83 protein-coding genes, 2 rRNA genes, 1 other RNA gene and 1 pseudogene (2 of these 87 cut by a window edge) are annotated in these 115,343 nt (G+C 58.9%); 54 read left to right on the plus strand and 33 right to left on the minus strand.

From position 1 onward, the window contains the following. From HU742_RS03130 to yfiB, 8 genes are all read left to right on the plus strand, one after another. Positions 1–2,296 (plus strand): 23S ribosomal RNA (locus HU742_RS03130); it begins 596 nt to the left of the window's first position. 161 nt (positions 2,297–2,457) lie between these two features. Then, a 5S ribosomal RNA gene (gene rrf, locus HU742_RS03135) occupies positions 2,458–2,573 on the plus strand. Between the two features lie 155 nt (positions 2,574–2,728). Beyond that, complete coding sequence (gene recC / locus HU742_RS03140; RefSeq protein ID WP_186643980.1) at positions 2,729–6,187, plus strand: exodeoxyribonuclease V subunit gamma; 3,459 nt, start codon at positions 2,729–2,731, stop codon at positions 6,185–6,187. Further along, entirely contained in the window at positions 6,184–9,873 is a 3,690-nt protein-coding gene (recB, locus tag HU742_RS03145; RefSeq protein ID WP_186643978.1) for an exodeoxyribonuclease V subunit beta, read from the plus strand. Before recC ends, recB begins: the two co-directional genes overlap by 4 nt. Next, positions 9,870–11,963, plus strand: a complete 2,094-nt coding sequence (recD, locus tag HU742_RS03150; RefSeq protein WP_186639403.1) for an exodeoxyribonuclease V subunit alpha — start codon at positions 9,870–9,872, stop codon at positions 11,961–11,963. The genes recB and recD overlap by 4 nt, the downstream gene beginning before the upstream one ends. A 138-nt stretch (positions 11,964–12,101) precedes the next feature. Further along, a complete protein-coding gene (yfiR, locus tag HU742_RS03155; RefSeq protein WP_186643976.1) occupies positions 12,102–12,677 on the plus strand; it encodes a regulatory sequestration protein YfiR in 576 nt (191 codons plus the stop codon). Next, positions 12,674–13,942: a diguanylate cyclase DgcN/YfiN gene (gene dgcN / locus HU742_RS03160; RefSeq protein WP_186612217.1), complete on the plus strand. Its 1,269-nt coding sequence runs from the start codon at positions 12,674–12,676 to the stop codon at positions 13,940–13,942. Before yfiR ends, dgcN begins: the two co-directional genes overlap by 4 nt. Positions 13,943–13,946: 4 nt before the next feature. After that, on the plus strand, positions 13,947–14,450 hold the full coding sequence (gene yfiB / locus HU742_RS03165) for an outer membrane lipoprotein YfiB (RefSeq protein WP_186639407.1): 504 nt from the start codon (positions 13,947–13,949) through the stop codon (positions 14,448–14,450). Here the strand turns inward: yfiB and HU742_RS03170 are convergent. Then, positions 14,447–15,394: a LysR family transcriptional regulator gene (locus HU742_RS03170; RefSeq protein WP_186643974.1), complete on the minus strand. Its 948-nt coding sequence runs from the start codon at positions 15,392–15,394 to the stop codon at positions 14,447–14,449. The genes yfiB and HU742_RS03170 overlap by 4 nt on opposite strands. A 139-nt stretch (positions 15,395–15,533) precedes the next feature. On the opposite strand from HU742_RS03170, the gene HU742_RS03175 reads away from it, so the two are divergent. Both HU742_RS03175 and mmsB read left to right on the plus strand, forming a co-directional pair. Beyond that, on the plus strand, positions 15,534–17,060 hold the full coding sequence (locus HU742_RS03175) for a CoA-acylating methylmalonate-semialdehyde dehydrogenase (RefSeq protein ID WP_186643972.1): 1,527 nt from the start codon (positions 15,534–15,536) through the stop codon (positions 17,058–17,060). Positions 17,061–17,070: 10 nt separating this feature from the next. Further along, positions 17,071–17,967 carry a 3-hydroxyisobutyrate dehydrogenase gene (gene mmsB / locus HU742_RS03180; RefSeq protein WP_186643970.1) on the plus strand — a complete coding sequence of 299 codons (897 nt, stop codon included), beginning with the start codon at positions 17,071–17,073 and terminating at the stop codon, positions 17,965–17,967. Between the two features lie 68 nt (positions 17,968–18,035). Here the strand turns inward: mmsB and HU742_RS03185 are convergent, their stop codons facing one another. Both HU742_RS03185 and HU742_RS03190 read right to left on the minus strand, forming a co-directional pair. Further along, positions 18,036–18,380, minus strand: a complete 345-nt coding sequence (locus HU742_RS03185) for a cupin domain-containing protein (RefSeq protein ID WP_186639413.1) — start codon at positions 18,378–18,380, stop codon at positions 18,036–18,038. Between the two features lie 97 nt (positions 18,381–18,477). Next, positions 18,478–19,359: a LysR substrate-binding domain-containing protein gene (locus HU742_RS03190; RefSeq protein WP_186639415.1), complete on the minus strand. Its 882-nt coding sequence runs from the start codon at positions 19,357–19,359 to the stop codon at positions 18,478–18,480. A gap of 86 nt (positions 19,360–19,445) precedes the next feature. Between HU742_RS03190 and HU742_RS03195 the strand changes: the two genes are divergently transcribed. Next, a complete protein-coding gene (locus tag HU742_RS03195) occupies positions 19,446–20,210 on the plus strand; it encodes a sulfite exporter TauE/SafE family protein (protein WP_186643968.1) in 765 nt (254 codons plus the stop codon). On the opposite strand, the gene HU742_RS03200 is transcribed toward HU742_RS03195, so the two are convergent. After that, positions 20,200–20,514, minus strand: a complete 315-nt coding sequence (locus HU742_RS03200) for a putative quinol monooxygenase (protein ID WP_186639434.1) — start codon at positions 20,512–20,514, stop codon at positions 20,200–20,202. The two genes, HU742_RS03195 and HU742_RS03200, sit on opposite strands and share 11 nt — an antisense overlap. 198 nt (positions 20,515–20,712) lie before the next feature. On the opposite strand from HU742_RS03200, the gene mdaB reads away from it, so the two are divergent. The 3 genes from mdaB (at position 20,713) to HU742_RS03215 (ending at position 23,281) form a co-directional block, all read left to right on the plus strand. Beyond that, the gene (gene mdaB / locus HU742_RS03205) at positions 20,713–21,303 is read left to right on the plus strand and encodes an NADPH:quinone oxidoreductase MdaB (RefSeq protein ID WP_186643966.1); all 591 of its coding nucleotides are present in this window, start codon (positions 20,713–20,715) and stop codon (positions 21,301–21,303) included. Between the two features lie 69 nt (positions 21,304–21,372). Then, the gene (locus tag HU742_RS03210; RefSeq protein WP_186643964.1) at positions 21,373–22,284 is read left to right on the plus strand and encodes a LysR substrate-binding domain-containing protein; all 912 of its coding nucleotides are present in this window, start codon (positions 21,373–21,375) and stop codon (positions 22,282–22,284) included. Between the two features lie 103 nt (positions 22,285–22,387). Further along, complete coding sequence (locus HU742_RS03215) at positions 22,388–23,281, plus strand: NAD-dependent epimerase/dehydratase family protein (RefSeq protein ID WP_186643962.1); 894 nt, start codon at positions 22,388–22,390, stop codon at positions 23,279–23,281. A 94-nt stretch (positions 23,282–23,375) separates the two neighbouring features. Here HU742_RS03215 and HU742_RS03220 read toward each other — a convergent pair whose 3' ends face one another. Further along, positions 23,376–24,821 (minus strand): SulP family inorganic anion transporter, encoded by a 1,446-nt coding sequence (locus HU742_RS03220; RefSeq protein WP_186643960.1) that lies wholly within the window; start codon positions 24,819–24,821, stop codon positions 23,376–23,378. Positions 24,822–25,100: 279 nt separating this feature from the next. Between HU742_RS03220 and HU742_RS03225 the strand changes: the two genes are divergently transcribed. The 4 genes from HU742_RS03225 to HU742_RS03240 all read left to right on the plus strand — a co-directional run bounded on the left by HU742_RS03225 (position 25,101) and on the right by HU742_RS03240 (position 29,314). Next, positions 25,101–26,450 (plus strand): GntT/GntP/DsdX family permease, encoded by a 1,350-nt coding sequence (locus HU742_RS03225; RefSeq protein WP_186612206.1) that lies wholly within the window; start codon positions 25,101–25,103, stop codon positions 26,448–26,450. A 24-nt stretch (positions 26,451–26,474) separates the two neighbouring features. Further along, positions 26,475–27,335 carry a MurR/RpiR family transcriptional regulator gene (locus HU742_RS03230; protein WP_186612205.1) on the plus strand — a complete coding sequence of 287 codons (861 nt, stop codon included), beginning with the start codon at positions 26,475–26,477 and terminating at the stop codon, positions 27,333–27,335. Between the two features lies 1 nt (position 27,336). Then, a complete protein-coding gene (locus tag HU742_RS03235) occupies positions 27,337–28,803 on the plus strand; it encodes an N-acyl-D-amino-acid deacylase family protein (protein WP_186643958.1) in 1,467 nt (488 codons plus the stop codon). A 142-nt stretch (positions 28,804–28,945) separates the two neighbouring features. After that, complete coding sequence (locus HU742_RS03240; protein ID WP_186639446.1) at positions 28,946–29,314, plus strand: glyoxalase superfamily protein; 369 nt, start codon at positions 28,946–28,948, stop codon at positions 29,312–29,314. A 12-nt stretch (positions 29,315–29,326) separates the two neighbouring features. On the opposite strand, the gene HU742_RS26990 is transcribed toward HU742_RS03240, so the two are convergent. The 3 genes and pseudogenes from HU742_RS26990 to HU742_RS03250 form a co-directional block, all read right to left on the minus strand. Further along, positions 29,327–30,190: a methyl-accepting chemotaxis protein gene (locus HU742_RS26990; protein ID WP_437179888.1), complete on the minus strand. Its 864-nt coding sequence runs from the start codon at positions 30,188–30,190 to the stop codon at positions 29,327–29,329. Positions 30,191–30,232: 42 nt separating this feature from the next. After that, positions 30,233–31,246: pseudogene (locus HU742_RS26995) on the minus strand (methyl-accepting chemotaxis protein); the annotation flags it as partial. Then, positions 31,239–31,700 carry a hypothetical protein gene (locus tag HU742_RS03250; RefSeq protein ID WP_186643955.1) on the minus strand — a complete coding sequence of 154 codons (462 nt, stop codon included), beginning with the start codon at positions 31,698–31,700 and terminating at the stop codon, positions 31,239–31,241. The pseudogene HU742_RS26995 and the gene HU742_RS03250, both read right to left, overlap by 8 nt. On the opposite strand from HU742_RS03250, the gene HU742_RS03255 reads away from it, so the two are divergent. The 7 genes from HU742_RS03255 (at position 31,699) to HU742_RS03290 (ending at position 46,804) form a co-directional block, all read left to right on the plus strand. Continuing rightward, entirely contained in the window at positions 31,699–33,405 is a 1,707-nt protein-coding gene (locus HU742_RS03255; protein ID WP_186639450.1) for a ShlB/FhaC/HecB family hemolysin secretion/activation protein, read from the plus strand. The genes HU742_RS03250 and HU742_RS03255 overlap by 2 nt on opposite strands. A 25-nt stretch (positions 33,406–33,430) precedes the next feature. Beyond that, positions 33,431–42,676 (plus strand): hemagglutinin repeat-containing protein, encoded by a 9,246-nt coding sequence (locus HU742_RS03260; protein ID WP_275970777.1) that lies wholly within the window; start codon positions 33,431–33,433, stop codon positions 42,674–42,676. An 8-nt stretch (positions 42,677–42,684) separates the two neighbouring features. Next, entirely contained in the window at positions 42,685–43,047 is a 363-nt protein-coding gene (cdiI, locus tag HU742_RS03270) for a ribonuclease toxin immunity protein CdiI (protein ID WP_186643954.1), read from the plus strand. A 37-nt stretch (positions 43,048–43,084) separates the two neighbouring features. Next, positions 43,085–44,032 carry a reverse transcriptase domain-containing protein gene (locus HU742_RS03275; RefSeq protein WP_186643988.1) on the plus strand — a complete coding sequence of 316 codons (948 nt, stop codon included), beginning with the start codon at positions 43,085–43,087 and terminating at the stop codon, positions 44,030–44,032. Between the two features lie 186 nt (positions 44,033–44,218). Then, a complete protein-coding gene (locus HU742_RS03280; protein WP_186643953.1) occupies positions 44,219–45,076 on the plus strand; it encodes a PoNe immunity protein domain-containing protein in 858 nt (285 codons plus the stop codon). 109 nt (positions 45,077–45,185) lie between these two features. Continuing rightward, positions 45,186–45,761, plus strand: a complete 576-nt coding sequence (locus HU742_RS03285; RefSeq protein WP_186643952.1) for a hypothetical protein — start codon at positions 45,186–45,188, stop codon at positions 45,759–45,761. Positions 45,762–45,835: 74 nt separating this feature from the next. Beyond that, on the plus strand, positions 45,836–46,804 hold the full coding sequence (locus tag HU742_RS03290; RefSeq protein ID WP_186639461.1) for a tetratricopeptide repeat protein: 969 nt from the start codon (positions 45,836–45,838) through the stop codon (positions 46,802–46,804). A 129-nt stretch (positions 46,805–46,933) separates the two neighbouring features. Here HU742_RS03290 and HU742_RS03295 read toward each other — a convergent pair whose 3' ends face one another. The 8 genes from HU742_RS03295 to HU742_RS03330 all read right to left on the minus strand — a co-directional run bounded on the left by HU742_RS03295 (position 46,934) and on the right by HU742_RS03330 (position 58,706). Continuing rightward, positions 46,934–47,206: a hypothetical protein gene (locus tag HU742_RS03295; protein ID WP_186639463.1), complete on the minus strand. Its 273-nt coding sequence runs from the start codon at positions 47,204–47,206 to the stop codon at positions 46,934–46,936. 383 nt (positions 47,207–47,589) lie between these two features. Then, on the minus strand, positions 47,590–48,135 hold the full coding sequence (locus HU742_RS03300) for a YniB family protein (protein WP_186643951.1): 546 nt from the start codon (positions 48,133–48,135) through the stop codon (positions 47,590–47,592). Between the two features lie 375 nt (positions 48,136–48,510). Then, on the minus strand, positions 48,511–49,494 hold the full coding sequence (locus HU742_RS03305) for a hypothetical protein (protein ID WP_186643950.1): 984 nt from the start codon (positions 49,492–49,494) through the stop codon (positions 48,511–48,513). Then, positions 49,491–50,810, minus strand: a complete 1,320-nt coding sequence (locus HU742_RS03310; RefSeq protein WP_186639467.1) for a restriction endonuclease subunit S — start codon at positions 50,808–50,810, stop codon at positions 49,491–49,493. Before HU742_RS03310 ends, HU742_RS03305 begins: the two co-directional genes overlap by 4 nt. Next, on the minus strand, positions 50,803–52,347 hold the full coding sequence (locus tag HU742_RS03315; protein WP_186639469.1) for a class I SAM-dependent DNA methyltransferase: 1,545 nt from the start codon (positions 52,345–52,347) through the stop codon (positions 50,803–50,805). The genes HU742_RS03310 and HU742_RS03315 overlap by 8 nt, the downstream gene beginning before the upstream one ends. Before the next feature lie 66 nt (positions 52,348–52,413). Further along, a complete protein-coding gene (locus HU742_RS03320; protein WP_186643948.1) occupies positions 52,414–53,925 on the minus strand; it encodes an RNA/DNA-binding domain-containing protein in 1,512 nt (503 codons plus the stop codon). A 98-nt stretch (positions 53,926–54,023) separates the two neighbouring features. Next, the gene (gene hsdR, locus HU742_RS03325; RefSeq protein ID WP_186639473.1) at positions 54,024–57,488 is read right to left on the minus strand and encodes a type I restriction-modification system endonuclease; all 3,465 of its coding nucleotides are present in this window, start codon (positions 57,486–57,488) and stop codon (positions 54,024–54,026) included. A 201-nt stretch (positions 57,489–57,689) separates the two neighbouring features. Continuing rightward, positions 57,690–58,706, minus strand: a complete 1,017-nt coding sequence (locus HU742_RS03330; protein WP_225923547.1) for a hypothetical protein — start codon at positions 58,704–58,706, stop codon at positions 57,690–57,692. A gap of 450 nt (positions 58,707–59,156) precedes the next feature. Here HU742_RS03330 and HU742_RS03335 point away from each other — a divergent pair, with 450 nt between their 5' ends. From HU742_RS03335 to HU742_RS03345, 3 genes are all read left to right on the plus strand, one after another. Continuing rightward, positions 59,157–60,614, plus strand: a complete 1,458-nt coding sequence (locus tag HU742_RS03335) for a hypothetical protein (protein ID WP_186639475.1) — start codon at positions 59,157–59,159, stop codon at positions 60,612–60,614. Positions 60,615–60,677: 63 nt separating this feature from the next. Then, complete coding sequence (locus HU742_RS03340) at positions 60,678–64,046, plus strand: TM0106 family RecB-like putative nuclease (protein WP_186639477.1); 3,369 nt, start codon at positions 60,678–60,680, stop codon at positions 64,044–64,046. Beyond that, positions 64,039–64,644: an ankyrin repeat domain-containing protein gene (locus HU742_RS03345; protein WP_186639479.1), complete on the plus strand. Its 606-nt coding sequence runs from the start codon at positions 64,039–64,041 to the stop codon at positions 64,642–64,644. The genes HU742_RS03340 and HU742_RS03345 overlap by 8 nt, the downstream gene beginning before the upstream one ends. Here the strand turns inward: HU742_RS03345 and HU742_RS03350 are convergent. Then, entirely contained in the window at positions 64,610–65,485 is an 876-nt protein-coding gene (locus HU742_RS03350; RefSeq protein WP_053181870.1) for a BrxR family helix-turn-helix transcriptional regulator, read from the minus strand. The two genes, HU742_RS03345 and HU742_RS03350, sit on opposite strands and share 35 nt — an antisense overlap. 120 nt (positions 65,486–65,605) lie before the next feature. Here HU742_RS03350 and HU742_RS03355 point away from each other — a divergent pair, with 120 nt between their 5' ends. Next, on the plus strand, positions 65,606–65,863 hold the full coding sequence (locus HU742_RS03355) for a hypothetical protein (RefSeq protein WP_053181873.1): 258 nt from the start codon (positions 65,606–65,608) through the stop codon (positions 65,861–65,863). 9 nt (positions 65,864–65,872) lie between these two features. After that, positions 65,873–66,925 (plus strand): ADP-ribosylglycohydrolase family protein, encoded by a 1,053-nt coding sequence (locus HU742_RS03360; protein ID WP_053181877.1) that lies wholly within the window; start codon positions 65,873–65,875, stop codon positions 66,923–66,925. Positions 66,926–67,260: 335 nt separating this feature from the next. Here HU742_RS03360 and HU742_RS03365 read toward each other — a convergent pair whose 3' ends face one another. The 4 genes from HU742_RS03365 to HU742_RS03380 all read right to left on the minus strand — a co-directional run bounded on the left by HU742_RS03365 (position 67,261) and on the right by HU742_RS03380 (position 76,949). Further along, positions 67,261–68,850 (minus strand): dynamin family protein, encoded by a 1,590-nt coding sequence (locus HU742_RS03365; protein WP_053181880.1) that lies wholly within the window; start codon positions 68,848–68,850, stop codon positions 67,261–67,263. An 80-nt stretch (positions 68,851–68,930) separates the two neighbouring features. Further along, positions 68,931–71,171: a dynamin family protein gene (locus HU742_RS03370; protein ID WP_186639481.1), complete on the minus strand. Its 2,241-nt coding sequence runs from the start codon at positions 71,169–71,171 to the stop codon at positions 68,931–68,933. Then, positions 71,168–73,255, minus strand: coding sequence for a dynamin family protein (locus HU742_RS03375; RefSeq protein WP_186639483.1), 2,088 nt, complete (start codon positions 73,253–73,255; stop codon positions 71,168–71,170). Before HU742_RS03375 ends, HU742_RS03370 begins: the two co-directional genes overlap by 4 nt. Continuing rightward, positions 73,245–76,949 carry a patatin-like phospholipase family protein gene (locus HU742_RS03380; RefSeq protein ID WP_186639485.1) on the minus strand — a complete coding sequence of 1,235 codons (3,705 nt, stop codon included), beginning with the start codon at positions 76,947–76,949 and terminating at the stop codon, positions 73,245–73,247. Before HU742_RS03380 ends, HU742_RS03375 begins: the two co-directional genes overlap by 11 nt. A 460-nt stretch (positions 76,950–77,409) precedes the next feature. Between HU742_RS03380 and HU742_RS03385 the strand changes: the two genes are divergently transcribed. From HU742_RS03385 to HU742_RS03420, 8 genes are all read left to right on the plus strand, one after another. After that, the gene (locus HU742_RS03385; RefSeq protein WP_186639487.1) at positions 77,410–78,078 is read left to right on the plus strand and encodes a GTPase domain-containing protein; all 669 of its coding nucleotides are present in this window, start codon (positions 77,410–77,412) and stop codon (positions 78,076–78,078) included. Next, positions 78,075–78,590 carry a hypothetical protein gene (locus tag HU742_RS03390; RefSeq protein WP_107321851.1) on the plus strand — a complete coding sequence of 172 codons (516 nt, stop codon included), beginning with the start codon at positions 78,075–78,077 and terminating at the stop codon, positions 78,588–78,590. The genes HU742_RS03385 and HU742_RS03390 overlap by 4 nt, the downstream gene beginning before the upstream one ends. Next, positions 78,545–79,429 (plus strand): hypothetical protein, encoded by an 885-nt coding sequence (locus tag HU742_RS03395; RefSeq protein WP_186639489.1) that lies wholly within the window; start codon positions 78,545–78,547, stop codon positions 79,427–79,429. Before HU742_RS03390 ends, HU742_RS03395 begins: the two co-directional genes overlap by 46 nt. Before the next feature lie 76 nt (positions 79,430–79,505). Further along, a complete protein-coding gene (locus HU742_RS03400) occupies positions 79,506–80,042 on the plus strand; it encodes a LasR-specific antiactivator QslA (protein WP_186639491.1) in 537 nt (178 codons plus the stop codon). Positions 80,043–81,111: 1,069 nt separating this feature from the next. Then, positions 81,112–82,518 carry a YfjI family protein gene (locus tag HU742_RS03405; RefSeq protein ID WP_186639492.1) on the plus strand — a complete coding sequence of 469 codons (1,407 nt, stop codon included), beginning with the start codon at positions 81,112–81,114 and terminating at the stop codon, positions 82,516–82,518. After that, entirely contained in the window at positions 82,505–82,858 is a 354-nt protein-coding gene (locus tag HU742_RS03410) for a hypothetical protein (protein ID WP_186639494.1), read from the plus strand. Before HU742_RS03405 ends, HU742_RS03410 begins: the two co-directional genes overlap by 14 nt. Further along, entirely contained in the window at positions 82,842–83,822 is a 981-nt protein-coding gene (locus HU742_RS03415) for an integrase domain-containing protein (protein WP_186643946.1), read from the plus strand. Before HU742_RS03410 ends, HU742_RS03415 begins: the two co-directional genes overlap by 17 nt. Continuing rightward, positions 83,819–84,088 (plus strand): hypothetical protein, encoded by a 270-nt coding sequence (locus HU742_RS03420; protein ID WP_186643944.1) that lies wholly within the window; start codon positions 83,819–83,821, stop codon positions 84,086–84,088. The genes HU742_RS03415 and HU742_RS03420 overlap by 4 nt, the downstream gene beginning before the upstream one ends. Before the next feature lie 146 nt (positions 84,089–84,234). On the opposite strand, the gene HU742_RS03425 is transcribed toward HU742_RS03420, so the two are convergent. From HU742_RS03425 to HU742_RS03460, 8 genes are all read right to left on the minus strand, one after another. Continuing rightward, complete coding sequence (locus HU742_RS03425; RefSeq protein WP_186643942.1) at positions 84,235–85,491, minus strand: integrase domain-containing protein; 1,257 nt, start codon at positions 85,489–85,491, stop codon at positions 84,235–84,237. A gap of 187 nt (positions 85,492–85,678) precedes the next feature. Continuing rightward, positions 85,679–86,072: a transfer-messenger RNA gene (gene ssrA / locus HU742_RS03430) on the minus strand. A gap of 96 nt (positions 86,073–86,168) precedes the next feature. Then, positions 86,169–86,456, minus strand: a complete 288-nt coding sequence (locus tag HU742_RS03435) for a PA2433 domain-containing protein (protein WP_039592339.1) — start codon at positions 86,454–86,456, stop codon at positions 86,169–86,171. Between the two features lie 95 nt (positions 86,457–86,551). Continuing rightward, positions 86,552–89,419, minus strand: a complete 2,868-nt coding sequence (locus HU742_RS03440; protein ID WP_186643941.1) for an FAD-binding and (Fe-S)-binding domain-containing protein — start codon at positions 89,417–89,419, stop codon at positions 86,552–86,554. Beyond that, entirely contained in the window at positions 89,416–90,087 is a 672-nt protein-coding gene (locus HU742_RS03445) for a LutC/YkgG family protein (RefSeq protein ID WP_186643939.1), read from the minus strand. Before HU742_RS03445 ends, HU742_RS03440 begins: the two co-directional genes overlap by 4 nt. Continuing rightward, entirely contained in the window at positions 90,087–91,541 is a 1,455-nt protein-coding gene (locus HU742_RS03450; RefSeq protein ID WP_186643938.1) for a LutB/LldF family L-lactate oxidation iron-sulfur protein, read from the minus strand. Before HU742_RS03450 ends, HU742_RS03445 begins: the two co-directional genes overlap by 1 nt. Then, a complete protein-coding gene (locus HU742_RS03455; RefSeq protein WP_186643937.1) occupies positions 91,538–92,362 on the minus strand; it encodes a (Fe-S)-binding protein in 825 nt (274 codons plus the stop codon). The genes HU742_RS03450 and HU742_RS03455 overlap by 4 nt, the downstream gene beginning before the upstream one ends. Positions 92,363–92,512: 150 nt before the next feature. Then, positions 92,513–94,207 carry a lactate permease LctP family transporter gene (locus HU742_RS03460; RefSeq protein ID WP_186643936.1) on the minus strand — a complete coding sequence of 565 codons (1,695 nt, stop codon included), beginning with the start codon at positions 94,205–94,207 and terminating at the stop codon, positions 92,513–92,515. 261 nt (positions 94,208–94,468) lie between these two features. Here HU742_RS03460 and HU742_RS03465 point away from each other — a divergent pair, with 261 nt between their 5' ends. Then, positions 94,469–95,236: an FCD domain-containing protein gene (locus HU742_RS03465; RefSeq protein WP_186643935.1), complete on the plus strand. Its 768-nt coding sequence runs from the start codon at positions 94,469–94,471 to the stop codon at positions 95,234–95,236. A gap of 51 nt (positions 95,237–95,287) precedes the next feature. On the opposite strand, the gene smpB is transcribed toward HU742_RS03465, so the two are convergent. Further along, a complete protein-coding gene (smpB, locus tag HU742_RS03470; RefSeq protein WP_186639510.1) occupies positions 95,288–95,770 on the minus strand; it encodes an SsrA-binding protein SmpB in 483 nt (160 codons plus the stop codon). Positions 95,771–95,888: 118 nt separating this feature from the next. On the opposite strand from smpB, the gene HU742_RS03475 reads away from it, so the two are divergent. Genes HU742_RS03475 through HU742_RS03485 form a run of 3 tightly spaced genes read left to right on the plus strand, consistent with a single transcriptional unit; the run spans position 95,889 to position 98,042 of the window. Further along, positions 95,889–97,292 (plus strand): sodium-dependent transporter, encoded by a 1,404-nt coding sequence (locus tag HU742_RS03475; RefSeq protein WP_186639512.1) that lies wholly within the window; start codon positions 95,889–95,891, stop codon positions 97,290–97,292. Between the two features lie 7 nt (positions 97,293–97,299). Next, positions 97,300–97,743, plus strand: coding sequence for a type II toxin-antitoxin system RatA family toxin (locus tag HU742_RS03480; protein WP_186612183.1), 444 nt, complete (start codon positions 97,300–97,302; stop codon positions 97,741–97,743). Further along, positions 97,740–98,042 carry an RnfH family protein gene (locus HU742_RS03485; RefSeq protein WP_186643934.1) on the plus strand — a complete coding sequence of 101 codons (303 nt, stop codon included), beginning with the start codon at positions 97,740–97,742 and terminating at the stop codon, positions 98,040–98,042. Before HU742_RS03480 ends, HU742_RS03485 begins: the two co-directional genes overlap by 4 nt. Before the next feature lie 61 nt (positions 98,043–98,103). On the opposite strand, the gene HU742_RS03490 is transcribed toward HU742_RS03485, so the two are convergent. Then, positions 98,104–98,631 (minus strand): outer membrane protein assembly factor BamE, encoded by a 528-nt coding sequence (locus tag HU742_RS03490; protein ID WP_186643933.1) that lies wholly within the window; start codon positions 98,629–98,631, stop codon positions 98,104–98,106. Between the two features lie 97 nt (positions 98,632–98,728). Between HU742_RS03490 and fur the strand changes: the two genes are divergently transcribed. Then, positions 98,729–99,133, plus strand: a complete 405-nt coding sequence (gene fur, locus HU742_RS03495; protein WP_186612180.1) for a ferric iron uptake transcriptional regulator — start codon at positions 98,729–98,731, stop codon at positions 99,131–99,133. Positions 99,134–99,208: 75 nt separating this feature from the next. Here fur and recN read toward each other — a convergent pair whose 3' ends face one another. After that, positions 99,209–100,882, minus strand: a complete 1,674-nt coding sequence (gene recN / locus HU742_RS03500; RefSeq protein ID WP_186639518.1) for a DNA repair protein RecN — start codon at positions 100,880–100,882, stop codon at positions 99,209–99,211. Between the two features lie 240 nt (positions 100,883–101,122). Here recN and grpE point away from each other — a divergent pair, with 240 nt between their 5' ends. The 8 genes from grpE to HU742_RS03540 all read left to right on the plus strand — a co-directional run bounded on the left by grpE (position 101,123) and on the right by HU742_RS03540 (position 111,600). Continuing rightward, positions 101,123–101,689, plus strand: coding sequence for a nucleotide exchange factor GrpE (gene grpE, locus HU742_RS03505; protein ID WP_039592327.1), 567 nt, complete (start codon positions 101,123–101,125; stop codon positions 101,687–101,689). Positions 101,690–101,790: 101 nt separating this feature from the next. After that, on the plus strand, positions 101,791–103,707 hold the full coding sequence (gene dnaK, locus HU742_RS03510; protein WP_186639520.1) for a molecular chaperone DnaK: 1,917 nt from the start codon (positions 101,791–101,793) through the stop codon (positions 103,705–103,707). 321 nt (positions 103,708–104,028) lie between these two features. Continuing rightward, positions 104,029–105,153, plus strand: coding sequence for a molecular chaperone DnaJ (dnaJ, locus tag HU742_RS03515; protein ID WP_030139779.1), 1,125 nt, complete (start codon positions 104,029–104,031; stop codon positions 105,151–105,153). A 9-nt stretch (positions 105,154–105,162) separates the two neighbouring features. Further along, positions 105,163–105,969: a 4-hydroxy-tetrahydrodipicolinate reductase gene (dapB, locus tag HU742_RS03520; protein WP_186612176.1), complete on the plus strand. Its 807-nt coding sequence runs from the start codon at positions 105,163–105,165 to the stop codon at positions 105,967–105,969. A 255-nt stretch (positions 105,970–106,224) separates the two neighbouring features. Next, a complete protein-coding gene (carA, locus tag HU742_RS03525; protein WP_186639522.1) occupies positions 106,225–107,361 on the plus strand; it encodes a glutamine-hydrolyzing carbamoyl-phosphate synthase small subunit in 1,137 nt (378 codons plus the stop codon). Positions 107,362–107,466: 105 nt separating this feature from the next. After that, entirely contained in the window at positions 107,467–110,688 is a 3,222-nt protein-coding gene (carB, locus tag HU742_RS03530; RefSeq protein ID WP_186639524.1) for a carbamoyl-phosphate synthase large subunit, read from the plus strand. A 2-nt stretch (positions 110,689–110,690) separates the two neighbouring features. Then, positions 110,691–111,167 carry a transcription elongation factor GreA gene (gene greA / locus HU742_RS03535; RefSeq protein ID WP_186639602.1) on the plus strand — a complete coding sequence of 159 codons (477 nt, stop codon included), beginning with the start codon at positions 110,691–110,693 and terminating at the stop codon, positions 111,165–111,167. A 28-nt stretch (positions 111,168–111,195) separates the two neighbouring features. Beyond that, positions 111,196–111,600: an MFS transporter gene (locus HU742_RS03540; protein WP_186639526.1), complete on the plus strand. Its 405-nt coding sequence runs from the start codon at positions 111,196–111,198 to the stop codon at positions 111,598–111,600. Positions 111,601–111,610: 10 nt separating this feature from the next. On the opposite strand, the gene HU742_RS03545 is transcribed toward HU742_RS03540, so the two are convergent. Then, positions 111,611–111,919, minus strand: a complete 309-nt coding sequence (locus tag HU742_RS03545; RefSeq protein WP_181287543.1) for a YhbY family RNA-binding protein — start codon at positions 111,917–111,919, stop codon at positions 111,611–111,613. 108 nt (positions 111,920–112,027) lie between these two features. On the opposite strand from HU742_RS03545, the gene rlmE reads away from it, so the two are divergent. The 3 genes from rlmE to folP all read left to right on the plus strand — a co-directional run. Further along, a complete protein-coding gene (gene rlmE / locus HU742_RS03550; RefSeq protein WP_186612171.1) occupies positions 112,028–112,660 on the plus strand; it encodes a 23S rRNA (uridine(2552)-2'-O)-methyltransferase RlmE in 633 nt (210 codons plus the stop codon). 199 nt (positions 112,661–112,859) lie between these two features. Then, a complete protein-coding gene (gene ftsH, locus HU742_RS03555; protein WP_186612170.1) occupies positions 112,860–114,770 on the plus strand; it encodes an ATP-dependent zinc metalloprotease FtsH in 1,911 nt (636 codons plus the stop codon). Positions 114,771–114,778: 8 nt separating this feature from the next. After that, on the plus strand, positions 114,779–115,343 hold the 5' portion of the coding sequence (folP, locus tag HU742_RS03560; protein WP_186643931.1) for a dihydropteroate synthase. It continues 287 nt past the right edge of the window; 565 of the gene's 852 nt are visible here — the first part of the coding sequence; it begins with the start codon at positions 114,779–114,781; its stop codon lies off the right edge, out of view.

A 115,343-nucleotide genomic window follows, 5' to 3' on the forward strand; every position in this document is an offset into this window, starting at 1 on the left:
TTAACCGAATAGGGGAGGCGTAGCGAAAGCGAGTCTTAATAGGGCGTCTAGTCGCTGGGAATAGACCCGAAACCGGGCGATCTATCCATGGGCAGGTTGAAGGTTGGGTAACACTAACTGGAGGACCGAACCGACTACCGTTGAAAAGTTAGCGGATGACCTGTGGATCGGAGTGAAAGGCTAATCAAGCTCGGAGATAGCTGGTTCTCCTCGAAAGCTATTTAGGTAGCGCCTCATGTATCACTGTAGGGGGTAGAGCACTGTTTCGGCTAGGGGGTCATCCCGACTTACCAAACCGATGCAAACTCCGAATACCTACAAGTGCCGAGCATGGGAGACACACGGCGGGTGCTAACGTCCGTCGTGAAAAGGGAAACAACCCAGACCGTCAGCTAAGGTCCCAAAGTTATGGTTAAGTGGGAAACGATGTGGGAAGGCTTAGACAGCTAGGAGGTTGGCTTAGAAGCAGCCACCCTTTAAAGAAAGCGTAATAGCTCACTAGTCGAGTCGGCCTGCGCGGAAGATGTAACGGGGCTCAAACCATACACCGAAGCTACGGGTATCACGCAAGTGATGCGGTAGAGGAGCGTTCTGTAAGCCTGTGAAGGTGAGTTGAGAAGCTTGCTGGAGGTATCAGAAGTGCGAATGCTGACATGAGTAACGACAATGGGTGTGAAAAACACCCACGCCGAAAGACCAAGGTTTCCTGCGCAACGTTAATCGACGCAGGGTTAGTCGGTCCCTAAGGCGAGGCTGAAAAGCGTAGTCGATGGAAAACAGGTTAATATTCCTGTACTTCTGGTTATTGCGATGGAGGGACGGAGAAGGCTAGGCCAGCTTGGCGTTGGTTGTCCAAGTTTAAGGTGGTAGGCTGAGATCTTAGGTAAATCCGGGATCTCAAGGCCGAGAGCTGATGACGAGTTACCCTTTGGGTGACGAAGTGGTTGATGCCATGCTTCCAAGAAAAGCTTCTAAGCTTCAGGTAACCAGGAACCGTACCCCAAACCGACACAGGTGGTTGGGTAGAGAATACCAAGGCGCTTGAGAGAACTCGGGTGAAGGAACTAGGCAAAATGGCACCGTAACTTCGGGAGAAGGTGCGCCGGTGAGGGTGAAGCACTTGCTGCGTAAGCCCACGCCGGTCGAAGATACCAGGCCGCTGCGACTGTTTATTAAAAACACAGCACTCTGCAAACACGAAAGTGGACGTATAGGGTGTGACGCCTGCCCGGTGCCGGAAGGTTAATTGATGGGGTTAGCTAACGCGAAGCTCTTGATCGAAGCCCCGGTAAACGGCGGCCGTAACTATAACGGTCCTAAGGTAGCGAAATTCCTTGTCGGGTAAGTTCCGACCTGCACGAATGGCGTAACGATGGCGGCGCTGTCTCCACCCGAGACTCAGTGAAATTGAAATCGCTGTGAAGATGCAGTGTATCCGCGGCTAGACGGAAAGACCCCGTGAACCTTTACTATAGCTTTGCACTGGACTTTGAATTTGCTTGTGTAGGATAGGTGGGAGGCTTTGAAGCGTGGACGCCAGTTCGCGTGGAGCCAACCTTGAAATACCACCCTGGCAACTTTGAGGTTCTAACTCAGGTCCGTTATCCGGATCGAGGACAGTGTATGGTGGGTAGTTTGACTGGGGCGGTCTCCTCCTAAAGAGTAACGGAGGAGTACGAAGGTGCGCTCAGACCGGTCGGAAATCGGTCGTAGAGTATAAAGGCAAAAGCGCGCTTGACTGCGAGACAGACACGTCGAGCAGGTACGAAAGTAGGTCTTAGTGATCCGGTGGTTCTGTATGGAAGGGCCATCGCTCAACGGATAAAAGGTACTCCGGGGATAACAGGCTGATACCGCCCAAGAGTTCATATCGACGGCGGTGTTTGGCACCTCGATGTCGGCTCATCACATCCTGGGGCTGAAGCCGGTCCCAAGGGTATGGCTGTTCGCCATTTAAAGTGGTACGCGAGCTGGGTTTAGAACGTCGTGAGACAGTTCGGTCCCTATCTGCCGTGGACGTTTGAGATTTGAGAGGGGCTGCTCCTAGTACGAGAGGACCGGAGTGGACGAACCTCTGGTGTTCCGGTTGTCACGCCAGTGGCATTGCCGGGTAGCTATGTTCGGGAAAGATAACCGCTGAAAGCATCTAAGCGGGAAACTTGCCTCAAGATGAGATCTCACTGGGACCTTGAGTCCCCTGAAGGGCCGTCGAAGACTACGACGTTGATAGGCAGGGTGTGTAAGCGCTGTGAGGCGTTGAGCTAACCTGTACTAATTGCCCGTGAGGCTTGACCATATAACACCCAAGCAATTTGCTGATCCTGCATGCAGGGCGCCAGATTGCGGTGTGTGAAGACGAAACGAACCGAAAGTTCGAATCTCACAAAAACACCGAAGCTATCACATACCCAATTTGCTGAAGCGAGGCCAGCCGGCCACGACTCGGTACCCGAATTTCTTGACGACCATAGAGCATTGGAACCACCTGATCCCATCCCGAACTCAGCAGTGAAACGATGCATCGCCGATGGTAGTGTGGGGTTTCCCCATGTGAGAGTAGGTCATCGTCAAGATTAAATTCCGAAACCCCTATCTGCTGACGCAGGTAGGGGTTTTGTTTTGCCTGCAGGAAAGTTCTTACGACAGACACGGACAGGTCCTGGCTGTCACAGCCACCCGACAGTGCTAAGGTTCTGCCCTAGCTTTTGCACTTTTCAAGGATGCCCTTATGCCAGACGCGACGTCCCTCACCCCTGCTTTCATGGTGGTCCATGGGAATCGCCTCGATGAGCTGCGCAGCCTGGTAATCAGCCTGATGCGGCGTTATCCGCTGAGGCCTCTTGAGAATGAAATCGCGCTGGTACAAAGCAACGGCATTGCCCAATGGCTGAAGTTGGCACTGGCAGAAGATCCCCAGGACGATGACACGGGCGGTTGCGGTATTGCGGCTGCCATTGATGTGCAGTTGCCCGGCAGCTTTATGTGGCAGCTCTATCGGATGGTACTTGGCCGTGACGAAATTCCGGCCAAGTCGCTGCTGGACAAGGCTCCGCTCACGTGGAGGCTGATGCGCCTCCTTCCGCAATTGATCGAACAGCCCCATTTCGAACCCCTGCGACGTTTTCTTACCCATGACACGGATTTGCGCAAGCGATACCAACTGTCTGAGCGCCTGGCCGATCTGTTCGATCAATATCAGGTGTACCGGGCCGACTGGCTTGAAGACTGGGCGCAGGGACGACATCAGACGCGAAGCGTCCGTGGTGAAGCCAAGCTGCTTGCTCCGGCAAATTGTTGGCAAGCGGAGTTGTGGCGGGCCTTGTTGCTGGATGTGGGTGAGAAGGGCATGGCTCAAAGCCGAGCAGGGGTCCATCAACGCTATATCGAGCGAATCAATGGCCTGGATGTCGCTCCCCAAGGTCTGCCTGCGCGGGTAATAGTCTTCGGCATCTCCTCGTTGCCAGCACAAGCTCTCGAGGCTCTCGCCGGTCTGTCACGATTCAGCCAGGTTCTGTTGTGTGTTCACAACCCGTGCCGCCACCATTGGGCTGACATCGTGGCCGACAAGGATTTGCTTCGCCATCAATACAAGCGGCAGGCGCGCAAGACCGGCATGCCAGAAATCCTCGACCCGCAAACTTTGCATCAGCACGCTCATCCGCTTTTGGCGGCCTGGGGGAAGCAAGGGCGTGACTACATCAACCTCCTCGACAGTTATGACGATCCAAACACCTATCGTTCGGTATTTCGCGAGGGACGGATCGATTTGTTCAGCGAGAGTGATCCCACGACCCTTCTCAGCCAGCTGCAGGATGACATCCTCGAATTGCGTCCCTTGGACGAAACCCGGGAGCACTGGCCAGCGGTCGATACCGAGCGAGACGGATCGATCCGTTTTCATATTGCCCACAGCGCCCAGCGCGAAGTTGAAATCCTTCATGATCAGTTGCTCGCCCATTTCAGCAAGGACCCGACCCTGCGCCCACGGGATATCATCGTCATGGTCCCGGACATCGACAGTTATGCGCCGCATATCCGGGCAGTATTCGGTCAGCTCGACAGGACCGACCCTCGTTTCATTCCATTCACGCTGACCGACCAGGGCCAGCGTGGACGCGACCCGCTGTTGATCGCCGTCGAGCATTTGCTCAAGCTGCCTGATAGTCGCTTCCCGGTCAGCGAAATCCTTGATTTGCTGGATGTCCCGGCATTGCGCGAGCGGTTCGGCATTGACGAGGCTGACTTGCCGACACTGCACCGCTGGATCGAGGGAGCCGGCATCCGCTGGGGAATGAGCGCCGAGCATCGTGCCGGGTTGGGGTTGCCTGCGGAGCTTGAACAGAACAGCTGGCGTTTTGGCCTGCGTCGCATGTTGCTGGGATACGCGGTCGGCACCTCGCAGGCTTACGAGGACATTGAGCCCTATGACGAAATCGGCGGCCTTGACGCCGCATTGATCGGTCCGCTGGTTGCTCTGCTGGACGCGCTTGAGGTCGCCCATCAAGAGCTTAGCCAACCGGCGTCACCCCAGGATTGGGGCGCGCGTCTGCATGATTTAATGCAGTTGTTCTTCTTGGCGAGCAACGAACATGACGACTACTTGCTGGCCCAACTGGAGGACCTGCGTGAAACCTGGCTGGAAACCTGCGATTCGGTTGGACTGGATGACGAGCTGCCTTTGACGGTCGTGAGAGAAGCCTGGCTGGCCGGGCTGGATCAGGGGCGATTGTCCCAGCGCTTCCTCGCCGGGGCGGTCAATTTCTGTACCTTGATGCCGATGCGCGCCATCCCCTTCAAGCTGGTCTGCCTGTTGGGAATGAACGACGGTGATTACCCGCGAGCGCAACCGCCGTTGGACTTCGACCTCATGGGTAGCGACTACCGACCTGGCGACCGTTCCCGGCGTGAGGACGACCGCTACCTGTTATTGGAAGCGCTGCTTTCTGCGCGGGAGAAGCTTTATATCAGTTGGGTCGGCCGCAGTATCCGTGACAACAGCGAGCGGCCTGCATCCGTATTGATCGGCCAGTTGCGTGACCATCTCGCCAGCGGCTGGCGATTGCCAGATGGCAATAGCGATGGCGAGCTTCTCGAAGCACTGACCCAAGAACATCCTTTACAACCGTTCAGCGCCCGTTACTTTTATCAGGGCGATGATCTGTTCAGCTATGCCAGCGAATGGCGCGCGCTTCACCATAGCCACGACCAGGTCGCCACGCCTCCAATGTTGGCCCCCTACGTCCAGGAAGAACCCTTGGCCCTTGGTCAGTTGCAGGACTTCCTACGCAACCCTGTCCGTCATTTCTTCAGTCAGCGGCTCAAGGTGTTTTTCGAGACCTTTGAAGCTCCGCTGGCCAATGACGAACCCTTCGTCCTCGATGCCCTGCAGCGCTACAGCTTGAGTGACAGCCTGCTCGAGGCTGCTCTCGTTCGCCTCGATCAACCGGATCTGGCCTTGGAGGCTCATGCCCGGAGGTTACAGAACAGCGGCCTGTTACCCATGGCTGGTTTTGGTGAATGCATGCAGCGTGAGTTGGTAGAGCCGCTGCCTGACCTGCTCCAGCGTTACCAGCAGCTCCTGGCGTTATGGCCAACCCCGCTGACAAGCGCGTTGCCTGTCAGCCTGCAACTGAACGATGTCAGCGTAGAAGGTTGGCTCAGCGGCTTGCACCAGCGATCCGATGGTGAAGTCCTGGCCATTACCGCGATCCCGAACAGCATTGGCTCTACCAAGACCCGCAAATGGCATCGCCTGATACGCCCCTGGGTCAACCATCTCGTAGCCTGCGCCAGCGGACTTTCGATGACGACGGCATTGGTCGCCAGCGACGATAGTTTACTACTGGAGCCTTTTGAGGAGCCGGTTGCGCGAAAGCTGCTCGGCGATCTGTTGCAAGCCTGGCAGAGCGGTATGCGCCAGCCTTTACCGATAGCGGTGAAGACGGCTTTCGCCTGGCTCGGCCAGGGCGACCTGGACAAAGCCGAGGCGGCGGCTCGAAAAGCCTATGAAGGCGACGGGTTGACGTTCGAAGGTGAGCGACGCGAAAGCCCGGCGCTAGCTCGACAATATGCCGACTTCGATGCCTTGGTGGCTGACGAAACATTTCCCGATTGGTGCGATGCGCTTTACCGACCGCTAATCGAAGCCCCGTGGCGTTCATTGACCGCCGAGGAAGGACGTCCATGAGCCGGCAAATCCCTTTGGCCCTGGCCTTTCCGCTACGTGGCAGCCAGTTGATCGAAGCCAGTGCCGGGACAGGCAAGACCTTTACCATCTCGGCGCTGTACCTGCGCCTGGTATTGGGGCATGGCGGTCCGGAGAACCGGTTTGGTCGCGAGCTCCTGCCTCCGCAAATCCTGGTGGTGACTTTTACCGACGCCGCCACCAAGGAACTGCGTGAGCGTATCCGCACGCGCCTGGCAGAGGCGGCGCGGTTTTTTCGCGAAGAAATTCCTGCCCCGGACTCGTTGATCACGGCGTTGCGCGACGAGTTCGATTCAGAGCAATGGGCAGCCTGTGCGAACCGGCTCGATATTGCCGCGCAGTGGATGGACGAAGCGGCTGTTTCGACTATCCATAGCTGGTGCCAGCGGATGCTGCGCGAGCACGCTTTCGACAGCGGCAGCCTGTTCACCCAGACCTTGGAAACCGATCACAGCGAACTGCTCGGCGAGGTGCTGCGCGACTACTGGCGACTGTTCTGCTACTCGATGCAGGGCGAAGCGTTGAGCTGGGTGCGCACTCATTGGGGCGGGCCCGCCGCGCTGCTGCCGCGCGTCAGAGGGTTGTTTGCCAGCGCGCGCGGCAATGGCGATGGACTTGCCCCTGCAGAACTCATCGCTGCGTCCCTGCAGGAACGCAGCGCCGCCTTGCTCGATCTCAAGGCGCCTTGGCGCCAATGGGCCGTGGAGCTATTGGAGATCTGCCAGCAGGGCGTTGCCAACAAAAGCGTCGACGGGCGCAAGATGCAGGCCCGTTACTTCGAGCCGTGGTTTCAGAAAATTACCGCCTGGGTCGAAGACGAAAGCCTTGAGCTCCTGGATATCGGCACCGGCTTCACGCGATTGACGCCCGAGGGCATGGCAGAGGCCTGGAAAGGCGAGGTGCCCAATCACCCCGGACTGGATGCCATGTCGAGCCTCAAGGCCAGCCTGGATGCGTTGCCCACCCCCGAGGCCGCAGTGTTGCAGCATGCCGCGCAGTGGGTCGGGGCGCGCTTCGAAGCGGAGAAACGTCGCCGGGCGGAGATGGGCTTCGACGACATGCTGTTGCGCCTGGACGCGGCTTTGCAGGCTGAGGGCGGGGAGCGCCTGGCGAGCTTGATTCGCGAGCAGTTTCCAGTCGCTTTGATCGACGAGTTCCAGGACACCGATCCGGTCCAGTACCGCATCTTCGAAAGCATCTACCGCATTGGAGACAATGATCCCGAGACGGGGCTTTTCCTGATCGGTGATCCGAAACAAGCCATCTATGCTTTTCGCGGTGCTGACATCTATACCTACCTGCGCGCCCGGCAAGCCACGGCTGGCCGGTTGCATACGCTGGGAACGAACTTCCGTTCCAGTCATGCCATGGTCAGCGCGGTAAACCATGTTTTCCAGAGCGCCGAGTCGCGTCCGCAGGGGCGGGGGGCTTTCTTGTTCCGTGAGCCATCGGGTAACAATCCAGTGCCGTTCCTGCCTGTCGAGTCCCAAGGACGCAAGGAGTCTTTGCGGGTCGCGGGACAGGCCGTGGCAGCCCTGAATATCTGGCACCTGGCTTCGGACCAGCCCATTTCCGGCGCGGTGTATCGACAGCATATGGCCGCTGCTTGCGCCAGTGAAATCACCGCACTGCTTAACGGTGGCCAGTCGGGGCGTGACGGATTTGTCCAGGAAGAAACAATGCGTCGCGGGATCCTGCCGGCCGATATCGCCATTCTGGTACGCGATGGCAAGGAAGCGCAGGCCGTGCGAGGCGAGTTGTCTGCTCGCGGTGTGCGCAGTGTGTATCTGTCGGACAAGGACTCGGTCTTCGCCTCGCAGGAAGCACGGGACCTGCTGACCTGGCTCAAGGCTTGCGCCGAGCCGGATGTCGAGCGACCGCTGCGGGCAGCGCTGGCCAGTATCACCTTGAATTTGCCACTGACAGAGTTGGAGCGCCTCAACCAGGATGAGCTGGCCTGGGAAAGTCGTGTCATGCAATTTCGTGGCTATCGGATGGTCTGGCGCACACAAGGCGTGCTGCCCATGCTGAGGCGTCTGCTGCACGATTTCAAACTGCCCCAGGCGCTGATGACGCGCGATGACGGTGAGCGCGTGCTAACCAATTTGTTGCACTTGTGCGAGCTGTTGCAGCAGGCTGCGGTCGAGCTGGATGGCGAACAAGCGTTGATCCGATATCTTTGCGAACACCTGGCATTGACCGGGCAAGCGGGAGAAGAACAAATCCTGCGCCTGGAAAGCGACGAGCAGTTGGTCAAAGTGGTTACGATCCATAAATCCAAGGGGCTCGAATATCCGTTGGTCTTCTTGCCGTTCATTTGCTCGACGAAACCGGTCGACGGCAGTCGGTTGCCTTTGCATTACCACGATGAAACCGGCCAGGCGCAGATCAGTCTCTCGCCTACCCCCGAGCTGATTATCAAGTCCGATGACGAGCGTCTGGCCGAGGATCTGCGTCTCCTGTACGTGGCGCTCACGCGCGCGCAACATGCGTGTTGGCTGGGTGTCGCCGATCTCAAGCGCGGCAGCAACAACCGATCGATCCTGCATCTGTCTGCCCTGGGTTATCTGCTCGGCGCAGGCGCGCCGCTGAGCGAGTCGATGGGACTGAGGCGGTGGCTGGAAGATCTGCAACAAGGCAGCCAGGCGGTGAGCTGCCTGGAGATGCCGCAGCCCAGCGCCGAACACTACCGGCCCGCCCGCAACGACGCGTTACTGCTCGAGCCGTTGTTGCCCGTGCGTAAGGCCAGTGAAAACTGGTGGATCGCGTCCTATAGCGCATTACGCTTCGGCGACAGCCTCAATGCGGGTAGCGACACCGCACCGGAAAATCCGCAGGCGCAGAAGCTGTTCGATGACGAGCGACTCGACCCGGACGCACCGAGGGAAGCTGTCGCTGCCGGCGGCGATATCCACCGCTTTCCCCGCGGCCCCAACCCCGGCACTTTTCTTCACGGACTTCTGGAGTGGGCCGCCGGCGAAGGCTTTCCAACGACGCCGGCGATCATCGAGGACGCCATTGCCCGGCGCTGCAATCGTCGGGGCTGGAACGGCTGGATCAATACGCTTGGCGATTGGTTGCTGCACCTGATCACAACGCCTTTGCCGAGCGGTGCGGACCAGGCTCCGGTGGTGTTGGGGCAGCTGGAACGATACCAAGTCGAGATGGAGTTCTGGTTCGCCAGCCATAAGGTCGACGTGCTCAAGCTCGATGACCTGGTCTGCCGATCGACCCATGGTGGCGTGGCTCGCATCGCTGCGGAGCCGGTGTTGCTCAACGGTATGTTCAAGGGCTTCATCGACTTGACCTTCGAGCACGACGGTCGTTATTACGTGGCCGACTACAAATCCAACTGGTTGGGTATCGATGATGCGGCCTACACCGAGCATGCCATGGAGCAATCGATCCTGGACAATCGTTACGACCTGCAATACGTGTTGTACCTGTTGGCCCTGCATCGCCAGCTCAAGGCGCGCTTGCCCGACTATGACTACGACCGGCACGTGGGTGGCGCGTTGTACATCTTCCTTCGCGGAACGCGCGCAGCCAGCCAGGGCGTGTACTTCACCAAACCTCCACGAACCCTTATCGAGCAACTCGATCGCCTGTTCCAAGGGGCGCCCGAACCCAAGGCCGAGCCGGCGTGGGTGCAGGGAGAATTGTTATGAGTCGTTCTTTTGCCGATCTGCTGCCCAAGGCGTCCGATGACGAGAGCCTGATGAACCTGGCGCCCTTGGGGCACGCCAATGACCTGTTATTGTTGCTCACGCGGTGGGTGGAGCGCGGTTGGCTGCGGGCACTGGACAAGGCTTTTGTCGCGTTTCTCCATGAGTTGGCGCCTGATGACGACCCGCTGGTCTTGCTTGCCGCAGCACTCACCAGCCATCAACTGGGCCACGGGCATGTCTGCCTGGACTTGTTCGAGACACTCAAGGAGCCGGATTTTGCACTGTCATTACCCCCGGAAGGTGACCTGCAAAGCGGGGTATTGCTGCCGTCCCAGGTGTTGCGCACCTTGGAGGGCGCCCATTGGTGCAAGGTCCTGGCATCGAGCCGGCTGGTAGCCCTGGCTGTCGATAAGGGCGAGGAGGCGCAGCAACGCCCGTTGGTACTGTCCGGCAAGCGCCTTTATTTGCGTCGTTACTGGGGATACGAACGACGGATCGATGAAGCGTTGCGCCAGCGACTGGCCGAACATGAAACTGCTCCCGCTGACCTGGGCGAGCGCCTGGCCGGGTTGTTCGGGCCGGCCAGCAAGACAGGACCGATCGACTGGCAGAAACTGGCCTGTGCGTTGGCGACACGGAGCGCCTTCAGCATCGTCACCGGTGGCCCGGGCACCGGCAAGACCACTACGGTCGTGCGCCTGCTCGCCTTGCTGCAGGCACCGGCCGTCGAGGCTGGAAAACCGCTGCGCATTCGCCTGGCCGCACCGACCGGCAAGGCAGCGGCACGCCTGACCGAGTCCATCAGCCAGCAGGTCCGCACGCTGGATGTGACCGATGCCGTGCGCGAACGCATTCCCTGCGAAGTCACTACGGTCCACCGGTTACTGGGCAGCCGTCCTGGTACTCGACATTTTCGTCATCATCGAGGCAATCGATTGCCACTGGATGTATTGGTGGTCGATGAAGCGTCGATGATCGACTTGGAAATGATGGCGAATTTGCTGGATGCGCTGCCGACTCATGCGCGGTTGGTATTGCTGGGGGACAAGGACCAATTGGCTTCGGTAGAGGCCGGTGCGGTACTGGGGGATTTGTGTCGGGATGCCGAGGAAGGCTGGTACAGCCCGCAGACCCTGGCCTGGCTCGAGTCCGTCAGCGGGGAAGACCTGACGGCCAGCGATCTGAAGCAGGACCTCGATGGCGCCCACCCCTTGGCCCAGCAAGTGGTGATGCTCAGGCATTCGCGGCGTTTTGGCGAGGGCAGTGGTATCGGCCAACTGGCTCGCAGGGTCAATGCGCAACAGCCTGAGCAAGCCCGTCAGTTGTTGTCGCAAGGCCAATATGACGACCTGTTTACCCTGGCCTTGAAAAGCGAGCACGACGGGACGCTTGAGCGTTTATTGCTCGACGGCCTGCCAGCCGGGCCACAAGGATATCGGCATTATTTGAGCGTGATGCGGCAACTGCGCCCGGCCATTTCTCGCCCGTTGGAAGATCACTGCTGGGCCGATTGGGCGCGGGATGTCCTGTCGGCGTTCGACGAGTTCCAGCTGCTTTGCGCCGTACGCAAAGGTCCGTGGGGCGTCGAAGGGCTGAATCTGCGAATCACCGCCGCACTGCTCAGGGCTCGCCTGATCGAAAATGATCACCTGTGGTACGAGGGGCGTCCGGTATTGATGACCCGCAACGACTATGGGCTCGGATTGATGAACGGCGATATCGGCATTGCCCTCAAGCTGCCCGAGCGTGACGGGCCTGACGCGGGCAAACAGGTTTTGCGGGTCGCCTTCCCGCGTAACGATGGCCAGGGTGGCGTGCGTTTCGTACTCCCCAGCCGCTTGAATGACGTGGAAACCGTGTACGCCATGACCGTACACAAGTCCCAGGGCTCGGAATTCACCCACACGGCATTGATTCTCCCCGATGCGTTGAATCCGGTATTGACCAAGGAACTGGTGTATACAGCCATTACCCGGGGCAAGCGCTGGTTCAGCCTGATAGAGCCGCGGGCGGGAATATTCGAAGAGGCGGTCCGGCGCAAGGTCAAGCGCTTGAGCGGATTGATGTTGGAATGGGAGCAGGCTGAATGAATGATCAAGCTATAGCGGTGCAAAGTCTCGACCATGAAACGCCTGTTTTTTGTCGGAAGCCTCTATAGGCCATCGTCTCGCTGGCTTTTTGACACTGTGTTATCGTTCCGGCTCGTATCTACAACCAAGAGATTGTCCATGACAACGACGCTATGGGAGACAGTTCGCAGGAAGCGATGCCGGCATTATTTGCCTGCTGCTCTCTTGTGTTTGCTGTCGCCTGTTGCTGTCGCCCAAGATCCACCGTCCACGACCCGAGCCGACCTGCGAGCCGAGGCGGTTGCACAAGTCGTGATGGGCATACTCAGCTATGCTCGCTGGCCTGTGGAGCCAACGCAGCTGCAACTGTGCATCGTCGGGCCGACCCAATACACGGACGATCTTGTCAAAGGCACCATCCAGGCCACTGGTCGGCCGGTGGTCGTGCAACGAGTGCTGGCGGACCATCCAGGCATTCCCACCGACTGCAACGCCGTCTACATCGGCCAGCTGACCAGCGATGAACGCGCCCGCCTGTTTGCCTCTTTGATCGGTAAACCGGTGTTGAGCATCAGCGAGGGCGGCGATCAATGCACTGTCGGCAGCCTGTTCTGCCTGCGGGTCGGTGATGAACAAGTGTCGTTCGAGGTCAATCTCGATTCGGTGGCCCGCAGTGGCGTGCGTATCCATCCGAGCGTGCTGCAGCTATCACGCCGCAGGCCTGCCGCACCATGAATTCGTCCAAACCACGGATTCGTCCTACGTTGGGCTCGGTCATCGGGCGCGGTCATTTGATCGTCGCGCTGGTGGCGATCACCATGGCCAGCGTTTCCCTGACGTTGCTGGGTGTGCTTGCCTTGCGGGTCTATGCCGATCACAACTTGCACCTCATCGCCCGTTCCATCAACTACACCGTGGAAGCCGCCGTGGTGTTCGATGACGCGGCTGCCGCCACCGAAGCGCTTGCCTTGATTGCCAACACCGAAGAAGTGGCCGATGCCCAGGTGTTCAACGAGCACGGTCGACTGCTGGCCCACTGGCAGCGACCGGAAACCGGCCTGTTGTCGGAGCTGGAAATGCACATCGCCAAGGCCTTCCTGGAAAAGCCCATCAGCCTGCCCATCGTCCATCAAGGGCAGAATGTCGGCAGGATCCTGCTGGCAGGACATGGCGGCAGCCTGTTGCGTTTTCTGCTCAGCGGCCTGGCGGGGATCATTTTATGCACGGCGATCAGCGCCTGGGTCGCGCTGTTTCTGGCGCGACGTCAGTTGCGGGCGATCACCGGGCCTCTGCGCAGCCTGGCTGAAGTGGCTCACGCCGCGCGCTGCGAACGCGTCCTGGACCGTCGGGTGCCACCGGCAGACATCGCAGAGCTGGACAATCTGGGCAATGACTTCAATGCGTTGCTCGCTGAACTTGAGTCCTGGCAGACCCATTTGCAAAGCGAGAACGAAACCCTGGCCCACCAGGCCAGCCACGACAGTCTGACGGGGTTGCCGAACCGGGCGTTTTTCGAGGGCCGGCTGATCCGTGCGTTGCGTAATGCCAACAAGCTCGACGAGCAAGTGGCCGTCCTGTACCTGGACAGTGATCGTTTCAAGGGCATCAATGACAACTTTGGGCACGCCGCCGGTGACGCGGTATTGACCGCCGTCGCGACCCGGGTCCGAGCGCAGCTGCGCGAGGATGACCTGGTGGCGCGCCTGGGCGGTGATGAGTTCGCCGTGCTGTTGTCGCCCTTGCACAAGATCGAAGACGCCGAACGTATCGCGGAAAAAATCATCGCCAGCATGGAGATGCCAATTCAACTGCCCGGCAATGCCTCGGTCCTGACCTCCCTCAGTATCGGCATTGCCGTTTACCCAGAGCATGGCGCCACGCCCGGCGCCCTGCTCAGTGCCGCCGATGCGGCGATGTACCAGGCCAAACGCCTCGCCCGAGGCGGCCAACACACGGCGGGGTCGGAGCACTCGGTCGCGGATCTTCAAACCAGGAGCTGAATGCATGCTTTCAAATTCTCGTTTTCCTCTGCTGCGTTACGCGGCATTTTTATGCATCGCGATTTTTACCCTCACCGCATGCCAGACGGCACCGCAGAAAGGGCTTTCCCCGGCGCAAATAGCGGTCCTCAAGGAGCAGGGGTTCAAGTTGACTGACGAAGGCTGGGCCTTCGGTCTTTCCGGCAAGGTGCTGTTTGGCAGCGACGTCGAAAGCCTCAACCCGGCCAGTACCGAGATCGTCGAACGGATCGGCAAGGCACTGCTGGGTGCAGGTATCGAGCGCGTACGCGTCGATGGCCATACCGACGCATCAGGCTCCCAGGCCTACAATGAACAATTGTCGATACGACGGGCCAACAGTGTCGGCAAAGTCTTGATCGGCGTCGGCATGCGCGAAGAAAACGTTCAGTCGCGCGGCCTCGGCAGCAGCCAGCCAGTCGCCTCCAACGACACCGCCAACGGTCGCACCGAGAATCGTCGCGTCGCCATCGTGGTCATCGCCGACTAGTCGGCGAATACCATCTCTCGGCTGGCGCCCATCAGCAATGGCTGGTTCTGTTCGGTCACCTCGCGGATGTAATCCCACAACAGGGTAATCCGCTTGAGCTTCCTCAAATCCTCCCGGCAGTACATCCAGAACTGCCGGGTCACGGTGATTTCCTCTGGCAGTACCGGCAGCAAGCGCGGGTCTTGGGCGGCCAAAAAACACGGCAGGATTGCCAGCGACCGGCCTTGCTGTGCCGCCACGAATTGCGCGATCACGCTGGTGCTGCGCAGATGCGCGTGCGCGCCGGGGAGCACGTTGGCCAGGTAGAGCAGCTCGGAACTGAACGCCAAATCGTCCACATAACTGATGAACGAATGCTTGCCCAAGTCTGCCGGACGGTGAATGGGCGGGTGGTTGTCCAGGTATTGCTGGGTGGCGTAGAGCTGCAGCCGGTAGTCGCACAGTTTGCAGCATACATACGGGCCGTGTTCGGGGCGTTCCAGGGCGATGACGATGTCGGCTTCGCGCTTGGACAGGCTGATGAAGTGTGGCAGCGGCAGGATATCGACGGAAATCGCCGGATAGGCGTCGACGAAGTGGCTCAACTGCGGCGTGACGAAGAAGCTGCCGAAGCCTTCGGTACAGCCCATGCGCACATGACCGGACAGCGCCACTCCTGAACCCGACACCTGCTCGCAAGCCATGTGCAGCGTGCTTTCGATCGACTCCGCATAACCCAGCAACCGTTGGCCTTCGGCGGTCAGGATAAAACCGTTGGTCCGGGATTTCTCAAACAGCAGCGTGCCCAGTGATGTTTCCAGCGAGCTGATGCGTCGGGACACGGTGGTGTAATCGACAGCCAGCCGTTTCGCCGCCGTGCTGGCCTTGCGGGTGCGTGCCACTTCGAGGAAAAACTTGAGGTCGTCCCAGTTCAGCGAACCCAGGGAGGTGATGTTTTTTTGCATGATGGACCGGTTTTTATGTGCGTTCTTATTAGAAGTTTGCACATCTATACTCCAAAAACCGTCTCGTCACCAAGGTGTCTGTGTACCTTGGTCTTTGCTGAACCAGCGCTCTCTTATAAGAACAATCCCGGAGGCCGGCATGAACGTTTCCCTTACGCCCAGCGATACCACTCTGCAAACCGTCAAGTTGTTGATCAATGGCGAGTGGGTTGAATCCCAGTCCAGCGAATGGCATGACATCGTCAACCCGGCCACCCAACAGGTGCTGGCGAGGGTCCCGTTTGCCACTGCGCCGGAAGTCGACGCTGCCATCGCCGCCGCCCAGCAAGCGTTCCAGACCTGGAAGTTGACGCCCATCGGTGCGCGGATGCGCATCATGCTCAAGCTCCAGGCGTTGATCCGTGAGCACTCCAAGCGCATCGCCGCGGTGCTCAGCGCCGAGCAGGGCAAGACCATTGCTGACGCCGAGGGCGATATTTTCCGTGGCCTGGAAGTGGTCGAGCACGCCTGTTCCATCGGCACCCTGCAAATGGGCGAGTTTGCCGAGAACGTCGCCGGTGGCGTGGACACCTACACGCTGCGCCAGCCGATCGGTGTGTGCGCGGGCATCACCCCGTTCAACTTCCCGGCAATGATCCCGCTGTGGATGTTCCCGATGGCCATCGCCTGCGGTAATACCTTCGTGCTCAAGCCGTCCGAGCAGGATCCGCTGTCGACCATGTTGCTGGTAGAGCTGGCCATCGAGGCCGGCGTGCCGCCGGGAGTGCTCAACGTGGTGCATGGCGGCAAGGACGTGGTGGATGCGCTCTGCACCCACAAGGACATCAAGGCGGTTTCCTTCGTCGGTTCGACGGCGGTTGGCACCCATGTCTATGACTTGGCGGGCCGTCACGGCAAACGCGTGCAATCGATGATGGGCGCCAAGAACCACGCGGTCGTGCTGCCGGATGCCAATCGCGAGCAAACCCTCAATGCCTTGGTAGGTGCCGGTTTCGGCGCGGCGGGCCAGCGCTGCATGGCGACCTCGGTCGTGGTGATGGTGGGCGCGGCCAAACAATGGTTGCCGGAACTCAAGGCCCTGGCGCAAAAACTCAAGGTCAACGCGGGCAGCGAGCCGGGTACCGACGTCGGCCCGGTGATTTCCAAGCGGGCCAAGGCGCGCATCCTCGAATTGATCGAAAGCGGCGTGCAGCAAGGCGCGAAGCTTGAACTGGACGGTCGCGACATCAGCGTACCGGGCTTCGAGCAGGGCAACTTCGTTGGCCCAACGCTGTTTTCCGGCGTGACCACCGACATGCGCATCTACACCGAAGAAATCTTTGGCCCGGTGCTGGTGGTGCTGGAAGTCGACACCCTGGATCAGGCGATTGCCTTGGTCAATGCCAATCCATTTGGCAACGGCACCGGCTTGTTCACCCAGAGCGGGGCGGCGGCGCGCAAGTTCCAGAGCGAAATCGACGTCGGCCAAGTGGGCATCAATATCCCGATCCCGGTGCCGGTGCCGCTCTTCAGCTTCACCGGTTCTCGCGGTTCGAAACTCGGCGACCTCGGTCCGTACGGCAAACAAGTGGTGCAGTTCTACACTCAGACCAAGACCGTTACCGCGCGCTGGTTCGATGATGACAGCGTCAACGACGGTGTGAACACCACCATCAATTTGCGTTGAGGAGCCGGACATGAATATCGCATTTATCGGCCTGGGCAACATGGGCGCGCCGATGGCGCGCAACCTGCTCAAGGCCGGCCATTCGCTGAATCTGTTCGACCTGAACCAGACCGTGCTGGCCGAGCTCGCGGCATTGGGCGGCACCATCAGCGCCTCGCCTCGTGATGCGGCGCAAGGCGCGGCGCTGGTAATTACCATGCTTCCGGCTGCCGCTCATGTGCGCAGTGTCTGGCTCGGTGAGGACGGCGTGCTCGCTGGCATCGCCGCCGGCACGCCGGCGGTGGATTGCAGCACCATCGATCCGCAAACCGCCCGCGATGTAGCGGCTGCCGCTGCCAGGCAAGGCGTGGCCATGGCCGATGCGCCTGTCTCGGGCGGCACCGGCGGCGCGGCGGCAGGCACCCTGACCTTCATGGTGGGCGCCACGCCTGAATTGTTCGCGACCTTGCAGCCTGTGCTGGGGCAAATGGGCCGCAACATCGTGCATTGTGGCGAAGTCGGCACCGGGCAGATCGCCAAGATCTGCAACAACCTGCTGCTTGGGATTTCCATGGTCGGCGTCAGCGAAGCGATGGCGCTCGGTGATGCCTTGGGGATCGACACGCAAGTGCTGGCCAGCATCATCAACAGTTCGACGGGTCGTTGCTGGAGCTCGGACACCTATAACCCATGGCCCGGCGTGATCGAGACGGCTCCGGCGGCGCGAGGTTACACCGGCGGTTTCGGCGCCGACCTGATGCTCAAGGACCTGGGCCTGGCCACCGAAGCCGCGCGACAGGCCCGTCAGCCGGTGATACTCGGCGCGGTGGCGCAGCAGTTGTATCAGGCAATGAGCCAACGGGGCGAAGGCGGGAAGGATTTTTCGGCGATTGTGAACAGCTATCGCAAGTCGCAACAGGACCTTTGATATCGAGAGGCTTTTGTGGCGAGGGAGATCCCTCCCTCGCCACACAGGGGGCTCTCGGTTTTTTTGTTTCAGGCAAACACGAAATATTTGCGCACGGTCTCGACCACTTCCCAGGTGCCTTTCATGCCTGGCTCAACGACAAAAATGTCACCGGCCCGCAGGTGAATCGGCGCCATCCCGTCCGGGGTAATCACGCAGTAGCCTTCCTGGAAATGGCAGTACTCCCACTTCACATAATCCACACGCCATTTACCAGGTGTGCAGATCCAGGTGCCCATGATCTTGCTGCCGTCTTCGCTGGTGTAGGCATTGAGGTTGACGGTATGTGGGTCGCCTTCGAGTTTTTCCCATTTGCAGGCATCGAGTACGGGCAGCGGATGGGTGTCGCGCAGGACGGTGAGGGGGGCGGTCATGTGAGCTCCGAAAGGGGCAGGAAAGAACCTGCACCCTAGCGTGGCGCGAGACCTGGCAGATGCCTGTGCTCGACACCGGGCTGTCCAGAAGCGCGCGTCACTCGGCCAAATGCCTGGCCATGGCTTTGGCATACGCGGGCAAACGTTCGAAATTGCGCGCGCATAACAACAATGCCCGGTGTGCCCAGGCTTCCTGCAGCGGGACGCAATGAAACGCAGGCTCGCGCGTGCGGCGCTCAATTGCGGCGTTCGGCACGATGGCAATGCCCGCGCCATGGGCCACCATGCGGATCACCCCGTCGAAACCGTCGGCGCGAATGCGGATCTGCATGCGTGAGCCGAGGTGCAGTGCCTGCTCCTCCAGATGGATTGCCAAGGCGCTTGATGCGTTCAGGCCTACATAGTCGTGGCCGAGGGTTTCGCTGAAACTCGGCGTGCGGCCGTCAGCCAAAGGGTGTCCGGCCGGTAGGATCAAGACCAATGGATCATCGCGAAAAGGCCAGGTTTGAAGGCCGCTGGTATCCACCGCGTCGGAAACGATGCCCAGGTCTGCCGCACCTTGGCGAAGCGCGTGGGTAATCCGGGCGCTGGGCAACTCTTGCTGATCAATGTCGAGGTTCGCATGGGCCTTGAGAAAGCTCGCCAGCAACTCCGGCAGGTATTCGGTCATGGCGCTGGTGTTGCACAACAGCCGCACTCGACCTTTGACGCCTTTGGCGTATTCGCTCAGGTCCTGCTGCAGATGCTCGGCGTGTTGCAGCAGGACCCGGGCATGCTGGGCCAAGGCTTTGCCCGCCGGCGTCGGGGTGACGCCGCGCCGCCCGCGTTCGAGCAAGGCGATGCCCAGGGAGGCTTCCATGGCGCGGACTCGCGCACTCGCCGCCGCCAGGGATAAATGGCTGTTGGCAGCGCCGGCGGTGATATTGCCGGTATCGAGGATGTTCAGGTAGAGCCGCAAGTCAATGAGGTCGAAGTGCATGCAAAACTCCAGCCTCTTGCAGGAAGAGAGGCTGCCTGAGTATATGGCAGATTTTAAAGCAAACGCTCGCGGCGCAGGATACGCCCATGAATACACTTATCGCGTTTTATCAGAACCTCGGCCCAGCGCTGTCTCTATTGGTCATTGGCACCTTCCTGCTGGCCGGCACGATCAAGGGCGTGATTGGCCTCGGGCTGCCGACCATCTCCATGGGTTTGCTCGGGCTGGCTATGGCGCCGACGCAGGCTGCGGCGTTGCTGATCATTCCGGCGACGCTGACCAACGTTTGGCAACTGGCGTTCGGCGGGCATTTGCGAGCGCTTATCCGGCGTTTATGGCCGCTGCTGCTGGCGATTTTCATCGGCACCGGTCTCGGCACGCTGTGGATCGGCATGGTGGGCGGCGCTTGGGCGGTGCGGGCGCTCGGTGCCGCGCTGGTGTTGTATGCATTGAGTGGGCTGTTGTTGCCAACGCTGCGGGTTAACGCCAGCAGCGAACACTGGCTCGCTCCGCTCTGCGGCCTGCTGACCGGTGTGATCACTTCGGCGACTGGCGTGTTCGTCATCCCGGCGGTGCCGTACCTGCAAGCGTTGGGCTTGAGCAAGGATGAACTGGTACAAGCCCTCGGCCTGTCATTCACCGTCTCGACACTGGCCTTGGCGACCGGCCTGCTATGGCGTGGCGCCCTGGGCGGCGGCGAGTTGAGCGCTTCGCTGCTGGCGTTGGTGCCGGCGCTGTTGGGGATGTGGCTGGGGCAATGGCTGCGCCAGCGAATCAGCGCCGTGTTGTTCAAACGGGTCTTTTTCGTCGGCCTCGGCGTGCTTGGCGGCCATCTGTTGATCAGCGGCTAGCCGAGGATGGACTGAGCATGTCGACGCGGCGGATATCGAAGTCGCGTTCCAGATAATCCATGCGCTGCTCAAAGAACTGCTTCATATGCGGCAAGTCCGAATGCACGTCCAGGTCGGCCTTGGACGCCCAGATCTCATAGAAGATGAACAGCGTCGGGTCCTGCTGGTCGCGCAGCATGTGGTATTCGATGCAGCCGGGCTCGGCGCGGCTCGGTTCGACGTAGGCGCGAAATAGCGCTTCGAAGGCTTCGGCTTGTTCGGGGCGGGTCTTGGCGTACAGGATAAAACCGTGCTGCTGGCTCATGGGAGAGTCCTGGAATGACTGTTTGAGTGTATTTTACGGCAACAATCAGCGGCTCATTTTTGCGTATTGGTCAAATCAGTTTTGCCATTGCAGTGCTTACTCCGCGCGTAAGTCCCCGATATTCTGCCGCCATCATTTTCAACCGTCCCTTCGCCACCCGCTCAACGGCGCACGCCAGGGGACCTGATGAGGCTCTTCATGAAAAAAGTCCTGCTGCTCAACGGCGGTAAACAATTCGCCCACTCAGACGGTCGCTACAACACCACTCTTCATGACACGGCGGTCAGCGTATTGGACCGCGGCGGTTTCGATGTGAAAACCACCTTCATCGACGGCGGCTACGACATCAGGGAAGAAGTCGCCAAGTTTCTCTGGGCCGACGTAATCATCTACCAGATGCCGGGCTGGTGGATGGGCGCGCCATGGACCGTGAAGAAATACATCGACGAGGTCTTCACCGAAGGCCACGGCAGCCTCTATGCCAGCGACGGTCGCACCCGTTCCGACGCATCGCAAAAATACGGCAGCGGCGGCCTCGTGCAGGGCAAGCAATACATGCTGTCGCTGACCTGGAACGCCCCGCAACAAGCCTTCGACGACCCGACTGATTTCTTCGAAGCCAAGGGCGTGGACGCCGTGTATTTCCCCTTTCACAAAGCCAACCAATTCCTCGGCATGACCGGGCTACCGACGTTCCTCTGCGTGGACGTGATGAAGCGTCCCAACATCGAAGAGGATGTGGCGCGGTATGAGCGGCATTTGATTGAGGTGTTCGGCCTTTCGCGGTAATCCGGCTAGTATCAGGCTTCACCTGAAGCAGCCTTGGCACATTGGATGTGCACCCATGAGAGGACGCCTGTGAAAGCCAGATCCGACGAGTTGCAGATCTTCGTCTGCGTGATCGAATGCGGGTCGATTTCCGCCGCCGCCGAGCAGGTCGGACAGACGCCATCGGCGGTCAGCCGCACGTTGTCGCGCCTGGAAGCCAAGCTCGATACCACGCTGATCAACCGCACCACGCGCCGCATGGACCTGACCGAGGAGGGGAAATATTTCTTCGAGCAGGCCAAGGGCATTCTCGACCAGATGGACGAGCTGGAAGAGCGCCTGTCGTCCCGCCAGAAGAACCCCGCCGGGCGCTTGCGGATCAATGCCGCCTCGCCGTTCATGCTGCACGCCATCGTTCCGCACATCGAAGAGTTCCGCACGCTCTACCCGGACATCCAGCTCGAGCTCAACAGCAACGACCTGATCATCGATTTGCTTGAGCAAAGCACCGACGTTGCCATCCGCATCGGCACCCTCACTGACTCGACGCTGCACGCGCGGTCGCTGGGCTGCAGTCCGTTGCACATCCTGGCCAGCCCGGCGTACCTCAAGCGGCACGGCACACCTACAAGCGTCGCCGAGCTGGCCGAGCATTCGCTGCTGGGTTTCGCTCAGAACGACGGCCTCAACCAGTGGCCGCTGCGCCACGTTCACGGGGACCGCTGGCCGATCCAGCCGGCTATCAGCGCGTCCAGCGGCGAAACGGTGCGTCACCTGGCGCTGCAAGGGCAGGGCATCGCTTGCTTGTCGGACTTCATGACCCGCGACGACATCAGCGCCGGTCGTTTCAAGGTATTGCTGGCCGATGCCAACAGCGGCTACCGCCAGCCGATCAACGCGGTGTACTACCGCAACTCCCAGCTGGCATTGCGGATCCAGTGCTTTTTGGATTTCATCCAAGGCAAACTCGCCGGGTACGCTTCGCGAGAGTTCAAAGGCTGATTCGTGACTTCAAGGCAAGAGTGATTTGGGCAATGTGGGCTGTTTCGGCAAGGACCGGCCCTCGATACTCATTCCATCACTGATCTGGCCAAGGAGTTATCCCATGAACGTATTTGTTACCGGCGCCGCCGGTTTTATCGGCGGTTCCATTGCCACTGGTCTCGTGCGGGCCGGGCATCGCGTCACCGGCCTGGTGCGCACCGCCGAACAGGCCAACGAACTGATCGCCTTGGGCATCGAGCCGGTGATCGGCACCCTCGACGACAGCACGCTACTGGCCGAACAGGCCCGTGCCGCGGATGCGGTGATCAACGCCGCCAGCAGCGACCACCGTGGCGCGGTCGAAGCGTTGGTCGAGGCGCTCAAAGGCTCGAACAAAGCGCTGTTGCACACCAGCGGTTCGAGCATCGTCGGCGATGCATCGGGCGGTCGCGCCAGCAATGACATCTACTACGAAAACAACCTGCCGCAACCCACCGTCGACAAGGCGGCGCGAGTCGCGATCGACAACCTGATCCTCGACGCCGCGAAGGATGGCGTGAATTCGGCGGTCATCTGTAACACGCTGATCTACGGCCACAGCCTGGGTGTCAAGCGTGACAGCGTGCAACTGCCGCGCCTGCTCAAACAGGCACGCAAAAGCGCAGTGGTGCGGCATGTCGGTCCGGGGCAGAACATCTGGTCTAACGTGCACATCGAGGACGTGGTCGAGCTGTACAAGCTGGCGCTGACTCGCAATGTGCCCGGCACGTTCTATTTCGTCGAAAGCGGCGAAGCTTCTTTCATCGAAATGACCACTGCGATGGCCCGGGCGCTGGACCTTGGCGAACCGCAAGACTGGCCGCTGGCCGACGCCGAGGCTGAGTGGGGCTACGAAATGGCCAATTACGGCCTGGGCTCCAACAGCCGCGTGCGCGGCAAGAATGCTCGTGAACTGTTGGGCTGGACGCCGAAGCGGACGTCAGTGGTGGCGTGGATTCTTGAAGAGATGGTATGAATCCAGACCCGATCGACAGGGGCGAAGGTGACGTTGTGGCGAGGGAATAAAACCCCTCGCCACAAGTGTGTTCAGCCAAGCTATTCGCCGGTCATCAGTCGTGATGCACACCCGCGCGCTTGAGCATCTGCTTGCAACGCTCCGACAGATGAAATACCCGCAAGTGCTTGCCAGCTTTGCTGTAGCGCTCACGCAAGGTCTTCAGCGCGGCGATGGCCGAGTAATCGACGAAGCTCAGATGACGGCAATCCAGGGTCACCAGGTCCGGGTCGTTGGCCGGGTCGAACTGGTTGAGGAACGGCGTCGTCGAGGCGAAGAACAGCGTGCCGTGCAAGCGATAGAGTTTGCTGCCGTCTGCTTCCAGGTGCGCGTCGGCGTAAAGCTCCCGAGCTTGTTGCCAGGCGAAATTGAGCGCCGCGATGACGATCCCGCACAGTACGGCCATCGCCAGGTCGGTGAACACGGTGATGGTCGTGACCGCAACGATCACCAGCACATCATTCTTTGGCACTTTGTTGATCACCCGCAGTGAGGCCCAGGCGAAGGTCTGTTGCGACACCACGAACATCACCCCCACCAGCGCGGCCAACGGAATGCGCTCGATCAATGGCGACAGGAACAGCACGAACAGCAACACCATCACCCCGGCCACGACGCCGGATAACCGGCCGCGACCGCCAGAGCTGAGGTTGATCACGGTCTGGCCGATCATCGCGCAACCGCCCATCCCACCGAACAAACCGGACGCCAGGTTTGCCGCACCCAACGCCACGCACTCACGGTCCGGGTAACCACGGCTTTGAGTGATTTCGTCGGTCAGGTTCAGGGTCAGCAGCGTTTCCAGCAGGCCGACCATGGCCATCACCACGGCATAGGGCGCGATGATTTGCAGGGTTTCCAGGTTCCAGGGAATGTCCGGCAAGGCGAAGGCCGGCAAGCCGCCGGCGATGTGCGCCATGTCGCCCAACGTGCGGGTCGGCAGGCCGAGCAAGTAGACCGCCAGGCCAACGCCGAGGATCGCCACCAGGGCCGGCGGCACGCTGCGGGTCAGGCGCGGCAGCAGGTAGACAATGGCCATCGTCAGCGCCACGAGACCCGCCATCAGGTACAGCGCAGTACCGCTCAGCCAACTTCCGTCGCTTTTGAAATGCTCCAATTGAGCCAGGGCGATGACGATGGCGAGGCCGTTGACGAACCCGAGCATCACCGGGTGCGGGACCATGCGCACCAGCTTGCCCAATCGCAACAGTCCGAACGCCATCATGATCAGCCCGCCCAACAGGATCGTGGCCAGCAAGTATTGCGCGCCGTGTTGCACCACCAGCGCGACGATCACCACCGCCATCGACCCCGCTGCGCCCGACACCATGCCGGGCCGTCCGCCGAACAGGGCGGTCAGCGTGCAGATGATAAACGCGCCATACAGCCCCATCAGCGGATTGAGGTGGGCCACCAAGGCGAAGGCGATGCATTCGGGCAGCAAGGCGAAAGAAGTGGTGAGGCCGGCAAGGGCGTCGGCGCGAAGACGAGCTGGTTTCATGGTTTACCTGACTGGGCGCCGGTTGAGAATCGGCTGCCGGAAGTGGTGCAGAAAAACAGGGGGCGATGGTACGGAATTGAGGGGCGGTCGGCCAGCCATCTGCGGCGAAGGGCGATGAAAGTCTTGCGGGGAATTTTCATCCACGCCGCGTCGCGATATCCGTCAGCGACATTTCTTGTCTGCGCACGAAAATTACTTTCAAGGGGTTTGAAGAATCGTCGTCGAAATGATTTATGAGTTTCACAACACATCGACGTGACCCCATTCGAGGAGTAACGCATGGCACCTGCTTTCGGTTATTGGCTGTTGGTCTACGCGGCCATCGCGATCATTGCGTTGATCGTCCTGATTGCCCGCTATCGGTTGAATCCCTTCATCGTGATTACCCTGGTTTCCATCGGCCTGGCGTTGCTGGCCGGGATGCCGCCGTCCAGTGTCGTCGGCGCCTACGAGGCGGGTGTCGGCAAGACGTTAGGGCACATCGCCTTGGTGGTCGCATTGGGCACGATGCTCGGCAAGATGATGGCCGAGTCCGGCGGAGCGGAGCGGATGGCGCAGACGTTGATCGAGCGCTTCGGCGAGCGTAACGCTCACTGGGCAATGGTCTGCATCGCGTTCCTGGTGGGCTTGCCATTATTTTTCGAGGTCGGCTTCGTGCTGCTGGTGCCCATCGCCTTTACCATCGCCCGGCGTGTCGGTGTGTCGATCCTGATGGTGGGGCTGCCGATGGTCGCCGGGCTCTCGGTGGTTCATGCGCTGGTGCCGCCGCATCCGGCGGCGATGCTGGCGGTGCAGGCGTTCCAGGCCTCGGTGGGGCAGACCTTGCTGTACGCGATCCTGATCGGCATCCCCACCGCGATCATCGCAGGTCCCCTGTACGCCAAATTTATCGTGCCACGTATCCAACTGCCGGCGGATAACCCGCTGGAGCGGCAATTTCTTGAGCGCGAGCCTCGAGCCAACCTGCCAGGGTTTGGCCTGACCCTGGGCACGATTTTGCTGCCGGTGGTCCTGATGCTGATCGGCGGCTGGGCTAACCTGATCTCCACGCCGGGCAGCGGCTTCAACCAGTTTTTGCTGTTCATCGGCAACTCGGTGATCGCCTTGCTGCTAGCGACGATCCTGAGCTTCTGGACCCTGGGCCTGGCCCAGGGCTTCAACCGCGAATCGATCCTTAAATTCACCAACGAATGCCTGGCGCCGACGGCCAGTATCACCTTGCTGGTGGGTGCGGGCGGTGGTTTGAACCGGATCCTGGTGGACGCCGGGGTGACCCAGCAAATCGTTGGCCTGGCCCAGGAGTTCCAATTATCGCCGCTGGTCATGGGCTGGTTGTTCGCCGCGTTGATGCGCGTCGCCACGGGCTCGGCCACGGTGGCGATGACCACGGCCTCGGGCATCGTCGCCCCCGTGGCGATCGGCCTGGGTTATCCCCATCCCGAGTTGCTGGTGCTGGCGACCGGCGCTGGGTCGGTTATCTTTTCCCACGTCAACGACGGTGGCTTCTGGCTGATCAAGGAATACTTCAATATGACCGTCACCCAAACCTTCAAGACCTGGACCGTGCTCGAAACGCTGATCTCCCTCGTCGCGTTCGGCCTGACCCTCGGGCTTGCGCGCGTGCTCTGAGCGCGCCCCAACAAAGGTGCCGTCATGGATATTCTTTACCAGATCCGCTCCCGTCAGGATTCCTTCAGCGCCGGGGAAGGACGAATCGCCCGGCTGATGCTCGACGACGTCGGCTTTGCCGCCTCCGCCAGCCTGGATGAACTGGCCCAGCGTGCCGACGTCAGCAGCGCCACGCTGTCGCGTTTTGCCCGGACGGTCGGCTGCCGGGACTTGCGCGATTTGCGCCTGCAACTGGCCCAGGCCAGCGGCGTAGGCAGCCGCTTCCTCGACCCCACCGGCGCCCCCGAACAATCGGCGTTTTATGGACAGATCGTCGGCGATATCGAGTCGACCCTGCGCCAGCACTTGTCCGCGTTCGAGGAGTCACGGTTCGGCGACGCGGCGCGGATGATCGGTAAAGCGCGGATGATTCACGCGTTCGGGCTCGGTGGTTGGTCGGCGTTGTGCAGCGAAGAATTGCAGGTGCGCCTGGTGCGTTTCGGCTATCCGATTGCCGCGTGCCGCGACCCGGTGATGATGCGCATCACTGCCACTTCGTTGAGCGACCAGCATCTGGTCATTGCCTGCTCACTGACCGGTATCACCCCGGAACTGTTGGGTGCGGTCGAGTTGGCCCGCAGCTACGGCGCAGCGATCCTGGCCATCACCCGCACCGACTCGCCCTTGGCGCGCCTGGCCGATGTGTTGTTGCCGCTTCAGGGCGCCGAAACGTCCTTCATCTATAAACCGACGGCGGCGCGCTACGGCATGCTACTGGCCATCGATGTGCTCGCCACTGAACTGGCGCTGGCTCACCCCGAAGACAATCAAGAGCGTCTGCGGCGGGTCAAGCTCGCCCTGGACGACTACCGCGGCGGCGATGACGATTTGCCGCTGGGAGACTGACATGCAATACGACACGCTTATCCGCAACGCCCTGGTGATCGATGGCACTGACAGGCCCGGCTACAACGCCGACGTGGCGATCCATGCCGGTCGCATCGCGCGCATTGGCGATCTGCGCGATGCCCGGGCGACTGAGGAAATCGACGCCGCCGGCCGTGTGCTGGCGCCGGGGTTCATCGACGTGCACACCCACGACGACACGGTGGTGATACGCCAGCCGCAAATGCTGCCCAAACTCAGCCAGGGCGTGACCACGGTGATTGTCGGCAATTGCGGGATCAGCGCCTCGCCGGTCAGCCTGCGCGGCGATCCGCCGGACCCGATGAACCTGCTGGGCACCGCCAGTGCGTTCGCCTACCCGCGCTTCGGTGATTATCGTTCGGCGGTGGAGGCCGCCGCTCCGGCGGTCAACGTGGCAGCGCTGGTCGGGCACACGGCCTTGCGCAGTAATCACCTGGACGATCTGCTGCGCACCGCCAGCGCGGGAGAAATCGCCGCCATGCGTGAGCAGTTGCGCGAAAGCCTGGAGGACGGTGCGCTGGGGCTGTCCACCGGCCTGGCCTACGCCAACGCGTTTTGCGCATCCACCGATGAAGTCATGCAACTGAGCGAAGAATTGGCCGCGTTCGGTGCGGTCTACACCACCCATTTGCGCAGCGAGTTCGAGCCGGTGTTGGAAGCCATGGACGAGGCGTTCCAGATAGGCCGTCACGCACGCAGCCCAGTGATCATTTCCCACCTCAAATGCGCGGGCGCGGGAAATTGGGGTCGTAGTCCACAGGTGCTCGCCGCCCTGGAAAATGCCGCGAAGAACCATCCAGTCGGCTGCGACTGCTATCCCTACGCGGCGAGCTCGTCCACCTTGGACCTCAAGCAAGTGACCGATGCCCATCGCATCACCATCACCTGGTCGACGCCACATCCGCACATGAGCGGTCGGGATCTGACGGACATTGCCGCCGAATGGGACGTGCCGCTGATGGAAGCGGCGCGCCGCCTGCAACCGGCCGGCGCGGTTTACTACGGCATGGACGAAAGCGACGTAAGACGAATCCTTGCACACCCGTTGTCCATGGTCGGCTCCGACGGTCTGCCCGAAGACCCGTTTCCCCATCCGCGCTTGTGGGGAGCTTTCCCACGGGTGCTCGGACATTTCAGTCGAGATATCGGGCTTTTTCCATTGCACACGGCCGTGCACAAAATGACCGGGCTTTCAGCGGCGCGCTTCGGCTTGAAGGGCCGTGGTGAAGTTCGTGAAGGACATTGGGCGGACCTGGTGTTGTTCAATCCCCAGACCATTCGCGACGTTGCCGACTTCAACGAACCGCAAAGGGCCGCCGAAGGCATTGATGGCGTTTGGGTCAACGGCGTCCTGAGTTACCGCGATGGGCAAGCCAATGGACAAAGGGAGGGTCGGTTCCTGGCGCGCGAAGGTGATTTGCGCCAAGGATTTTCAGCCGTTTTATAGCGATTGAAGGCAGTTAAGCGCCTGATTTTGCTTTAATTGACGCCAGGATAATGGCATTGCGACACTAAAGAAGCCGGAATCAAGGCCGAAGCATTGGGGTCAACCCATCTAAACTGGGTCTATTTCAGCCAGGGAGCAACCCATGAGCTTCGGTAAAACCACCCCAATCCTGCGGATTTTCGATGAAGCCAAGGCGTTGGCGTTCTACGTCGACTTCCTGGGCTTTACCGTCGACTGGCAACACCGCTTTGGTGACGACTTTCCGCTGTACTTGCAAGTCTCCCGTGGCGATTGCGTGCTGCACCTGTCCGAGCACCATGGCGACTGCACACCGGGCTCGGCGCTGCGGATCGAGACCGATGAGCTCGAAGCGTTCCAGCAGCAACTGCTGGACAAGCCATACCGCTACGCCCGTCCACACATCCAGGCCATGCCCTGGGGAAGCCAGGACATGACGATCAGCGATCCGTTTGGGAATCGGTTGGTGTTTACTAATGCGATCAGTGTGTAACGGCGACTGTAATCAAACCCTGAAATGGCTGACCATCTGCTGCAACTGACTTCCCAAGCGCGCCAGTTCAACACTGGACGCCGCCGTTTCTTCACTCGCGGCGGCGGTCTGTTCGGAGACGTCGCGCACATTGATGATGCTGCGGCTGATTTCCTCGGCCACGGCACTTTGCTGCTCGGCGGCGGCGGCGATCTGCTGGTTCATCGACTGGATGTTCGACACCGTGCGGGTGATGTTCTCCAGTGACACACCCGCCTTGCGCGTCAGGGCGACGCTGCTGTCGGTGAGGGTGCGGCTGTTGTTCATCACGGCGGCCACTTGCTGGGTGCCGTTCTGCAGGCCGGCTACCAGGCCTTCGATTTCCTCAGTGGATTTCTGAGTACGTTGGGCCAGGCCACGGACCTCGTCGGCAACGACGGCGAAACCACGACCGGCCTCGCCGGCGCGGGCGGCTTCGATGGCGGCGTTGAGCGCCAGCAGGTTGGTCTGTTCGGCCACGGCTTTGATCACGTCCATGACCGCGCCGATCTTGTCGCTTTCCTGTTGCAGCACGCTCATGGCGTCGGTGGAACGTTCCACTTCGCTGGCCAGGCGTTCAATCTGGGCGATGGCTTCGTTGACCACCTGATCGCCGGCACGGGCCTCGCCGTCCGCGGCGGCTGCTGCCTGGGAGGCTTCTTCGGCGTTGCGGGCGACTTCCTGGACCGTGGCGGTCATCTCATGCATGGCGGTCGCCACCTGGTCGGTCTCCACTTTCTGGCTGTTGACCCCGGCGCTGGTCTGCTCGGTGACGGCCGACAACTCTTCGGCGGCGCTGGCGATCTGGGTCACGCCATCGCGGATGCCGCTGATCAGGTCGCGCAGGGTCACGCCCATGCGGGCGATGCCTTGTTGCAGCACACCCAACTCATCGCGACGGGTGACGATGACGTTCTGCGAGAGGTCGCCACTGGCGATGCGTTCGACCACGGCCAGGGTTTCGCGCAGCGGGCGGGTGATCTGGCGGGTGATGATGACGGCGGCGATGATGCCGACCAGCAACGCCAGCAAGGTGCTGACCAGTTGCAACGTGCGGGCCTGGGCGCTTTCAGCGTCGCGACGGTCGAGCTGGATCTGGTACAGCTGTTCACTCAAGGACACGATGGTCGCGCCTTGATCGGTCATTTCCTTGCGCGCCTGCACCACATCGGCCATGGCCGATTTGAACGCCTGCACGGCGCTGCGGTATTGGACCAGGATCGCTTCCAGCTGACGCAACTCATCCTGCCGAGTGCTGGCGAAATGTTCACTGAGCGGCTTGAGCGAAGCGATGGCGGCGTCCAGTTGGGCGAACGCCTTGCGTTCGGTATCGGCCGTGCTGTTGGCGGTGTAGCCGCGCACTTCGTAGCGGGCCAGCATGAAAGCCTGCTTGGCCTGGGTGATGGCCTGGAACGGGGCGAAGCGTTCGTCGCCGACGGCCATTTGCTGCACATCGGCGTCGATCGCTTCGATCAGCTTGTAGGCCGCCTCGGCATTCGCGCCCATGGTGTCACGGGCGCTATTGCCGGTGCGGTAGGCGCCGCGCATTTTGTTCAGCGACACCTGATAGGCGCTGATGGTCGCACTCTGCTCTTTGAGCAGCTTGACGTTCTCGGGGCTCTTGAAACTGCTGAGCAGCGAATTCTGTTGCGCCACGAAACCGTCGAGGGCGGTCTGCACAGTCTGCGCAACGGTTTCGTCGCCGTTGGCCAGCATGTATTGCAGGCGGGTGACACGAAGTTTGGTCAGGCCGGCGTTGAGTTGGGTGATGTCGCTCATCCAGTTGCTGCGGTCGATCAGACCGCCCAGGCTGGTCCAACTGGTCAGGGCCAGGAGACAGGTCAGTACCAGCACCAGGCCAAAACCCAGGCCCAGTTTCATGTTGACGCTAATGTTGCCAAACCAGCTATTCATCAAATTCCTCCAGGAACGTTGTGCTGCTTGTCGTCAGTTGGCTGGAAGATTGTTGTTGTTTAGAGCCAGCAAATACGTTTAACGGGGTTGTATCGGCGGCGTGTCCTGAATCTGAAAGTTTTTTTACCCGAGGAGGAAATACAGGCAAAAAAAAGCCCGCGGGAGAGCGGGCTAAAACCTTAGTTTCTTGAATGAGCGAGGGGACTGTAACGGATCGCATGCTGGCCTTGGGTGAAGAAAAGTTCATCCGGCGCAGCTTCACGCGGTTCCGAAAGCTGCTGATAAAAGACGGACTTTGAGACGCATCCTGTGAGATGCGTCTCTTTTTTGCTTGGAAAATGTCCGCTCTCTTGAACCGAAATCGATATGCAGGGGCTGGTATGCGCGAAGCCGGTCTCCGTCGTTGGCCTGCTTGCAAGCTTGCTGTCTTTTTTGGAATCGAGGGATCGAACATGTCTTTGTCTGCCTTAGGGATGAGGTGTGCCGTTGCGTCGCTGTGTTTTCTGGCGACGAACATTGCCGTCGCAGCACCAACCCCCGGCGACACGGACTTGATCCGCGAGCGCCAGAACCGCCTGCTGGAAGAGCAACGCCGGCGTCTCGAAGAACTCAAGGACCTGCCAGGCAAGGAAGCCAAGCCGACCCAGCCGACAAAGCCTGCCGATACCCGTTGTTTTCTTATCAAGACCATCGAACTCAAAGGCGCCGACAGTCTTTCGGCCCGTGAGCGCGAGCGGTTGCTTGAACCCTATCTCGGCCAATGCCTCGGTGTGCCGCAGCTCAACGAACTGCTCAAGGTCATCACCGACCGTTACCTCGAAAAGGGCCTGGTGACCAGTCGCGCTTACTTGCCACAACAGGACCTGTCCAGCGGTCATCTGCAAGTGCTGGTGGTCGAGGGGCGGCTGGAAGGGTTGAAGGGTGACGATGGCAGCGGCCTGTCCGAGCGGGAGCTGGCGATGAGTTTTCCCGGCAAGCCCGGTGAGCTGCTCAATTTGCGGGACATTGAGCAGATGGTCGATCAACTCAACCGTCTGCCGTCCAACAATGCCCAGATGGAGCTGACGCCGGGGCAGAACATCGGCGGCAGCGAAGTGCTGGTCAAGAACACTGCGCAGAAGCCTTGGCGCGCCGGCCTGTCTCGGCACAACGACGGACAGAAAAGCACCGGCGAACAGCAATGGGGAGTCTCCCTGGATTGGGACAGCCCCTTGGGCCTGGCCGATCAACTGGCCTTGCGTGGCGGTCGCGATGCCATCAGCGATCACGACAAGACCTCTCGCAACGGCATGCTCTATTACAACGTGCCGTTTGGCTGGTGGAACCTGACCTACAGCTACAGCCAAAGCGAGTACCGGGCGCTGGCCCAGGCCAACGGTTTCAGCTTACAACAGCGCGGTGACAGCCAGAATCACCAGTTGCTCCTGGAACGCGTGATTCATCGCGACGCCGTGAGCAAGACGTCGCTCAATACGGGCCTGGCGTACCTGCGTACCAATAACTTCGTCGCCGACAGCAAGCTCACGGACAGCAGCAATCGCATCAGTGAGGCGCAGTTCGGCATCAACCATGGCCGGCGGATCGGTAGCGCCTTCGTCAACCTCGACCTGGGCATGCAGAACGGTATCGGCGCCCTCGACGCCCAGGGCGACCACGACCCGGGCCCTGGCCTGCCGGATGCGCGCTATCGCAAATACACCGCCACCCTGAGTTACTTGCAGCCCTTCATGCTGGGCGGCGAGTCCTTCAGTTTCAGCAGTCTGATGACCGGCCAGCGCAGCGAGGACGCGTTATTCAGTCCCCAGCGCATGAGCCTGGGCGGGCTGTCCTCGATTCGCGGTTACAAGGACCAGACGCTTGCCGGTGACAGCGGCGGTTACTGGCGCAACGACCTGCGCTGGAGCCGTCCGGTGACGCTGGAATGGCTGCGCCCGGTGTTCGCCGAATACGGCACCAGCCTCGGCTATGACCAGGGTGTGATTCGCGGCACCCGCTACAACGGTAGCGAGCACGGGCGCATGTCGAGCAACTCCCTAGAGTTGTTCGCCCGTGGTGAGCACCTGAGCGCCAGCGTGACCTTTGCCCATTCCCTGGAACGCCCGGATGCCCTGACCGAGCGCGAAGCGCCGATCTACTTCCGTTTGGACGTATCCATTTAATTTGCTGCAACGAGACCTGATCATCATGGACGAACGCCAATACGCCTTGCTGGCCCACCAGCCTTCTGCCGCCCTGCACACCCGCGACGCCTTCTGGGGCATGCCCAAGCGCAGCCTGGCGTTCCTGTTGATCAACGTCATGTTCTGGCAACCACTATGGGCCCAGGCCGACGGCATCGTGGTCAGTGCTCCCGGCACCAGTCTCGGCAAGGCCGGCAACGGCGTGCCGGTGGTCAACATCGCCAAGCCCAACGGCAGCGGCCTGTCCCATAACCGATTCAAGGATTACAACGTCGGCAGCAACGGCGTGATCCTCAACAACGCCACCAACCCCGCCCAATCCACGCAACTGGGCGGGATCATCCTCGGCAACCCGAACCTCAAGGGCACGGCCGCCAAAATCATCCTCAACGAAGTCAATGGCGGCAACCCGAGCCAGTTGCGCGGCTACACCGAAGTGGCGGGCAAATCGGCCCATGTCATCGTCGCCAACCCGTATGGCATCACCTGCGACGGCTGCGGTTTCATCAACACGCCGAAGGCGACGTTGACCACCGGCAAGCCGATTATCGAAAACGGCCAGTTGAACCGCTATCAAGTGGATCAGGGCAGCGTCTCCATCGAAGGCGCCGGCCTCAATGCCAACAACGTCGACCGCTTCGAAATCATCACCCGCAGCGCCAAGATCAATGCCGAGATCCAGGCCAAGAACCTGACCATCGTTGCCGGTCGCAACGACGTCAATGCCACGACCCTCAACCCCACCGCCCGCGCGGACGACGGCAGCGCCAAACCGGAGCTGGCCATCGACTCCTCGGCCCTGGGCGGCATGTACGCCGGGGCGATCAAGTTAGTGGGCACCGAAGCCGGGGTTGGCGTGAAGCTGGACGGCAAGATGGTTGCCAGTGGCGGGGATATTCAGTTGGATGCCAATGGGCATCTGAGCTTGGCCGAGACGGCGGCTGCCGGTGCTGTCGATATCAAGGCGAAAAGCCTGGAAACCCGTGGCCAGGTGTACGCCGGCAGTCGGCTGGAGGCAAAGACCCAGGGCGACCTGACCAACCAGAAAAACCTGGTGGCCCGCGACAGCATTCGGCTGGACAGCGGCGGCAAGCTCACCAACAACGCAATCATCGAAGCCGGGGTCAATGCCGACAACAGCCGCAACACCTCGGGTGATGTCACCCTCAAGGCAAGACAGCTGAACAACGCCGGCAAAACCGTCATTGCCAGTCGCGACCTGAATGTCACGACCACCGCAGCGCTGAACAACCAGGGCGGTACGCTCAGTGGACAGGGCAAGACCATGGTCATCGCCGATGTGGTGGATAACCGCGACAAAGGCCGGATCCTCGGTAAAACCGAACTGCACCTGACGGCCAACCAAGTGCTGAACGCCCAGGGCGGCCTGATCAACAGTCAAGGCATTCTGACGGCCAACGTGGGTTATCTGGACAACAATGCCGGCGAGTTGTCCAGCCTGAACAGCGCGACCCTGATCCTCGGCAGCCTGGACAACCTGACCGGCCTGGTGATGGCCGGCAAAAGCCTCGACATCACCAACGCAGGCGCGATCAACAACCAGGGCGGCGAGTTGTCCAGCCAAGGCACCGTGACCGTTCACACCGCCAGCCTGGACAACTCCAACAAAGGCACCGTTGCCGCCAATGGCAAGCTGCTGGTCAAGGCCACCGGCAAGGTCAACAACGCCAACGAAGGCCTGGTCGCCAGCCGTGCCGCCGGTGTCGAGCTCCATGCAGGCAGCCTGGATAACGCCAAAGGCACGCTGCAAGGCAAGGGTCAGGTGCTCGTCGATGTAGCGGCGGATATCGACAACCAGGGCGGCAGCATCATCGCCCAGGACGCCAACCTCTCTGTCTTTGCGACCAACCTGGACAACCGGGGCGGCGTGCTGGCCAGCGTCAAGGCCGCGCTCGAGGCGCGTGCCGTCGGCGTGCTGAAAAACGGCTACGACGTAAACCGCCGTGGCGGCACGATCCAGGCCCAAGGGCTCAACATCGAAGCCTTGGCGGGGTTGTTCAACGACGGTGGGCGCATCGCCGCACAAGCGGGCGACATCGTGATCACCAACGCCGGTGCGGATATCGACAACCGCGGTGGTGGCCTGTACGCCACGGGCAAGGTTCGGGTCATCGGCCAGGCGATGGACAACAGTGATGGCGGGCAGGTCAGCGCCAATCGTATCGAGTTCGATCTCTCGGGCGCGTTGAACAACAACGCGGGCATCATCGAAAGCCAGGACAGCCTGGACATTCTCGCCGCCAGCCTGAGCAACCAAAAAGGCCAGCTGCGTACGCTGGGCAAAAACAGCACGACGGTTTTCCAGATAGGTGGCCTGTTCGACAACCGCGACGGCACCCTCGCCACCGCCAGCCAGAGTGTCGGGCTGGACACCGGCAGCATTCAGAACGTGGGCGGCGAACTGTTGCACACCGGCCTGGGATTGTTTGGCATCAGCCAAGCCAACCTCGGTCAGGCGGGTGGCAGCCTGGTGACCTACGGCAATTTGAACGTGACGGCTGACCAATGGACCAACAGCACCGCGATCCAGGCGGGGCATCTGGTGGTGAATGTCGATCAGTTGACCCAGACGGCCACCGGCCAATTGCTCAGTACCGACGGTATGGTGGGCCGTGGCAGCAACTGGCGCGTTGACGGTCTGATCGGCAGCGATGGAACGGTCGACGTGCAACTGACCGGCGCCTACACAGGCAACGGTCGCTTGAGCAGTCTCGGCACCTTGGGCCTCAAGGCCGCGCTGATCAATCTGGAGCAAAACGGCAGTATCGCTGGCGGTGGCAACACAACCGTCGTAGTCGATGGCGTCCTCAACAGCTACGGTCGCCTGACTTCGGCGGCAGGCATGAGCGTCACGGCTGCAACGATCAACAACTACGGCACGCTGGGCAGCGCCGGGGCGCTGGACGTTTCGACAGTCGACCTGCTCAATGAGCGTGGACTGATTTTCAGCGGCGCCGATACCCGACTGCGCGTCGACAGCCTGACCAACCGTTACGCCGACATCTACAGCCTGGGCGACCTGAGCATTGACCGCGACGGCCTCGGCACCCGAGCGCGCAGCATCCTCAACAGTTCCGGCACGCTGCAAAGCGACGGCAGCATGCGTCTGGCGGCCAGTACCATCGACAACGTCCGCCAGATACTGACCACCAACGATGCCGGTATCTACACCGCCTCGATCAGGGAGGTGGCCTGCATCGAAGGGGTCAACGCCGGCGACTGCAGGGGAGGCAAGGAGAACCACGTCTGGCAGATCGTCCAGCGCGACAAGTTCGAAGTCACCGCAGCCAGCGCTGCCTCCAGTATCACCACCGGCGGCAACCTGGATATCCAGGGCGACACGCTGACTAACCGGAGCAGCAGCATCGGCGTCGGCGGCGCACTGACCGCCAACGTCACCAGCCTGAACAACATCGGCATCGAGACCGGCGAGACCGAAACCTCGCGCACCTTCATGTCCGCGCGCACGCGCAGCCCAGGTGGCTGGCGCGCTGCTGCAAATGACTTCACCAACAAATACTGGTTGCAGAGCCCGGGTTATAACGCCAACGACCTGGGAGGCCTCGAGGCGGCGATGAGCCGTTTCATCGGCATGACCGAGCGCGAAATTCCAGCGCTGGGCACCCAGACAATCACCACCGACAGCCAAACCTATGCCGCGATTATCCAGGCCGGCGGCGCGGTGGATGTCCGTGTCCAGGGCCAAGCCGACAGCAGTGTCGTGCGTGGCGGCTACAACTACGTCGGCGCCGGCCCGCGCACCGACACCCAGGCCGACAACGCGTTCTCCACCCGCGTCAACGTTAACCGACAGCTGTCCCCGGACCTGACCCAGCAGCCGGTCGATCCACTTGCCTTGCCGGGCTTCGATTTGCCAACCGGGCAAAACGGCCTGTTCCGCATGAGCGGTGACGGCTCGACCACGCCGACCCAGGGCTCCGGCCTGCAACAAGTGCGCGGCCTGCCGGACAGCTCGATCAAGTCCAACCCGCACAAATATCTGATCGAGACCAACCCGGCGCTGACCAACATGCGCCAGTTCATGAGCTCGGACTATCTGCTGAGCAAACTGGGTTACGACCCCGACGTCGCCGCAAAGCGTTTGGGTGACGGTTTCTACGAACAACGGCTGATCCAGCAAGCCGTGATCGCCCGCACCGGCCAACGCTTCCTCGACGGCCAGACCTCCGACGACGGCATGTTCAAGTACCTGATGAACAACGCCGTCGCCAGCAAGGACGCGCTCAACCTGTCCCTGGGCGTCAGCCTGACCGCCGAACAAGTCGCGGCGCTGACCCATGACATCGTCTGGATGGAAAACCGGACGGTGAACAACGAACAGGTCCTGGTGCCGGTGCTGTACCTGGCCCAGGCCAATCATCGTCTGGCGGCCAATGGCGCGCTGATACAAGGCTCGGACGTCAGCCTGATCGCCGGTCAGAACCTGATCAATGCCGGCACCTTGCGAGCGTCGAGCAACCTGAGGGCGACGGCGGGCGATAGCTTGGTCAACAGCGGATTGCTTGAAGCGGGGAATCGCCTTGAGGCGCTGGCGAGTAATGATCTTACTAACCGGGCGGGCGGGGTTATTGCCGGGCGGGATGTCAGTGTTGTTGCCCTCACCGGCGACGTGACTAACGAACGAACCGTTACCCGCCATGCCAGCAGCACCGGCTACAAGACCGAGCAACGTGACTTTGTCGACAGCGCGGCGCGGATCGAGGCCAGTCATGACCTGGCGATGGGCGCCGGACGGGATATCGCTAACGAGGGAGGGGTGGTCAAGAGCGGTAATGACATGAATCTGCAGGCGGTGCGTGACGTGAATATCGCCTCCGCTGAGCAGTCGAACAGCAACACAATGGGTAGCAGGCACCGAGACCAGACCATTACCCAGAACGGTTCCAATGTTTCTGCTGGCGGGGAGCTGAAGGCCGCGGCCGGGCAGGATCTGCGGATCGTCGCCAGCAACCTTATCGCCGAGACCACCCTGGCACTGACCGCCGGGCGTGACATCGCTATCGCTTCTGCCGCCAACGAAAGCCATCGCTTTTCCCAGAGCAAAAAAGTCAAAAGCAGCAGCGACCTAGTGCGCCAGCAATCCTCAGTCGTCAAATCGGGTGGGGACCTCAGCGCGAAGGCGGGGCAAGACCTGAGTCTTGTCGCCAGTCGCCTGACAGGGGCCAATAATGTTGCGCTCGACGCCACGCGCGACATCAGCCTGTTGTCTGCAACGGACGAAACCGCAGAGTTCTATTCGAAGAAAAGCAAAGGCTCCTTTGGCCGCAGTAAAAGCGAACAACGGGAAAGCTATGACAGCACCAACGTCGCGTCGGTGGTGGAGGCGGGGCAAGACCTGACGGTCAATACCAGCCATGCGGCCGGCGGTGGTGTCACGCTGGACGGCGGCCGCAACGTCACGGTGATCGGCAGCCAATTGAACGCCGGCAATGATTTGGTAGTGGGCGCCACCGGCGATGTGGCGGTGCTTTCGGGCATTGAAGAGCACGGTTCCTACAGCAAGAAAACCAAATCGGGTTTCCTCGGCTTGTCCAAAAGCGGCAAAAGCGAGCTGAAAACCACGGCCTCCCAAGTGGCCAGCGAGCTGGAAGCGGGCAACGATGTGGTGCTGGTCGCGGGCAATGACTTGCGTTTGCGCGCCAGCGAAACCACCGCCGGCAATGACGTGGAACTGCGTGCGGGCCTGGTCAAGGACAGCGGCGACATCAACCTCGTCGCGGCCAATGACACCGCTTACAGCCATAGCGAGCAATACAAGAAGAAAACCGGGCTCTCGGTCTCGGGCGGCTTCCTGTCGTTCTCCTCGGCGAAAGAGTCGGGCCGGATCGCGCAAAGCAGTACCAGTGTTGGCAGTCAGGTGACGGCTGATCGTGATGCGACTTTGCAGGCAGAGCGCGATATCAACCTGGTGGGCAGCGGAATCGAGGCTGGGCGTAATGTCAGTCTGAATGCCGGGCGCGATGTGAATGTTCTGGCGGCGCAGAACAGCCGTTCCGAGCGGGATTGGGAAAAGAACAAGCAGGCTGGGATTGGTGTTTCTTCGGATGCTAATGGCATCAATTTCTTTGCAGGTGCCGATAGCCTCAAGAACAAGAATCGTCTGGAACAGCAAACCGCTGCCGCTAGCCAGATCAGTGCAGGGCAAGATGTTGCCATCAACGCTCAGCGCGATATCAACCAGACGGGTTCCGATCTGCGTGCCAGCCGTGACATAGGCCTCACGGCAGGACGCAATATCAACGTGGATGCTGCGCGTGAAACCCAACTGACCGAGCAGGAGCGCGAAGCCAGTCGTAATGGGCTTGGCATTTCGTTCAATCATAACTACGGCAACACCAAGGATGCGGTCAGTGGCGCAGGGAAAGGGGAGGACGGCGTCAGTAAGGCGTCCAGCACCCTAAAAGGCGTCGATGCCGTCGCCCAATTCGTCAACGGACCGACCGTCGACGTCAAGTTTGGCAACAGCACGCAAACCAGTAGCCAGCAGGTCATTGAGCAGACCAATCGCGCGTCGACGTTCGATGCGGGCAACGACCTGAATCTCAATGCCGGTAACGACGTCACGGTCAAAGGTGGTCAGCTAAAGGCCGGGCGGGATATCAACGTCAAAGGTCGCGACGTCACGCTGGATGTAGCGAAGGGAAGTGTCAGCCAGGAAAGCACTGATCGCCAAAGCTGGAGTGGGATTCATGGCGGCACCAGTGGAGGCTTCAAGCTAGGCGTCGGCGGCAGCTACGGTGTTGCCACCGAGGATGGCGTTCACGGCAGTTCGACAGCCACTCAGGTTGCCGCTGGAAGGGATGTCAACGTGGACGCCCGCCACGACATCAACCTGATAGGCACTCAGGTCAAGGCTGGGCGAGATATTGCGCTCGATGCTGGTAATGAGTTGAACATCCGGTCGGCGCAGAACGCCAGCGACAGTGAGAGCAATCGACACAACGGTGGTGGTGAGGCAGGCCTGACGTTCGGCTCTCAAGGCGTAGGCGTCTACGTCAGCGTGAACATCGGCAAGGGCAATCTCGACCGGGAAGGTAACCGACAGCAAGAAGCCTACCTCTACGCGGGCAACCGCCTGGGCTTCACCAGTGGCAAAGACACCAACATCAGTGGTGCCACCCTGCGCGGCGATGAGGTCGTTGGCCGTGTCGGCGGTAATCTGAATATCTCCTCGGCGCCTGACACAGGCGAAGTCAAAGGCAAAGAGTTCGACCTCAGCGTTACCGCGACCGTTGGTCCAGGGGCTGGCATCAGCGGCTCGGTGGGATATGGACAAACGACCGGCGAGACCCATTGGGTCGAACAGCAAACCAGCATCACCGGCAAAAACAAAGTCGACATCCGGACCGAGAATCACACTCAACTGGATGGTGCACTGATCGCCGCCGATAACGGCAACCTCAAACTGGACACCGGAACCCTGGGCTTCAGTGACATCGCCGGTAAGGACAAGGAGCACGGCTATTACCTGAACGTGGGTGGCAGCTACTCCCAAGGTGGCGGCGGCGCTCAAGACAGCAGTCAGGTTGGCAAAGGCGAGAAAGATAAAAACGGCTGGAGCATCAGCGGTTGGGAGTATGAGAAGGATCGTCAGCAGACCGTCCGGGCCACTGTCGGGGCCGGCGAAGTTGTGGTGCGCAATGATGCTAAAACCGGGGCCGATTCGACGGTTGGGCTCAACCGGGATGTAAGCAAGGCCTACGAAATCACCAAGGATGATGAATCTCGGACCGACTTGTACGTCACCAAATCCTCGGTGGACGCGGTGATGGATCCCTCTGGGACGGTGCAGGCTTGGAAGAACAGCATCAAAAGCTACCCCGATAGCAGCCTGAAAGCGTATGAGGACGCACTCAAGCTGGTCAATGGGCCGGTGCAGGCCGCTGGACAGGTCTGGAACAGCATACAGGCACAGCGGGTATCAATAGAGGAGGTTCCTGCTTCCGCGAGGGCTGCGTTGGGGGATGAGGTTGCGCTGAATGTTGCGAAGAACCTGGTTCGCAATGGTAAGGATCCTGATGACATCGCGAAGCTGGAGCCTAAGGATGTAATCGCTATCCAATACTTCGCGGACCTATTCACAACGTTTGCCAAGCAACAAGAAAGCTGTGGCGCTACAGGAGACTGTGCTTCGGGTGACGAGGGCCAGAAGGATCCGGTCCACTATGTTGATGCTGATGGCAACAGCATGATTGTGAATTTTAAGCCGTTGGTACCAAGTACCTCCGGCGGAAATGTGTTGGTTCAAGCTGACGCTTTACAGACCTATCTCGATAAATTGAACCCAGCGCAAGCGCAGCTTGTACGCTTGGGGATACAAGCCGTCATGGGACCAGTCAAAGCCGCGGTGAGTCTGGCCGGTAATGTGGTGGTGGATAAGCTGTTTGGAGACAAAATCGCCGACGCTAAAGATGCTTTGTCAAAATCCCTAGCGAGCGAGCTCAGTGGTAAGAGCAAGGACGATTTGGAGCATAGCGATGATCGTTTCAAGGAGCTTTCCAAGCTTGGGGCAACTACTCAAAAAGGTGATGTATACGTTCGTGGTGCAACGACGCTGCTGGATATTGCCTTGGGGACCGCCACCAACGCTGCCGGGTCTGTAGCGGGCAAGGCCATTGGTATTGTGGGTAAGGGGTCTTCGGATGGTGTAACGAAAGGGCGCGATGAGCTGGGGGGTGGTCCGAAGGATGCTGATTGGGACAAGAAGTTTGCGGAGAGTCCGCCGAAGGGGTGGGTGGAAACGGGTGGTGCAAAAGGGGCTGCAAGCTTCCCGGAAGGCATGAGCTTTAATCCGAGCATCAAAAACCATCTGAGTAGTTTCGATGGATTGACCCAGAAAAGTGGGGTTAGCGGAACCCATAATCTTGATGCATTCTCTCAGGCCGCATCTTCAAATGGCATAAAGATATTGGGTGAGACACCGACTTCTGTTAAGGGGATTACAAATATTGAATATCAGATACCGGCTTATGATCGAGCTGGAAATGTGATCGGCTATAAAGCGAAAGAGTTTACTAAGACTGTTTATGATCCGAAGGTCTTCTCTGATCAAAAGATCCTTGATCTTGGACAGCAGGCTGCGGCCAGTGGATACAGGGGTGCTTTGTCGAAGGGGGTGACTCAATATGATGCTACTGCCGGGGGCGTTAGCTTTAGGGTCTACCTTGACAAGGCTACAGGGGCAGTTACTAACTTTCACCCCCAGTGAGGATTGATATGAAAGAGCTATTTGGACAGCCATATACTGATTCAGACCCTTACTGGATAGTGAAGGGGTATTTTGATCGGATGTATCACGATGGTAATTTTATAAAATCTCTTGAGCTATTGGTGAAAAGGTGGGGCTTCAGTACGGATGGTGCGTACTGCAATTTTCCTGATTTAAATAGTTTTTTTGAGGAGGAACATTTTGAAGGTGTTGAGTTCGCTTATGGTTATCCGCCAAAAAATGAAGATACAGTTGTTGTAAGTGAAGAGATTTGCTCTAAATACATACGGCTAGCATGTGATAAGTATGTAAGTCTTCATCCGGAAGATACTGTAAAAGTGAGAGAGATTTTGGATCAGCTTTTTTTCTGATTTATTCTGAATAAATAGGCCCAGTACTGCCGAGACTATTGTTGATAGGATCATAACCCGTGTCGGGAATTTTTTGCCGACCCAGTCTTATGGGTTTCGGCCAGGCCGCTCGGCTCATCAGGCCTTGGAAGTGCTGTACCAGCGTCTGAGGAACATGGGCGGTGGCTGGGTGCTGGAGTTGGACATACGGTCGTACTTCGACACGATTGACCATGCTCTGTTGCGAGGATTCGTGCAGCAACGGGTAAAGGATGGTGTGCTCAACCGCCTGATCGGCAAATGGCTGAAGGCGGGCGTGATGGAACACGGGCAATGGCAACGCATGGAGGCCGGCTCACCTCAAGGCGGTGTGATCTCGCCATTGTTGGCGAATATCTATCTCCACCATGTATTGGATGTCTGGTTCGAACGCGAAGTAAAGCCGCGATTGGTTGGCAGCAGTTCTATGCTGCGTTATGCCGATGATGCGGTGCTGGTTTTCGCCAACGAGCGGGACGCCAGGCGGGTAATGGAGGTACTGCCCAAGCGCTTCGGCCGGTTTGGTCTGGAGTTGCATCCGGATAAGACGCGGTTGGTGGGTTTCAAGCCCGCAATACCAGGTCGAGGCAGAAGCTTCGATCTGCTGGGATTCACTCACTACTGGGGGCGATCCAAGTCAGGCTGTTGGACGATTTATCGGAAAACTGCCAAGGATCGCTTTCGGCGAACGCTCAGGCAGATCAGCCGATGGTGCCGTGTGAATCGGCATCAATTCGTACGAGACCAGCACGTTCAACTGGTTCGCAAGCTGAGAGGGCACTTCGCCTACTTTGGGATTTGCGGCAACTATCGGTCGATGGGCGCTCTACGTTTTCGCGTCGAGCGCATTTGGATCAAGTGGTTGTCGCGTAGGTCGCAGCGCGGGAGGTTGAATTGGGAGAAAGCAGCGTTGCTACTAAAGTTGCTTCCCTTGCCAGCACCACGGATTAGCAAAGCCTGTTACTGAGGAGCCGGATGCGTGAATTGCGCACGTCCGGATCTGTGGGAGGCCGGCCCAGGTAACTGGCCGGTCGACCCGACTTTGTGGCGTGTAGAGAGGCAAGCCTGTTGCCTTTGCTCAACTGAAAATAAATCTGTCACCTTTTTACACGTCTAAAATTTTACCCGCCAAAAACTTGAATGGGGTTCTTCCATGATTCGTGCACCTTGGGGAGATGAACAATACTGGAGTGGTCGTGAAACAAAAGATCTGCAATGGATTGAGCGCACCAGTAAAATTTTGTCGGAGCCTTCGGCCAACCCCATATACAGAGCGCAGTTTGCATTCGACTTCGCTAAAGATAATTTGCGCGCCGCCATACGGGTCTACTCCAGAGGTGGTGATGTTGGAGAGATGGCCAGCTTTTTTCCTCGGATTTTAGACGCTTGGGCGCTCTCCAATCGCACCTCCGATGAAATCTGTGCAGAAAACAATCTCCAGACTTGCCGAGACTGGACCTTTGAGCTTTCAAATTTAAACCACTATATCTGGTGTTTCTGGCTGGTGAGCCTGGCGCTCGTTCTTGAAATCCCCGACGACCAGTGGCTTCGTTTGGTTGCGTTGATAGGCGAGGGCGGGCAGGACGTTCTGCTTGATCGAGTCATGGCGTCTCGTCAACCAGAGCGGACGATTGGGGAAAACCTCCTGCATGCCAAGCCCTACGCAAGGCTGCTCAAGGCCATTGATGCGCCGCAGGCGCAGCAAGCAACGTTGTTGCTTGCTTTCGTAAAACATTGGTATCCGGAGCTGAACCGGCGCGGTAAACAGCAACCGTGGTGGTACATCTATGGTGATCCAGTAAAACATCCGCTTGAGATGGGAAGCTATTTTGGTCGTTGGTGTTTCGAGGCGGTCGCCGCCGTGAAAGTCTTTGGGCTTGATGATAGTGACTGCATCGGACATGAACACTATCCGGGAGATTTACTCCATCCCAGCGAAGAAGCTGTTCCAACACCTGAGCCACTCGCCAAGCCTGGATGGTGGGCAAGGTTGTTAGGACGTTCAGGTTAAGCGATGTCCAAATCAGTCATCGATTACTAGAACGAGGTCATCTCCATTCCGCTTTTGTCGAAAGTACTTCGATGGTCTGTGGTCATTCAAATTTTGCAGGGAAGTAATCATGAAAAAAACCACCTTTTTAGTTCTAGCCATGGCCCTGGCAGGCTGTCACTCAAACGTCAGGGATTCCTCGCCAAGCCTGCTCAAGGATGGCGTGCAGTTGCAACAACCCAAGGTCGTCGCTGACGCAGACCACGCCAAGATCATCATGAAGGCGACAGGGTTCACTCACCCGGTACAGTTCTCCATACGACGCAGTTCCGATGCGGATCAGCGTGCCGAGATCTTGGGAACCGTGGTCGATTCCGGTCGTGGCAAGGTATTCGGCTGGATCGCCAAAATGAACGAGGTTACCAACAGCGCCACCGTAAAACGCTTCCCCCAGCTGGAGGTGCAGGCTGATCCCGGGCAGGCGATTGAAGTGATCGGTGAATCGCGGGTCTACGACTCGAACTACAACCGCTATGCCGAAAAAATTGTTTATGCATGCGGCCCCATGAGTTCCACCTTCAAGCCCGAGAAGCAAAAGGTTTACCTGGTGGAGTTCGTGATCATTGGGGCAGGTTGTGAGCAGTATGTTTACGATGTCACTCAGCCACAGGAGCGTATTCCCGTAGCGAGCATCCAGGGGCACTGAGTCCGACCTGATAATTTTGCATACGCGGATAGTCACCACGAGCAACCGCGTTTCACGTATGGACACGACACAGCATGCAAAAAAATATCGTATTGATCGGTCTGATGATTGCCCTTGGCGGTTGCCAGAGCATGAAAGACCTTGGGAAGAGCACCGTCGAGTACCTCGAGGAGTCCCGCACCACGCCGATGGAGCGTTACCTCGCAGAGTTGCGCAATCCCTCTGTGCCGCTTGGGACCTTTGACGACGCTTTGGATGGCAACCAAGGCAAGGCATGTCGCCAAACTACCCACTACCGAACTGTTCAACCGTCCGACTTGCAGCTCGTCATATCCGCGAGCGAAGGTGGAATTCCGACTTGCCAGCATGTGCTCGGTACGTTCTATGAGAGCGGCACAGGCGTGGGCCAGAACACTGCCCGGGCCAGGTCACTCTACCTGCAAGCGGCGCCGGCCGATCCATATGCCTATGTGGAGCTCGCGCGCATGGCGCGGGATGGGATTGACGAGCCAGTTGACCCGGTGAAGGCCCGCGATTATTACACCCGTGCAGGTATAGGTGGTGTGGTGGGGTTGGGTGGGTTGATGGAGCAGGGCAAGGGCGGTGCGCAGGATGTGTCGGGTGCTTTGAAGCTGTACGTCGATGCTACCCAAAAATACGGTGACCCCGCCTGGAAGGCAATGCGGCCGCTATTGGCCCTTGGGCTGGAGCTCGATGCTGAGCAGGTGCAGAAATACAATCGAGTGTGGATTGGGGGGCTTCTGCGCCAGATGCGTTTCGAGTTATGGCGTTCGTATGAGCTCGGTGGGCTCAATCACTCTGGTCAAACGCTGACAATTAGAGTGCTTTTCAGGTTCTCGACCGGGAGTCCGAAGCCCAAGGTTTACCTGGCCGAGAGTTCCGGCGATCCAGTGATAGACACTGCTGTGGTGTCTGCGGTGTACCGCCTGACTATGAAAGATCCCTACATGCTTCCAGCGGGTCAGGAAACGTTCGACTTCGTGGCGCCGGTCGTCCTGTCCCCGAGTGCCAAACGGGGCTGACAACTCGGTCAGTCACTTCAAGACGGCTTCGGTGCAATAAGCGCAGGGGCCTAAGGTAAGTCAGTACGCGTGTGCGCTAACTGGAGCATATAAGCGAAACGGGCAACCCCAAAGGTCGCCCGTTTTCATTTATTCAACCGCCTGCGCCCGCAATCGTCTACCAATCACATCCATCACATCACACCCATCGCGCAGCGCTATCGTCAGCATTTTGCAGAAGTCGGAAAGCACCAGCGTGTCGGAGCTGATGTCCGAGCGGAACGCGATGTTTTCCAGCAGCTGGGTCACGGTTCGGATGCGGTAGTCAGCGGTTTCGAAGAGGACATCAAGCGGGGCTTCGGTGTCGATCAGCAGGGTAGCGGGGGTGCAGTCGACGCCGGTGATGGGCATGTATCGGTTCATTGGTAGTACCTCATTCAAATGAAGGGATCTACCTCGTTCAATCAGGTCGCCAAACCCGAGTCGCCATTGGGCGACGCGAAACTATAGGCCGTCCCCCCCAAGCGCCACAAGACACCGCTTTCCGAGTTTCATGTAGGAGCTCTGGCCATTCTACGGCGGTGTTCCCCTACATGTGTCTGCGGTTATAAACGGATCGAGCCTGCCTTCAGTTCCGTGCCGCTTCACGCCCTGAGCTCTTCCGTCAACATGCTTTCATTGCCCCCGGTGTTGTTATCAAAGGCGAGTCGTGGCGGGCCAAGGTTTGTAAATAGACGCTTTCGTCATACGGGGATCCATTCTTCCCAGCTTCCTTTTCGATACGGGGTGCTTTCGGCCAGGGAGGATCAAACGCCAAATACAAATTTGAGTATCAAGGCTCCGACTATCGTCGTGACCAGTGGCGCAAGGTAAAGCTCATGCCACTGCTTCCAGATGCTGCTGCCGGGAATGTCCACGGACTGTTCGATCTGGGCTCGGGTGCGTGATCGGGTGCCGGCGATGGATTCTTTGATGAGCTGGTCTTCGATCTCCCTGTTGATTCTGCGGATCCTGGCTTTTGATGCCGCGCCGGAGGAGAAAAGCGCCGAACCGACGAAGATTCCCAGATAGACAGCGATGAACCAGAAGTTGCTGGGGGATGTAAGCCAGTAGGGGTCGGGAATCGGCGCCAGGTCCCAAAGCCAATGGAGGCCGCCGGTGTGTTCGTAGCAAAAGTAGGCGAACCGTTTGAGCTGATAGGCAATCGCGCTGCCGATGGCACTGCCGTCATCGAGTTTCGATGAAAACATAAGCAGTGTAGAGATGACCGTGCTGATGAGACTGAGGATGGCGATCCCTGCTCCCAGCAACATTTTCAACGAGGCTTTCCTCTGGGCTTCCCTGATATTCATGCAGAATTCTTCCTTGGATGATCCGTGTCACGCTGCGTCGCATCGAGTTTTCTCGACGCCAAAGAAAAACCCCTGAAATTTTTTGGATTTCAGGGGCTTGGTGTTGGTGGGCCGGGGTAATCTGAAATGATCCCATAATCTTATGATTTTAATGTTTTTTTATATTTTAGGTTTGGTCTTGGAATACCTCTAGGAATACTGCTGCTAGCCTAGTATTAAACCACTCAAAATGTATTTTTTCGTGAAGAGATGGTCATTGGTCGAGGATAATTTGAGCATTCCCACCGGCAGCATGACCAGCAGCAGCCATTTCAGGGCACCGAGAATGGGTTTCAAAATGAGTGAAGATCCATTGCAATTTTTGCGAGATAAGGCTTAGAGGTTGGCGTTGCTTTTGATCAGGTTGATCAACCGCATGAAATTAGCGTTATTGCTGTGGCTTTTCCAACGGTTGGCAAAGCGGCAGACGATCAGCAGGTTGCCGGGGGCATAGTGGCCATCGCTGTCGATTCGGTCGAGAGAGCACAGCTGTTCGTCATCGTCCTGCGCCCGATCCAGCTGCATCGGTATGCCGGTAAGCGCGCATAAGCCTTCTTGCATGTGGTACAGCTCTTCAATGTAGAGCTGTAGTTCTTCTTCGTTTGGGAAGCTGAAATCTTTGTTCTTGGACCAGCGGAGTTCTTCTTGGCCGTTTGAATGTTGTGTTGTTCCCCACGCGGTGCGTGCCATCCGATATGCAGCAACTTTTAGGTTACTAAACGAGGTCACAAGGCCCGCTTTACGCACAGCCGTTTTTTCTCGCCACTCTCGGCGTTCATGCCATGGGTTCAGGTCATTCCCGTGGACTAGCGCCAAGGCGTACTCCGCATAATCGGGGGACAGCTGCTGAAAGGTAGCCTCGGTTGAAAGAAAGTCCCATGCCTTCGGATGCAACGCGCTCCATTCCAACCGACTACCGATCAAGTTGACTTTTGCCCAGGGTTTGCAGGGCTTATGGCATACGTAGATAGGCTTGGAAGGCTTGCTGCTAGAGTCTTCGCCAAGTTCAAAGGCTGGTGCATCAGGTAGCGACTCGGTCCACCACAAATCGTTTTTCTCGCGGTGAATCCAGATATCGCCGGATGTTTGCGCGATAATGGACATCAAGTTGAACCAGCGTGATGCCACCCCCGGTGTGGGAACCATGCATCGAGCGGTTTTCTCATATTTCAGTGTGGTCTCGATGAAGCCTTCACGGTCGCCTGCAGCCCAGAAGCGATGGGTTTTTTCGGCGTTCATGGTTGCAACCGTCGAGCGACGAAGGCAGTTGGGCCACTCGTAGTTTTCACGACCGAAATTGGCAATGAACACCCGCTTCATGTGCTCTTTCTTCCTCGCTTGACCTTGGGCGCGGCGGCGCGTTGGGCTTGGATGCGCTCCAGCAGAGCGCTGGCCGGTTCGTCATTCGGGTCTTGGGGCACCAGTTCGCCACGGAAGGCTTTGACCAGGATGCTTTGGGTCAGGTGGTCGATCCGGCTTTTGGCCGAGGTGACTTTGGATTCCAACTGGTCGGCGTAGGTGAAGAGTTGTTCGACGCGGCGGACGATTTCGCTTTGCTCTGCTGAAGGGGGGAGCGGAATTTCAAGCGGGGCAATGTCGGTATTGTTGATTTGAGGGATTGTGGAACCAGTGTTAAGTTTGGCTAGGTCAATCGTTTCGAACCAGCGATAAACATACATGATCTCGACATCGACGGGGGTAATAATTCCCATGATGTTTAGGTCAACAAATGAAGGTTCCTTCAAAATTCTTTTTTTGTTTGTAGCGATTGCCCCGCCTCGCTTTGGGAACAAAATACTTCCACTTGGCATTAAGGACTTTTCCGGGGCATCGCCTTTGGCTAGATATCGATCCGTGTGTTGGAGGTGAAACTCATTGCCCTTAAGATTCATCTCCCCAACTTTAAAGTATTTAAAATCTCCAGTCGTCTTTTCATATTCAGCGGATATAGCTATCCCGCTTTTTAGCTTACAAAGATTGCCTACCGTTGTCTGAGCCCAGCCGTGAGTCGAGTTGTTTTGGGTGTACCCACGCCACTCCTCTGTCAATCGTCCGGAAAAGGCGGCGGCGAGGACGGATTGGCGAAAGCGTTTGAGCAGGGTGGGGATGGCGTCGATGCGGGCTTTAAGGATGTCGACCTGGGCCAGCAGTTCATCGAGCTTGGCGGCGATTCGGATTTGTTCGGCGGCGGGCGGCAGCGGAATAGGCGCTTTAGAAAAAATGCTTTTGTTTACGATGGAGATCGTTGTGGCAGAAGATTGAGCTTCCAGCCACGGCCTTAGCGTCTTGCAGTAATGAAATACGAAGCTCGGGTCTATGCCAGTGTCAGGAATCAGCGCGTTGATTTGTTGATTTGTGGCGGATGTTGTTGTGGTTAGACCGACTTTCCCTAGGTTTCCAATGCAAGTCACTACGATGCTTTGCGGTGGCAGAACGGGAACCTCTGCAGCGCCAGCATTCGTTAGACTTGTTTCTGTCCTGACTATTGGACCTGAATGATCGAGATCGCCCGGCTTGATGAAGGGAATGCTTCCTCCGTAAAAGGCTGGCTCCTTCGTGCTAGGGGTTTTGCCTGTAACGATATGTCCTATATCGGCGAGTCTGCAAGTGGCCCACCCGGCTGGTAACTTACTCATCTTCAGCTCTCACTTCCAACCCCATCACCTCAGCCATCAACTGCTTCTGCGCCATCACTTCATCCCCCGCCCCCAGTGCCTTCATCAGCTCTTCCAGCTCATGCAGCGCCTCGGTCAGTTCAGCCATTGCCTCACCGGCCAGTACTTCTGGAGCGGGCAGATCGGCAGCATCCAGGCTGCTGTCGTCCTTTAGCCAACTGATATCCAGCGATTCACTCCGCTCGTTGCGGATGTAATTGCGGGTAAAGCAGCGGAAGCGGCTGTTTTCACCGATACCTTCGACGTTCTCGGATCGTGGGCTTTCGCCGTCGGGTGTGTCGCCATAGGCATCTTCGAACGGTTTGAGGTGAGTGGCGCCGAAAGGGGTACGCTTGCCAAAGCTAGGCATATTGCTACGCAGGTCATAGATCCAAACACGTTTGGTGCAGCCTTCCTCCTGACGCGGATTTTCCACGGTGCCCTTCTGGAAAAACAGCACGTTGGTCTTCACACCCTGAGCATAGAAAATACCGGTAGGCAGACGCAGGATCGTGTGCAGGTTGCACTTGTCCATCAGGTCGCGACGCACGTCGGTGCCAACGCCGGCTTCGAACAGCACGTTATCCGGCAGCACTACAGCGGCGCGGCCACCGGGCTTGAGGCCGCGGTAGATGTGCTGAAGAAAGGCCAACTGCTTGTTACTGGTGCGGTAGGTGAGGTCATCACGAGTCGGGCCACCGCCACCCTTGGCCGTGCCGAATGGTGGGTTAGAGAGGATGACATCTACTTTGGGTAAGTTGGCCCCGGTCTGACCTAGGGCGTTGCCCAGGTGCACCACACCTTCCTCGTCGCCTTCCATGCCATGCAGCAAGGTGTTCATTAGTGCCAGGCGGCGAGTGCTGGGCACCAGTTCTACGCCAACAAAGGCGCGATTGCGTTGGAATGCCTGGGCTTTGGCGTCTAGGTCGTAGTGATCGTCGGTTTGGCTTTTGATATAGGCGTCAGCAGCGATCAAAAAGCCCGCAGTGCCGGCGGCCGGGTCTTGGATGGTCTCGCCCGGCTGCGGCTTGATGCAGCGGATGATGCTGTCGATCAGCGGTCGCGGGGTGAAGTACTGGCCGGCGCCAGATTTGGTTTCGCTGGCGTTCTTTTCCAGCAGGCCTTCATAAAGATCGCCGAGGCCGTCTTGGCGGGCGCTGAACCAGTCGATGCCGTCGAGGCTCTTGATCAGTTGCTCGAGGTGGCGCGGTTCTTTGAGGCGAGTCTGAGCGTCGGCGTAGATGGCGGCAATCAGCGGGTCCCGGTTTTTGCCAAGGTCCAGCAGCATCTGCCGGTAGTGATCTAGCAGGTTAACGCCGGACTTGCCAGCCAGGTCTGGCCAGCGCGCGCCTTCGGGCAGCTTGTGGCCGAAGCTGTCGTTGTTCTGCACTTGTTCGTATTCCATCTTGATGAACAGCAGAAGCACGAGCTCGGTGACGTAGTCGCTGTAGTTGATGCCATCGTCGCGCAGAACGTCGCAGAGGTTCCAGAGTTTCTGGACGATATCGGAGTTAGTCATGGGGTACCTGTGGCGAAGTGTTTAAAGCGCCAGATCGCGCTAGCGCAAAGAAGTGGTTGTCTGGGCTCAGTCGTCTGAGGAACGTTGTTCGGCCTTTAGCGCTTGGCCGGCTACAGTCAGGCGATAGCGTTGCTTGCTGCTGTTGGGCTTGTCTGGAATGGTCATCTCGACCACGCCAAGCGTCAGTAGTGGGGTCAAAACCTGCTTGCGGAACTTGCTGCGGTTGCTGCGCCCGACGAAGGTCATTAGCTCTGGCGCAGTGTGATCGCCTGTCATCTTGCACAGCAGCGTTATCTGCTCTTGCTGCAAAGACAGGCGAGTTTCGGCTTGTTCTTCTTCGACAGCGGACTCAGTCCCTACTTGGTCCCTACTTGGTCCCGACTTAGTCCCTACTTGGTCCCCACTTGGGCCCGAAAGAGGCCCTTTTTCAACGGCGCGCTGAATCACCACCTTGAACTGATTACTCTGCCGGTCGTCCTCCAGCCGGATCATTGGCCAAGCATCGATAGCGCGCGGGATGCCGGTGCCCAGACCGCGATAGGGCAGAATGTGCACAGCATGGGAGGTGAGCGTCGGGTTACGACGGTTGGACATGCCGAATCGAATTTTCTCGGTGTCGAGCACGTCAGGCAGGTGCCCAGGGCTGATCAGTTCGATGCGATCGGCGAAGATCATGATCCGGATGGAGGCGCTGACAAAGTAGTCGCGGTGGATCAGGGCATTGACCAGAAGTTCTTCAAACACCTCCTCCGGCACTTCCAGCTGGCCGAGGGTATTGAAGCCCTGCTGGCGCTGCACGTGGTGTAGGTTGCGCTTTATGAAGGCAAGGCTGCGTCGGTACTGTTCCTGCAGATTGCCGTCGATGTCTTCGCTGTCTAGATAGTGGCGGTCATGCAGAACCGTGCCCGGAAACGCCACGGCTTTGATATCGAACGCCGGGCACAGGCGTTGTGGCGCTTGGCCGAATAGCAGCAAGCCGGCCAAATTGGGTGTGTCGCCACTGGCGAGGCCAAGATTTTCCAGGATGCGGGTGGTTTCCAAACCTGTCTGTTCGGGGCTCTGCCGAAAGCGTCTTTGGAAGTACTCGCCCAGCGCTTTGGCGTCGATATCCGCCACGCTGCTGCCCGCGACCGGTACCGCATCGGCGCACACCAGCCCGGCCTGCTGGAACAAACGCTGCAGTTCTTCACGGGCCGTGACCCGACGCTTGTCGGCGCAGTTCTTTACCCAGATGCGACCCTGGTTGTCGACATAGGGTTTATTCAGCCCTTGTTCGACTGTCACCACCATGACCAGCCCGTGCTCGGTCTGAAAGTTGCTGGACAATGGATTGATCGCCGGACGGACATTCTGTGAGGCCGCGTTGGAGAGCAGCTGATTGAGTCGCGAAATGTCGGCGCTACTCAACCCGCTCACCGCGCCGGAGTCGTCTACGCCAATTAGCAAGTAGCCACCGGACGTATTGGCGAACGCCACCAACTCGGCTGCCAAGGCATCGATATTACTGAAATCGCGCTTGAACTGATGGCGGCTGTCCTCACCACGGTCAAGGATCTGATGAAGCTCGGCAAGGGTCATTAAGCGTCTCTAGGTGTTGCAGTCGATAGCTCGTGCAATAGGAGGGCATTATCCCTCATGAACGAGTACGGTGGCCAACCCAGCGTTCAGGATCGGCCTCATCCCGTCTGTGCCCACAGGTTGTCATTCAGGGCGTCCAGTACCACGCCCAGGTTGCCGCCGAGCATCTTGTCCAGCCGCGTGCTGCCGCCATCGCTCTTGAACGCCTCACCAATCTGCTTCTTGTCAATAACGACCTCGTGCACCAGTTGCTTGGCCAGGCGGTCAAGCCACTTACGCTGAATTTGAGTCCAAGGCTGCAGTATATAAATCGTCTCCATCGCCTTGGTTACGCGCTGTTCGAATGGTAGCAAAGCCTCTCCGAGGGCGGCGCGGCGGATGAAGCCCACGATACTGGCAGCGATTTCCTGGTTGGTCTGGTTGCGCCAGGCGCTTTGCAGGTTCACCTCACTGTAGCCATGCCCGTCGAGCAGCAGGCGCACTTCGCGCAATTGTTCACGAGTCAGGTCTTGCGGACGGCTGACCACTACGCCGAGGGCCACTGACTGGTTCAACTGATTCTTAATGAAGTCGTTGAAGCTTTCCAGATAGTCTGCGGGCTTTTGGTAATCGCCGTAGTTCTGCTCACGGACCATCAGTTCGTCCGTGTGAGTGGCGATCACCGGGTAGTTCAGCGATCCCAGCAGGGCATTAACCGTGGCGAGCTGATCGAGCAGTTGGGCATGCTGTTGGATGAACTGGGCAGCTTGCTGTGGGCCGAGCTGGTGCAGGTGCTGATGCAGTTTGTCCGGGGCTACGCCCCAGGTGTTCTCCAGTTCTGCGAGCTTGGCCTTTAGGGTTGGCTTTTGCTCGGCCTTATGGCTGGCCTTGCGCAGGATGCGCATGACCCGCTGGCTCAACTGGTCCAGGACGTCGTGGGCGTGGCTAGTGTCTGGCTGGTTACCAGGAGCATCGAGGCTGGCTGGGTTGGTTAGCTCGCTGACCAGCTGTTCGAGGCTGATGTTTGGGTCTTTCACTAGCGGTTTCATTGTATCTACTGGCTCGAGGGCAGCGTACAGATCAACCGGATCGTAGATTTTGAATACCGTCTTGCCGATTTCATCGCAGCGGCGAGTCGCCCGGCCCTTCATCTGTTCGTAGAGAATGCGCGAACGCACCCGGCGCATGAACACCAAGTGGCAAATGCGCGGTACGTCGATACCGGTGGTCAACAGGTCGACCGTGATGGCAATGCTCGGGTACCGCTCGTTCTTGTACTGGCGGATCAGTTGTTTGACCTTGTCACTTTGCCCGGTGATGATCTGTACAGCTGCCTGGTTGTAATCCTCGCCGTGAACGTCCTTGAAGGCTTCGTCGAGAAGGTTTTTGACTCGCTCGGCATGGGCTTGGTTAACGCAAAAGATCATCGTTTTTTCATCGCCCGACGGGTCGAGCTCTTGTGCCAGTTGCTCGCAGATGACCTTGTCGAAACCGGGCGTAATCACGCGACGATTGAAGGACTCGATTTCGAAGTCGAGTTCGTCCTCAAGCTCGGCGACATCCACTTCGCCGGTACTCGTATCGATGACGCTGACGCTCTCGCCCTTGGCAAAGTGGATGCCGTTTTGGCTCAGCAGGGTCTGATAGCGGATTGGAGGTTCGTGATCGATCAGCCAGTCGTCAGCCACGGCCTCCCGGTAGCTGTAGGTGTATATCGGAGCCCCGAAGACTTCGCTGGTGTGCTTGGCTGGCGTAGCGGTGAGCCCGACGCGGCAGGCGTCGAAATAGTCGAGCACGCGACGATACTGCGATAGATACTGGTTGAAGTCGCGCACTGCCAGCTCGCCTTCAGTCATTTCCTGATCAAGGGTGTAACCGCGGTGGGCTTCGTCGACGATGATGCAGTCGAAGGCATCGATGGGCGGCGGAGTGTCCGACTGGAAGATGCGCTTGACCATGGCCTGCACAGTGGCGACCTGAACCCGTGTTTCAGCTTCGGCAGCCATGTCACCTAGTTCTTTGACGTCGTAGATCTGCGCCAGCGTGTGGTTCTGTTCCAGCGTCGCCTCATTGAAGGCTTCGATGGCCTGTTCCCCCAAGGCGCTGCGATCGACCAGGAAAAGAATACGGCGAAAGCGCTCGGCCTTCAGCAGGCGGTACATCAAGCCAATGATAGTGCGCGTTTTGCCGGTTCCGGTCGCCATGGCCAGCAGACAGTTGCGGCGATCGGCGGCTAGGGCCTGTTCGACGGCGCGGATGGCGTTTTCCTGATAGTCACGTAGCTTGAGATAGGCGAAGCCTTCCTGCTGTAGTTTCGCCTCGGCGTCCTCACGGCTGCGTTTGAGCAGGTCGAGTAGGCCGTCTGGTGTGTGGAAGTCCTGCAACGGCCGGCGCAGATTGGCCGGGCTGCGCAAGTCGCGAAACCAGATGCCGGACAGCTCGGCGAGTTGCTTAATGAAGGGGCGACCATTGCAGGCAAAGGCGAACGGGACCTTGAAATGGCTGCCCTGGCCGTCGGCCCACCCCACGCTCTTCCCGGCCGGTTGCAGATCGTTAGTAACGATCAACTGGCGTGAATAGCGCTCGGCTTGGGGAATGCGGTCGGCTATGTTGACGCGCTTGCGTTTGGCTTCGACGATGGCGACAGGCATGAGGCCGGCAAACAGCACGTAATCAGCGTTCTCTTTCGCCTTGCTGGTTGGCCATTCGGCGATGGCCTTGTTTTTGCCCTTCTCGGGCCGAGCGCCGTTGCTGTAGGTAAGGTCGAGCGAATCGGCCTCCCAACCCGCATCGTTCAACTGTTGATCGATGAGGATACGGGTGAGGTCTTCGTTAGGATCGAACTGGCTGCTGGCCTGCTGAGTCTTGCGCGTCACCTGCTGGACAGCTTGGGGCTGATCCTCAAGTTGTTGCTGCAGCACTTTGAGCCGCGCTTCAAAATCGGCTCGGGCCTTGGATAGCTCTGCCTCGCGCTCCAGAGCAATCTGCTCGTAGATACGCGCTTCCTCGTTCATCTGTCCGGCGAGACTGGCTTGCTCTTGCTTTTCTTGCGCCAATAGCTCTGCTAACTGGTGGTTGTTCTCCAGTTGCTGACGACTGTCGCCCAGCTCTGCACGAAGTTTTTCGATCTGCCCCTGCAGCTCACGCAGAGGCTCACTCGGATCGACCGGAACCATGAAAGGCCCAGGCTTGAAGGCGCTGCCGCCCTTGCCGAATGACTGGTGGTACCAGATCGCCAAGGCGCGGGCGACCTTCAGCCCATCCAGTGCTTCACGATGCAGGGTGCGGAATTCGTGGGTAGCTTTGTTGCCTTCGACTCGCAGCGTATGGAACAGGTTACGGATGTTACCGTCGAGCTTGATTTCACGACTCAGGCGGTACAGCAGGTCAGCTTGGGACGTGGTGGCATCGAACTCAATGCCTGCTCTTACCGCCAGATCCTGGGCGAGCGCTTCGCCCAATTGACGCAGTTTGATCAGCGTCGTGTTGGGGTCACTGGAAAAAACTCGCTCGGCCGTATTGGCAAGTTGGAAAAAGACCGAATCGTGTTCTTTGAAGAAGGCGAAGTTGCTGCTCTCTGCCATGTTCCATCCTTGAGTGAGTCACCGGTCATCCCGAGAGTGCCGACGCAATGAGGGCATAATGCCATGCGAAGCGTGGCGCGTGAATAACAGTGTGTGCTGTACGAACGCTTACAAAAAACAGCCCCGCGTGGTGGCAGGGCACCTTTACATTTTATGCAGCTACGTCGATAACCGTCACAGAACGTCAATCATTTGGCAGAGCTAATATCCGGCGTACCCTTCATCCTCGCGAGCCTCCCAATAAAACGTAAACAGCACCAACTGCTCCACCGGCTCATAAAACATCATTATCAGATCCGCACCCCAACTCTGATAATGATGGGCGGGCACGCTCGCCACGTGATGAAACAGATGGCCAGCGGGGCTGCGCGGGTATCCTGTTGTTACTCCGTGCTCCTCGTTTTCCACATAACTCAGCGAAAGACCGGAAATCGGAAACTTCAAGTAGTCTGCTACACCGCCGATCTGCTCGACAAACGTCATCCGCTCAACGTCATACAAGGGGATGTTTTCGGCTAACGCTGATGGGGAGAACAGGCGCCCCGAGTTCTGATAAAGCTTCTTGGCCGCTTCATACGCAGCTTTCTGATCCGCGTACATCTCGAGCAGACTCGCGCGCGCCTCCACATAAGGGTCGGCCAAATGTTGGTTATCCGCATGGAGGAAGAAATAGCGCGGGTCGCCCATCAGGCGATACCGCCCTTCCTCGACCTTGAAACCAATCCAATTGGTATGCAAGAGCGGAGAATGCCACGAGGTCTCTTCGGTCGCTTGACCCACAAATTGGTGTTCTGTCGGTTCCATTGGCCCCAGCATGGTCAGATACCCGGACCACTCGGGATTAACCACACTGAGGTCGATGCCGAAAAACGGTTGCAAGTGTTCGATGAGCTCCGCCTGTTCGGGCACGAAAACTGTTTCGGGGTCTGGGAACGGGTAAAGCCCGTAGGGTACTTGCCTGTAATCCGGCCAGCGTTGCTCAACCTCACGAAGCACAGCCCCGGCTTCAGGGTCTTTGTCCAACCCTATCTTGTAAGCGCTCAGAAGGGCTTGTACCGCATCAAAATGCTCTGAACTAAGTTGCCCTAGATCATCAGCAGTCACCACATACCTGTCGCGGTCACGCATCGACAGCACGATCGATCGTAAACATTTCGCGGAGGCACTGTAGTCGTTGACGAGCACGTCCTTGTATCTGAGAAAGGCGGATTCGCTCATGTTTTTTCGTCCTTAGCACAAGTCTGTGAGTGCCCTCCACATTGCCGAGGGAAAGAGGTTGGCGGACTTTACGTCTCATTACGCAAATGCAGCAACCTGCATGCTGACGCGCCTTTCGATTTGGTTAGTAGCGGGTGCGGTAGCGGCTGTCACCACTGATTGGTTCAGAGTGCTGAGTTGGCCCAATCGTGCTGAGCAGGGTGGCAGCATCGACCGGCTCTAAGTGGCTTATGGCCGATGGAGACGAAGTTTATGCGGGGGAGCAGAAAGATGAGAAAACGCCTGAAAACTTTACGCAATTAGCGTTAAACACTGGCCTCGGCAACAAACCCCCTATCCAGAGCCTCATAACCTGCTCCGATTGTTTACCTGTATGAACAGACAACATGGACGGAGCGGCTGCTTTTGCTTAGGGTATGGCCATTCGATATTACCTGCAAGGCAGCCGGCATGAAGCGTGAACAGTTTTTGCTCCAACCTGAAGTCGAGGCTTTTGTTGAATGGCTGGCGACGAATTTGCCAGCCCTGACGTTCAAGCTTCGTTTCAAATCCAGCAAATTTGTACCGGGCGGTTTGCAGGAGGATGTTCGCGGTTTCGAGCAGGTGCTGGCGCACTATCGTTGGAAGGCCAGCTGGCTGGACAGCAATCAGACATCGGTGGGCTCGCAAACCTGGGCGCAAACGCAACGTTCTCTCGGCCAGCTTCGCGAGTGGCTCAAGAGTGCAGTTGAGCGCGGTGATGAGCCGCAAGCGCTGCAGGCGTGTTTGCAGATTCTTCGCTGGGGCGGCGTGCGCGGTGCCATCCCGTTTTTGCATCGTCTGGCCGCCAAGGGTGAGTTGTCAGCTTATCTGCAAAAGATGGTCGGGCTCATGACGCTGGATGGCGACAATGACCTGGATGAGCTTGACGCGAACAGCGTTGAGCGTTTCGATGCGGGCCTGACCAAGATTCACGCACTGCTCGATGTGTCGGGTTCGCCGATTTATGACAGCCGCGTCGGTGCTGCCATGGGCATGTTTTATTCGTTGTTTCGTGAGCAGTGGACGGGTGGGGGAAAACCGCTGTTGTCGTTCCCGTCCGGTGGTGCGCGCGGCAGCCAGATCCGCAATCCCGGAGCGTTCACCAACGGCTTGGCGGCGCCGCAGTTTTCTTCGATTCGCTATGAGGCATGGGCTCGCTGCCAAGTGCGCCTGGGGTGGATCATCCGTGCCCTGCTCGAGCGTACAGACTGGTTCGCTGACCAAGGCACGCTGCCTGCACGGTGCCATGCGTTCGAAGCCAGTCTGTTCATGCTCGGTTATGACCTGCGCTGCTTTGGCGGGGCACTTAAAACTGCCGCGCTCCTGGAGGATGAGGACAAACCCGATCGCGAGAGCACGGGTTGGGTGCCGACGGGGAATACGTTCAATCGGGTGATCGCGGATTATCTGGAATTCCGCCGCGACGGTGGGCAGCCGGATAAGACTTCCTTCGTCGACTGGCAGGTAGCGAACCGTGCTGTTTCCCGCTCGACCGCGCAAGGCAACTGTTTTGCGTTTTCCATGCAGGAGTTCGACTTGTTCAACCGTTCACTTGAAGAGCTCACGCGGATCGTCAACGGGGGGGAAGACGGGTTGCTTGCGGCCTTGTCCAGCGAGGTGCTGGAGCCCTTCACCCTGGGGGACGAGCGGGTCAACGTGTGCCTGGTAGATGTATTGATCACTGGACGGGTGTACCAGCGAGAGACGACGGGCGAGGCGCGTGTCGAATCCATTCTGGCCGCCGGCTACGCAGGTACTCCCAATACCGCCAATACGCTCATGGCTTTGGGTCGCAATGTCGGCAAGCACTTTGGGCTGCTCGATGCCGAGCATTTGCCAACGCCGCTTTTCGAGCTGTTCTTTGGCGAGTGTTCGCTGGAGGCCTGAGCCTCACATTAGCTTCGCTTACCGTGCAGCGGTCCCGGGCACTTCACAGGATCAGTCTCGCCCATGCAAATGCGCAATGGCACACGTCTTTATTCCGCCTCGGACCTCTGCGGTTTTCTTGAGTGTCAGCACCTCACGACGCTGGATCTTGCGCACCTGGTCAAGCCGATGGAAAAAGCGCCATCGAGTGAACAGAACCGCTTGATCCAGGATAAGGGTCTGGCCCACGAGGCGGCTTATTTCGATCGCCTCAAGAGCCAATATGCCAATGTGGTCGACATCGCCGAAGGTGCCCCGAGTTTTGCCCGCCGCGTCGAGCTGACGATTCTGGCCATGCAAGCGGGTGCAGACATCATTTTCCAGGCATCGCTGCAGGACGGCCCCTTGATTGGCCATGCTGACTTTCTGCGTAAAGTGCCGATGCCATCGGCTCTGGGTGAGCACAGCTATGAAGTGATCGACACCAAGCTGGCGAAAACCGCCAAGGCCAAGTTTCTGGTACAGACCGCGCTGTATTCGCGCCTGTTGGTGCCGATCCAAGGCGTGCAGCCGCATTACATGTATGTGGTGCTCGGTGATGCGGCGTGTACGGAGCAGGCCTTTCGCGTGGCGGACTACGCCGACTATCTGGAACATGTGTTGCAGCGCTTCAACGCTTTCACAAGTCTTGCCGAGCCGCCCGCCACTTACCCTGATCCCTGTGGGCATTGCGGGTTTTGTGGTTGGCGCGAGCGCTGTGACGAGCAACGCCAGCAGGACGATCACCTCTCGGCCGTCGCGGGTATCAGCCGCTCGCAGATCAATAAACTGCACAACGCTGGCGTCACGACGCTGCGCCAGTTGGCCCAAAGTCCGGACACTCTGCGTGTCGCCAACCTGCAGGGGGAGTCGTTGAGCAAGTTGCGTCATCAGGCGCGTATGCAGCTGCAGGGGCGCGCCAGTGATCGCCCGTTGTTCGAGCTGCTGCCACCCGCCGGCGCGCACCGTGGTTTCAACCGGATGCCGCCAGCGGTCGAGGGCGATCTGTTCTTTGACATGGAAGGCAATCCGCTCGAAGAGGGCGGCCTTGAGTACTTGTTTGGGCTCTACATCAACGAGGGCGGCAAGCAAACGTTCAAAGCCTTCTGGGCGCATAGCCGTGCTGAGGAACGAATCGCTTTCGAGCAATTCATCGACTGGGTGACCGCCCATCTCAAGCGTTACCCCGACGCGCACATCTACCACTACGCCAGCTATGAAGAGACCGCGATCAAGCGTCTGATGAGCCAGCACGGCACTCGCGAAGCCCAGGTAGACGGGCTGCTGCGCAACGGCAAACTGATCGATCTTTACAAGATGGTGCGTGAAGCGATTCGGGTGTCGGAGCCCAGTTATTCGATCAAGAACATCGAGCACTTTTACATGGCTCAGCGCGAGGGCGATGTGACCAATGCTGGCGCCAGCATTGTGTTTTATGAGCAGTGGAAAGAAACCGGCGACTCGGCATTGCTTGAGCAGATCGAGCGTTACAACGAAGACGACGTGAAATCCACTTTTCTCCTGCGTGACTGGCTGCTGGGCATCAAACCGGCAGGTGCTGGCGGGTTTTGCGTACCTGAGCCCGTCACCGTGACCTCGGGCACCGAACCCACCGACGTGGAGATTCGACTGGAGAGCTATCGCCAGCGTCTGCTCGATGGACCGCACGCCGAAGACCCGGTACGCGTGCTGACCTTCCAACTGCTCGACTTCCATCGTCGTGCCGACAAGCCTATCTGGTGGCAAATGTTCAGTCGCCGGGACATGACCACCGAGGAGCTTTTGGAAGATATCGAAAGCCTCGCGGGGTTGCAGCGCACGTCGACACCGCGTGAACCGATCAAGCGGTCGTTCTTGTACGAATACCGTTTCGAGCCGCAGGAAACCAAGTTGCGGACAGGCTCTAAAGGCCTTGTCGCCGAGACCCAGGCCAGCATCGAATTGCATCACCTGGACTTCGACCTGGGGCTGGCGACCTTCAAGGCGACCGAGGAAAAAGCGCCACCCGAATATTTCGACATGATTCCCGACCGGCCAATCCCGACGGACGCTCTGCGTGACGCGTTGTTGCGTTATGCCAACAGCGTGCTGGCCGGCGGCAAGCGTTTCCAGGCAGTGACCGACTTCCTGCATCGACGTGCTCCACGGGTGAATGGCGTGGAGCCGGGGGCGCCGCTGCTCGACCCAGGCCTGCCACCGTTGGACGCCATCAAGCAAGTGGTGCGCAATCTCGACCAGTGCGTGCTGTTTATTCAGGGCCCGCCGGGCACCGGCAAGACTTACACCGGCTCGCACGTCATTGTCGATTTGCTCAAGGCGGGTAAGCGCATCGGCGTCACGTCCAACTCGCACCACGCCATCAATAACCTGCTGGCAGCGGTGGAAGCGCAAGCGCTGGAAGAGGGCGTCACGTTCAGCGGCTTGAAAAAGTCTGCGGACGGGGAGGGCAATGAGTTCGAAGGCCGCTGCATTCGCTCCATCGAAAACAAGAAGGCATTTCTCGCCGCATGCGTGCCTTCTATTGCCTTGACGGCCGGCACGGTCTGGATACTGGCGAACGATGCGTTTACCGAGCAACTGGACTACCTGTTCATCGACGAAGCCGGGCAGGTGAGTGTGGCCAACCTAGTCGCAATGGGCATGGCGGCACGCAACATCGTACTGATGGGGGATCAGATGCAACTGTCGCAGCCGGTGCAGGGTGTGCACCCGGGGCGCTCCGGGGACTCCATACTCGACTACCTGCTGGACGGCACGCCGACCATTGCGGCGGATCGTGGCGTGTTCCTGGCAACCACCTGGCGAATGCACCCGGACGTATGCTCGTTCATTTCCCAGGCGGTTTACCAAGGGCAGCTCTCTTCGGCGCCCGGCACCGAGCGGCAGGTTTTGCTGCTGGACGGCCAACGTCCGGAGATACCTGCCAGCGGTCTGATGTTCTGCCCTGTTCAGCACGATGGCAACAGCCAGAGTTCGAACGAGGAGGCCGCGCAGGTCAAAGCGCTTTACGCCTACTTTCTAGAGCAACGGTTCATCGACAGCGAAGGTCAGGAGCACGCGATAGGTCTCGAAAACATCCTGGTCGTGGCGCCGTATAACTTGCAGGTTCAAGTACTCAAGCAGGCACTTCCCGCAGGTGCCCGGGTGGGTACCGTGGATAAATTTCAGGGGCAGGAAGCAGAGATTGTCATCGTATCGATGGCGACCTCCAACGAAAACTACTTGCCGCGTGACATCGGTTTTCTGTACTCGAAGAACCGCTTGAACGTGGCGGTCAGTCGCGCCAAATCCCTGGCCTGCATCGTCGCCAGCCCGGACCTCACCGCTGTCCGTTGCGTGACACCCCAAGAGATGAGTCTGGTAAACGGCTTGTGCATGGCCGTCAGACACGGCGCGGTACAAAGCCATGCTTGAGCACATGGAAGACAGAGCCGAGCTTGGCCTTAACGACTGGCACTTTTGTGTATTGCTCGATGTTGGTCCGCCGCTCGATCCAATGGGCATGAATCAACGTGATCTGGCCGGCGATACACCGCTGGACATGGCCTACCGTCTGAGCCGTCGGGAACTGACAGGCACACTTGAGTCACTGGGTGCGCTTGGCGATCTGCAGTTTCGCGATTGGCCCAGTTTGGGCACGTTCATGCCCCACGACAAGTACATTCACCAACCGGCCCGATTCGGCAATGTCAAAATACTGCACGCGCGTCACCAGCTCGGCGGCAGTCTCAACGACCGTGACGTACTGGGTAATACGCCGCTGCATTTGCTGCTGACCCATGGGCACTTGAAGGCCGCCCGGTATTTCATCACCCATTACGCCAAATATGGCCTTGATCTGTACGCGAAGAACAGCGAGGGCAATACCCCACGAAATATTGCCCAGCTCCATGGCGAACAAGCGCTGGCGCAAGCGCTACTCGACGCTGAGATCAACAACAGTGTGCGTGCGCTGCGCCTCTGGCGAGAGATGGGGCTTAATCATGCAAGAGCCACGGACGCAGTTCCTTGATGTTGCTGACCACGATCTGCTGAGCCTCGGGGTTGGTTGCCTGGTTTCTCGGGTCGACCTGATAGCGGCGCAATACGTACTTGACCAATGCCTTGCGACTAGGGACTACCAGTTGGCCATCCGTCATGCCGAAGTCGGTTTCGATGATGGCTTGCTGAGCGGCGTTCAAGCGGCCATCGGGGGTGAAGATGATCGGCACTTCGGTGTTCCACTCCTCATCCAGCTCGCGGGTGTCCTGCGACTCATCGAGCAGATCCGGCTCGCCGCGCAGGCGGCTGAGTACAAAGTCGCGATACTGGCGGTTCTTCTCGCAATACGCGCGCACATGCCAGCGCATGCCGGTGTAGACCAGCGTGTGTGGGGCAATCAGGCGGATTTCCACATTTGGTGTGTTGAGCGAAACGTATTCGGTTTCCAGGCGCAGACCATCGCGGCAAGCCTTGAGTAATGGACGCAGAACCTCCGGCCGAATCGGACGATCCGGGACTTCCAGGACCTTGGTATGGGCGTAGGCCAGGGCGAGCCCATCAATGTGCAGAGCGCGCTCGTTGTTCTGGTAAAGCAGATGCAAATAAGCGCTGGCGCTGTCGTCGATAAACAGCGGCGAGAACGTCTTGCTCGGGACGTAGCCTTTTATTTTTTTGTCATATGTAAGGTTTTTAGGCGCATGTTCCGTGATGTACGTGTTGATGTCCTTGGACGCCTGTTGGCGGCTGATGCCGAAGCTCTGGATCAGGTGTCCCGTGGTCAACCGGCCCTCCCACCAGGCAACGGTCTCGATCAAACGATAGCGAAGTGCCAGGTCCCAGCGAACCTGCTCGACGGATTGCTTGCGTTTCATACCCTCTCCATGTGCGCGAATACTTTACCTGTATAAGTCTACATTCTAGACCTGTCGCGTTTCACTACATATCTTGTGTCTGGCATTCGAGATGAATTGAAGTCACGGAAGGAAGTGGACATGAGTATGTCGGAAATGGTTTCGACAGCGGCGTTGGTGATGATGGTGGCAATCCTGCTGGTGTTACTGCATCAGTGTCTGAGATTGCGTGATCTCTGGCATATGGCGCTGGGCTGCCAAAAAAATGCGCGCTGGGCGCGGATCTCGGAAGTGGAAAACCGCGAACTGCGTTCTGCGTTGCGGGCCGAGAAAGAACACGTTCAGCAGTTGCAAAGAAAGCTGGTGATTTTGCAGGAATTGATCCCGGCAGAGGGATGAGGAAAGGACATGAACAGACTTGAACGGATCAAGGGTTGCCTGCTCGGCGGCGCCGTCGGTGATGCGCTGGGCGCCCCGGTGGAGTTTCTCGAGTGGTCTGCAATTGAAGCCAGGTTCGGTCCACAAGGTATCGTTGATTTTGCGCCTGCTTTTGGTATCACAGGCGCCATCACCGATGATACGCAGATGATGCTTTTCACCGCCGAAGGCTTGCTGCGGGCTTATGTGGGCGGCAGCTCTCGAGGGGCGTGCCACGTCCCGAGCATCATTCATCATGCATTGCTGCGCTGGCTGATGACCCAGGACTACCCTGCGGCAATGCCGATCGATGTGGACGGCTGGTTGATCCAGCAATCGCAGCTCTGGTCTCGGCGCGCCCCTGGCATGACTTGCCTGGGTGCACTCAAGGCCAGTCCACGGCTCGGCGCAGTTGCCGAGAACAACAGCAAAGGCTGTGGCGCCTTGATGCGCGTTGCACCCTGCGCCTTTTTTGCCAACGCCTTTGACTACGCTGCCCAGTCTGGGCGCCTGACTCACGGGCATCCTACGGGTTATCTGGCAGCCGGATTGTTTGCCGATATTCTCCAGCGCATTGTCGATCGGCAAGACAGCCTGGAGCATGCGGTTACTCAGAGCCTGGCCAAATATGGGCAGACGCCGGGTATGGAAGAAACACGCAGTCTCATTGAGCGTGTACTTTTCTTCTTTTACGAGGGCTATCAGCCGACGCCTCAACGGATAGGCGAACTCGGTGGTGGGTGGGTCGCCGAAGAAACGCTGGCTATTGGGTTGTGGTGCGCCCTGGCAGCGCCTTCGTTCGAAGAGGGCGTGATCATGGCGGTAAATCACAGTGGCGATAGCGACAGCACCGGGCTCATCGCCGGGCATTTGTTGGGTGCTCAGTATGGTGCTGCGGCGATTCCTGCTCGGTGGTTGGAGCCATTGGAGTTACGTGAAGTCATCGTGCAAGTTGCCGAGGATATGGAGCGTATTCCGCAGGAATACTGTGGGTATGGCGGAGAGTTTGATCAGCAGATCGAGCAGGCGTATCCCGCTTGCTGAAAGTACTGAAGGAAATGACCATGGATAAATGTTCAGGAGAGCCGCAATGCCAATCAAACCCAGACCTTTCACTTTTGTGTGTGATGAGTGTGGTTGGAAAAAAACTGTAGCACCCCGCAGTGATGCATTGAGGCCCGGTGATTGGTTTGCTCGCTGCCCCAAATGCGGTAGCGAGGCGTTGAGCCATCGGTCAGCGGACGTTTTCGATCGCACAGTGGCTGAATGGCTGGCGCGGCTACGACGCTTTTGATTGCTCGTTATGACGCGTAGTGATGTCATGCGCTGCAGTCGAGTGTGACATCACCTGCAACCTTCTCAGGTCGCTGGCGAAGCGCTCATGTTGCTGCGTGCGGATTGCGGATCGCCAGGGTGACATGCACATCATCCACAAGGCGAACTTCACCGTGCAGTAGACTGCCCTTGATCAGCACCTGCGGGTCGATACGAAGGCCCGCGCGGATCATGCTGAAGCTCAGGCCAGTGGTGGCAATCGCGTTGCCGAACTCCACGATGATTTTTTTCACATCGAGCTTGATCGCCAGCACCCGAATCTCGAACTGCTCGCCAATGACTAGCGGACGATTGAGCCATGAGCGGCGAATTCGGTAGATCAGTTCGTGGCCGCGTTGTACCTCTTCGTCTTCGGCTACACCACCGACGATGCGGGTTATCGTTTCGAGCATTTCCTGCTTGAGTTCACCGAAGGCGCCGACCATTTCGTTGAGTCGGCGCTGGTCATTGCGTAAGCGTTCGATCTGCTGCTTTACAGTTGCACGTCGTTTCTCAGCCAAATTCTCGGCGATGGGCAGGAGCTCGTTCATGGCAGCCAGCAGCTCACGGTTGCTGGCCGCGGCATTACTGTTGTGGGCGATGATAGCGTCCAGCACTCGTGCGCAAGCCAAACGCTTCTGGGTGCGCTTGGGCTGGCTATTGAGCGTATCCAGCCAGGCGCGTGCGTCATCGCCGGCAATGTGCTGACCATTGAGATCACCCAGTGGGGCAGCCCAAGCCATCAATCCGGCCCTTATGATGCCCGCGTCGTCGAGTGCCTGCGCTGTGCTGTTGAGGATCGCCTGGATGCGTGAACGACCAACCAGATCCGCCTGGGTGACGACGAAGAAGATCGGTTTGGGATGGTTGAGGGTACGCAGAAACTCCAGGTCATCGCGGCGGATCGATCCGTTCTTGGCGCTGAGCAGCCAGATTACATGGTCGGCGTCGGCGAGCTGGCGCTGGGCGATCCGTGCATCGCTGTGCTCCGCGTCGTTGCGGTCGGCCTTGCTGTAGCCGGGCGTGTCGAGGAATGCGAGGCGCTGCCACAGGCCGGGCAAATGGATCATCAGCAGGCGCAGGACATGAGCGAAACCAACCTCCACGCCGAGCGTTTCCTGGTAATGCTTCTGGAAGGCATGGGTGATTGCCTGCAGAGCGCTGCGATCCAGCGCGACCTCCTGGGTGAAGCTGTTCAGCGCAATGATTTCCTCACGCTCACCCTGCACGATGTAACTGGGAATCGCGGTGGTGGGCTCAAGCGATTCAGGTAGCACATCGACACAGAGCAGGCTGTTGAGAAAGCGTGACTTGCCCGCACTGAAGCCGCCGCCGACACCAATTACTGTCTTGTTGGCCAGGTCGGGGAAAGCAACCAGGTCCTCCAGCGACTGCTCAAGCGCCACCAACTCGCGATAGGCTTGTGCCTCGGCCGGATAGTCGTCGCGTGCCGCGAGATTGACGAAGCTCTGGTGGATTAGCTGGTGCAAACGGTGTAACTGCCGACGATGTTCGCTGTGGATCACGCCCTGAGGCTGGGCGATCAGTCGGGTGATAAGTTGGAGGCCCAGTGCCGAATCTGCCAGATAAGGGTTGGCAGTTTCGGCTTCGGCGGCCTCCAGTTCTTCGAGGGAGAAGCTGAAATCAAGGGACATTTAGAATTCTTCTGTTTGCAGGCCACTGTCTCGTGTTGGCTGATATTTCATCGCGGTATCAGGCGCTCGGCACTTCACCATCACAGCGCCGCCAGTGCTTTTGCTACCGCCTGGCGGGCTGCAGTGATCTGCTGGATGCTCTGCTCCTTGTTGGCGATGTCTTCTCGCAAGTGGGTCAGGCTCTGCTGGATGTCGCGGCTCATGTTTTCGACAAAGGTCTGGCCGGTGCTGCCCAGGCTGTTTTCGATAGCCTCCACCTTGCTCTTCACTTCGCCTTCCAGGTCGCGAATGATCGCGGCCACAGCTTCGCGTTGGGCCTCCTTGAGGCCGTTGATCTGGCTCTCTGAAACCCGTTCGCTGCCAAACGATTTAATGATGCTGATGCTGTAGTCCTTGTCGCCGAAGCTAACATTCGGAATGGTGATGCGGCGCAGGCTCTTGTTGACCTCTGCCAGCATCAGTTCTGCATCGAAGTCGGCGCTGCCGGTGTCGAACAGTGACATCGCCGCGACACCCACTTTTCGGCGCAGCTCATCGAGATCGACGCAGCCGATGATTGCCTTCTGCAGAGCCTTGGTGGTCTGCAAGGCGAAAACCTGGACCTGTTCGATGGCATCCTGGGCGCTGGCGTAGGTGGTGACCACGTCGCGGCAGCGCGTTTCCCAGTCATGGCCGAAAAAACCGCCGAACCACGAAGTGTCGACCTGATAACTCTCTGTGGTTGTCTCTCGAACAACCTGTATTCGTGAATATTTCTGTGCCTGCTCGCGAATGTCTGTCTTCAACAGCGCGAACTGCTGGCTGGCTTTGACCAACTGCTCGTCAAACACGCCTTCCAGGCGCGCCTTGCCGCCTTTCATACGCCTGAGCATGTCCTGCTCGATTCTCTCCAACTCCCCGATGTCGCCGTTGCGAACCTGTTCGCTACGCGCCTGCAGGCTGAGCGCAATCTGTTGCAGGCGTTCACGTGTTCCGTTGTGCACGCCTTCGATCAGCTGCTGTTCCTTGCTGGCGATCAGGTGCTGCTTGTGTTCGCGCTGGGCGAGGATCTCGTCGCGTAGCGCCGTAATGTTGGAGAGTTGCCGCAGGCTGTTCGGTTCAAAGGCAAAACCGGTGGCGGTGCATAGCTGATCGAGTTGTTCCCGGTCTTCTTCGGACAGGGAGTTGAAGTGCTCGGCGACCAGCCATGCCCAGCTGGAAATGAATCGTGGCGCGGATTTTTTGACAGCGCTGAGGATGCGCCGGGTCTTGTTGTCCTGGCCGGGCTGGTTGATCTGCGCCTCCAGCGTCAGGCTGGCCTGATCCGTCATTTTCTTGTCCAGCAGCTGCAGCATCGCACCGGTTCGTACAGCAGAACGTTTCTCGGCGGGTGCCCGTTCGGCGAGCTTGCTAGCTGTGATGGCTATGCCACGATCCTGGCGCAGGGCGAGATCGCGCTGCGAACCGACCAGGAACACCGCCTTTTCGTCGATACCAGCTTCGGGTAGTTGCTCGCGCAGCACCGCCATGTCGGAGGAGGTGAGGAACTGGCTGACTGCCGAGAGCAGAAAGATCACGTCGCACTGGCCAAGGAAGCTACGGGTGATTTGGCCACGGGAAACCACCGGGTCGTTGAAACCGGGGGTATCGATTATTTCTAGGCCCTGCAGGCGCTTGTCGTCGACATGCAGCACGGACATCTTGGTGATGGCGGTGAAGCGTCCGCCGCTGCCAACATATTCCTGCAGTGCATAGGCCAGGTTTTCTGCGCCACCAGCGACGTCCAGTACCTCGGTTTTACCCAGGTAGTCGTGTACGTCGAGGCCCTTCCTGCGTGTCATTTCCACCAGCTCTCGCGAGGAGCGGATGGCTTCGGGAACGTGGCGATCGATCTCCTCCGCTGTGCGCGCGCGAGGTGACGCGAGAACTTTGGCGAAAGGGCTGTCGCTCTTCGGCGGCTCCCTCAGCTTGCGCTCTGCTTCGGCATAGGCCCTGGGGTACTCGTTGGCGCGTTGTTCGATGTCGGCCCAGTCGTCGGCGCTGTAGAACACCACTTCAGCCTTGGCCTTGGGGGCGTAGACAATCTTGGTCAACGCAGCGGTCATCGGCGTGTCAGCCTTGGGCAGCAGGTCGCGGCCGAAAAAGGCAGCATTGAGGAACGAAGACTTACCGGCCTTCATCTGGCCAACGACAGCGATGCGCAGGTCGCGACCGCTCTCGCGCGCAGCGTGGAGATTGACTTCAAGCCCGTCGAGCAAGGTTTTCAGACTACTGAGTTGTTCGGCGTCAATAACAGTGGCATGCGAGGTTAGCGAAGCCAGGGTGAAAGTTTTGGCGGTCATAGCGAATTTTTCCCGAGAATTTTTTGCCAAGTCGCAAATGTGCCAGGCGACCAAAAGGGGCCAATTGCTTGTTGTTTCTTGAGCAGTGAAGATGCTTTGGCATGATCTTGTGCAGCAGCCTTCTCCAGCCAGCTGATAGCGTGAGCGGAGTTTTTTCTCAGGCCTTCGCCATTTAAGTAGCGGCGGCCAAGTTCAAATTGGGCATCGGCATGCCCTGCCTCGGCCGCTGCGCGATAAGCCACAATGGCTTTTTCCAGGTCCTGGGAAACACCCTGGCCTTTTTCGTAAAGTACCCCTAAAGCGTATTGCCCGGCGGGGCTGCCATTTTTCGCTGATCGTGTGATCACGTAGAAGCGGGCTTCCTCGTGACCTTGCCTGGCTGCTTTTTCAAACCAATACAGTGCCTGCTCGTCGTCTTTGGCAATCCCTTCTCCCCTGGTCAGGCAAATGCCCAGGTTGTATTGAGCCTCGGCGTGTCCTTGCTCCGCGGCCTGGAGGTAACAGGCGACGGCGCTTTGCAGATTTTCTGGAACGCCTACACCGTTCTCGTAGCAGACGCCTAGGTAGAACTGGGCCTGCACATGACCCTGGTGTTTGGCCTTGCGGTACCACTGCGCCGCAAGGCGTTCGTTTACGCACACGCCTTGCCCAAGCTCGTGATAGATGCCGAGTTGAAACTGGGCAGCGGCGTTCCCCTGTTCTGCGGCGTGCTGGAAGAAGACAGCCGCTGAGTCGAAATCGCCTTCCTCATGAAGTGCCAGGCCCTTGCCGTAGAGCTCTTCGATGGAAAGCGCATCAATGGCCAGGTCACCGATGATCTGCGCGATGATTTCCTGCATTTCGTTCTTTAAAACGGTGAAGGCGTCGACAAGTTCGGCAAAGACTTTCTGCCGGGTACGTTGCTCCTGGAGCAGTTCCTGTAGCGTTGCCTGTTCACTTTGAGGCAGTTTTTCCTGCAGTGGCAGAAGGGTATTGAACAGCGATAATTTTCGGCGGCTGTTGGACAGGTTTTCCCGATTGTGCTGGATATAACCGTCTAGCACACGTTCGCAAGTGCGCCTGTGGTGGGTGTACTTGGGAGCCTCGTCCAGCGTTTGGAGCCACACGCGAATATCGTCACCAGCCATCAACGCTCCCTGTTCGGCTCCCAGCGGTGCTGCCCAGGCCATCAGTCCGGCGCTAGGAATGCCCGAAGCCTCGATCGCCTCTGCGGTGCTGTGCAGGATGGCGTCGATAGAGGAGTGGCCCACCAGATCGGCCTGAGTGACGACGAAGAAGATCGGTCCGGGATGATCGAGACTGCGCAAAAATGCCAGATCGTCCTGGCGAATCGAACCGTTCCTGGCGCTGAGCAGCCACATCACATGATCGGCTTCGGTCAGTTGCTTGAGGGCAATGGTTTCATCGCTGTCAGTGCTACCAAGGGCGTCTACCTTGCTGTAACCAGGCGTATCAAGGAAGGCCAGGTTGCTCCAGGCGAAGCTTGCGCAGTGGAGCATCAACAGCTTGAGCACGTGGGCAAAACCGAACGCCTCGTCGAGACTGTCGCGGTAGTGGCTGGTGAAGGCGTGGGTGATGGCCTGCAGGCCGTCGCGGTCCAGTCGAATCTGCTGGTTGAAGGTGTTCAGCGCAACGATACCGTCTTCGCCACGGGTGATGAAACTGGGAATCGCCGTGGTTGGCTCCAGCGACTCCGGTAGCAGATCGACGCCGAGCAGGGTGTTGAGCAGGCGCGACTTGCCGGCGCTGAAACCACCCCCGACGCCGACCACGGTCTTGTTGGCCAGGTCGGGAAACAGAGCAAGGTTTTCCAGTGACGCTTCCAGCGCCTGCAGCTCGCGCAACGCCTGGGCTTCACCGGGAAAGCTGCCTTTGGACGTAAGCTCGATGAAGCGCTCATTGATCAGTCGGTGCAGCGCGGCGGGCAGTTGCTGCCGTTGCGCCTTGCCCACGTTCGGACGTGGCTGTCCGACCAGGCTGGCAATCAGTTGCAAGCCTTTACCGGGATCTCTCAGGTAAGGGTTGGTGGTGGCCGATTGCGCGGCCTCCAGCTCTTCGAAGGATAAGCTGAAATCAAGCGACATTGGCGCAGGCCTCCGCAGGTCGGGATTGTTGCTGGCGGCTGTGGTCGAGCAGTCGAGCGACGCTGTTCAGCGCCTGTTCGGCCTTGTCCTGGATATGTTGCTTGCGGTCACGGTCTGCTACCAGTTGCTGTTCGATGCGATCGAGGTTCTCCCGTTGCGTCGTCAACTGCGCGGCTAATCTGTCGCACATATCGCCGATGAACTGACGGGCATGCTTGTCGAGTGCATCGGGAATCAAGCCTTGCAACTGGCTGATGACCGTTTCAATCGCCTCATTGGCTTTGCCTTCGGCTTCGCTCTCCTTGTTGCTGCGCGAAGCGAACAGGCCGATCGCACCGCCAACTAGGCCGCCGATCAGGGTGCCAACCACCGGCACTATGGTGCCGATAGCCGCCCCAGCTGCTGCGCCGGCCGCTGAGGCACCCAAACCATAGTCGGCCTCTATTCCCGCCGGGCCGTCGCCGGAGAGTTGCGGCCCCTCAAAGGCGCTGAACTCGATATGACTGCCCAGGCGTTGGCAGGCGTCCATGAGACGCGGGGTCAGGTTCTGCTCAATGGCCAACTGGCAAGCGTTACGTGCATCGGCGGTGAGCAGCGGACCAATGCCTTGGCCAGCCAGCAGCATCTGTTTGTAGGCCTGGCGACGACTGCGCAGGTAACTGTTGACGGTGGCCAGCACCTGATGGCTGATCGCTGCGCGGCAGTCGCGTAGCAGGCTGTCCTGTTCGTTGGCATGGTTTTCTTCGAGTCGGGCCATGCCCTTGTCGAGGATCTTCTGCTGTTCGAGCAGTTGCTCTGCGCTGGTGTCCATCGCCAGTTGCTGGCGAATCAGGCGTTCGGCCTGAACCAACAACGCCTTGATCTGCGCAGCGAAGCGTTCTTGGAACAGGATTGCCTTCTGGGTTTCGAGGCCGGCGAGCAAGTCTTCGAAGCCACTCAGATCGCCCTCACGCGCAGAGCAGCCACGGGTCGGTTGGCTTGAGTCTAGGCCGGCCTGTTCGGCGAGGGAGCGGCGCAGGGGTTCGCGCTGCTGACGGCTGTTCAGTGCCTCCTGGCAGACCAGTAGGGAAAACGTCTGACCCAAGGAGCGCTGGCGATCAATGAAGGCCAGCTCGTCGATACCGACCTGACTGATACGGGTGACGCAGAGGATGCACGACACAGCTTCTCCGATGTATTGCTCTAGCGCACGTTCATGTTGGCCGTTGCTGGAGCCCAGGCCCGGCGTGTCGACCAGCACCAGATCAGGGTGACGGGCGAGGGCAGTGCGGCACAGGTGCAGTTCTACGAACAGGGGTGGCCGGGCGGTAGTGCGCGGATCGTCGAGTAGCGCGGCGTAGGCTGTGAGCGGTTTTTCCTCGCGCCGTACCTGGCCAGTCCCGGCGTCCTCCAGCCAGTGGATCACCAGCTTTTCCGCGCCCGGTTCGGCGTAGTGGAATTCAGTGGCCAGACTGGTGCAGGCGCCGAGGTCGTCCTTCTGAATATCCTCGCCCAGCCAGCAGTTGAGCAGGGTCGACTTACCAGCACTGAACTTGCCGATCAGCGGTACCTTGAGGTGGAAACCGGTGATCTGCTGGCGTAGGGCGTTGATCTCCCCGGCGAAGCTCTTGGGCAGGATGTTTTCCCCCAGCAGGTCGTCAAGCACTTGCAGTTGCCCCAGCCAGTGCTCCTTGTACTGACTCAGGTCGCTGCTGCGTACCACCGAAAATCCGGCGCACTGGAGGTGGTAGAGCAGTTCGGCGAGAAAGTCCCAGGCGGGTAGCGCCGTTGCCGCGCCATACCCCCAGCGTGCCGTTACGCTGTCGGTGTCCGTCGGCGCAGTACCGCCGCGTAAATCAAGCAACCAAAGGGCGGTCGGGTTGAACAGGTTAGCCTGGGGCAGCGCGGCCAGTTGCAGGGTAAGTGCCTGCAGACAGGCCGGTTGCTCGCTCAACTGGGTGCAGAACTCGCCGATCTGCACGGGGTGAGCATGATCCAGCCCGACGAGCAGGCACATTTCTTTGAGGCTGTTCAGCTCGTGGACTGTCCACTGGCCGTTGGTGAGGCGAAAGAAGTCGTTGGCCAGACAGCTGAGACGCAAGGCCGCAGGCAGTTCGCTGAGCGCCTTGCCGTCAAGATGACGCCTATTGGGATGTAGTAGCCAGTCGTGCAAGCGGCTGGTGCGTTCCAGGGCGTCGAGGCGGTTCTCATGTGTACTCAGGCGGTCGCGTAGCTTGCAGTAGACTCCGGCCAGCGAGCGGTAGACGCGCCGCAGATCCTGATTATGACGATCTCCCAGTCGCTGGATTTCGGCGAGTGCGCCGTTCAGGCGGTTTTGCAAGGTGCAGGCGAACTCGAGGGTGATTGCACCTTTTTCCTGAACTGCAGCAATCAGGCGCAGGGCGGCGAATTGCGCCTGGGCCACGTCGCGGACATTCTCGGCGGCAATCTGCTGGTTTTTGCCGGTGATAGCGCCCATGAAGCGCGACAGTAATCCCTGCTCACGCAGGAAGGTGGCGCGTCCGCTGACTGGAGAAAGGGTGGCGAGGGCGTCCAGCACCGAGATTTCGACCGCCCGGCGGTTGTTGCTGTTCTGGGCCAGGAAACTGTCGACGGCAGTTTCGAGTTGCTGACGCTCGATGTCAGCCAGCAGCGCAGTGTTGTCCAGAGCCAGGTGCTCGAGTGCGAGAGGCATATCGTCGTCGGCCAGGTCGAGCTTCTGGCTGAAATCGTCGTTGCGAACTTGCCGGTCGAAGTCATGGATATCGTCGACAGCCTTGCTGTGTTTACGGTCCACGTCGTACAGGTTGTCGCTGAGCTTGCGCTCCTGTTCGGCGGCCAGGCGGGCGCGCTCCCACAGGGCTTCGTACTGAGCTTCGTTGTCGAGGAACAACTGCAGGTGGCGGAAGATCTGCAGGCCGTCGGCATAGCCCTGTTCCATGCGCCTTGCGGCTCCTTCGTTGGAAAAGTCGAGGGTGGCGGTGACGCCGCCCAGACTGTTGGCAGGAACGATCGGCAAAATGCGCACCCCGGGATAGTGGCGCGGGTCGATGCTCAGGTCGTCGGGCGACAGATACACCACCACGATGGTGTCGCAGCCGGCCTCGATCAGTGGCCGGATCGGGGTGTTATCAATCTGTTTATGCGGCAAGCCCCAGTAAAAGCCGCCATCGGTATAAATGCCGTCGTCAATGGCGACCTCATCGAAGATCAGGGGCAGGGCCGCCGTACCGAGCAGCATGTCCGCTGCAGTGTGGGTGTCGCGTACCGAGAGGTAATCGACCCGGTTGGCGGCAGTGTTGTGCAGCGCCACGCTCAGCGGCAGCGCCGAAGAAGCCAACCTGCCTGCGTCCAGGCCTTCGGCGATCATGCTCTTGAGGCCATCTTGCTTGAAAAAGCCTTTGGTACTGATCAAGTGGCTGAGCATCGGCGAGATCACGCCGCTTGTTGTCAGCAGCGCCAGTCGTGACGCCAGCCCTGGCACGTCCTGTACGGAAAGCATGTTGCGGCTTTCGATGTTCAGCCACATGGATTTGGCCTGATCGAGTTTGTCTTGAGCGAACATCGCGCCGTTGAGACCACCTACCGAGGTGCCAGAGATGGCGCTCAGTTGGCTGTCCAAGCCCAGGTCGCGCATAGCCTGCCAGACGCCGATCTGATAGGCCCCCTTGCCGCCGCCGCCAGATAGGGTAAGACCGAGTTTCCTGAATTTCATGCTCTGCTCCATGAGGGGGGCGGCGTCTCTAAGAGGGCTCGTCCGAGTCTTCCAAATGAGGGATAGCGAGGGAGGGGCGGTACGATTTTTCGGAAGGTCAGGGAATCGTCGCTGCCCGATAACTCACTGCAGACGGCCTCTTTTGTCGGGCGCGGGGGGAGGGGCATTCCAAGTTCCTTTTGACTGAAGCAATTTCCATGGTGGCGTTCTGCCCTTGAAGGCCGGTATGCTGACTTTGTGTGAAAGATTTTGCAATTGGTCAGACGCGCCGTCTGACTTCATGGGCTATGCAGTTCAGGTCGACGCATAGTGGCTAGCCGGCTCTCCCACAGAATAAAACCCGCCGCTTACTTAAGTGCGGCACTGGGTAGCCGATAGCCTCTCCATGCTTACGCACGGGTTATAAGCAAATGGGCCACAATGCTGGCCATTCGAGAAACGAAGGACAGGGACTGCTCGTATGGGTTGGGAGAGACTAATCGTTGCCGGAGCCGCAGCTGTGGTCGCGGCTGGCGTCGCTTACTGGAAACGTGAAGAAATCAAAGATGGCTGGGACAGCATGATCATCAGCCTCAAAGGTAAGCGCGTGGCGATATTGGGAGAGCGCAATGTCGGCAAGACAGCTCTATTGAAGTTCCTTGCCAGTGGTGAGGTCTCCGACGAGTACATGCAAACCACGCTGACCGAGAAAGTCCAAGGAACACGGTTTGCAATGAGTGACCTGAAGCTGGACCTCAAGGAAACCCGCGACGTTCCCGGTGCGCCTGATGCAATCGAGGACTGGAAAACACTGCACAATGAAGCGGACATCGTCCTTTATCTGGTCAATGCTCAAGAGGTCAATCAACAACGTATCAAGCGCGATCTCGAAAAGATTGAAAGCTGGAGGAAGGCTCCGGCGCCATCGCCCAAGCTGGTCGTGATCGTCACGCATATGGACCTCGACCCTACGTACGTCGCCACACCCGTGTCCGGTCAGGGGCATTTCCGTGATCGTTTCGTCAAACTCCACCTTGATGCAGGCCTGTCGAAACTAAGTCAACGGCCGCCGATCATTCTCGGCAGTCTGGTGAGTCGAGATCAGGCGGCGAGATTGGTCGCGACGTTGATCAATACGGTAACAGCATGATGCATGCCAAGGTTTTCCAAGCTCAAGCACTGGACAACAGGTCCTCGGACTATTTGCGTCTGGCGGAGTGTGGAGCGGAACTTAGCAGCCCGGTCCGAGAGCAAACGTATTCCGCACTGACCAGCATCAGCGTGCGAGGTACTGTTCTGTTTGCACAAGATGGCGTGAAGCTGTTCGTCAAAGGCAACGCAGCCGTTTTGCAAGTTGTCGCGGAGGAGCGGGACCGCGCGGGCCGGCTGGCGCCAGTGGTTTGCTGGATCGAGCATAATACCGGGCAGGGGCCAGGAGCGACTGGTGTCGATGCGGTGTGGGCGTCGCTCGAGCAATTCGCTACCTCCATCGGGCGCAGCTTTTCAGAGCCTAAACGCTTGGCTGCACGGGAGGCGCTTGAGCAATTCGAAAAAAAGCAGCCGAGCCAGAGCTTCATAGCCCTGGCGATAACACTTTTACAGCGCGAGTGGGCAGCGTGGCTCAGACGCGCACTGGCGGCGCTGAAAACTTTCGGCAAATGAACGAACAGGGTACGCGCATCGCGCGAAAGGGGAGCAATGTGGCAACAGGCAAGATTCCGCTGGACCATGGCGCACGCAGAGTGATGCTCGTGTTGGATGAGAACACGATCAATGAGTGTCTCTATGATCTCGAGCCCGAAGCCAAGGGGTTTCTATTTGATCCCCAGTCCCACATCCTGCAGTACCCGCTTACGGTCGATGAGCCAGATAGCCAGGCGCTGCAGAATATTATCGATGCTGACCTGCTTCGACCGGGCGCGGTGCTCTTACAGAGCCCGTATGACCGTAACGCCTATGTGGACCTGAGCCAGGCCACGGATCAGTTCGCGATTGAGAAGCTTCGGCATTTTTCGCGGCTCTGCCAATACCTGGGAGCTCGGGACGTAACCGTTGAGCAGGTCGAAGTCAGCAAGGACTCCTCGTCCCAAGTGTACGAGTTGCACGGCAAAGCTCCTGTTGCCAAGCTCGATGTCAAAGTCGAAAACAAAGTGGGCAATTCACTGGCCAGAAAGTTTTCCATCAATGCCTCGTTTCGCGGAGGCAAACCCAACACCGAGGCAGCTGAAAAATACCTGCGTGGCAAACAGCTGTGGGGCGATGTGGTAATGCGTAGCCTGGTCGAGCAGTGCGCTGATGAAGACAACCAGATCCTTGAACAGAAGGTGGTGATCAGCCTGTCGAGTGAATCGAAGCGTTCCCTGGGCGTAGTGGCCAAGCTTAACCTGCCAGTCAAGGGGCTAGGGCTAACGGCAAATTACCTGGACAGTGCTCATTCGATCGAAGAGTACCTTCTGACCTTGACGGTAAAATTTGACAGCCCTGAAACCGATAGTTTGTAGCGGTGCGTCGCATGATTACCATCGCCTAGCCTGGACTATCATATTTGATACCGGGTGGGCGGGCTTGGATTCCGCGATGTTTGAATTCTCGCTTCTCATCGGCCTCCCCAAACCCAGCAGCATCGATACTTCATCGCTTACCCCTGAAGATGCAGCGGTTAAATTGCGGCAGGCTGCCACTCTCCGGCTTAACGGAGCCCAGAGTATTCTGCTTCATTTTCCGCAAGACGTTGAGCTGGCAGTAGAGCTGTTGGATGACGCCGCCGTGTTGTACGACAAGGCATTCCGGAATTTAACTGGCATTCCGGCTCAAAGCGTTCATCAGCAGATCCATGAGTATATCTCTGTCCCGTCCGCTGAAGGGGCTCCCGCGATCCAAACACCGTGGGGTAATGAGTTCGCTCCGGTAATAAAGGAGGGTGTTCGTTGCGCAGAGACTTGGCTCGAGGGTTCATCATTACCGTTATGGTGGGCGCTGTCTCAGAACCGAAAGCGTCATCGTCCAGGGGACTATCAGGAAGCATTTGAAGCAGGCTTTCTGCTGCGGTTGCAGCAGACGCTGATCATGCGGCGCGAAGCCCCCACTTCCCAATCAACCCGCTTTGATGCCTGAGTCTTCGATTGAAGTTTGAGACTTTGCTTTTCCCGCCAAACCCTCCGATCAAGCGATCTTTGATCGTGCCGATCGGAGGGTTCATTCGCTTTTTCTCGAAGCCGCCGCGTTCCACCCTCCTATTTTCACATTTAATTAACGCCACGATTATTTTTACCCGTCAGTAACTCCCCCGCGATTTCTATCGAGCGCAGCGCCATTCAGTGTGTGTGCGGATCTTTCGGGGGCATGGATGTAAGTGTGGCGACAGCGGCGACAGCGGCGACAGCCCGCGTAGAACGTGACCTGGAACGTGGCGACAGAAGTGGCGACAGTCGCCACTTTCTGAGCGCTTTGCCCGTGACGCTTGACCGTCTTTTCGAGTGGGTATAAAAATTGGCGCACGGATCGCTGTCGTTGACAGCACCTGCCCAGGTAGCCAGAGCCTTTAAGGCTACGCCACTTGCGTGGTGGTTCTTCCCTAAGTGCGATTAGCGTCCGGCGGCTCGCACGGTCACTCCCCAAGAGTGACGGATGCCTTCTCTACCAATCTGTCCACTGCGGCAGACGATGGACCTATCTAGCTGCACTGCAGCTGCCTCACCCTTCGGCACACATCGCTGCGCCAGACCGCACCCGTCTCTTTCTCCTGGAAAGAGACGGGCGCTCGTAGCACTGCTGCAAGCCACGTCGTACAAGGCATTGCCGCAACTCTCCTCGTGACAATCGGCCTGACAAATCCGATTCGTCGCCATCCACAACGACACAGGCACCGGTGCCGCAGCCTATGGAGAGGCTGCACCTGACTGACAGTCAGGCATGCCCCAGGTGTCGATGTTGTTGCTTTCTCTCACCCAGGATCTCCAGGTGCCGAACTCGTCAGTCGGCACAGCCTCCACCCGCCCGCATCTTTGAATGCGTCTAAGGAGGCAAGATTCATAGGGTTATGCCCTTGCTCCCGGTCGTAAGGAGCCGTTCGTTCCGCGTCAGTGAACACCTCACAGGCCGCAGGGGCCTTTATCCCTGATAACACTCAACAGCCGTGGCGGGACTACGTGAGGACAACCAGCAATGATCGAGGAGAGGGCCCATGCAGCAGTTAGATCCGAAGCTTGAACTACTACGACCACCCCGACCGTTGATTGAGTCGAACCCCGTGCCCCAGTCTTATCCGGTGCAGGCACTGGGTGGGATTCTTGGGCCTGCGGTTGAGCGCATGGCCGAGGTCGTCGGCGTGCCCCAAGCACTGGCCGCGCAATCGGTGTTGGCCGCCTCGGCCCTGGCAACTCAAGGTCATGCGGGCTTACAACTCGACGGGAGACATTATCCCCTGTCGTTGTACTTGATCACGGTGGCTGCGTCCGGTGATCGCAAAACGGCGGCAGATCGATGTGCCTTGCTGCCAGCACGGCAATGGGAGCGTGAGCAGTGGCAGCGCTATCGCGAACAACTTGCCCGCTACCGAGCCGCACAGCGACAAGCGCAGCGTATCAGCACTGCCGATCCCGCCCCCATAGGCAGCGTATCGCTCGAAGCGGAGCCTTCGGCCCCTCGGCTGATCACCACAGACCCGACGATCGAGGCTCTGGTCAAGGGACTCTGCCATGACTTGCCGAGCATGGGCCTGTTCTGTGACGAGGGGGGACAATTCCTCGGTAGCAGCACCATGAGTCGGGATAACCGTTTGAAAGCGGTCACGACCTTGTCGTCACTCTGGGACGGCAGTCCGATAGATCGCGCGCGGTCCATGGTGGGTGAAAGCTTGCGAGCTTACGATCGACGCTTAAGCCTGCACCTGATGCTGCAACCGTATCTAGCCATGCAGTTACTCAGTGACCCGTTGCTGCAGGGGCAAGGCATTCTCGGTCGCTGCCTCATGACCTGGCCCACCAGTCTGGCCGGACAACGTAGCTACCAGGCTGTCGACTTGTCCAAAGACGCCGCCCTCAAGCGCTATCATCACCGCCTTTCGGCTCTGTTTTATCAGCCGTGGTCACTTTCCGCTGACGGAGCCTTGCAGTTGTCAAAGCTGAGCCTCAGTCCGCTGGCGCGTCGTCGCTGGATTGATTTGCATGATGCTATCGAAGCTCAGCTGGGGGAGTTTGGCGAGCTGGCCAGCGTACGGCCCAGCGGATCAAAGGCCGCCGATAACCTGCTGCGCGTCGCCGGTATTCTTGCAGTTGTGGAGGAGAGCAGCGTCGTGGAGGTCGACCATATCCAACGGGCCTCCGCTTTAGTCGGCTACTACCTCAACGAGATCCAGCGCCTGACTGAGCAGGAGCCAGTGTGTCGGGTAAAGGAGGAGGCGGACCGGCTGCTGCGCTGGCTGCAGGTCAAGGATTGGAAGCACTTCAGTATTCGGGACCTGAACCGCAACGGACCCCGCTTTGCCCGTAAGAGCAGTCGCCATGCCGCCAAGCTGCTGGTCGAGTTGATCGATCATCAGTGGCTGATCACCGACGGCCACACTTTCGAGGTGCGCCATGTTCAATCTTGATGAAGCGCTGCGCAACCATCTGGCTCAGCGCCAAAAGGAGCCGAAAGTGCGATTTGTCGCCGCTACTGTCGCCACTTTGTCGCCACGCTCAAAGCCAGACAAGGCAAGGGTTGTCGCCGTTGTCGCCGGTGTCGCCACCATCGGTAAAGCTATCACCTCGACGACAGCCATCATTCAATGGTTGAAAGAGGAAGGTGCGCAGCTCTACGTCGCTAACAATACGCTGTGTTTTCGCCCTACTGATTGGGCTCAACTCGCTATCGTGAGCACGTACTGGCGAGCCCTCTTGCATGAACTCGTGGCAGTCGATCAGGAGCAGAAAAATGGCTCGGGTCGGTAAGCGATCTGGGCGTAATTTCGGCTTTGGGCGCCAGCTCAGCTATGCCGGCCCTCAAGCTCTAAAAGATCTGTTTGGTGACGGCCATTTTGCTACCGTCAAAGCCCATAGCGATCGTTGGCAGGCTTTTGTGCGTTGGTGTCGATCCGATGAAGGGCCGGGGCTCAATGATGCGCGACAGATCGACCGCGAAGTCCTAATGCGGTACGCCGTCCACGTGCGGGAGCAGGTTGATCAGGGCAACGTCGGCATCGCTACCGCGCAGAACCGACTGTCCAGCGTGAACCGAACGATGGCTGCGCTGCGCGGTGATCAATACGTCAAAATCCCGAGTCCAAGTAAGGCGCTTGGCTTGCAGCGCTCAAGCGTGCGTAGTGAGGCGCCACAAGGCCAAGACCGTGTGCAGGTCAGGCTGGTTGCGCAAGCGCTGTCAGAGCGACAGCAACTGAGGGTGAGTGCCATCGTGCTCCTCGCTCGGGAGACCGGCATGCGCCTGCGTGAAGCGATCTTGGCGGACTTGCCCCGGCTGCAACGTGAGGCTCGGCAACTGGGCAAGATTAATATCCAGGACGGCACCAAAGGCGGTCGATCAGGCGCATCGGCACCGCGTTGGATTGCGGTCACGGATCAAGCTCGTGGCGCCCTCGACAGGGCCAGCGAGGCCTCACCCAAGGGCAGTCGGAATCTGTTAACACCTGATGAAAGCTACAAAGATTTCTTACAGACAATCGTACGACCGGCGCGGGACATCATGCATGAGCATGGATTGAAAGGCTTTCATGAACTGCGGGCGGCTTACGCCTGTGAGCGCTATGAACAACTGACCGGCTTCTCCGCACCCATCATTGGCGGTCGTGGTCAACGAGAGGATCGAGCACTCGATCAGCGTGCACGTCAGCAGATCAGCCACGAGTTGGGGCATAACCGCATCGACGTGGTGAGTGCCTACATCGGAGATCGTCGATGAAGTCCGAGTTCGATATGGCGTTGTTTCTGAGCCCCGTGCTCAAAGGTGCGCATGCCACGCGGCAGCGGCATATCAGGCAGGCAGAAAGGATGCACGAGGCGATTCGTGAGCGCTGGAGTTGTGCGACCCCTTGGTCCTGGAAGGAAAAGCACACCAGATGGTTTTTAGGGCACTACCTGAGTTGCTCAGCACCAGCGACCATCTATTACTATAAGTTAACAGCAGGGCTGATCCGCCGAAGAAAGGCGCAACTCGTGGTTGTCTGATAGATCTTTAAGCGTGAGCCCCTAAGTATGGGAATGCGGAGCCTTCCCATACTTAGGGGCTTGGCCGAAGAAGCGCAGGCATGCGGCTGATTTAGCGACAGTCGCCACTTCAGTCGCCCTGCTGCACGGCACGAATTGTCGCCTGCTCAGCGTATCGGCACGACGTTACGGTCCCTGGTTTGATTGATGGCGGATGCCGACAGGCTGCCGGTGGCTGCCTTCTGGATATGTTCACTCCACCAGGCCATCATCGGACGCCGGCGTTCGATGTAATCCGCGCGGTTGTAGGCGCTTCGAACTTCGTCTTTATCGACATGCGCCAGCGCGACTTCGATTAGCTCCGGATCCCATCCATGCTCATTCAGAATTGTGCTGGCCATGGAGCGCATGCCGTGGCTGACTAAGCGGTCCTGAAAGCCCATTCGTTTCAATGCCATGTTGGCTGTCTGGCTATTCGCGTGGGTGCGCGGATTTCTATCTGACGGGAACACATATTCCCTGTGGCCGCTATGGGGCTTAAGCGTCTCCAATAACGAGAGTGCATGTTCGGTCAGCGGGATTGTGTGCGGACGACGCTTTTTCATTCGCTCCGGAGGGATGGTCCAGATGCGTTTTTCGAAGTCGATGTCTGCCCATCGGGTAGTCGCCGCTTCGGCAGGGCGGGTCATAGTGTGTAGCTGCCATTCGATCAGGCAGCGGGTCGTCCGCTTGATGCTGGCGTTCGCGATTTCCATCATGAGCTCCGGAAGCTCATCTGGTGGTAGCGCTGCCATGTTCTCTTTCTTAGGTTTCTTGAACACCGCTCGAATGCCGCTGAGAGGGTTGGCAAAGATCATTCCGGAATTGACCCCGTAGGTCATGATCTCGTTAAGGCGCTGGCTCACTCGCTTAACTGTCTCGAGGCTGCCTTTGGCCTCAATCGGACGAAGGAGCTTGATGACCATTGGGGCGCTGACTTCGGAGAGAGGCGTTGATTTCATGCTCGGAAAAACATGCAGGGTGAGGGAGCGCCAAATGTCTTCGGCATACGCCGGCGTGACGGAATCCTTCTTCAGCTCGAACCAGGCGGTGGCCACGTTCTCGAAGGTGTGTTCCGTTTCCGCTCGTTTGGCTTCCTGTAGCTCATTGCGCTGAGCTTTTGGGTCGATGCCCTGTGCAAGCAGCTCTCTGGCCTCAGCGGTTTTCTTCCTCGCTTGCGCAAGAGAAACCTCGGGATAAGAGCCGAGTGCCATGTTGATTCGATTTTTGGTGACGGGATGCCGGTAGTTGAAATTCCACTGCATCGAGCGATTGACCCTGACTCGCAGTTGGAGCCCGTCGCCATCCGTGAGGACGTAATCCTTGTCTTTCGGTTTGACCGCCTTGAGCTGGCGGTCGGAGAGGCGTGTGGTTTGAGCGCACATGAGAAGTACTCCATGACACCTTTTGGTATTCCCAAGATTAGCGCCGGGTAGCCGGGAATACCATTGGGAATACCAAACTGCCTGGAACTCAAAAAACCTTTGAGGAGCCCAGTAGCGCTGAAGCCCTTGATTTCACTGAATTTCAGGCACAAAAAAAGACGTCCGTGGACGTCTTTAGATGATGAAGTGGTGGAGCCGGGGGGATTTGAACCCCCGTCCGCCAGTACTCCGCTGTCGGTACTACATGCTTAGCCGTGTCTATTAAGTTAACCCTCAGCGACCCGACTGGCAGGGTGCTTTGGGCGAGTTGTGTAAGTTTTAGCCGCTTCGTCCACAACGTACTGCACGGCGATTCCGTTCTATATGACAATCACTTTGGGTTTACGGACATCCCCTGGTGATTGCTGGACCCGAAGGTACCAGAAGGGAAGGGCTAAGGCTGCTTACGCAGCGAGAGCGTATTCCCCGTAGGTTTCGTCATTGGCAACTATAGGAAGTTGCAACAGTGGATTTACGAGTTCTGTTACCAACTCGGCATGCACCTAAAGTTTCGCAACCGGCGTCGAATCCTAAACGGCCCCGAGCCTGTCGCTCCATGAATCTTGAGGAGCGGCAGGCATGCGCAGTGTACGCTAATCCGTGTCTGAGGCCAACCCGAAGGTTGGCCTCAGACAATGCTACTGATCACCTTTCGCGTTGTTCTGCAGCTTCTGGATGGCCTGGTTGGTCAGCGAGATGCAATTTTCAGTGCCTTCTTTGGTGCCTTTGGCGTGCTCAGCCTTGGCTTGTCCGACAGTGGCGTCGATGTCGGTCTTCAGACCTTCGCTCATTTGCTCGGTGCTGACTTTGGCGTCGCTGATCTTTTGCAGGTTGATTTTGCAAAGGTCATCTTGGCTTCCTGCAAACACCGGAGAGGCCAACATCGCAGCGGAAATGAACAAGCCAGCAAGTGCGGTGCGCTTCATGTGTATCTCCTTGAACGTAGGGTCTCGGTGCCGCTGGACAGTCGCGGCCGGGCCGAGTCGGTGGTGGCCCAGCGCCGCCGGGCCTATTCAAGTGACTACAGCGAAGCGCAGGAATTCGATTTTTCTTCGAGTCCCGTCGCAAGGCTCTCACCGTCGGTGGTTTTGGCCCGGGTCACCCGGTCGACCAGATACACCAGTCCGTGGTAGTCAATCGCGCCGTGTTGCGTAAGACCTATCTCACAGGTCCGGCTGGTGGAAATCCCTTCGCTGCAATGCTGTACCGCGTCCTTCAGCGTGCGTAACGAATGGGCGTTGAGTTCCGGTGTGGTGAAGCCTTTGTCCCCGGCAAAACCGCAGCAATGGATACCTTCCGGAACGACCACGTTTTTACTGCACTTGCGCGCCAGATCGATCAACGCCTGGCTTTCGCCAAGGTGCTGCGTGCTGCAGGTGACGTGCACCGCGATGGAAGCTTCCTGCGGTGTGAACTCGAGGCGATCCATGAGGTGGGTGCGGATGAAACGCACCGGGTCGTAAAGGTCCAGGCGTACCTCCGCGAGGTCCTGGACCAGCCGCAGTGTGCAAGGGCTGGTGTCGCAGTAGATCGGGTCGAGCCCGCCGCGACTGGCATGCAACAGCGCGCCGATCAGTTCCTGGCGCTTGTGTTCGGCCTGTTCGGCGTAGCCTTTGGACGCGAAGGGCTGGCCGCAGCAAAGGCTGTCTACGTTGTCCGGGGAAACCACTTGGTAGCCGGCCTTTTCCAGCAGGCCTCGGGTCTTGTCGTGCAGCGACATCTGCTCCCTGTCTGCCGCCGCGGGGCCCATGACCCGTGACACGCAGGCCGCCAGATAAACCACCCTGGGGCGCGCATCCGTCACGGCGGGACTGAACCTTATAGCCTTTTCCGGCTGTGGCATGGCGCTGGTCCACTGCGGCACTTGTCCTTTGGACAGCTGCGTCAGTCCAGCGGACAAACGAGCCAGGCGCGGTGCTCCCAGCATCATTCGCGCACCGTTGGCGACGTGCAGGGTAAAGCGCGCCCCTTGCAATGCCGTGGCGAAATTGCTGGCAAGCCAATCGGCGGTTTTCGTACGCGTCGCAGTACGGCTACGGAGTTTTTTCACCAGTTCACCGGTGTTGATTCCGACAGGGCAGCGTTGGGCGCAAAGGCCCGTGGCGGCGCAGGTGTCGATGCCCTGGTATTGAAAGGCCGTTTCCAGCTCGGAGGTATCGACGCCTGCGCGCTTTTTCGCCTGGATGTCCCGCCAGATCACGATGCGCTGGCGCGGGCTCAAGGTCAGGTCCTTGGAAGGACACACCGGCTCGCAGAAGCCGCACTCGATGCACTTATCCACAATCTCATCGGCGGCCGGCAGCGGTTTGAGATGCTTGAGGTGGATTTGCGGATCCTCGCTGAGCACCACGTCCGGGTTGAGGATGCCGTTGGGGTCGAGCAGGCGCTTGAGTTGCCACATCAACTGGTAGGCATCGCTGCCCCATTCCAGCTCGACGAACGGCGCCATGTTGCGGCCAGTGCCGTGTTCAGCTTTCAGCGAGCCGCCGAATTCCACGGCCACCAGTTGCGCCACGTCGTCCATGAACGCTTGGTAGCGTGCGACTTCTTCGGTGCTGTTGAAACCTTGGGTGAAGACGAAGTGCAAATTGCCTTCCAGTGCGTGTCCGAACAGGATCGCTTCGTCGTAGTGGTGTTTTTCGAACAACGCAATCAGGCGATTCACGCCGACTGCCAGTTGCTCCACAGGGAAGGTGACGTCTTCGATGATCACCGTGGTTCCGGTCTTGCGCACCGCGCCGACGGCGGGAAAGGTGTCTTTGCGAATGGCCCAGAGCCGGGCGTTTTCCCGTGGGTCTTCGGTAAAGTCGACCTGCTTTTCCACCGGGAAGCAGGCCAGGGAGGTCATGATCCGGGTCAGTTGCTCTTGCAGTAACGATGACGAAGCGGCGCGAGATTCAATCAGCAGGGCGCAGGCATTGGTCGACAGGTGCTGTACGAAATCCGGCATGCCCGGTTTGTCCTGCACTGAGCGCAAGCTGCGGCGGTCCAGCAGTTCCACGGCCGAGACAGGCTGGCTTTTCAGCACGGTGACGGCGTTGCAGCAAGTTTCCACATCCGGGAATACGATCAACGCCGAAGCTTTGTTCGGATGGTCGATGACGGTGTTGTAGGTCACGGCGCTGATGAAACCGAGGGTGCCTTCGGACCCCACCAGCAAGTGGGCCAAGATATCCACAGGCTCGTCGAAGTCCACCAGGGCGTTGAGCGACAGGCCGGTGGTATTTTTCAGACGGTATTTGTGGCGGATTCGGGCGGCCAAGTCGGTGTTGGCGCGGGTTTCGCGACCCAGAGTCCCCAGGCGTTCCAATAGTTCGCTATGGCTCGCCCGAAATGCCGCCACGCTGGCAGGGTCTTCGGTGTCCAGGCGCGTGCCATCGGCGAGCACCAGGCGAATGCCGGCCAGGGTGTGATAAGTGTTTTGCGCCGTACCGCAGCACATGCCGCTGGCGTTGTTGGCAACAATGCCGCCGATTTTGCAGGCATTGATCGACGCCGGATCCGGGCCGATCTTGCGCCCGAACGGGGCCAGCCAGGCGTTGGCCTGGGCGCCGATCACGCCGGGCTGCAGGCGGATCTGCATGCCTTGCCCGCGGATCTCGCGTCCGTTCCAGTTATCCCCAAGCACAATCAGCACCGAGTCGCTGATGGCTTGCCCGGACAGGCTGGTACCGGCCGCGCGGAATGTCACCGGAACTCGGTCGCGCTGGGCCAGTTGCAGCAGTGCGACTACTTCCTCTTCGGTTTCGACGCGCACCACCAGTTTCGGAATCAGCCGATAGAAACTGGCGTCCGTGCCGAAGGCCAGCGTCGACAGCGAATCGTCAAAGCGTCTGTTTTGCGGGATCAGTTGTTGTACGTCGCGCAGAAAAGGGGCCGGAAGCGTCATTGGTCCTCCAAAATCAACACGACCAGATCCTTCGGTCCGTGGGCGCCGTAGGCCAGGACCTGTTCGATGTCGGCGGTCTTCGACGGACCCGAAACCAGCAGGGCGTTGGTGGGCATGCCTTGGGCCCATTTGAATTCCTGTTGCACTTCATAGAAGTTGTCGCGGATCTCGCTGGCCTTGAGCAGGGCAAAATGTACCGGCGGTACCAGGCTCATCAGGCGTGGCTCTTCCCGCGTCGGCCAAAGAATCAGGCTGCCGGTCGCGGCGATGGCGCCGAGGGTCCCGGTCAGGCTCGCGGGCGTGTCGTTGAACAGCTCGGCTTTCCATTCTTCAACCGGCCGCTCGTAGGCCTTGAGGGTCGGCAAGCCCGGATTGTTCGCCCAGAACTGTACGATCTTTTGCCCGTGAGGCGTTGTCGGGGCGATGAGCAGGCTCGGCAGTTGGCGGTCGCGCAGCAATTGCACGAGCAACGCGGGCCAACCTTCGCCGGACGTCAGATGGATTTCGGTGTGGACCGCTTCCATCAGCTTGCGCAGCTGCGGGATGCGTTCTTCGGGCGCGTAGCGGTAGGTCTGCGTCACCAGTTCGACGTCGAAGTTGTCGGCAACGGGCGTGGTGCCAGTCAGGCTTTTACGCAGTTTGGTGAGGATATTTTCCTTGGCGCTCATCAGCGGTCTCCCTGCGAGTTCAGGTGGTCGCGGGCCAGGTCATGCAGCGATCGGGCGGCGGGTTTCGGAGCGCTGTGGTTTTGTGTCCAGGGGCCGACGTTTTGGGGCGTCAGGGCGCGAAGGCGTGTGGCGAAGAAGGCGAATAACCGGTACAGCCGCGGCGAGCTGTTGAGCCGCGCCCAGGCATCCCAGATGAAGCGTTCCTTGGCCGAGTATTTGCTGCCCTGGCCGCGCATCACCGGGTTGGGGCTGTCTGGTGCCTTGACGTTTTCTTCGCGCAGTCGTCGCAGCAGGGCCGGGATCGGGATCTTCACCGGGCACACCTCACCGCAAGCACCGCACAGCGACGACGCACTGGGGTGATCGGGCACCTTGGCCAGTCCGACCATGTGCGGCGTAATGATTTTTCCTATAGGCCCCGGGTAAACCTCGCCGTAGGCATGACCGCCGATTCGGGTATAGACCGGGCAATGATTCATGCAGGCGCCGCAGCGGATGCAATTGAGGGTCTGGCGCAGTTCGCTGTCGGCAAACGCCTGGCTGCGGCCATTGTCCAGCAGGACCAGATGGACTTCTTGCGGGCCGTCCAGTTCATCGACCTTGCGCGGCCCGGAGATCATGTTGACGTAAGTGGTGATCGGCTGGCCCAGGGCCGAGCGGGTCAGCAGCGACAGCAGCGGCACGACGTCCCGAAGGTTTTCCACGACTTTTTCGATGCCCGTCACGGCAATGTGCACCGGGGGCACGGTGGTGGACATCCGTCCGTTGCCTTCGTTTTCCACCAGCAGCAGCGTGCCGGTTTCGGCAACCGCGAAGTTGACGCCGGAAACGCCAATGTCGGCTTCGAAGAATTTCTGCCGCAAGACTTTGCGACCGATTTGAATGAGTTGGTCAACGTCCTTGGTGTACTCCACGCCAAGTTTGTCGTGGAACAAGGACGCGACCTGACCGGCATTCTTATGGATCGCCGGCATAATGATGTGTGAAGGCTTCTCGTGGTCGAGCTGGACGATGTACTCCCCCATGTCGGATTCGAGACATTCAATGTCCCGAGCCTCGAGGAAATGGTTCATCTCCATCTCTTCGCTGACCATCGATTTGCCCTTGATCACTTGCCGCGCCTCGTGAGCGCGGATGATCGAGAGGACGATGCCATTGGCTTCGTCCACCGTCTCCGCCCAGTGCACTGTCACACCGTTGCGGGTCAGGTTGGTTTCAAGTTGCTCGAGCAGGTCGGGCAGCTTGGAAAGCGCGCGGGCGCGGACAGCATTGCCCAGCACCCGCAGATGTTCTCTTTCGTGGGCATCGCTGAAAGACGCTGCCCGCTTGGTCATCAGTGAATCCATCGCAGTGCGAAAGTTGTTTCGCAGTTGCGTGTCGTCCAAAGCCTTGTGGGCTCGGGCGCGAAAATCGTCCTGCACCTCAACGGTCGGAATCAGCGTCGGCGTGCTCATGCGGCACCTCCGGTTCGCTGCCAGAGGAAGCTTGCCAGATGCTGGCCGCGTAACACCTCCTGCTGCTTTTCCAAGGCGCCGTTGATGTTCATCAGGCAACCGCAGTCGGCGCTGACCACCTGATGCGCGCCGGATTCCTTCAACGCCCGAGTCTTGTCGGCCACCATCGCGCCGGAAATATCCGGCATGCGCACGCTGAAGGTCCCACCAAAACCACAGCATTCACTTTCATGGCTGTGATCGACTCGTTCCACATTGCGCAGCTGTGCCAATAACGCACGACCATGCAGGTGGGTGTTCATTTCACGTCGTGCCGAGCAGGACGTGTGCAGCGCAACCTTCACCGGCGTGCCACTGTCGTTCAACTGCACCTTGCAGACGAACAGCAGGAACTCGGCCAGCTCATAGGTCCTGGCCGCCAGGGCCTGGACCTGCTCGAGCGTTTCGGGCTCGTCCTTGAACAGGTCCGCGTAGTGTTCGCGCAGCATGCCGGCGCAGGAGCCAGACGGCACGACCACCGGATAGTCCCCGGCAAACAACGCCAGTTGCGCTCGCGCCACTGCCCGCGCCTGTTCCGTGTAGCCCGACGTATAGGCAGGTTGCCCGCAACAGGTCTGGCCCTGCGGGTATTCAACCTCGATGCCTTCGCGTTCGAGCAGATGAATCGCATCCATCCCGGCTTCGGGATAGAACAGATCCACCACGCAGGTTCCGAACAGATAGACCCGCTGGGGTTTCTCGCTGGGATACTGGCGGGGCTCAGGCAATGGCGGTGCGACACGGGTCGCGTTCGGCACGGCGTTGTAAAAAAGCTCGCTCATCAGGCGTGTCTCCGGGTGGTCCCGGTTATCCGTCCGCTGAGGCTGCTGAATATAGAGAGGAAATCTTTCAGCAGCCTTGCAGACCCGGTTGTGAATAGCGGACGCCGAATCACGGTTCGGCGTCGGTTTTTTCGATGTTGCTTATAGGACTTAGTGAACCAGCATGCCGGTAAACCAGTAGGCCTGGGCCAACGTGATCAAGCCGACGATCGTTGCAAAGAATAGGCTGTGTTTCAGGGTGAAACGGAACAGATCCGACTCCTTGCCCACCAGCCCGGTTGCCGCGCAGGCTACGGCGATCGATTGTGGCGAAATCATCTTGCCGGTCACGCCGCCGCTGGTGTTGGCCGCTACCAGCAAAGTGTCGCTGACACCGATCTGGTGTGCGGTGGTCGCTTGCAGCGAGCCGAACAGCGCGTTGGACGAGGTATCGGAACCGGTGAGGAATACGCCGAGCCAACCGAGGAATGGCGAGAAGAATGGAAACGCCGCGCCAGTCCCGGCCAATACCAAGGCCATGGTCGATGACATGCCCGAGAAGTTGGTGACGAAGGCAAACGCCAACACCATGCCGATGGAAAGGATAGGCCAGCGCAGTTCGTAGAAGGTCTCTTTTAAAGTGGTAAGACCAATTTTTAAGTTGATCCTCAGTACCAGCATCGAGATCAATGCCGAGAAGAAAATTGCCGTGCCGGTGGCCGAAATCGGATCAAGCTTGAACACCGCCGGGATCGCGGTCGGGTTGACGACGATGGGCGCGACTTTGATCACCATCTGGTCCAGGTGTGGAATGGCGAAGTTGAATACCCAGCCGTACATCGAGCCACCCGCGGCGAACATTGCCTTGAACGGCTTCAAGGTCCAGATCGTCACCAGCACGGTGAGGATCAGGAACGGTGACCAGGCCTTGATGATTTCCCCCAGGCTGTAGGGCGAAACCACGGTGCTGCGGGGCTGGCCGAAACCGCCGACGCTGGCGGTGATGGCTGCGCTGGAGGTGGCGCCAGCAATCTGCGCGCCCGCGGTGCGCTTGGGTTGCCAGACTTTCAAGAACAACGTCAGGGAAATCAGGCTGGCCAGGGCCGAGGTGATGTCCGGCAATTCCGGGCCGATGAAATTCGACGTGAAGTACTGGGTGATGGCGAAACTCAGGCCCGCCACCAAAGCGGCCGGCCAGGTTTCCCGCACGCCGCGCAGGCCATCCATCATGAACACCAGCCAGAACGGTACAAACAACGACAGCAAGGGCAATTGGCGCCCGGTCATGGCGCCGATCTTGAACGCGTCGATCCCGGTTACCTGGCCCGCCACGATAATCGGGATGCCCAGCGCGCCGAAGGCCACCGGAGCGGTGTTGGCGATCAGGCACAGGCCGGCGGCGTAGAGAGGGTTGAAACCCAGGCCCACTAGCAGCGCGGCGGTAATCGCGACCGGGGCACCAAAACCGGCGGCTCCTTCCAGGAAAGCGCCGAAGCAGAAGCCGATCAGCAGCACTTGCAGGCGCTGGTCATCGGTAATCGACAGTACCGAGCTGCGGATGATTTCGAACTGGCCGCTCTTGACCGTCAGTTTGTAGAGAAACACCGCGGCGACGATGATCCAGGCGATAGGCCAGAGACCGTAGGCAAAGCCATAGCCGGCGGCGGCGAACGCCATGTCGGCTGGCATTTGGAAGGCAAAAATGGCGACGGCAATCGCCAGCGCCAGGGTGATGCTGCCGGCCACATGCCCCTTGAGGCGAAACACCGCCAGGGCGAGGAAGAAAAACACGATGGGAATGACGGCCGCGAGTGCGGACAAGCCTAGGCTGCCGAGCGGGCTGTAAAGCTGTTGCCAGGTTTGCATGTTGGGTGAGCCCCTAATTGTTGTTGGTCAGGCACTGGTAAGCGTTCTGGATAATTGGTAATACCAATTTACAAGCGCTGTTGGCTAGGGTAAAAGCCTTGGTTGTCGTGTGTCAATTTGCCGCCCTGAAACTTTCGTCGAATAAGCGGTACAGACGGCATCTGATCTGCTGGCGTTAATGGTTATGGTGGGTGTGGACGGAGCCCGGATGGGCCAGAATAGAGGGCCCGGCGAGCCGTCGGGTTCGTGGAGAGTCGAGTTATGGGGTTTGATCAAATTCGTCAGCGCCGTTTGTCTGACGATATTGTCGAGCGGCTTGAAGGCATGATCCTGGAGGGCACGTTGAAGTCCGGCGAGCGGCTGCCGGCCGAGCGGACCTTGGCCGAACAGTTCGGTGTATCACGCCCTTCTTTGCGCGAGGCGATCCAGAAACTGGCGGCGAAAGGGCTGCTGGTCAGTCGTCAGGGTGGGGGGAACTATGTCGTGGATTCCCTGGGCTCGACATTCAGCGATCCGTTGCTGCAATTGCTGGAGAGCAACCCCGAAGCACAACGTGACTTGTTGGAGTTCCGCCACACGCTGGAAGCGTCCTGTGCCTATTACGCGGCGCTGCGGGCCACGGATGTCGATCGCGAGCGGCTGACGGCGGCATTCGACGAGTTGCAGGATTGTTATTCCCGCCACGACGAAGTGAGTCGGGCGGAAGAGGGGGCGGCGGATGCCCGGTTCCATCTGGCAATCGCCGAGGCCAGTCATAACGCGGTCTTGCTGCACACCATTCGCGGCCTGTTCGACCTGCTCAAGCGCAACGTCGTCACCAACATCGGCGGCATGTACAAGCAGCGCAGCGAGACCCGCGACATGCTGATCAGTCAGCATCGGGAGCTGTATCAAGCAATCATGGGTGGGCACGCCGAGCTGGCGCGAGAGGTGTCCAGTCGACATATCCTGTATGTGCAGGAAGTGCTCGAAGAGGTTCGTCAGGAAGTACAGCGCGTGGCGCGAGCGGAACGACGCAAAGGAATGTAGACACGCAGCGGATCCCGTGGGAGCGAGCCTGCTCCCACAGATAATCCCAGGCTAATCTTCCTTGCCCTTGTTGCGCACCGCGCGCTGCAGTTCGCGACCGGCATCGCGTTCGCGTTCGGTATCGCGCTTGTCGTATTCCTTCTTGCCCTTGCCTAGCGCGATCTCGCACTTGATCAGGTGCTTGCTCCAGTACAGCGACGTGCAGACGCAGGCGTAGCCTTTCTGCTGCACGGACGAGAAGAGCTTCTCCAGCTCCCGCTTGTTGAGCAGCAGCTTTCGCGAGCGCGTCGGGTCGGCGATGACGTGGGTGCTGGCGGTGGTCAGCGGCGTTATATGACTGCCGAGCAGCCAGGCTTCGCCGTCCTTGAGCAGGACATAACTGTCGACCAGTTGCGCCTTGCCGGCACGCAAGCTCTTTACTTCCCAGCCGGCCAGGACCATGCCAGCCTCGAAACGTTGTTCGATGAAGTAATCGTGTCGCGCCTTTTTGTTTTGCGCGATGGTCCCTGTGGGGTGTTTCTTCTGTTTAGCCATAGGGGCGGCATTATAGGCAGTTGCGTGCGTGTCGGCTACGGTGAAGCTGCGTGCTTGAGCAGGTTGAATGAATCCCGGACAATGCGGCCTCTTTTTTGAACGCTTGGGCGTGATCACGATGTCGACAGACAAGGTTTCTGTCCACGGCAGTTGGGCTAGCCGCTGGGTCTTCATATTCGCCGCGACCGGTTCGGCCGTGGGCCTGGGTAGTATCTGGAAGTTTCCGTACATGGTCGGCGTCTATGGGGGCGGCGCCTTTGTATTGATGTTCCTGGCCTGCATTGCGCTCATTGGCGCGCCGGTCATGCTGGCGGAAACGCTGATCGGTCGTCGCGCCCGGCAAAGCCCGGCCAACGCCTTGAAGGTGCTCGCGCTGGAGGCGGGGCACTCGCCGAAGTGGTCCTGGGGCGCGTTCGCCGGAATGGTCACGGCATTGTTGATCCTGTCTTTCTATAGCGTCGTCGGCGGCTGGTCTCTGGACTACATCATCGATATGGGGCGAGGGGATTTCCAAGGCGCGACGCCCGACCAGGTCGGCGCGTACTTCGGCAATGTGATTGCCGATCCTTGGCGGCTGACACTCTGGCACACACTGTTCATGGTGCTCTCCGCCGTGGTGATTGCCCGAGGCGTGGTCGCGGGGCTTGAGCGTAGCCTGCGGATCATGATGCCGCTCCTTTTCGTGATGATCCTGGTGCTGCTGGGCTACAGCATGACCACCGGGCATTTCATGGAGGGCGTGCATTTCATGTTCGATTTCAAACCGGAAAAGGTCATGGAGGGTCTGCTGCCGGCCATGGGCCACGCGTTCTTCTCCCTGAGCGTGGGGGTTGGCTCGATCATGATCTACGGTGCCTACATGCCCAAGAGCGCGTCGCTGACCAAGACGGTTGTCGGCGTTGCGTTGCTGGACACCTTTGTGTCGCTGCTGGCTGGGGTGGCATTGTTTCCGATTGTGTTCGCCGCTGGCCTGAACCCCAGCGAGGGGCCCGGGCTGATGTTCGTCAGCTTGCCGTTTGCCTTTGGCAGCATGGCGTTCGGTCAAGTAATGGGCGTGGTGTTTTTTGTCCTGGTGGCGATTGCCGCCTGGAGTTCGGCCATTTCCCTGCTGGAGCCGATGGTGGCCTATCTGGTTGAACGAACCCGTCTTAGTCGCGCCTGGGTCACGTTCTGGCTGGCTTTCACCTGCTGGTTCGTGGGGTTGGGGACCGTATTTTCCTTCAATATTTGGAAGCAGGCCAAGTTTTTCGTGAACGAAGACGGGCTGTTCCATCTCTATCAGTGGGGAGCAACCGGAGGGCTGGATTTCTTCGGCGTGATCGATTTCTTTACATCACGGATCATGCTGCCATTGGGTGGTTTGTGCTTCGTGGTGTTTGCGGGTTGGATCATGGGTCGTGAAGCCGTGCGTGATGAATTGTCACTGCGCAGTCCTGTATTGTTCGCCTTGAGCCTGTTCTTGATGCGCTATGTGGCGCCCATCGGCATCCTCGTAGTGTTTGCCGCCCAGCTGTGGAAGTGACGCTTACATGACGACACATATTCAACGCTCAGCGTTGCTGCCTTACCCGGCGCAGGCGCTGTACGACTTGGTCAATGACGTGGCGAGTTATCCGGAGTTTCTGCCCTGGTGTTCGTCCGCCGAGGTGCTTGAAAGCTCTGAAACCCATATGCGCGCCAGCCTAAACGTTGCCAAGGGCGGACTGAGCCAGCACTTCGTCACGCGCAACACCTTGGTGCCGGGGCAATCCATCGAGATGAACCTTGAAGAGGGGCCGTTCAATCAGCTCCATGGCGTCTGGGTGTTCAAGTCACTGGGTGAAAAGGCCTGCAAGATCAGCTTGGATCTTTCGTTCGATTACGCCGGGCCGCTGGTGCGCGCGACATTGGGGCCGCTGTTCAACCAGGCGGCCAATACCCTGGTCGATGCGTTTTGCCAGCGTGCCAAGCAAAATGCAGAGCTCAAGCGGTGATCGAGATAGAAGTGGTGTGTGCCAGCGCCGAGCGCCAGATCCTCCGTGCGTTTGCTGTGCAGGAGGGTACGAGTGTTCGCGCCGCGCTGGCGGCATCGGGCATTGCAGAAGCGTTGCCAGAGTTGGACCTGGCCACTGTTCCTGTCGGGATCTTTGGCAAAGTGGTTGCGGATCCGGAGCGGCAGGTAGTGCAATCGGCTGATCGACTCGAAATTTATCGGCCTTTGTTGGCTGATCCGAAAGAAATCCGTCGCCTGCGAGCGGCCAAGGCTGCCCAGGCTCGTCAGGCAGATCAATGACCTGGTCTGGATCGCAGGCAATAAAAAAACCCGGCAATGCCGGGTTTTTTATTGCCGCAATTTATTGCGGCGAGGTATCCAGAGGTTCTGGTGTCGGGACAGGTACGGTCTCGACGTTGTCCACGTCCTTCTGGATCTGGTCCAGCAACGAGCCTGGCTTGGCCGGCTTTTCCGGTTTCGGCTGATCGGCATTCTGGGTCGGATCGGTGACTGTGGTGCCACTGTCCTTGCCCATGATGGCCTCATCCCGGCTCACGCCAGGCATGAAATCGCCCGACAGGCTGACGAGCTGGTCGTCAGGGCTGAAGATAACGCTGATGCGTTCTTGTTGCCGCTCACCGCCACCTGGCTGCAAGCTGTACAGGTAATCCCAGCGATCGGCATGGAACGTGTCGGTCAGCAGGGGATTGCCCATGATAAACCGTACTTGCCGGCGGGTCATTCCCGGGCGTAACTGGTCTATCATGTCCTGCGTGACGACATTGCCCTGCTGGATGTCGATTTTGTAAACCCCGGGGAATGAACAACCGGCGAGTGCGAGCAGTCCCACGAAGGTGAAACTGGTTAGCAAGAGCTTGGTGTTTTGCATCGGTGGGCGACTTCCACTATCTTGGCTGGGACAACGTAAACGCCGATCATACCCGCATTAAGAGAAGCTGCGAAGCAGCATCGCGAGAAAGCTGACCATGGTTGAAAATAGCGAACTACGCAAAGCCGGCCTCAAAGTGACCCTGCCAAGGGTCAAGATTCTGCAAATGCTCGATTCCGCCGAGCAACGCCACATGAGTGCCGAAGACGTCTACAAGGCGCTCATGGAAGCTGGCGAGGACGTCGGTCTGGCCACGGTTTACCGTGTCCTGACTCAATTCGAGGCTGCGGGGTTGGTGGCACGTCATAATTTTGATGGCGGTCATGCTGTCTTTGAATTGGCTGACGGGGAGCACCACGACCACATGGTGGACGTGGAAACCCGGGAAGTTATCGAGTTCATCAGTCCTGAAATCGAAAAACTGCAACAAGCGATTGCTGATGAGTATGGTTTCGAGCTGATCGATCACCATCTCGTCCTGCATGTACGCAAGCGCAAATAAGCTCGTCGCGTGGGCGAAAGCCCCCAAAACGAAAGAAGGCGACCCTCGGGTCGCCTTCTTGCTTTGCGGCGTCTTCTAGATTTTCGCCGCCACCACCATTTTTTTAGCGTGCGCCAAGGACTCTTTGGTCAGGTCGATGCCTCCGAGCATCCGTGCCACTTCTTCCACGCGCTCGTTCTTGTTCAGCTTGGACACGGCGGTACGAGTCGCGTCCTCGCCACGCACCTTATGGACAAACAGATGCTGGTGCCCCTGGGCGGCGACTTGAGGCAAGTGGGTCACTGTCAGAACCTGCCCGCGCTCGCCCAGCCTGCGTAGCAACTGGCCGACGATTTCCGCCGTAGGGCCGCCGATGCCCACGTCCACTTCGTCGAATACCAACGTCGGCACCCGCGAGGTTTGCGCCGTAATGACCTGGATCGCCAGGCTGATGCGCGACAGTTCACCCCCGGACGCTACTTTTGCCAGTGCCTTGAGCGGTTGCCCGGGGTTGGCGCTGACCAGCAGCTCCACCTGCTCCAGTCCGTTGGGTTGAAGTTCATCGCCAGCGTTGGGGCGCAGTTCGATGGTAAACCGGCCGCCGGGCATGCCCAGGCGTTGGATTTCCTGTTCTACGGCGCTGGCCAAGCCGGTTGCAGCTTGTCGGCGCAGTTCGCTGAGTTCGTTGGCCTTTTCCTGGTAATGGCGCGCGTAGGAGGCCAATTCGTCCCCGAGGCGTTCGATGGATTCATCGTTGGCGTTAAGGGTTTCCAATTCTTCCAGCAGGCGTTGCTGCAGTTCGACGACATCGGTTGGCTGGATACGATGCTTGCGCGCCAATGTATAGATAGTGTCCAGGCGTTCTTCCAGATATTGAAGCCGCGCCGGGTCGGCATCGAAATGATCAAGGAACCGGTTCAGCTCCCCGACTGCTTCTTCGACCTGGATCTGCGCGCTGGTCAGCAGGTTGCTTGCCTCGCCCAATGCCCCCACCGAATTGCTGACGCTGGAGAGTCGGTTAAGGCTTGCGGTCAGCGCACTCAGCACATTGCCTGAATCGCTTTCACTGCATTGCTCGACCACTTGCCGGCAAATGCCTAGCAACGCTTCCGCGTTGGTCAGGTTCTTGTGCTCCTGCTCCAGCTCCTCCAGCTCGTTTTCACCCAGGGCCAGGTTTTCCAACTCTTCGAGTTGATAGCTCAACAACTGGTGACGGGCGCGTTGTTCGTCGCCGGAGTTGGAGAGGCGATCCAGTTCCTGCCGGGTCTGGCGCCAGCGTTGGGCTGCCAGGTGAACCTGGCGGGCCAGGTCGGTGGCTCCGGCATACTCGTCGAGCAAGCGCCTGTGGGTGTCGGTCTTGAGCAGGGATTGGTGTTCATGCTGACTGTGGATGTCGATCAGCAATTCACCGAGGGCCTTGAGATCTCCCAGCGGACAGGGCGTGCCGTTGATATAGCCACGGGAGCGACCCTCTGCAGTGATGACCCGCCGCAGGATGCACAGGCCATCGTTGTCCAGGTCGCGTTCGGTCAACCAGGCGCTGGCTTCGGGAATGTCGACCAGGTCAAACGTTGCCAGGATGTCGGCCTTGTCCGCGCCAGGGCGCACCACGCCGCTGTCGGCGCGATCGCCTAGGGTCAGGCCCAAGGCATCGAGCATGATCGATTTGCCGGCGCCGGTTTCACCGGTTATCACGCTCATGCCCCGGTCGAGTTCGAGGTCGAGGTGTTCGACGATGGCATAGTTGTGTACGGACAGGTGCACCAGCATAAGGCCGCTCCCAGGCATTAGGTCTGGTTATTTATACAGTGTTTTGTTTCTGGCTGACAATGCCCTCGCTTAGCTCGATTTGCTTGGATAATCGAAATTCTTAGCGCTGAAGCGAAGGATATGCAGCTGTTTTTTGTAAGGTTAATTCGTCGCGCGACCCTTGAAGCTGGAAAAGCTGGCCCCATATATCCGGGCAGAAGCGCGAGTCGAGCTCGCGGACGAAGTTGAAAGGAGAAATCTATGGCTGACGAACAGACGCAGGACACGCAAAATCTAGACGCCAATCAGGCTCCCCAGGATTCGGGTGAAGACCTGGCGGCACGTGTACAAGTGCTCGAAGAGCAACTGGCCGGTGCGCAGGACCAGGCGTTGCGTGTAGCAGCCGACCTGCAGAATGTCCGCCGCCGCGCCGAGCAAGACGTGGAAAAAGCCCACAAATTCGCCCTGGAGCGTTTCGCCGGCGACCTGCTGCCGATCATCGACAGCCTGGAGCGCGGCCTGGAGCTGTCCAACCCGGACGACGAGAACATTCGTCCGATGCGCGAAGGCATCGAGCTGACCCTGAAAATGTTCCAGGACACCCTCAAGCGGTATCAGCTTGAGGCGATCGATCCACACGGCGAACCCTTCAATGCCGAGCACCATCAGGCCATGGCGATGCAGGAAAGCGCAGACGTCGAGCCGAACAGTGTGCTGAAAGTATTCCAGAAGGGCTACCTGCTCAACGGTCGCCTGTTGCGCCCGGCCATGGTCGTGGTGAGCAAGGCGCCAGCACCGGTTTCGCCTTCTATTGATGAGCAGGCTTGAAATCGGGCGCAGCGGCCCCATTAAGAAGTCAAGCGTTTAAGTGCTACCGCAGTTAGCCACCACTGCTGCGGCAACAAAATCCAAGTTCCGGGAGAGTTAACATGGGCAAGATTATCGGTATCGACCTGGGGACCACCAACTCGTGCGTCTCCGTGCTGGAAAACGGCAAGGCCAAAGTTATTGAGAACGCTGAGGGCGCGCGCACCACGCCGTCCATCATTGCGTACGCCAACGATGGCGAGATCCTGGTTGGCCAGTCCGCCAAGCGCCAGGCTGTGACCAATCCGCATAACACCCTGTACGCGGTGAAGCGTCTGATCGGTCGCAAGTTCGACGAAGAAGTCGTTCAGAAAGACATCAAGATGGTCCCTTACAAAATCGCCAAGGCTGACAATGGCGACGCCTGGGTTGAAGTGAACGGCCAGAAAATGGCGCCGCCACAGATCTCGGCTGAAATCCTCAAGAAAATGAAGAAAACCGCCGAAGATTATCTCGGCGAGGCAGTGACTGAAGCGGTCATTACCGTTCCTGCCTACTTCAACGACAGCCAGCGCCAGGCAACCAAAGACGCCGGTCGCATCGCGGGCCTGGAAGTAAAACGTATCATCAACGAACCGACCGCGGCCGCGCTGGCCTACGGTATGGACAAGGGCAAGGGCGATCACACCGTGATCGTTTACGACCTGGGTGGCGGTACTTTCGACGTCTCCGTGATCGAGATCGCTGAAGTCGACGGCGAGCATCAGTTCGAAGTGTTGGCTACCAACGGTGACACGTTCCTGGGTGGTGAAGACTTCGACATCCGCCTGATCGACTACCTCGTCGATGAATTCAAGAAAGAAAGCGGCATGAACCTCAAGGGCGACCCGCTGGCCATGCAGCGCCTGAAAGAAGCCGCCGAAAAAGCCAAGATCGAACTGTCCTCGAGCCAGTCGACCGACGTGAACCTGCCGTACATCACCGCAGACGCTACCGGTCCTAAGCACTTGAACGTGAAGATCTCCCGCGCCAAGCTCGAAGCGCTGGTGGAAGATCTGGTTCAGCGCACCATCGAACCTTGCCGCATTGCCATGAAGGATGCCGGTATCGACGTTGGCAAGATCAACGACGTCATCCTGGTCGGCGGCCAGACCCGTATGCCGCTGGTCCAGAAGCTGGTTACCGATTTCTTCGGTAAAGAAGCGCGCAAGGACGTGAACCCGGACGAAGCCGTTGCCATGGGTGCTGCCATCCAAGGCGCCGTTCTGGCCGGTGACGTGAAAGACGTTCTGCTGCTCGATGTCAGCCCGCTGACCCTGGGTATCGAAACCATGGGCGGCGTGATGACCGCGCTGATCGAGAAAAACACCACGATTCCTACCAAGAAATCCCAAGTGTTCTCGACGGCCGATGACAACCAGAACGCCGTGACCATCCACGTGCTGCAGGGTGAGCGCAAGCAGGCTACCCAGAACAAGTCCCTGGGCAAGTTCGACCTGGCTGAGATTCCGCCAGCGCCACGCGGTGTGCCTCAGATCGAAGTGACCTTCGACATCGACGCCAACGGCATCCTGCACGTCGGCGCGAAAGACAAGGCTACTGGCAAGACCCAGTCGATCGTGATCAAGGCCAACTCCGGTCTGTCCGAGGAAGAAATTCAGCAAATGGTTCGCGACGCTGAAGTCAACGCCGAGGAAGACCGCAAGTTTGAAGAGCTGGCCAGCGCTCGTAACCAGGGCGACGCCTTGGTTCACTCGACTCGCAAGATGGTTGCCGATGCCGGTGACAAAGTGACCGCTGAAGAGAAGACCGCGATCGAAGCTGCCGTGGTTGCCCTTGAGGCTGCCGTCAAAGGCGACGACAAGGCCGCCATCGAAGCGAAGATCGAAGAGCTGTCGAAAGTCTCCGCGCCAGTGGCTCAGAAGATGTATGCCGAGCAGGCCCAGCCAGCTGAAGGTGCAGCGCAGCAAGGCGAATCGGCCCAGAAAGCCGATGACGTCGTCGACGCCGAGTTCGAAGAAGTGAAAGACAACAAGTAACTGCTTGTTGGTCGGCCGGTTGACTGCGTTTGTGCGGTGGCTGGTAGGATGTCGCCGCGCGGGAGCTTGCTCCCGCGTTGGCGTGTCTGGAGCCAGTGAATTTTTACAGCATGCGACAAGCTTGGGTGCTGGCGGTGTGTTCGGGGATGCTCCTGCTTCCCGGGCAACGTGCACCGCATTTTGGCCGGGTCCCTGGCTGAAAGATTTATGACCAGGATCGTTGAATCGACGTGAGTTGGGTCCGGGCCTGTATTGGGGCTCAACGAGTTTGGCGAGGCTCAGGAGGGGTTTGCCGAACGTCCTATAAGAGTGCAAAGACTAATGGCAAAGCGTGACTTTTACGAAGTATTGGGTGTTGAGCGGGGGGCCAGCGAGGCAGAGCTGAAGAAGGCCTACCGCCGTCTCGCGATGAAGCATCACCCTGACCGTAATCCCGGCGACAAGGCATCGGAAGAGATGTTCAAGGAGGCCAACGAGGCCTATGAAGTCCTGTCCGACTCCAGCAAGCGCGCGGCTTACGACCAGTACGGTCATGCCGGTGTCGACCCGAGCATGGGCGGTGGCGGTGCCGGTTTTGGCGGCCAGAATTTCTCCGATATTTTCGGCGATGTGTTCAGCGATTTCTTCGGCGGCGGTCGTGGCGGTGCCCGTGGTGGTGCTCAGCGTGGCAGCGATCTGCGCTACACCCTGGAACTGAACCTGGAAGAGGCGGTGCGCGGTACCACGGTCAATATCCGGGTTCCGACGCTGGTCAACTGCAAGCCATGTGACGGTTCGGGTGCCAAGAAGGGCTCTTCGCCCGTTACTTGCCCCACCTGTGGTGGCATTGGCCAGGTCCGCATGCAACAGGGCTTCTTCTCGGTTCAGCAGACCTGCCCGCGTTGCCACGGCCAAGGCAAGATCATTTCCGATCCGTGCGACTCCTGCCACGGCGAAGGGCGTGTTGAAGAGTACAAGACGCTGTCGGTGAAAGTGCCGGCCGGTGTCGATACCGGTGATCGCATTCGCCTATCTGGCGAAGGCGAGGCGGGGGCCCAGGGCGGTCCGACTGGCGACTTGTACGTCGTGATCAACGTACGTGAGCACGCGATCTTCCAGCGCGACGGCAAACATCTGTTCTGTGAAGTACCGATCAGTTTCGTCGATGCGGCATTGGGCGGCGAGCTTGAGATTCCGACCCTCGATGGTCGCGTCAAGCTGAAGATTCCCGAGGGGACGCAAACCGGCAAGCAGTTCCGGATCCGCGGCAAAGGCGTAGCGCCAGTGCGGGGCGGTGGTGCAGGCGACCTGATGTGCCGCGTTGCGGTGGAAACGCCGGTGAACCTGAGCCGGCGCCAGCGGGAATTGCTGGAAGAGTTCCGTAGCTCCCTGGCGGATGACAACAGTCACTCGCCGAAAACCACCGGTTGGTTCGAAGGCGTGAAGCGCTTCTTCGGCGACCTGTAAGGAGTGGGCATGCGACGTATAGCTGTGATGGGCGCCGCGGGGCGCATGGGCAAGGCGCTGGTCGAAGCGGTGCAGCAGCGTTCGCCGCTTTCGGGCCTGACGGCTGCCATTGTCCGGCCCGACAGTACGTTGGTGGGGGCTGATGCTGGCGAGTTGGCTTCGATTGGACGTATCGGCGTACCGATGTCCGGTGGGCTGGAAAAGGTGCTCGACGAGTTCGATGTATTGATCGATTTCACCCTGCCTGAAGTCATGCTGAAAAACCTCGCCATCTGCCGCAAGGCCGGCAAGGCCATGGTGATCGGCACGACCGGCCTGGATGCGGCGCAAAAGGAATTGTTGGCTGAGGCCGGCAAAGATATTCCGATCGTGTTCGCGGCGAATTTCAGCGTGGGCGTGAACCTGTCACTGAAGTTGCTGGACCTGACCGCTCGGGTCTTGGGCGATGATGCGGATATCGAAATTATCGAGGCGCATCATCGACACAAGATCGACGCGCCTTCTGGAACCGCGTTGCGCATGGGTGAAGTGATTGCCGATGCGCTGGGTCGTGACCTGCAGGAAGTGGCCGTATACGGGCGCCAGGGCCATACCGGTGCGCGGGAGCGCGACACCATCGGTTTCGCGACCGTGCGTGGCGGCGATGTAGTAGGTGATCACACGGTGCTGTTCGCCACTGAAGGCGAGCGCCTGGAGATCACCCATAAAGCGTCGAGCCGGATGACCTTCGCCAAGGGCGCCGTGCGGGCTGCGCTGTGGCTGGATGGTTGTGAGCCTGGCCTGTACGACATGCAGGACGTTCTCGACCTGCGTTGATGCCATTAATAGCGGGGTTCAGGTTATACTGAGCCCCGTTTTAAACCGCTTCGCGACGACCTGTCGCATTCCCCTGCCTTTAAGGCTCATTAGCGGTGGACCAAAAAAGCCTTTTTCTGTAAGCTACAGCTTTAGTGTGTCCACTAAAAGCGCGCAGAATAATTCAGTGAACAAGCGGGGTGACGTGTCCATACGTCACTCCGCTTTTTTACAACCTGCGATCGCCCTTTCAGGCTTTATTTACGGGAGGTCTTCTTGACTAAGCCAGCCATACTCGCCCTTGCTGATGGCAGCATTTTTCGCGGCGAAGCCATTGGAGCCGACGGTCAGACCGTTGGTGAGGTGGTGTTTAACACCGCAATGACCGGCTATCAGGAAATTCTTACCGATCCTTCCTACGCCCAACAAATCGTTACCCTGACTTACCCGCATATCGGCAATACCGGCACCACGCCGGAAGATGCCGAGTCCGATCGTGTCTGGTCCGCTGGCCTGGTGATTCGCGACCTGCCGCTGGTAGCGAGCAACTGGCGTAACAAGATGTCCCTGTCCGACTACCTGAAAGCCAACAATGTCGTGGCGATCGCCGGTATCGACACCCGTCGCCTGACCCGCATTCTTCGGGAAAAAGGCGCGCAGAACGGCTGCATCATGGCCGGCGACAATATTTCCGACGAGGCCGCCATTGCCGCTGCCCAGGGTTTCCCAGGGCTCAAGGGGATGGACCTGGCGAAAGTCGTCAGCACCAAGAAACAGTACGAGTGGCGCTCCTCGGTCTGGGACCTGAAAACCGATAGCCACGCGACGATCGAGGCTTCCGAGCTGCCGTATCACGTCGTTGCCTACGATTACGGCGTCAAGCTGAACATCCTGCGCATGTTGGTAGCGCGCGGTTGCCGCGTCACCGTGGTGCCGGCCCAAACCCCGGCCGCCGACGTCCTGGCCCTCAAGCCCGACGGTGTGTTCCTGTCCAACGGCCCGGGTGACCCGGAGCCTTGCGACTACGCGATTCAGGCGATCAAGGACGTGCTGGAAACCGAGATTCCGGTATTCGGTATCTGTCTGGGGCACCAGTTGCTGGCCCTGGCTTCGGGTGCCAAGACCCTGAAAATGGGCCACGGCCACCACGGTGCCAACCACCCGGTTCAGGACCTGGACACCGGCGTCGTCATGATCACCAGTCAGAACCACGGTTTTGCGGTTGACGAGGCGACCCTGCCGGCCAACGTACGGGCCATCCACAAATCGCTGTTCGACGGCACGCTGCAAGGCATCGAGCGTACCGACAAGAGCGCGTTCAGCTTCCAGGGTCACCCTGAGGCGAGCCCGGGCCCGAACGATGTGGCGCCGCTGTTCGATCGCTTCATCAATGAGATGGCCAAGCGACGCTGACCGCGTGAAGCCTGAGGGCGGCCCCGAAACCGGCGGCCCCCTCGGGCGCTTCAAAGATTGTTCGACGGCCTAGCCGACTGACCTGCGGATTTGAGTGACAAACCCATGCCAAAACGTACAGACATAAAAAGCATCCTGATTCTCGGCGCTGGCCCGATCGTGATCGGCCAGGCCTGCGAATTCGACTACTCCGGCGCCCAGGCCTGTAAAGCCCTGCGCGAAGAGGGCTACCGCGTCATCCTGGTGAACTCCAACCCGGCCACCATCATGACCGACCCGTCGATGGCCGACGCCACCTACATCGAGCCGATCAAGTGGCAGACTGTTGCCAAGATCATCGAGAAGGAACGTCCGGACGCGCTGCTGCCGACCATGGGTGGCCAGACCGCGCTGAACTGCGCCCTGGACCTGGAGCGCGAAGGCGTCCTGGAGAAGTTTGGTGTGGAAATGATCGGCGCCAATGCCGACACCATCGACAAGGCTGAAGACCGTTCGCGTTTCGACAAGGCGATGAAATCCATCGGCCTGGACTGCCCGCGCTCGGGCATCGCCCACAACATGGACGAGGCCAACGCAGTCCTGGAACGCCTTGGCTTCCCATGCATCATCCGTCCATCCTTCACCATGGGCGGCACCGGTGGTGGCATCGCCTACAACCGTGAAGAGTTCGAAGAAATCTGCGCCCGGGGTCTCGACTTGTCGCCGACCAAGGAACTGCTGATCGACGAATCCCTGATCGGCTGGAAAGAATACGAAATGGAAGTTGTCCGCGACAAAAAGGACAACTGCATCATCGTCTGCTCCATCGAGAACTTCGACCCGATGGGCGTGCACACCGGTGACTCGATCACCGTTGCGCCGGCCCAGACCCTGACCGACAAGGAATACCAGATCCTGCGTAACGCCTCCCTGGCGGTGCTGCGCGAGATCGGCGTGGAAACCGGCGGCTCCAACGTCCAGTTCGGCATCTGCCCGAACACCGGCCGCATGGTGGTCATCGAGATGAACCCGCGCGTATCCCGTTCGTCGGCCCTGGCCTCGAAAGCCACCGGTTTCCCGATCGCCAAGGTCGCCGCCAAGCTGGCAGTCGGCTACACCCTGGACGAACTGTCGAACGACATCACCGGCGGCAAGACCCCGGCGTCCTTCGAGCCGTCCATTGACTACGTAGTGACCAAGCTGCCGCGTTTCGCCTTCGAAAAATTCGCCAAGGCCGATGCCCGCCTGACCACTCAAATGAAGTCGGTCGGTGAAGTCATGGCCATTGGTCGGACCTTCCAGGAATCCCTTCAGAAAGCCCTTCGCGGCCTGGAAGTGGGTGTCTGTGGCCTCGATCCGAAGCTGGACCTGAGCCATCCGGACGCCATGAGCGAGCTCAAGCGCGAGCTGACCGTGCCGGGCGCCGAGCGTATCTGGTATGTGGCGGATGCCTTCCGCGCCGGCATGACTGTCGAGCAAATTTTCGACATGAACATGATCGACCCTTGGTTCCTGGTACAGATCGAAGATCTGATCAAGGAAGAAGAGAAGGTCAAGACCCTGGGTATGTCCAGCATCGACCGCAACACGATGCTGGGCCTCAAGCGCAAGGGCTTCTCCGACATGCGCCTGGCCAAGCTGCTGGGTGTGACCGAGAAGAGCCTGCGCGCTCATCGTCACAAGCTGGACGTGTTCCCGGTCTACAAGCGCGTCGACACCTGCGCGGCCGAGTTCGCCACCGACACCGCCTACCTGTACTCCACGTATGAAGAAGAATGCGAAGCCGCACCTTCGAACCGCGACAAGATCATGATCCTGGGCGGCGGTCCTAACCGGATCGGCCAGGGCATCGAGTTCGACTACTGCTGCGTGCACGCTGCCCTGGCATTGCGTGAGGATGGTTACGAAACCATCATGGTCAACTGCAACCCGGAAACCGTCTCCACCGACTACGACACTTCCGATCGCCTGTACTTCGAGCCGGTCACCTTGGAAGACGTGCTGGAAATCGTCCGTGTCGAGAAGCCAAAAGGCGTGATCGTCCAGTACGGCGGCCAGACGCCGCTGAAACTGGCCCGTGCGCTTGAAGCTGCTGGCGTGCCGATCATCGGCACCAGCCCAGACGCCATCGACCGCGCCGAAGACCGCGAGCGCTTCCAGCAGATGGTCGAGCGTCTGAACCTGCGCCAGCCGCCGAACGCCACCGTGCGCAGCGAAGACGAAGCGATTCGTGCCGCCGGCAAGATCGGTTACCCGCTGGTGGTGCGTCCGTCCTATGTGCTGGGCGGCCGTGCGATGGAAATCGTCTACCAGGAAGACGAGCTCAAGCGCTACCTGCGCGAAGCGGTCCAGGTGTCCAACGACAGCCCGGTTCTGCTTGATCACTTCCTCAACTGCGCCATTGAAATGGACGTGGATGCGGTCAGCGACGGTAAGGATGTAGTGATCGGCGCGATCATGCAGCACATCGAGCAAGCTGGCGTTCACTCTGGTGACTCCGCCTGTTCGCTGCCGCCATACTCGCTGCCAGCCCATATCCAGGACGAAATGCGCGAGCAGGTCAAGAAGATGGCCTTGGAGCTCGGCGTCATCGGTTTGATGAACGTACAGCTGGCGCTTCAAGGCGAAGACATCTACGTCATTGAAGTCAACCCGCGCGCTTCCCGTACCGTGCCGTTTGTCTCCAAGTGCATCGGCGTCTCCCTGGCAATGATCGCTGCGCGGGTCATGGCGGGTAAGACCCTGAAAGAGCTGAATTTCACCAAGGAAATCATTCCGAACTTCTACAGTGTGAAAGAGGCGGTGTTCCCGTTCGCCAAGTTCCCTGGTGTTGACCCGATCCTCGGCCCAGAGATGAAGTCCACCGGTGAAGTGATGGGCGTGGGCGATACCTTCGGAGAAGCCTTTGCCAAGGCGCAAATGGGCGCCAGCGAAGTTCTGCCAACCGGCGGCACGGCTTTTATAAGTGTGCGTGATGACGACAAGCCACTGGTTGCAGGCGTGGCCCGAGATCTGATCAACTTGGGTTTCGAAGTGGTCGCCACTGCCGGTACCGCCAAGCTGATCGAGGCGGCGGGCCTGAAAGTGCGTCGCGTGAACAAGGTGACCGAGGGGCGTCCGCACGTGGTCGACATGATCAAGAATGACGAAGTCACGTTGATCATCAACACCACCGAAGGTCGTCAGTCGATTGCCGATTCCTATTCCATTCGTCGCAATGCGCTGCAGCATAAAATCTACTGCACCACGACCATTGCTGCCGGCGAAGCGATCTGCGAAGCGCTCAAGTTCGGACCTGAGAAGACCGTACGTCGCTTGCAGGATCTACATGCAGGATTGAAGGCATGAGCATAACCAAGTATCCGATGACCGTTCAGGGCGCGAAGGCCCTGGAAGAAGAACACGCTTTCCTGACCAAGGTCGAGCGCCCGCGCTTGAGCCAGGCTATCGGTGAAGCGCGTGAGCTGGGCGATCTCAAGGAAAACGCCGAATACCATGCTGCCCGAGAGGAGCAAGGCATGGTTGAGGCGCGCGTCCGTGACATCGAAGGCCGCATGCAGAATGCGGTGATCATTGACGTCACATCGATCCCGCACACCGGCAAAGTGATTTTCGGCACCACCGTGGAAATCGCCAACGTCGAGACCGATGAGCGCGTCACCTACCAGATCGTTGGCGAGGATGAGGCCGACTTCAAGCTCGGCAAAATCTCCGTTGGTTCGCCACTTGCCCGCGCCTTGATTGCCAAGGAAGAGGGTGATGTTGTGGCCGTGAAGACGCCGAGCGGTGTCATCGAGTACGAGATTGTCGAAGTCCGTCACATCTGAACGAAGGCGCCCGCTGCGTGCGGGTGCCATGATCTGGCAGCTCACTCAGATGTTATGGGTGGGCGGCGTCTGGTTGTTGCACATCGGTCTGCTACCGGTGCTGGGCCGAATCGGCCTGGCTCCGCTGCTCATCGATGAAATCGGGGGTATGCTGACGGCGCTGCTGGTAGGGTTTTCCGCAGCGTGCATATTGTTTCAGGCTTTGGTGCTGGTTCAGGCCGAGGGCCTTGGCAGTCTTTGGCGCGACATTCGTGGGCAATTGCTGCTCATGTCGTTGTATGGGTGCGGGATGTTCCTGGCGGTACGCCTCGGTTGGCCCGATGCAACGCAATGGCAGGTATTCAGTTATCTGGTATTGGGTTTCTCCGGATTGGTGCTGGTCTTGCAGCCGGCTCCCGGTTGGAGCGGCAGGGTGCGCGAAGCACACCCTTGACCCTTTGGCATCACTTGAAGCGGTGAACGTTCGACAGTTGCTTGTTGACGCTGAAATTCTTGCGATAAATCAGTGCCATTTTGCCGATGACCTGCACCAGGTCTGCCTTCCCGACTTTGCACAACTCGGCAACGGCAGCCAGGCGGGCTTCGCGATCCAGGATGTTGAGCTTGATCTTGATCAGCTCATGGTCACCCAGGGCGCGCTCCAGTTCGGCGAGTACACCTTCAGTCAAACCGTTGTCAGCCACAGTCAAAACCGGTTTCAGATGGTGGCCAATGGATTTGTATTGTTTCTTCTGCTCTTGAGTGAGCGGCATAATCTGACCCCTGCGTCTGATCTTGTAAAAAGCGGCGGCCAGTTTACCCGAGCGAGTCCGGGACCGCCCAGTTAATCACGACCCGATTTAATATTTCAGAGGTGGCCCGTGGCCCGTTCCAAGACAAGTCTTAAATGGCTGCAAGAGCATTTCAACGACCCATTCGTGAAAATGGCGCAAAAAGACGGGTATCGCTCCCGTGCCAGCTACAAGCTGTTGGAAATTCAGGAAAGAGACCGTTTGATCCGTCCAGGCATGAGCGTGATCGACTTGGGCGCCGCCCCGGGTGGCTGGTCCCAAGTGACCAGTCGTCTGATTGGTGGGCAAGGCACACTGATCGCTTCCGATATCCTGGAAATGGACAGCATCCCGGATGTGACCTTCATTCAGGGCGACTTTACCGAGGACGCCGTACTGGCGAATATCCTTGAAGCGGTCGGAAAAAACGAGGTGGACCTTGTGATTTCCGATATGGCCCCCAATATGAGTGGACTGGCGTCTGTTGATATGCCGCGATCGATGTTCCTGTGCGAGTTGGCACTGGATCTTGCGACTCGGGTGTTGAAGCCAGGTGGTGATTTTTTGATCAAGGTCTTCCAGGGTGAAGGCTTCGACGAATACCACAAGAGCGTGCGCAAGCAGTTCGAGAAGGTCACGACGCGTAAACCGAAATCATCGCGTGATCGCTCCCGTGAGCAGTACCTGCTGGGCCGTGGTTTCCGCGGGCGCAGTGAGGAATAAGAGGTTTTTCGACCGGGGCGATAGGTTTTTCGTATTTCGTCCCGTCAGCATTAGCGAATATTGTGTAGAAAGTGTTTCACAAAGGGTTACAGACGGCGCCTGCCAAGTCGTAGGTAATGTAGTAAGTTAGGCCGGTGAATATCATGCGAAGCGCGCGCCAGTAGCGGAGCTTGCTTCAGAGGGTAGTTAATTGAACGATATGGCAAAGAATCTGATCCTGTGGTTGATCATCGCTGCAGTCCTCGTGACCGTGATGAACAACTTCTCCAGTCCTAACGAGCCGCAGACCCTCAACTATTCCGACTTCCTCCAGCAGGTCAAGGAAGGCAAGGTCGAGCGCGTAGCCGTTGATGGCTATGTGATTACCGGCAAGCGCACCGATGGTGACAACTTCAAGACCATTCGTCCGGCGATCCAGGACAACGGCCTGATCGGCGACCTGGTGGACAACCATGTCGTTATTGAAGGCAAGCAGCCTGAGCAGCAAAGTATCTGGACCCAGCTTCTGGTTGCGAGCTTCCCTATCCTCGTCATCATTGCGGTCTTCATGTTCTTTATGCGCCAGATGCAGGGCGGAGCCGGAGGCAAGGGCGGGCCGATGAGTTTCGGCAAGAGCAAGGCTCGACTACTGTCCGAGGACCAGGTCAAAACCACATTGGCCGACGTCGCGGGTTGCGACGAAGCCAAGGAAGAAGTGGGTGAGCTGGTTGAGTTCTTGCGCGATCCGGGCAAATTCCAGCGCCTGGGCGGCCGTATTCCACGCGGCGTACTGATGGTCGGGCCACCCGGTACTGGTAAAACCTTGCTGGCCAAGGCGATTGCCGGTGAAGCGAAAGTGCCTTTCTTCACGATCTCCGGCTCCGATTTCGTTGAGATGTTCGTCGGCGTGGGCGCCAGCCGTGTTCGTGACATGTTCGAGCAGGCCAAGAAGCACGCCCCCTGCATTATCTTCATCGACGAAATCGATGCCGTCGGTCGTCATCGTGGCGCGGGCATGGGCGGTGGCCATGACGAACGCGAGCAAACCCTCAACCAGTTGCTGGTAGAGATGGATGGTTTCGAAATGAACGACGGCATCATCGTGATTGCCGCCACCAACCGTCCGGACGTGCTCGACCCTGCGCTGTTGCGTCCGGGCCGTTTTGACCGTCAGGTCGTTGTGGGGCTGCCGGACATCCGCGGTCGCGAGCAGATCCTCAAGGTTCATATGCGCAAGGTTCCGATGGGCGATGATGTCGCTCCAGCGGTCATCGCTCGTGGTACGCCGGGGTTCTCCGGTGCCGATCTGGCGAACCTGGTAAACGAAGCGTCGCTGTTCGCTGCCCGTTCCGGCAAGCGCGTCGTGGAAATGAAGGAATTCGAGTTGGCCAAGGACAAGATCATGATGGGCGCCGAGCGCAAATCGATGGTCATGTCGGAGAAGGAAAAGCAGAACACGGCTTACCACGAGGCGGGTCACGCTATCGTTGGTCGCGTAGTGCCTGAGCATGATCCGGTGTACAAGGTCTCGATCATCCCGCGCGGTCGTGCGCTGGGCGTGACGATGTTCCTTCCGGAAGAAGATCGCTACAGCCTGTCCAAGCGCGCGTTGATCAGCCAGATCTGCTCGCTGTACGGCGGCCGTATCGCTGAAGAAATGACGCTGGGCTTCGATGGCGTGACGACGGGTGCGTCGAACGACATCATGCGGGCTAGCCAGATCGCGCGGAACATGGTCACCAAGTGGGGCTTGTCCGAGAAGCTGGGGCCGTTGATGTATGCCGAAGAAGAGGGCGAAGTGTTCCTCGGTCGCGGTGGTGGCGGCCAACATGCAAGCTTCTCGGGTGAGACAGCCAAGCTGATCGACTCCGAGGTTCGCAGCATCATTGACCAGTGCTACGGGACGGCCAAGCAGATCCTCACGGATAACCGCGACAAGCTGGACGCCATGGCTGATGCCTTGATGAAGTATGAAACCATCGATGCCGAGCAGATCGACGACATCATGGCGGGCCGCACGCCGCGTGAGCCTCGCGATTGGTCTGGTGGCACGGGTACCTCCGGTACGCCGCCGGCGGTGCAGGGCGAGCGTCCGGAAACACCCATCGGCGGTCCGGCTGCCGACGTCTAAGGCTTGAAATGACTTCTGTCCAGTCCTCGACCCGGTTGCCTTGCGGCAACCGGGTTCTTGATTTAGCCCATACGCATGTCATGGGCATTCTTAATGTCACTCCCGATTCCTTTTCCGATGGCGGACGATTCAGCCAGCTCGACGCTGCATTACGGCATGCCGAGGCCATGGTATCGGCCGGGGCAACGCTGATCGATGTAGGCGGTGAGTCGACCCGTCCCGGTGCGCGTGCGGTTTCGCCTACCGAGGAGCTGGAGCGAGTGGCGCCAATTGTCGAGCGCATACATCGCGAGCTGGATGTCATCATCTCAGTCGATACGTCCACGCCTGCGGTCATGCGCGAGGCGGCGCGCTTGGGGGCGGGATTGATCAATGACGTTCGCTCGTTACGGCGTGATGGCGCGTTGGATGCTGCTGCTGCCACGGGGTTGCCTGTGTGCCTGATGCACATGCTTGGCGAGCCCGGAACGATGCAGAATGACCCGCATTACGGCAATGTAACCCGCGAAGTCGGTGAGTTCCTGGCGGATCGCATGAGCCAGTGTGCCGGCGCCGGCATCCCTGCCGAGCGGA

Source organism: Pseudomonas marvdashtae (genome assembly GCF_014268655.2).
Lineage (GTDB): Bacteria > Pseudomonadota > Gammaproteobacteria > Pseudomonadales > Pseudomonadaceae > Aquipseudomonas > Aquipseudomonas marvdashtae.

Excerpts from the sequence above, each read along its gene's own strand:
- recC (WP_186643980.1), top strand. The coding sequence starts at position 2,729 with ATGCCAGACGCGACGTCCCTCACCCCTGCTTTCATGGTGGTCCATGGG.
- recB (WP_186643978.1), top strand. The coding sequence starts at position 6,184 with ATGAGCCGGCAAATCCCTTTGGCCCTGGCCTTTCCGCTACGTGGCAGC.
- recD (WP_186639403.1), top strand. The coding sequence starts at position 9,870 with ATGAGTCGTTCTTTTGCCGATCTGCTGCCCAAGGCGTCCGATGACGAG.
- yfiR (WP_186643976.1), top strand. The coding sequence starts at position 12,102 with ATGACAACGACGCTATGGGAGACAGTTCGCAGGAAGCGATGCCGGCAT.
- dgcN (WP_186612217.1), top strand. The coding sequence starts at position 12,674 with ATGAATTCGTCCAAACCACGGATTCGTCCTACGTTGGGCTCGGTCATC.
- yfiB (WP_186639407.1), top strand. The coding sequence starts at position 13,947 with ATGCTTTCAAATTCTCGTTTTCCTCTGCTGCGTTACGCGGCATTTTTA.
- HU742_RS03170 (WP_186643974.1), bottom strand. The coding sequence starts at position 15,394 with ATGCAAAAAAACATCACCTCCCTGGGTTCGCTGAACTGGGACGACCTC.
- HU742_RS03175 (WP_186643972.1), top strand. The coding sequence starts at position 15,534 with ATGAACGTTTCCCTTACGCCCAGCGATACCACTCTGCAAACCGTCAAG.
- mmsB (WP_186643970.1), top strand. The coding sequence starts at position 17,071 with ATGAATATCGCATTTATCGGCCTGGGCAACATGGGCGCGCCGATGGCG.
- HU742_RS03185 (WP_186639413.1), bottom strand. The coding sequence starts at position 18,380 with ATGACCGCCCCCCTCACCGTCCTGCGCGACACCCATCCGCTGCCCGTA.
- HU742_RS03190 (WP_186639415.1), bottom strand. The coding sequence starts at position 19,359 with ATGCACTTCGACCTCATTGACTTGCGGCTCTACCTGAACATCCTCGAT.
- HU742_RS03195 (WP_186643968.1), top strand. The coding sequence starts at position 19,446 with ATGAATACACTTATCGCGTTTTATCAGAACCTCGGCCCAGCGCTGTCT.
- HU742_RS03200 (WP_186639434.1), bottom strand. The coding sequence starts at position 20,514 with ATGAGCCAGCAGCACGGTTTTATCCTGTACGCCAAGACCCGCCCCGAA.
- mdaB (WP_186643966.1), top strand. The coding sequence starts at position 20,713 with ATGAAAAAAGTCCTGCTGCTCAACGGCGGTAAACAATTCGCCCACTCA.
- HU742_RS03215 (WP_186643962.1), top strand. The coding sequence starts at position 22,388 with ATGAACGTATTTGTTACCGGCGCCGCCGGTTTTATCGGCGGTTCCATT.
- HU742_RS03220 (WP_186643960.1), bottom strand. The coding sequence starts at position 24,821 with ATGAAACCAGCTCGTCTTCGCGCCGACGCCCTTGCCGGCCTCACCACT.
- HU742_RS03225 (WP_186612206.1), top strand. The coding sequence starts at position 25,101 with ATGGCACCTGCTTTCGGTTATTGGCTGTTGGTCTACGCGGCCATCGCG.
- HU742_RS03230 (WP_186612205.1), top strand. The coding sequence starts at position 26,475 with ATGGATATTCTTTACCAGATCCGCTCCCGTCAGGATTCCTTCAGCGCC.
- HU742_RS03235 (WP_186643958.1), top strand. The coding sequence starts at position 27,337 with ATGCAATACGACACGCTTATCCGCAACGCCCTGGTGATCGATGGCACT.
- HU742_RS03240 (WP_186639446.1), top strand. The coding sequence starts at position 28,946 with ATGAGCTTCGGTAAAACCACCCCAATCCTGCGGATTTTCGATGAAGCC.
- HU742_RS26990 (WP_437179888.1), bottom strand. The coding sequence starts at position 30,190 with ATGGGCGTGACCCTGCGCGACCTGATCAGCGGCATCCGCGATGGCGTG.
- HU742_RS03255 (WP_186639450.1), top strand. The coding sequence starts at position 31,699 with ATGTCTTTGTCTGCCTTAGGGATGAGGTGTGCCGTTGCGTCGCTGTGT.
- HU742_RS03250 (WP_186643955.1), bottom strand. The coding sequence starts at position 31,700 with ATGTTCGATCCCTCGATTCCAAAAAAGACAGCAAGCTTGCAAGCAGGC.
- HU742_RS03260 (WP_275970777.1), top strand. The coding sequence starts at position 33,431 with ATGGACGAACGCCAATACGCCTTGCTGGCCCACCAGCCTTCTGCCGCC.
- cdiI (WP_186643954.1), top strand. The coding sequence starts at position 42,685 with ATGAAAGAGCTATTTGGACAGCCATATACTGATTCAGACCCTTACTGG.
- HU742_RS03280 (WP_186643953.1), top strand. The coding sequence starts at position 44,219 with ATGATTCGTGCACCTTGGGGAGATGAACAATACTGGAGTGGTCGTGAA.
- HU742_RS03285 (WP_186643952.1), top strand. The coding sequence starts at position 45,186 with ATGAAAAAAACCACCTTTTTAGTTCTAGCCATGGCCCTGGCAGGCTGT.
- HU742_RS03290 (WP_186639461.1), top strand. The coding sequence starts at position 45,836 with ATGCAAAAAAATATCGTATTGATCGGTCTGATGATTGCCCTTGGCGGT.
- HU742_RS03295 (WP_186639463.1), bottom strand. The coding sequence starts at position 47,206 with ATGAACCGATACATGCCCATCACCGGCGTCGACTGCACCCCCGCTACC.
- HU742_RS03300 (WP_186643951.1), bottom strand. The coding sequence starts at position 48,135 with ATGAATATCAGGGAAGCCCAGAGGAAAGCCTCGTTGAAAATGTTGCTG.
- HU742_RS03305 (WP_186643950.1), bottom strand. The coding sequence starts at position 49,494 with ATGAAGCGGGTGTTCATTGCCAATTTCGGTCGTGAAAACTACGAGTGG.
- HU742_RS03310 (WP_186639467.1), bottom strand. The coding sequence starts at position 50,810 with ATGAGTAAGTTACCAGCCGGGTGGGCCACTTGCAGACTCGCCGATATA.
- HU742_RS03315 (WP_186639469.1), bottom strand. The coding sequence starts at position 52,347 with ATGACTAACTCCGATATCGTCCAGAAACTCTGGAACCTCTGCGACGTT.
- HU742_RS03320 (WP_186643948.1), bottom strand. The coding sequence starts at position 53,925 with ATGACCCTTGCCGAGCTTCATCAGATCCTTGACCGTGGTGAGGACAGC.
- hsdR (WP_186639473.1), bottom strand. The coding sequence starts at position 57,488 with ATGGCAGAGAGCAGCAACTTCGCCTTCTTCAAAGAACACGATTCGGTC.
- HU742_RS03330 (WP_225923547.1), bottom strand. The coding sequence starts at position 58,706 with ATGAGCGAATCCGCCTTTCTCAGATACAAGGACGTGCTCGTCAACGAC.
- HU742_RS03335 (WP_186639475.1), top strand. The coding sequence starts at position 59,157 with ATGAAGCGTGAACAGTTTTTGCTCCAACCTGAAGTCGAGGCTTTTGTT.
- HU742_RS03340 (WP_186639477.1), top strand. The coding sequence starts at position 60,678 with ATGCAAATGCGCAATGGCACACGTCTTTATTCCGCCTCGGACCTCTGC.
- HU742_RS03345 (WP_186639479.1), top strand. The coding sequence starts at position 64,039 with ATGCTTGAGCACATGGAAGACAGAGCCGAGCTTGGCCTTAACGACTGG.
- HU742_RS03350 (WP_053181870.1), bottom strand. The coding sequence starts at position 65,485 with ATGAAACGCAAGCAATCCGTCGAGCAGGTTCGCTGGGACCTGGCACTT.
- HU742_RS03355 (WP_053181873.1), top strand. The coding sequence starts at position 65,606 with ATGAGTATGTCGGAAATGGTTTCGACAGCGGCGTTGGTGATGATGGTG.
- HU742_RS03360 (WP_053181877.1), top strand. The coding sequence starts at position 65,873 with ATGAACAGACTTGAACGGATCAAGGGTTGCCTGCTCGGCGGCGCCGTC.
- HU742_RS03365 (WP_053181880.1), bottom strand. The coding sequence starts at position 68,850 with ATGTCCCTTGATTTCAGCTTCTCCCTCGAAGAACTGGAGGCCGCCGAA.
- HU742_RS03370 (WP_186639481.1), bottom strand. The coding sequence starts at position 71,171 with ATGACCGCCAAAACTTTCACCCTGGCTTCGCTAACCTCGCATGCCACT.
- HU742_RS03375 (WP_186639483.1), bottom strand. The coding sequence starts at position 73,255 with ATGTCGCTTGATTTCAGCTTATCCTTCGAAGAGCTGGAGGCCGCGCAA.
- HU742_RS03380 (WP_186639485.1), bottom strand. The coding sequence starts at position 76,949 with ATGAAATTCAGGAAACTCGGTCTTACCCTATCTGGCGGCGGCGGCAAG.
- HU742_RS03385 (WP_186639487.1), top strand. The coding sequence starts at position 77,410 with ATGGGTTGGGAGAGACTAATCGTTGCCGGAGCCGCAGCTGTGGTCGCG.
- HU742_RS03390 (WP_107321851.1), top strand. The coding sequence starts at position 78,075 with ATGATGCATGCCAAGGTTTTCCAAGCTCAAGCACTGGACAACAGGTCC.
- HU742_RS03400 (WP_186639491.1), top strand. The coding sequence starts at position 79,506 with ATGTTTGAATTCTCGCTTCTCATCGGCCTCCCCAAACCCAGCAGCATC.
- HU742_RS03405 (WP_186639492.1), top strand. The coding sequence starts at position 81,112 with ATGCAGCAGTTAGATCCGAAGCTTGAACTACTACGACCACCCCGACCG.
- HU742_RS03410 (WP_186639494.1), top strand. The coding sequence starts at position 82,505 with ATGTTCAATCTTGATGAAGCGCTGCGCAACCATCTGGCTCAGCGCCAA.
- HU742_RS03415 (WP_186643946.1), top strand. The coding sequence starts at position 82,842 with ATGGCTCGGGTCGGTAAGCGATCTGGGCGTAATTTCGGCTTTGGGCGC.
- HU742_RS03420 (WP_186643944.1), top strand. The coding sequence starts at position 83,819 with ATGAAGTCCGAGTTCGATATGGCGTTGTTTCTGAGCCCCGTGCTCAAA.
- HU742_RS03425 (WP_186643942.1), bottom strand. The coding sequence starts at position 85,491 with ATGTGCGCTCAAACCACACGCCTCTCCGACCGCCAGCTCAAGGCGGTC.
- HU742_RS03435 (WP_039592339.1), bottom strand. The coding sequence starts at position 86,456 with ATGAAGCGCACCGCACTTGCTGGCTTGTTCATTTCCGCTGCGATGTTG.
- HU742_RS03440 (WP_186643941.1), bottom strand. The coding sequence starts at position 89,419 with ATGACGCTTCCGGCCCCTTTTCTGCGCGACGTACAACAACTGATCCCG.
- HU742_RS03445 (WP_186643939.1), bottom strand. The coding sequence starts at position 90,087 with ATGAGCGCCAAGGAAAATATCCTCACCAAACTGCGTAAAAGCCTGACT.
- HU742_RS03450 (WP_186643938.1), bottom strand. The coding sequence starts at position 91,541 with ATGAGCACGCCGACGCTGATTCCGACCGTTGAGGTGCAGGACGATTTT.
- HU742_RS03455 (WP_186643937.1), bottom strand. The coding sequence starts at position 92,362 with ATGAGCGAGCTTTTTTACAACGCCGTGCCGAACGCGACCCGTGTCGCA.
- HU742_RS03460 (WP_186643936.1), bottom strand. The coding sequence starts at position 94,207 with ATGCAAACCTGGCAACAGCTTTACAGCCCGCTCGGCAGCCTAGGCTTG.
- HU742_RS03465 (WP_186643935.1), top strand. The coding sequence starts at position 94,469 with ATGGGGTTTGATCAAATTCGTCAGCGCCGTTTGTCTGACGATATTGTC.
- smpB (WP_186639510.1), bottom strand. The coding sequence starts at position 95,770 with ATGGCTAAACAGAAGAAACACCCCACAGGGACCATCGCGCAAAACAAA.
- HU742_RS03475 (WP_186639512.1), top strand. The coding sequence starts at position 95,889 with ATGTCGACAGACAAGGTTTCTGTCCACGGCAGTTGGGCTAGCCGCTGG.
- HU742_RS03480 (WP_186612183.1), top strand. The coding sequence starts at position 97,300 with ATGACGACACATATTCAACGCTCAGCGTTGCTGCCTTACCCGGCGCAG.
- HU742_RS03490 (WP_186643933.1), bottom strand. The coding sequence starts at position 98,631 with ATGCAAAACACCAAGCTCTTGCTAACCAGTTTCACCTTCGTGGGACTG.
- fur (WP_186612180.1), top strand. The coding sequence starts at position 98,729 with ATGGTTGAAAATAGCGAACTACGCAAAGCCGGCCTCAAAGTGACCCTG.
- recN (WP_186639518.1), bottom strand. The coding sequence starts at position 100,882 with ATGCTGGTGCACCTGTCCGTACACAACTATGCCATCGTCGAACACCTC.
- grpE (WP_039592327.1), top strand. The coding sequence starts at position 101,123 with ATGGCTGACGAACAGACGCAGGACACGCAAAATCTAGACGCCAATCAG.
- dnaK (WP_186639520.1), top strand. The coding sequence starts at position 101,791 with ATGGGCAAGATTATCGGTATCGACCTGGGGACCACCAACTCGTGCGTC.
- dnaJ (WP_030139779.1), top strand. The coding sequence starts at position 104,029 with ATGGCAAAGCGTGACTTTTACGAAGTATTGGGTGTTGAGCGGGGGGCC.
- dapB (WP_186612176.1), top strand. The coding sequence starts at position 105,163 with ATGCGACGTATAGCTGTGATGGGCGCCGCGGGGCGCATGGGCAAGGCG.
- carB (WP_186639524.1), top strand. The coding sequence starts at position 107,467 with ATGCCAAAACGTACAGACATAAAAAGCATCCTGATTCTCGGCGCTGGC.
- HU742_RS03540 (WP_186639526.1), top strand. The coding sequence starts at position 111,196 with ATGATCTGGCAGCTCACTCAGATGTTATGGGTGGGCGGCGTCTGGTTG.
- HU742_RS03545 (WP_181287543.1), bottom strand. The coding sequence starts at position 111,919 with ATGCCGCTCACTCAAGAGCAGAAGAAACAATACAAATCCATTGGCCAC.
- ftsH (WP_186612170.1), top strand. The coding sequence starts at position 112,860 with ATGGCAAAGAATCTGATCCTGTGGTTGATCATCGCTGCAGTCCTCGTG.